Source organism: Pseudoalteromonas espejiana DSM 9414 (genome assembly GCF_002221525.1).
In the GTDB taxonomy this organism is placed as follows: domain Bacteria; phylum Pseudomonadota; class Gammaproteobacteria; order Enterobacterales; family Alteromonadaceae; genus Pseudoalteromonas; species Pseudoalteromonas espejiana.
Window position 1 is genome coordinate 3,560,920 of sequence record NZ_CP011028.1, and the last position, 115,343, is coordinate 3,676,262.

The 115,343-nt window shown below is 41.3% G+C and carries 88 protein-coding genes, 2 rRNA genes and 1 riboswitch (1 of these 91 running past the window's edge); of the genes, 45 read left to right on the forward strand and 45 right to left on the reverse strand.

Annotated elements, in window-relative coordinates; genetic code table 11:
- Nucleotides 1-119: the beginning of an amidohydrolase gene (locus PESP_RS16240; RefSeq protein ID WP_089348946.1), read on the reverse strand. The gene continues 655 nt to the left of window position 1, outside the view; only the first 119 of its 774 coding nucleotides appear in the window; it begins with the start codon at nucleotides 117-119; the stop codon falls past the left edge of the window.
- Complete coding sequence (locus PESP_RS16245; RefSeq protein ID WP_089348947.1) at nucleotides 107-1,249, reverse strand: methionine aminotransferase; 1,143 nt, start codon at nucleotides 1,247-1,249, stop codon at nucleotides 107-109. Before PESP_RS16245 ends, PESP_RS16240 begins: the two co-directional genes overlap by 13 nt.
- 107 nt (nucleotides 1,250-1,356) lie before the next feature.
- On the opposite strand from PESP_RS16245, the gene PESP_RS16250 reads away from it, so the two are divergent.
- The 3 genes from PESP_RS16250 to PESP_RS16260 are packed head-to-tail and all read left to right on the forward strand — an operon-like array spanning nucleotide 1,357 to nucleotide 3,202.
- Nucleotides 1,357-1,980 carry a methylthioribulose 1-phosphate dehydratase gene (locus PESP_RS16250; protein WP_058548769.1) on the forward strand — a complete coding sequence of 208 codons (624 nt, stop codon included), beginning with the start codon at nucleotides 1,357-1,359 and terminating at the stop codon, nucleotides 1,978-1,980.
- A complete protein-coding gene (gene mtnC, locus PESP_RS16255) occupies nucleotides 1,980-2,663 on the forward strand; it encodes an acireductone synthase (protein ID WP_089348948.1) in 684 nt (227 codons plus the stop codon). The genes PESP_RS16250 and mtnC overlap by 1 nt, the downstream gene beginning before the upstream one ends.
- The gene (locus PESP_RS16260) at nucleotides 2,660-3,202 is read left to right on the forward strand and encodes a 1,2-dihydroxy-3-keto-5-methylthiopentene dioxygenase (protein WP_089348949.1); all 543 of its coding nucleotides are present in this window, start codon (nucleotides 2,660-2,662) and stop codon (nucleotides 3,200-3,202) included. The genes mtnC and PESP_RS16260 overlap by 4 nt, the downstream gene beginning before the upstream one ends.
- Nucleotides 3,203-3,249: 47 nt before the next feature.
- Here the strand turns inward: PESP_RS16260 and mtnA are convergent, their stop codons facing one another.
- Nucleotides 3,250-4,275, reverse strand: coding sequence for an S-methyl-5-thioribose-1-phosphate isomerase (gene mtnA, locus PESP_RS16265; protein ID WP_089348950.1), 1,026 nt, complete (start codon nucleotides 4,273-4,275; stop codon nucleotides 3,250-3,252).
- A gap of 128 nt (nucleotides 4,276-4,403) precedes the next feature.
- On the opposite strand from mtnA, the gene mtnK reads away from it, so the two are divergent.
- Nucleotides 4,404-5,621 carry an S-methyl-5-thioribose kinase gene (mtnK, locus tag PESP_RS16270; RefSeq protein ID WP_089348951.1) on the forward strand — a complete coding sequence of 406 codons (1,218 nt, stop codon included), beginning with the start codon at nucleotides 4,404-4,406 and terminating at the stop codon, nucleotides 5,619-5,621.
- Between the two features lie 69 nt (nucleotides 5,622-5,690).
- Here the strand turns inward: mtnK and PESP_RS16275 are convergent, their stop codons facing one another.
- Nucleotides 5,691-7,172, reverse strand: coding sequence for an FMN-binding glutamate synthase family protein (locus PESP_RS16275; protein WP_089348952.1), 1,482 nt, complete (start codon nucleotides 7,170-7,172; stop codon nucleotides 5,691-5,693).
- Between the two features lie 96 nt (nucleotides 7,173-7,268).
- Entirely contained in the window at nucleotides 7,269-9,047 is a 1,779-nt protein-coding gene (locus PESP_RS16280) for a DUF885 domain-containing protein (RefSeq protein ID WP_089348953.1), read from the reverse strand.
- 360 nt (nucleotides 9,048-9,407) lie between these two features.
- Between PESP_RS16280 and PESP_RS16285 the strand changes: the two genes are divergently transcribed.
- The 14 genes from PESP_RS16285 to mdoH all read left to right on the forward strand — a co-directional run bounded on the left by PESP_RS16285 (nucleotide 9,408) and on the right by mdoH (nucleotide 25,937).
- Nucleotides 9,408-10,394, forward strand: a complete 987-nt coding sequence (locus PESP_RS16285; RefSeq protein ID WP_089348954.1) for a GGDEF domain-containing protein — start codon at nucleotides 9,408-9,410, stop codon at nucleotides 10,392-10,394.
- A gap of 95 nt (nucleotides 10,395-10,489) precedes the next feature.
- Entirely contained in the window at nucleotides 10,490-11,245 is a 756-nt protein-coding gene (gene ubiE, locus PESP_RS16290; protein WP_089348955.1) for a bifunctional demethylmenaquinone methyltransferase/2-methoxy-6-polyprenyl-1,4-benzoquinol methylase UbiE, read from the forward strand.
- An 11-nt stretch (nucleotides 11,246-11,256) separates the two neighbouring features.
- Complete coding sequence (locus PESP_RS16295) at nucleotides 11,257-11,931, forward strand: ubiquinone biosynthesis accessory factor UbiJ (RefSeq protein WP_089348956.1); 675 nt, start codon at nucleotides 11,257-11,259, stop codon at nucleotides 11,929-11,931.
- 16 nt (nucleotides 11,932-11,947) lie between these two features.
- Complete coding sequence (ubiB, locus tag PESP_RS16300; protein ID WP_089348957.1) at nucleotides 11,948-13,552, forward strand: ubiquinone biosynthesis regulatory protein kinase UbiB; 1,605 nt, start codon at nucleotides 11,948-11,950, stop codon at nucleotides 13,550-13,552.
- Between the two features lie 79 nt (nucleotides 13,553-13,631).
- A complete protein-coding gene (gene tatA / locus PESP_RS16305; protein ID WP_089348958.1) occupies nucleotides 13,632-13,886 on the forward strand; it encodes a Sec-independent protein translocase subunit TatA in 255 nt (84 codons plus the stop codon).
- An 11-nt stretch (nucleotides 13,887-13,897) separates the two neighbouring features.
- The gene (gene tatB, locus PESP_RS16310; RefSeq protein WP_245852107.1) at nucleotides 13,898-14,221 is read left to right on the forward strand and encodes a Sec-independent protein translocase protein TatB; all 324 of its coding nucleotides are present in this window, start codon (nucleotides 13,898-13,900) and stop codon (nucleotides 14,219-14,221) included.
- A 48-nt stretch (nucleotides 14,222-14,269) separates the two neighbouring features.
- Complete coding sequence (tatC, locus tag PESP_RS16315) at nucleotides 14,270-15,010, forward strand: twin-arginine translocase subunit TatC (RefSeq protein ID WP_058548782.1); 741 nt, start codon at nucleotides 14,270-14,272, stop codon at nucleotides 15,008-15,010.
- A 1-nt stretch (nucleotide 15,011) separates the two neighbouring features.
- The gene (locus tag PESP_RS16320) at nucleotides 15,012-15,542 is read left to right on the forward strand and encodes a hypothetical protein (RefSeq protein WP_089348960.1); all 531 of its coding nucleotides are present in this window, start codon (nucleotides 15,012-15,014) and stop codon (nucleotides 15,540-15,542) included.
- Nucleotides 15,542-16,324, forward strand: a complete 783-nt coding sequence (locus PESP_RS16325) for a TatD family hydrolase (RefSeq protein WP_089348961.1) — start codon at nucleotides 15,542-15,544, stop codon at nucleotides 16,322-16,324. The genes PESP_RS16320 and PESP_RS16325 overlap by 1 nt, the downstream gene beginning before the upstream one ends.
- Complete coding sequence (locus PESP_RS16330; protein ID WP_089348962.1) at nucleotides 16,324-18,174, forward strand: diguanylate cyclase; 1,851 nt, start codon at nucleotides 16,324-16,326, stop codon at nucleotides 18,172-18,174. Before PESP_RS16325 ends, PESP_RS16330 begins: the two co-directional genes overlap by 1 nt.
- An 11-nt stretch (nucleotides 18,175-18,185) precedes the next feature.
- Complete coding sequence (gene hemB / locus PESP_RS16335) at nucleotides 18,186-19,196, forward strand: porphobilinogen synthase (protein WP_089348963.1); 1,011 nt, start codon at nucleotides 18,186-18,188, stop codon at nucleotides 19,194-19,196.
- Between the two features lie 130 nt (nucleotides 19,197-19,326).
- Nucleotides 19,327-22,050, forward strand: coding sequence for an ExeM/NucH family extracellular endonuclease (locus PESP_RS16340; RefSeq protein WP_089348964.1), 2,724 nt, complete (start codon nucleotides 19,327-19,329; stop codon nucleotides 22,048-22,050).
- A 328-nt stretch (nucleotides 22,051-22,378) separates the two neighbouring features.
- Complete coding sequence (locus tag PESP_RS16345) at nucleotides 22,379-23,998, forward strand: glucan biosynthesis protein G (RefSeq protein WP_089348965.1); 1,620 nt, start codon at nucleotides 22,379-22,381, stop codon at nucleotides 23,996-23,998.
- On the forward strand, nucleotides 23,970-25,937 hold the full coding sequence (mdoH, locus tag PESP_RS16350; protein WP_089348966.1) for a glucans biosynthesis glucosyltransferase MdoH: 1,968 nt from the start codon (nucleotides 23,970-23,972) through the stop codon (nucleotides 25,935-25,937). The genes PESP_RS16345 and mdoH overlap by 29 nt, the downstream gene beginning before the upstream one ends.
- Before the next feature lie 444 nt (nucleotides 25,938-26,381).
- Here the strand turns inward: mdoH and fusA are convergent, their stop codons facing one another.
- From fusA to ylqF, 8 genes are all read right to left on the reverse strand, one after another.
- Entirely contained in the window at nucleotides 26,382-28,466 is a 2,085-nt protein-coding gene (gene fusA / locus PESP_RS16360) for an elongation factor G (protein ID WP_089348968.1), read from the reverse strand.
- A gap of 205 nt (nucleotides 28,467-28,671) precedes the next feature.
- The gene (locus PESP_RS16365) at nucleotides 28,672-29,397 is read right to left on the reverse strand and encodes a response regulator (RefSeq protein WP_089348969.1); all 726 of its coding nucleotides are present in this window, start codon (nucleotides 29,395-29,397) and stop codon (nucleotides 28,672-28,674) included.
- 15 nt (nucleotides 29,398-29,412) lie between these two features.
- The gene (locus PESP_RS16370; RefSeq protein WP_089348970.1) at nucleotides 29,413-31,035 is read right to left on the reverse strand and encodes an ATP-binding protein; all 1,623 of its coding nucleotides are present in this window, start codon (nucleotides 31,033-31,035) and stop codon (nucleotides 29,413-29,415) included.
- A gap of 8 nt (nucleotides 31,036-31,043) precedes the next feature.
- Nucleotides 31,044-32,588 (reverse strand): tripartite tricarboxylate transporter permease, encoded by a 1,545-nt coding sequence (locus PESP_RS16375; RefSeq protein ID WP_089348971.1) that lies wholly within the window; start codon nucleotides 32,586-32,588, stop codon nucleotides 31,044-31,046.
- 3 nt (nucleotides 32,589-32,591) lie between these two features.
- Complete coding sequence (locus tag PESP_RS16380) at nucleotides 32,592-33,059, reverse strand: tripartite tricarboxylate transporter TctB family protein (protein ID WP_089348972.1); 468 nt, start codon at nucleotides 33,057-33,059, stop codon at nucleotides 32,592-32,594.
- Nucleotides 33,060-33,070: 11 nt separating this feature from the next.
- The gene (locus PESP_RS16385) at nucleotides 33,071-34,042 is read right to left on the reverse strand and encodes a Bug family tripartite tricarboxylate transporter substrate binding protein (protein WP_089348973.1); all 972 of its coding nucleotides are present in this window, start codon (nucleotides 34,040-34,042) and stop codon (nucleotides 33,071-33,073) included.
- Nucleotides 34,043-34,053: 11 nt separating this feature from the next.
- Nucleotides 34,054-35,295, reverse strand: coding sequence for an OprO/OprP family phosphate-selective porin (locus tag PESP_RS16390; protein ID WP_089348974.1), 1,242 nt, complete (start codon nucleotides 35,293-35,295; stop codon nucleotides 34,054-34,056).
- A gap of 562 nt (nucleotides 35,296-35,857) precedes the next feature.
- Entirely contained in the window at nucleotides 35,858-36,802 is a 945-nt protein-coding gene (gene ylqF / locus PESP_RS16400) for a ribosome biogenesis GTPase YlqF (protein ID WP_089348976.1), read from the reverse strand.
- Between the two features lie 91 nt (nucleotides 36,803-36,893).
- Here ylqF and PESP_RS16405 point away from each other — a divergent pair, with 91 nt between their 5' ends.
- The gene (locus PESP_RS16405; protein WP_089348977.1) at nucleotides 36,894-37,430 is read left to right on the forward strand and encodes a YaeQ family protein; all 537 of its coding nucleotides are present in this window, start codon (nucleotides 36,894-36,896) and stop codon (nucleotides 37,428-37,430) included.
- Between the two features lie 19 nt (nucleotides 37,431-37,449).
- Nucleotides 37,450-38,049, forward strand: a complete 600-nt coding sequence (locus PESP_RS16410) for a PGAP1-like alpha/beta domain-containing protein (protein WP_089348978.1) — start codon at nucleotides 37,450-37,452, stop codon at nucleotides 38,047-38,049.
- Between the two features lie 2 nt (nucleotides 38,050-38,051).
- Here the strand turns inward: PESP_RS16410 and PESP_RS16415 are convergent, their stop codons facing one another.
- Nucleotides 38,052-38,261 (reverse strand): hypothetical protein, encoded by a 210-nt coding sequence (locus PESP_RS16415; protein WP_089348979.1) that lies wholly within the window; start codon nucleotides 38,259-38,261, stop codon nucleotides 38,052-38,054.
- A gap of 343 nt (nucleotides 38,262-38,604) precedes the next feature.
- Here PESP_RS16415 and PESP_RS16420 point away from each other — a divergent pair, with 343 nt between their 5' ends.
- On the forward strand, nucleotides 38,605-39,078 hold the full coding sequence (locus PESP_RS16420; protein ID WP_089348980.1) for a Dps family protein: 474 nt from the start codon (nucleotides 38,605-38,607) through the stop codon (nucleotides 39,076-39,078).
- A gap of 211 nt (nucleotides 39,079-39,289) precedes the next feature.
- Here PESP_RS16420 and PESP_RS16425 read toward each other — a convergent pair whose 3' ends face one another.
- The 5 genes from PESP_RS16425 to PESP_RS16445 all read right to left on the reverse strand — a co-directional run bounded on the left by PESP_RS16425 (nucleotide 39,290) and on the right by PESP_RS16445 (nucleotide 47,181).
- On the reverse strand, nucleotides 39,290-39,688 hold the full coding sequence (locus PESP_RS16425) for a hypothetical protein (protein ID WP_089348981.1): 399 nt from the start codon (nucleotides 39,686-39,688) through the stop codon (nucleotides 39,290-39,292).
- Between the two features lie 60 nt (nucleotides 39,689-39,748).
- Nucleotides 39,749-41,866 carry a S9 family peptidase gene (locus tag PESP_RS16430; RefSeq protein ID WP_371862721.1) on the reverse strand — a complete coding sequence of 706 codons (2,118 nt, stop codon included), beginning with the start codon at nucleotides 41,864-41,866 and terminating at the stop codon, nucleotides 39,749-39,751.
- Nucleotides 41,867-41,985: 119 nt separating this feature from the next.
- Entirely contained in the window at nucleotides 41,986-42,555 is a 570-nt protein-coding gene (locus tag PESP_RS16435; RefSeq protein WP_089349196.1) for a chitin-binding protein, read from the reverse strand.
- A 95-nt stretch (nucleotides 42,556-42,650) separates the two neighbouring features.
- A riboswitch (cyclic di-GMP riboswitch) is annotated at nucleotides 42,651-42,733 on the reverse strand.
- 111 nt (nucleotides 42,734-42,844) lie between these two features.
- A complete protein-coding gene (locus PESP_RS16440; RefSeq protein ID WP_089348982.1) occupies nucleotides 42,845-45,985 on the reverse strand; it encodes an efflux RND transporter permease subunit in 3,141 nt (1,046 codons plus the stop codon).
- 11 nt (nucleotides 45,986-45,996) lie between these two features.
- On the reverse strand, nucleotides 45,997-47,181 hold the full coding sequence (locus PESP_RS16445) for an efflux RND transporter periplasmic adaptor subunit (RefSeq protein ID WP_089348983.1): 1,185 nt from the start codon (nucleotides 47,179-47,181) through the stop codon (nucleotides 45,997-45,999).
- 288 nt (nucleotides 47,182-47,469) lie between these two features.
- Here PESP_RS16445 and PESP_RS16450 point away from each other — a divergent pair, with 288 nt between their 5' ends.
- Nucleotides 47,470-49,977 carry a zinc-dependent metalloprotease gene (locus PESP_RS16450; RefSeq protein WP_089348984.1) on the forward strand — a complete coding sequence of 836 codons (2,508 nt, stop codon included), beginning with the start codon at nucleotides 47,470-47,472 and terminating at the stop codon, nucleotides 49,975-49,977.
- A 56-nt stretch (nucleotides 49,978-50,033) separates the two neighbouring features.
- Here the strand turns inward: PESP_RS16450 and PESP_RS16455 are convergent, their stop codons facing one another.
- Both PESP_RS16455 and PESP_RS16460 read right to left on the reverse strand, forming a co-directional pair.
- A complete protein-coding gene (locus PESP_RS16455; RefSeq protein WP_089348985.1) occupies nucleotides 50,034-50,822 on the reverse strand; it encodes a PhzF family phenazine biosynthesis protein in 789 nt (262 codons plus the stop codon).
- 79 nt (nucleotides 50,823-50,901) lie between these two features.
- Complete coding sequence (locus PESP_RS16460) at nucleotides 50,902-51,516, reverse strand: PQ-loop repeat-containing protein (RefSeq protein ID WP_089348986.1); 615 nt, start codon at nucleotides 51,514-51,516, stop codon at nucleotides 50,902-50,904.
- A 284-nt stretch (nucleotides 51,517-51,800) separates the two neighbouring features.
- On the opposite strand from PESP_RS16460, the gene PESP_RS16465 reads away from it, so the two are divergent.
- A complete protein-coding gene (locus PESP_RS16465) occupies nucleotides 51,801-52,934 on the forward strand; it encodes a PepSY-associated TM helix domain-containing protein (protein WP_089348987.1) in 1,134 nt (377 codons plus the stop codon).
- 48 nt (nucleotides 52,935-52,982) lie between these two features.
- Entirely contained in the window at nucleotides 52,983-54,128 is a 1,146-nt protein-coding gene (locus PESP_RS16470; RefSeq protein WP_089348988.1) for a tetratricopeptide repeat protein, read from the forward strand.
- A gap of 132 nt (nucleotides 54,129-54,260) precedes the next feature.
- On the opposite strand, the gene PESP_RS16475 is transcribed toward PESP_RS16470, so the two are convergent.
- The 5 genes from PESP_RS16475 to PESP_RS16495 form a co-directional block, all read right to left on the reverse strand.
- A complete protein-coding gene (locus PESP_RS16475) occupies nucleotides 54,261-54,980 on the reverse strand; it encodes a DUF6445 family protein (protein WP_089348989.1) in 720 nt (239 codons plus the stop codon).
- Between the two features lie 57 nt (nucleotides 54,981-55,037).
- Nucleotides 55,038-57,857 carry a TolB family protein gene (locus PESP_RS16480; protein WP_089348990.1) on the reverse strand — a complete coding sequence of 940 codons (2,820 nt, stop codon included), beginning with the start codon at nucleotides 57,855-57,857 and terminating at the stop codon, nucleotides 55,038-55,040.
- Nucleotides 57,858-57,981: 124 nt separating this feature from the next.
- Nucleotides 57,982-59,529 carry a PH domain-containing protein gene (locus PESP_RS16485; protein ID WP_089348991.1) on the reverse strand — a complete coding sequence of 516 codons (1,548 nt, stop codon included), beginning with the start codon at nucleotides 59,527-59,529 and terminating at the stop codon, nucleotides 57,982-57,984.
- Nucleotides 59,522-60,055 (reverse strand): PH domain-containing protein, encoded by a 534-nt coding sequence (locus PESP_RS16490; RefSeq protein ID WP_089348992.1) that lies wholly within the window; start codon nucleotides 60,053-60,055, stop codon nucleotides 59,522-59,524. The genes PESP_RS16485 and PESP_RS16490 overlap by 8 nt, the downstream gene beginning before the upstream one ends.
- Nucleotides 60,056-60,083: 28 nt before the next feature.
- Nucleotides 60,084-60,935: a D-hexose-6-phosphate mutarotase gene (locus PESP_RS16495; RefSeq protein ID WP_089348993.1), complete on the reverse strand. Its 852-nt coding sequence runs from the start codon at nucleotides 60,933-60,935 to the stop codon at nucleotides 60,084-60,086.
- A 422-nt stretch (nucleotides 60,936-61,357) separates the two neighbouring features.
- On the opposite strand from PESP_RS16495, the gene PESP_RS16500 reads away from it, so the two are divergent.
- The 10 genes from PESP_RS16500 (at nucleotide 61,358) to PESP_RS16545 (ending at nucleotide 74,535) form a co-directional block, all read left to right on the forward strand.
- Nucleotides 61,358-61,840, forward strand: coding sequence for a MarR family winged helix-turn-helix transcriptional regulator (locus tag PESP_RS16500; RefSeq protein WP_089348994.1), 483 nt, complete (start codon nucleotides 61,358-61,360; stop codon nucleotides 61,838-61,840).
- A 103-nt stretch (nucleotides 61,841-61,943) separates the two neighbouring features.
- A complete protein-coding gene (locus tag PESP_RS16505; protein ID WP_089348995.1) occupies nucleotides 61,944-63,263 on the forward strand; it encodes a hypothetical protein in 1,320 nt (439 codons plus the stop codon).
- Nucleotides 63,264-63,390: 127 nt separating this feature from the next.
- Nucleotides 63,391-63,786, forward strand: a complete 396-nt coding sequence (locus PESP_RS16510; RefSeq protein WP_089348996.1) for a YbaN family protein — start codon at nucleotides 63,391-63,393, stop codon at nucleotides 63,784-63,786.
- 105 nt (nucleotides 63,787-63,891) lie between these two features.
- Entirely contained in the window at nucleotides 63,892-64,524 is a 633-nt protein-coding gene (locus PESP_RS16515) for a PepSY-associated TM helix domain-containing protein (RefSeq protein WP_089348997.1), read from the forward strand.
- Nucleotides 64,524-65,033: a DUF2271 domain-containing protein gene (locus PESP_RS16520; protein WP_089348998.1), complete on the forward strand. Its 510-nt coding sequence runs from the start codon at nucleotides 64,524-64,526 to the stop codon at nucleotides 65,031-65,033. The genes PESP_RS16515 and PESP_RS16520 overlap by 1 nt, the downstream gene beginning before the upstream one ends.
- 56 nt (nucleotides 65,034-65,089) lie before the next feature.
- Nucleotides 65,090-65,935 (forward strand): DUF4198 domain-containing protein, encoded by an 846-nt coding sequence (locus PESP_RS16525; protein ID WP_089348999.1) that lies wholly within the window; start codon nucleotides 65,090-65,092, stop codon nucleotides 65,933-65,935.
- A 281-nt stretch (nucleotides 65,936-66,216) separates the two neighbouring features.
- Nucleotides 66,217-68,745, forward strand: a complete 2,529-nt coding sequence (locus PESP_RS16530) for a TonB-dependent receptor plug domain-containing protein (RefSeq protein ID WP_371862722.1) — start codon at nucleotides 66,217-66,219, stop codon at nucleotides 68,743-68,745.
- Nucleotides 68,746-68,963: 218 nt separating this feature from the next.
- Nucleotides 68,964-69,857, forward strand: a complete 894-nt coding sequence (locus PESP_RS16535; protein WP_089349001.1) for a DUF4097 family beta strand repeat-containing protein — start codon at nucleotides 68,964-68,966, stop codon at nucleotides 69,855-69,857.
- A 230-nt stretch (nucleotides 69,858-70,087) separates the two neighbouring features.
- Entirely contained in the window at nucleotides 70,088-72,484 is a 2,397-nt protein-coding gene (locus tag PESP_RS16540; RefSeq protein ID WP_089349002.1) for a PKD domain-containing protein, read from the forward strand.
- Between the two features lie 161 nt (nucleotides 72,485-72,645).
- Entirely contained in the window at nucleotides 72,646-74,535 is a 1,890-nt protein-coding gene (locus PESP_RS16545) for a monovalent cation:proton antiporter-2 (CPA2) family protein (protein ID WP_089349003.1), read from the forward strand.
- A gap of 85 nt (nucleotides 74,536-74,620) precedes the next feature.
- Here the strand turns inward: PESP_RS16545 and PESP_RS16550 are convergent, their stop codons facing one another.
- From PESP_RS16550 to PESP_RS16595, 10 genes are all read right to left on the reverse strand, one after another.
- Nucleotides 74,621-74,947, reverse strand: coding sequence for a hypothetical protein (locus tag PESP_RS16550; protein ID WP_089349004.1), 327 nt, complete (start codon nucleotides 74,945-74,947; stop codon nucleotides 74,621-74,623).
- Nucleotides 74,932-75,300 (reverse strand): hypothetical protein, encoded by a 369-nt coding sequence (locus PESP_RS16555; RefSeq protein WP_089349005.1) that lies wholly within the window; start codon nucleotides 75,298-75,300, stop codon nucleotides 74,932-74,934. The genes PESP_RS16550 and PESP_RS16555 overlap by 16 nt, the downstream gene beginning before the upstream one ends.
- A gap of 117 nt (nucleotides 75,301-75,417) precedes the next feature.
- Nucleotides 75,418-76,563, reverse strand: a complete 1,146-nt coding sequence (locus PESP_RS16560) for an AlbA family DNA-binding domain-containing protein (protein WP_089349006.1) — start codon at nucleotides 76,561-76,563, stop codon at nucleotides 75,418-75,420.
- Nucleotides 76,564-76,829: 266 nt separating this feature from the next.
- Nucleotides 76,830-77,543: a hypothetical protein gene (locus PESP_RS16565; RefSeq protein WP_089349007.1), complete on the reverse strand. Its 714-nt coding sequence runs from the start codon at nucleotides 77,541-77,543 to the stop codon at nucleotides 76,830-76,832.
- Between the two features lie 125 nt (nucleotides 77,544-77,668).
- The gene (locus PESP_RS16570) at nucleotides 77,669-79,459 is read right to left on the reverse strand and encodes an alkaline phosphatase (RefSeq protein WP_089349197.1); all 1,791 of its coding nucleotides are present in this window, start codon (nucleotides 79,457-79,459) and stop codon (nucleotides 77,669-77,671) included.
- Nucleotides 79,460-79,470: 11 nt separating this feature from the next.
- Nucleotides 79,471-81,054, reverse strand: coding sequence for an alkaline phosphatase (locus PESP_RS16575; RefSeq protein ID WP_089349008.1), 1,584 nt, complete (start codon nucleotides 81,052-81,054; stop codon nucleotides 79,471-79,473).
- Nucleotides 81,055-81,263: 209 nt separating this feature from the next.
- On the reverse strand, nucleotides 81,264-83,690 hold the full coding sequence (locus PESP_RS16580) for a TonB-dependent receptor (RefSeq protein WP_089349009.1): 2,427 nt from the start codon (nucleotides 83,688-83,690) through the stop codon (nucleotides 81,264-81,266).
- A gap of 376 nt (nucleotides 83,691-84,066) precedes the next feature.
- Nucleotides 84,067-85,806, reverse strand: coding sequence for a solute:sodium symporter family transporter (locus PESP_RS16585; RefSeq protein ID WP_174694390.1), 1,740 nt, complete (start codon nucleotides 85,804-85,806; stop codon nucleotides 84,067-84,069).
- A gap of 92 nt (nucleotides 85,807-85,898) precedes the next feature.
- Nucleotides 85,899-87,959, reverse strand: coding sequence for a glycoside hydrolase family 31 protein (locus PESP_RS16590; RefSeq protein WP_089349010.1), 2,061 nt, complete (start codon nucleotides 87,957-87,959; stop codon nucleotides 85,899-85,901).
- Nucleotides 87,960-88,066: 107 nt separating this feature from the next.
- On the reverse strand, nucleotides 88,067-88,834 hold the full coding sequence (locus PESP_RS16595; RefSeq protein WP_245852109.1) for a sulfite exporter TauE/SafE family protein: 768 nt from the start codon (nucleotides 88,832-88,834) through the stop codon (nucleotides 88,067-88,069).
- A 170-nt stretch (nucleotides 88,835-89,004) separates the two neighbouring features.
- Between PESP_RS16595 and PESP_RS16600 the strand changes: the two genes are divergently transcribed.
- The 6 genes from PESP_RS16600 (at nucleotide 89,005) to PESP_RS16625 (ending at nucleotide 94,325) form a co-directional block, all read left to right on the forward strand.
- Nucleotides 89,005-89,754: a GntR family transcriptional regulator gene (locus PESP_RS16600; protein WP_089349011.1), complete on the forward strand. Its 750-nt coding sequence runs from the start codon at nucleotides 89,005-89,007 to the stop codon at nucleotides 89,752-89,754.
- 214 nt (nucleotides 89,755-89,968) lie between these two features.
- Complete coding sequence (locus PESP_RS16605) at nucleotides 89,969-90,931, forward strand: aldo/keto reductase (RefSeq protein WP_089349012.1); 963 nt, start codon at nucleotides 89,969-89,971, stop codon at nucleotides 90,929-90,931.
- 9 nt (nucleotides 90,932-90,940) lie between these two features.
- Nucleotides 90,941-91,936: a TauD/TfdA family dioxygenase gene (locus tag PESP_RS16610; protein ID WP_089349013.1), complete on the forward strand. Its 996-nt coding sequence runs from the start codon at nucleotides 90,941-90,943 to the stop codon at nucleotides 91,934-91,936.
- Nucleotides 91,936-92,940: a YeiH family protein gene (locus tag PESP_RS16615; RefSeq protein WP_089349014.1), complete on the forward strand. Its 1,005-nt coding sequence runs from the start codon at nucleotides 91,936-91,938 to the stop codon at nucleotides 92,938-92,940. Before PESP_RS16610 ends, PESP_RS16615 begins: the two co-directional genes overlap by 1 nt.
- A 70-nt stretch (nucleotides 92,941-93,010) precedes the next feature.
- The gene (locus PESP_RS16620) at nucleotides 93,011-93,256 is read left to right on the forward strand and encodes a DUF3297 family protein (RefSeq protein WP_004586033.1); all 246 of its coding nucleotides are present in this window, start codon (nucleotides 93,011-93,013) and stop codon (nucleotides 93,254-93,256) included.
- Nucleotides 93,257-93,422: 166 nt separating this feature from the next.
- Nucleotides 93,423-94,325, forward strand: a complete 903-nt coding sequence (locus tag PESP_RS16625; protein ID WP_089349015.1) for a homocysteine S-methyltransferase family protein — start codon at nucleotides 93,423-93,425, stop codon at nucleotides 94,323-94,325.
- A 176-nt stretch (nucleotides 94,326-94,501) separates the two neighbouring features.
- Here the strand turns inward: PESP_RS16625 and PESP_RS16630 are convergent, their stop codons facing one another.
- Both PESP_RS16630 and PESP_RS16635 read right to left on the reverse strand, forming a co-directional pair.
- The gene (locus PESP_RS16630) at nucleotides 94,502-95,335 is read right to left on the reverse strand and encodes an alpha/beta hydrolase (protein WP_089349016.1); all 834 of its coding nucleotides are present in this window, start codon (nucleotides 95,333-95,335) and stop codon (nucleotides 94,502-94,504) included.
- Nucleotides 95,336-95,477: 142 nt separating this feature from the next.
- Entirely contained in the window at nucleotides 95,478-95,894 is a 417-nt protein-coding gene (locus PESP_RS16635) for a MerC domain-containing protein (RefSeq protein ID WP_089349017.1), read from the reverse strand.
- A 139-nt stretch (nucleotides 95,895-96,033) separates the two neighbouring features.
- Between PESP_RS16635 and PESP_RS16640 the strand changes: the two genes are divergently transcribed.
- The 4 genes from PESP_RS16640 to PESP_RS16655 all read left to right on the forward strand — a co-directional run bounded on the left by PESP_RS16640 (nucleotide 96,034) and on the right by PESP_RS16655 (nucleotide 102,326).
- The gene (locus PESP_RS16640; protein WP_089349018.1) at nucleotides 96,034-98,442 is read left to right on the forward strand and encodes a TonB-dependent receptor; all 2,409 of its coding nucleotides are present in this window, start codon (nucleotides 96,034-96,036) and stop codon (nucleotides 98,440-98,442) included.
- Nucleotides 98,443-98,474: 32 nt separating this feature from the next.
- Complete coding sequence (locus PESP_RS16645; protein WP_089349019.1) at nucleotides 98,475-99,860, forward strand: 5-methyltetrahydrofolate--homocysteine methyltransferase; 1,386 nt, start codon at nucleotides 98,475-98,477, stop codon at nucleotides 99,858-99,860.
- A gap of 222 nt (nucleotides 99,861-100,082) precedes the next feature.
- A complete protein-coding gene (locus tag PESP_RS16650; protein ID WP_089349020.1) occupies nucleotides 100,083-101,105 on the forward strand; it encodes an AraC family transcriptional regulator in 1,023 nt (340 codons plus the stop codon).
- Nucleotides 101,106-101,192: 87 nt separating this feature from the next.
- Nucleotides 101,193-102,326 carry a nuclear transport factor 2 family protein gene (locus PESP_RS16655; RefSeq protein WP_089349021.1) on the forward strand — a complete coding sequence of 378 codons (1,134 nt, stop codon included), beginning with the start codon at nucleotides 101,193-101,195 and terminating at the stop codon, nucleotides 102,324-102,326.
- A 49-nt stretch (nucleotides 102,327-102,375) separates the two neighbouring features.
- On the opposite strand, the gene PESP_RS16660 is transcribed toward PESP_RS16655, so the two are convergent.
- From PESP_RS16660 to PESP_RS16680, 5 genes are all read right to left on the reverse strand, one after another.
- Nucleotides 102,376-103,677, reverse strand: a complete 1,302-nt coding sequence (locus PESP_RS16660; protein WP_089349022.1) for a DEAD/DEAH box helicase — start codon at nucleotides 103,675-103,677, stop codon at nucleotides 102,376-102,378.
- A gap of 250 nt (nucleotides 103,678-103,927) precedes the next feature.
- Nucleotides 103,928-106,936 (reverse strand): HD domain-containing protein, encoded by a 3,009-nt coding sequence (locus PESP_RS16665; RefSeq protein WP_089349023.1) that lies wholly within the window; start codon nucleotides 106,934-106,936, stop codon nucleotides 103,928-103,930.
- A gap of 103 nt (nucleotides 106,937-107,039) precedes the next feature.
- Nucleotides 107,040-108,227: an alpha/beta hydrolase-fold protein gene (locus PESP_RS16670; protein ID WP_089349024.1), complete on the reverse strand. Its 1,188-nt coding sequence runs from the start codon at nucleotides 108,225-108,227 to the stop codon at nucleotides 107,040-107,042.
- Nucleotides 108,228-108,339: 112 nt separating this feature from the next.
- Nucleotides 108,340-110,160 carry a glutamine--fructose-6-phosphate transaminase (isomerizing) gene (gene glmS / locus PESP_RS16675; protein ID WP_089349025.1) on the reverse strand — a complete coding sequence of 607 codons (1,821 nt, stop codon included), beginning with the start codon at nucleotides 110,158-110,160 and terminating at the stop codon, nucleotides 108,340-108,342.
- A 46-nt stretch (nucleotides 110,161-110,206) separates the two neighbouring features.
- Entirely contained in the window at nucleotides 110,207-110,971 is a 765-nt protein-coding gene (locus tag PESP_RS16680) for a DeoR/GlpR family DNA-binding transcription regulator (RefSeq protein ID WP_089349026.1), read from the reverse strand.
- Between the two features lie 153 nt (nucleotides 110,972-111,124).
- Between PESP_RS16680 and PESP_RS16685 the strand changes: the two genes are divergently transcribed.
- Nucleotides 111,125-111,652, forward strand: coding sequence for a sugar O-acetyltransferase (locus PESP_RS16685; protein ID WP_089349027.1), 528 nt, complete (start codon nucleotides 111,125-111,127; stop codon nucleotides 111,650-111,652).
- A 459-nt stretch (nucleotides 111,653-112,111) separates the two neighbouring features.
- Here PESP_RS16685 and rrf read toward each other — a convergent pair.
- Together rrf and PESP_RS16700 are read right to left on the reverse strand one after the other, a co-directional pair.
- Nucleotides 112,112-112,226 (reverse strand): 5S ribosomal RNA (gene rrf / locus PESP_RS16695).
- A gap of 140 nt (nucleotides 112,227-112,366) precedes the next feature.
- Nucleotides 112,367-115,253: ribosomal RNA gene (locus tag PESP_RS16700) — 23S ribosomal RNA — on the reverse strand.
- Nucleotides 115,254-115,343: the final 90 nt, after the last annotated feature.

The window sequence follows — 115,343 nt, forward strand, 5'->3', positions numbered from 1 at the left end:
AAAATTAAATCGGGGTTAGCGATTATCTCTGCTAATTTTTTATCAAACATGGCTAAATTGGCATCTTTATCGAGCCAATGCAGCTCACTTTGCACTAAGGTAAGCGTTAAAGTTGACATAATATTTGCGCAGCCTCTATTAAGGTTTCATCGTTTTTAGCAAAACATAGTCGAATCACTTTATCATTTGAGGGCTGCTTATAAAACACACTAAGCGGAATTGCCGCAACACCTGCCTGCTCTACAAGCCAGTGACAAAAATCAACATCGTTTAAGTCAGACACATCACTATAATCGAGCAATAAAAAGTAAGTGCCTTGGCTTGGTAAAATGTTAAAGCGGCTATCACTCAAATGCTTTATTAATAAATCGCGTTTTTGCTGATAAAAACCACTTAACTCATCTACATGCTCGCCCTGTTGCTCTAGCATATCGGCTAGTGCATGCTGCGCTGGCGTAAAGCTTGAAAATGTAACGTATTGATGGATTTTTCTAAATTCAGTAGCTAGGTGTGCAGGTGCAATACAGTAACCCATTTTCCAACCTGTACTATGAAATGTTTTGCCAAAGCTTGATATAACAAAGCTTTTTTCTCTTAGTTGCTCGTCGCGCAGCATACTTAAATGTTGCTGGCCGTCAAAAGTGATGTGTTCATAAACCTCATCGCTAATTACAAATATGTTGTGAGCACTTACCAACTCTTTAAGTTCTTTTATATCTTGCGGCTGAAGTATTTTACCACTTGGGTTATGTGGTGTATTAACAATGATAGCGCGGGTGTTTTTAGTAATTGCTTGGCTTACAATCTGCCAATCAATTGTATAATTTGGCGCACTTAGCGCAACATGTACTGCCTTACCGCCTGCTAACTCAATTGCGGGTTGGTAAGAGTCATAAGCGGGGTCGAATACGATGACTTCATCATCAGGGCGTACTATAGTTTGAATAGCAACAAATAGTGCCTCAGTAGCACCCGATGTAACTGTAACTTGCTCTGCCGCATTAATTTTTGCAGCGTATTTTCGTTCTACTAAATTGGCTATTTGCTGCTGTAATCGCGGTACACCGCTTGAGGGCGAATACTGATTTACGCCCTGCTGAACATAGTAATTCAACTGTGTTTTTAAAAGTGCGGGAGCGTCGAATTCAGGAAAGCCCTGCGATAAGTTAATTGCTGAAAACTGATTAGCTAAGCCACTCATTTGGCTAAATATACTAACGCCTAAATTTGGTAATTTACTTTCAAACACGTGATGCCCTTAAGGATGGTTTTGCGCTCAAAGCGATGCTATCATTGCTTAAAACAGAAGTATAGCCGTCTAAAATAACAAGCTTAATGCTCATTAGTGAGGAACGTATGCAAAACAATACCGCTATTTCACAACTTATTGAAGCTGGAAAGTGGGTAAGCCAAAAAGGCTGGGTACCTGCAACTGGTGGAAATTTTTCATCGCGCACTGCATCAGGGTTTGTAGTTACCGCTAGCGGCTTTGATAAAGGCCAACTGGGTACACACACTTTCATTGAGCTTGACCATGAAGGAAACCGCATTAAAGGTGCTGGCAACCCATCGGCCGAAACGCAACTGCATTTAGGTATGTACAAACTTATACCGCACGCTAACGTAGTGCTGCATACGCACTCGGTTGCGGCAACCGTATTATCGCGAGTTATAAAAAGCCATACGTTAAATTTATCAGGTTACGAAATGCAAAAGTCGCTCAGTGGTGTTACCTCACACTTAGATACCCTGAGCATCCCTATTTTTGAAAACGACCAAGATATAGAACGCTTAGGTTTACTATTAAGCGATCATCACTTACATACCCCTATTGAGCATGCTGTATTAATTCGTGGGCATGGCGTGTACGTAGTTGGACGCAATTACAAAGAAGCACTTCGCCACTTAGAAGGCCTAGAGTTTTTATTTAGCTGTGAACTAGAGCGCATAAAAATAGAAGGCATTGAGGCAAACCTATAATGATAAAAGCAATTTTAACCGACATTGAAGGCACTATTACACGTATTTCTTTTGTAAAAGACGTGCTATTTCCGTATGCAGCAAAACAATTGGCCACCTTTTTACGATTAAACGCTAAAAAAGCCCATGTAGCAGAGCAAATAGTGGCTGTAAAAACGATTATTGATGAGCCTAACGCCGATTTAGAACGAGTCATTAGCGTTTTACTCACTTGGATTGAAGAAGATAAAAAAATAACGCCTTTAAAGCAATTGCAGGGGCTTATTTGGCAAACTGGTTACGAACATGGTGATTTTAAAGGTCACTTATACCCAGATGCATTCGACTTTTTACAAGCTCAACATGCACAAAATATTGCACTTTATGTGTACTCGTCAGGATCAGTAAGAGCGCAGCAGTTACTATTTAAATACAGCGACTACGGTGATATTCGCGCTCTTTTTAACGACTTTTTTGATACAAAAGTAGGCGCAAAGCAAGAGCAAGCTGCATATAACACCATTATTGAACAGCTACCATTTGATGCAAGCGAGGTATTATTTTTAAGTGATGTAGCCGCAGAGCTCGATGCCGCAAAAGCTGCAGGCCTTAAAACATTACATTTAATACGTGATGGACAAGCGCAAAGCGAGCATCCTTATGTGCATGACTTCACCAATGTTAAATTAGAGCAATTTATATGAGCCAATTAACAATTTATGCTGACAATAACCCTAAAAATGTACTTATCAGTACAGAAAATGCAGATGAAATTGCAGCGCAATTAGCTTTTGTAAATGTGCGCTTTGAGCAGTGGCAAGCAAATGCTCAAATTAACGAAAGCACTACAAATGAGCAGATCATTGATGCGTATAAAAATGATATAGCACGCTTAAAAGAACAAAACGGTTACCAAACTGTAGATGTTATTTCGCTTGCTAAAGGGAACCCAGCAGCGCCACAAATGCGTGAAAAATTTTTATTTGAGCACACTCACAGTGAAGACGAAGTACGCTTTTTTGTAAAAGGCCAAGGGCTATTTTGTCTACATATTGGCGCTAAAATTTACCAAGTATTATGCCAAAAGGGCGATTTAATCTCAGTACCAACTCTTACTCCGCATTGGTTTGATATGGGTAGCGATCCAGAATTTACCGCTATTAGACTATTTAATAACACCGAGGGCTGGGTTGCAAAAAGCACTGAATCTGAGATTGCGAAGCAATTTCCGTTGCTCCCATAGGTAAGGTAATACGCTCCACAAAGGGGTAAGTGGAGCGGTATTTAAAACTATTTAAGTGCCGCTAATGCCCCACTTTCTACATCACTTTTATCGTAAATACCGCTATCTAACACCCAACCTGTTACTAATTTTGCAGGTGTTACATCAAACGCGGGGTTGTAAACATTGGCATTAGTTGGCGCCCATAACGCTTCACCAAAACTGCCACTTACACCACGTACTTCTGCGCTATTTCGCTGCTCTATTTCTATATCATTGCCGCAAATGGTGTGTGTATCAAGTGTGGTCACGGGGGCTACAACATAAAAAGGAATATTATGAAAATGCGCTAACACTGCTAAATTATACGTTCCCACTTTATTAGCAAAGTCGCCATTAGCGGCAATACGGTCTGCCCCTACAACTATTTTATCAACCTTGCCTGCCGCCATTAAACTTGCTGCCATATTATCGCAAATGAGTGTGTACGGTATTTTCCAGCGCTCAAGTTCAAACGCGGTTAAGCGCCCGCCTTGTAATAATGGACGGGTTTCATCAACCCATACATGTACATTGCCATGTTGCTGCTGCGCTTTATAAATAACACCTAAAGCAGTGCCTATCCCTGCGGTTGCCAATGCTCCAGTATTACAATGCGTTAAAATGTTATCGCCACTGTTTATAAGTTCAGCGCCAAAGGTTGCCATACGCTCGCATAGCTCAATGTCTTCAATAAATAGGCGCTCGGCAGTGGCTACTATAGCTATTACAAAATCACTTTGCTTAAGCGCCTCTCTTAATGCGGCCATGCAATGCATTAAATTAACCGCTGTTGGGCGTGTGGCTTCCAGCTCATTAATAGCATCAGTAAGCGCTGCTTTTGTAGCGCCTTGCTCTGCTAAATGAGCAACAAGCAAGCTAGCACCTAAACCAATTAAAGGCGCTCCACGAATTTTTAGGCTAATAATCAGCTCTTTCATAGCTTCAACGCTATTGCACTCGTGCCACACTTGCTGATGCGGGAGTAAATATTGGTTTAGCACACTCAATGTACCGTTTTCATATTTTAAACTGCTTGCTACTAGGTTTTGCATGGTGACTTTGCTTAATTTAAATGCGTAGAGGTATTTTACATCAGTTTGAATAACTCTCAAGTTAGACTTGTAGACATCTAAACATTTAAAGGTATAGAATGCCTAAAAAGGTAATGTGAGATTTGACCATGGCTAACTATGTCGCTTTTGATGCGCAGCGCGCAATCGAATACGTAAATTCGTTAATTGATTCTAAGCAATGTGATTTTTTTATCGCAGGGCAAAACTTATCTGCGTATGAGTTTGGCGACGGCAACCTTAACTTAGTTTTTAGAGTTAGTGATGAGCAAAACAACAGCATTATTTTAAAGCAGGCACTACCTTACGCCCGCTGCGTGGGTGAGTCGTGGTCATTAACGCTTGATAGAGCCCGCATTGAAGCGCAAGTATTACTTAATCATGGTGCTATTTGCACCGAATACACGGCAAAAGTGCTGCATTACAATCATGATTACGCACTCACCATTTTAGAAGATTTAGGCAGCTTACAAATATTGCGCGCTGCTCAAAATAATGCGCAGCAATTTCCTAAATTAGCCGAGCATGTGGCTAGTTACTTAAGCCACACAGGTTTTTACAACTCAGATTTTTACTTAGCCGCTCAACACAAAAAAGCACTCGTTAAGCAATTTACTAACCCTGAGCTTTGTCAAATAACCGAAGATTTATTTTTTAGCGATCCGTACACAGAGCACGAGCGCAATAACTTTCCTGTGCAGCTTGCCCCGCAAGTGAAAGCTCTTCGCGATAACACGGTACTAAAGTTAGAAATAGCCAAATTAAAAGCTAATTTTTTATCAAACCCGCAAACATTACTACACGGCGATATGCACAGCGGCAGTATTTTTGTTGATACAAACACAACTAAGATGATTGACCCTGAGTTTGGCTTTTTTGGCCCTGTAGGGTTTGATATTGGCTCTTTTATTGGCAACTTACTACTTAATTACTGCGCGCAAGCGGGGCATATAGAAGAATTTGTCACGCGCCGTAACTATCAAACACATTTACTTAGCTGCATTGTCGAAACCTATACTCTATTTGAGCAGCACTGGCTTAATTTTATTGATACCAAAACGGTAGATGCGTCACTTAGTAGCAAAGCTTATGCGCAATATTTTATGAAAAACGTATTGCAAGATGCCATTGGTTACTGTGGCGCTGAGCTTATTAGGCGCACCATAGGGTTAGCGCATGTGGTTGATATTGATAGTATTGCCGATGAGGCCACTCGCCTTAGCGTACAAAAGCAAATACTGGCACTAGGCGAGCAGCTGATTTTAAATGCGCATACCTGCGAAACCAAAGATGCCTTTTTTAGTTTGTTGATAAGCCAGCTTAATTAAAAAGGCGCAAAAGCGCCTTTTAAACTTTAACGCAATTACCAGCGCTTATTTACGCCTCTATTTGCGCTTTTATTTATAGTTTTCATAAATTTTATCTAACGGCTCAGAAAGCCCGCTTTCTTGTACTATACGCACATGTTCGCGCCTCAGCTCTCGTGCGCTGGTTACCCCGCATGAGTGTGCAATTAACCCCGCGCCATAATGAATGTACTTATTATAATTTGCTACTCGCTGCGCTTTATCAGCAACATTTAAGCCCTTTTGTAAGCGTTCATTATGAGTAGTAATACCTGTTGGGCAGGTATCTTTATTACATTGCATGGCTTGAATACACCCTAGTGAAAACATATGCCCACGCGCAGATACAACAAAGTCGGCACCAAGCGCTAATGCCCATGCCACCTTTGAAGGCACTATTAATTTTCCAGAGGCAATTATTTTAATACGCTCTCTTAGGCCGTGTTTTTCAAGCATATTTACAACAAGCGGTAGGCTTTCACGCAGTGGTAAACCCACCGAATCTAATAGCGGCTGCGGCGCGGCTCCCGTACCGCCACCGGCACTATCAATAGTAATAAAGTCAGGTGCAGACTCAAGCCCGCGGTGGTTTATTTCGGCCAGTAACGTTTCTAGCCAAGCATAGGCACCAATAACGGCTTTAAAACCGGTTGGCTTTCCTGTCGCGTTTCGCACTGTGGCAATCATATCTAAAATGTCGCTTGGCTTTTTAATTTCGGGGTGGCCATTAGGGCTAATTGAATCTTGCCCCTCAGGTATACCCCTAATTTTTGCTATTTCAGCATTTACTTTACGCCCAGGTAGCATGCCACCTTTGCCGGGCTTAGCGCCTTGGCTCATTTTAAGCTCAAACATTTTTACATTGTCGTGAGCAGCAATTTCTTTTAGCTTATCGGTACTTAAGTTTCCATGTTCATCACGTACACCGTATTTAGCAGTACCAATTTGGAATACAATATCAGCGCCTCCTTCTAAATGATAAGGGCTTAAACCCCCTTCGCCTGTATTCATCCAACAACCAGCAAGCTTTGCCCCTTTTGATAGCGCACGCACGGCCGGCTTTGAAAGCGCACCAAAGCTCATGCCCGATATATTAAATAAAGAATTAGTGGTATAGGGCGTTTTACAATAAGGGCCAAGCGTTACATTACTTGGGTCGAGTGCTTCTTCATCCAAAGTAGGAAAAGCACAGTTCATAAACATAACTGTACCGGTTACTTCTAAGCTTTGTGTGGAGCCAAATGCCGCAGTACGATCTACATCTTTAGCCGCCCTATAAACCCAACTTCGCTCTGCGCGGTTAAAGGGCATTTCTTCTCTATCAAGCGCAAAAAAGTATTGTCTAAAAAATTCACCTTGGCGTTCAAAAAAATACCTAAAACGGCCAATTACAGGGTAATTGCGCCTAATGGCATGTTTAGTTTGGGTTACATCGCGGATATAAAAAATAATAACGGTAAGTACAATTAACCCTAGTGCGACAATAAAAATACTCGCAAACACATCAATACTAAAAATAATAAAATTGCTCATTCAAGGCCCCTTGATGGCTGTTTTTAAAAATAAAAAAGGTGTTGCGCCAAAATGACACAACACCTTTATTTGTTCAAGGTTTATACTGCTTGAGCGCTAACTTTGCAGCTTAGTAAGCTCATTATTTATGTATAAACGCACCTGCTCTTCTAATACCGATAAAGGCACAGAGCCATGGCGTAATACTTGGTGATGAAATTCACGTATATCAAAATGTTGCCCTAGCGCTTGCTCTGCTTCGTTGCGTAAGCGTTTAATTGTAAGTTCACCAATTTTGTAAGAAAGCGCCTGCCCTGGCCATGATATATAACGGTCGGTTTCAGTTTTTACATTATGCAGTGAAAGCGCCGTGTTCTCGCTCATAAAATTCATAGCACGCTCGCGGCTCCAACCATACATATGCATACCAGTATCAACCACTAAGCGTGCAGCTCGCCACATTTCATATGTTAAACGTCCAAAACGGCTGTATGGGTCTTGATAAAAGCCTGCTTCTATTCCTAAGTATTCAGAATACAGCCCCCACCCTTCGCCAAAGGCTGAAAGGTACGCATTACGACGGTAGCTTGGTAAATCTTCAAGCTCGGCATTTAGTGATATTTGTAGGTGATGCCCGGGTACTGCTTCATGCAGAGTAAGCGCTTCTAAAACGTAAAGTGGGCGCTTATCTAGCGCGTATGTATTTACCCAATAAAACCCGGCCTGATCGTCTCGGCTAGAGCCTACATAACGGCCCGTGGTATATTTTGGCGCAATACTTTTTGGCACAGGCGCTACACCATAAGGCATACGAGGCAACGTATGAAATAACTTAGGTAACTGAGCATCCATTTTTTTAGCTATATAAGCAGCTTCTTTTAAAAGCTGCTCGGGTGTGGTGGCATAAAACTGTGGATCGGTTCGTAAAAAGTGAATAAATTCGGCAAATGTGCCTTTAAAATCTACTTCTTTTATTATTTCTTCCATTTCGGCGCGTATACGTGCAACCTCAGATAAACCCAATTGATGAATTTCATCTACGCTCATATTGGTGGTGGTGTAATACTGGGCACGGTTTTTATAAAACGCCTTACCATTTGGGGTTTGCGATATCCCAATACTTGCACGCGCACCTGTTTGATATTGCTCTGTAAAAAATGCTAAGTAAGCCTTGTACGATGCAATAACATCATTTTTTATTATGCGCTGAGCCTTTTTTTGAATTGCTTTAAATTCGTTTTCACTTAAACCTGCGGTATTAGTTTTAAAAGGGCTATAAAAGTCTGACTTTGTCACATCATCAACAATATAAGCGTTAATTGAGTCTTCATAACCAGCTAACACAGCCTGTGGTTGAGTAAGCCCTGAGGCAATACCTTTTTTCATCCAATTTATATTTTGCTCAAAAAAGCGAGGGACTTGCTCAAGCCTTGCTAAATAGGTTTGTAGCTCTTGTGGTTGCTTATACTGCGAGCTATTAATCATATACGACAAGCTCGAATGAAAACCATATTCAGAGGTAAGCGGCATGTAATGCGCATTAAATACGTACTCATCAACACTATTTTGTACCTGAGCACGAATAATACTAAGGTTAATGCTATTTTCGCCTGACAGCTTGTCACTATCAATAGCATCTAAACGCGCTAATAGGGCTGTATTTTTCTCATACTGTTGCTTTAAAAAATCCGCCGATAAATTAGGTAATAAGTACCCATCTACCCCATTAGGGTTACTGTACGGGTTATTACTTTGGCGGTAATCAACAATATTTTGTGCAACTTGCTCAAACTGTTGGTCAGCATTTGGGGAGGTTAACGTGCAGGCACTTAAGGCACCAAAAAAAGACAAAGTAACAAGTGTGCGACTAAGTTGTTGAGGTAAACAATAATTCATTTTAATTTAACTTGACCAAACAATAGATTTCACAAAACTATCGTAGCATCAGTAAATAGCAAGGCAAATGCGACTAAGCACCAAGTTAATATTTTACTATAAGATTATATACCTATATGCCTGCACACACATTTTTAGGCCAAACATATACTTACTTGATGATAAAAGCAGCTATCAGGTAAGCAAAGTGAATATTTAAGTTCACTATTTCTTGATTTTACTTTTAAATAGTCTACTTAACGATTATTGTAGTAAAAAAACAATAAAGCTTGGATGCATATCCGTCTCATTGAAGAGTTATTTTAATTTGTACTTTTATGCGTACTCAGTTGGTAGTTAAAAATGATGTTCCATGATTCCATGGCTGTAGCTCAAGAAAAAATGACGAATGTATGCTTGTTTTTAGAACGTCATGCACTGCCACCTTCTCCATTAAATTATCAAGTAGCCTATACTTATATAAGTCAATCGAAGCAAGATCTGAACAAAGCTATTGACGAGGCTATCTCTCAAAACGCAAACATTGATAGTGTGCTTATTGAACAACTTTACTTTGAGTTTTTGAACGAAGGTCACACGACACAAGTTTCAATGATAAACAATGTAAATGGTGTTATTGATTCGCTCTCGCGCAACGCTCAATCTACCGAAAAACAAATTGTGCGCTTTGCCGGCCAAGTAAGTGAATGCATGCATTCGCTTGACGAAAATAATGTTGAGCAAAGCCGACAAGCACTCGATGAACTAACAGGCCAAACAGCCACACTACTTGAGCAACATAAACAGTTTAAGCTCGAATTGAGCAGAGCAAAAAAGCTACACGAAAAAACACAAAAACAACTTACACAACTTCGTAAGCAACACATAATTGACCCTCAAACGGGGCTATATAAACGCCATTACCTAACCCAGCAAACCCAGGTTTGGAGCACACAAGAAAAATCAATTTGCGCAATAGCCATTCAAATCGATAACTTAGATCACTTTGTCGATAACTACGGCGACGTAATTGGCGAAGTTATCTTGAGTAAAGTAGCTAAACAAGTTCAAAAATATGTATTTCAAAGTGGTTTACCTGGACGTACCGCAAAAGACCAATTTACCGTTTTACTGGCCGATATAGACCCTGAAACGGCTAACGTTATTGCCGAAAAAGTACGCAATGGCGTAGAAAAGCTGCGCTTTGTTAGCTCTAAAAGTGGCATTAAACTTCCGGGGATTAATTTATCTTTGGGTATTGCACAGCAAATCAAAAATGACAACTTTAACCAGTTAGCTAAAAAAGCATCGCAAGCGGCATTTAAAGCACGCTCTCTTGGTCAAAGCAGCTTTACAGCTGGACACTAGGTTTTACGCTAAATTACCTGATAAATCATATTCAAATTGCACCTGTAGTATACAATCAAGTACACTAGTCTTTATTGCCACGATAGAGATTAACCATGAACGAAACAGAGCAAAAGACCACGCATTTTGGCTATAAAACAGTAGCCGAAAACGACAAAGCCTCAATGGTTGCAGACGTATTTCACTCGGTTGCAGCAAAGTACGATGTAATGAACGATTTAATGTCTTTTGGTGTACATCGTTTATGGAAACGTCAAACCATCGCCAGTTCTGGCGTGCGCAAAGGCCACCATGTACTTGATTTAGCCGGTGGTACTGGCGATTTAACCGCAAAATTTAGTCAATTAGTGGGCGAAACAGGCCAAGTTGTACTGGGTGACATTAACTCATCAATGCTAAAAGTTGGCCGCGAAAAACTGCATAACTTAGGTTTAGTTGGCAATATTGACTACGTACAAATGAACGCCGAAATGCTGCCATTTCCAGATAACAGCTTTGATGTGATCACCATTGCCTTTGGTTTACGTAATGTAACCGATAAAGACAAAGCATTGCGTTCAATGTACCGTATTTTAAAGCCAGGCGGGCGCTTATTAGTATTAGAGTTTTCTAAGCCTGAGCACGACATTCTTAGTAAAGCTTACGACTTTTACTCGTTTAACCTACTACCGACTATGGGTAAACTGGTTGCAAACGACAGCGAATCGTACCAATACTTGGCTGAATCAATCCGCATGCACCCAGATCAAGACACATTAAAAGCCATGATGGAAGAGGCGGGGTTTGAACAAACAACATACCAAAACCTAACCGGTGGTATTGTTGCATTGCACCGCGGTTTTAAATATTAAAGGTGGCAGTAATGGCGTTTGAGCAAAAAGACGAGCCAGTAACGACAAAGACGCTCGACTCACAGTTTTTTATGTTACCTAATTTTGTACTTTCGCTGATAGAGCGAGTGCTAAATAAGGTTTTACAACTCGACGCCTCTTTAATTAATTCGCTTTGCGGCGTAGCGCACAAACCACTAAAAGTTGAGATACGTGACTGGCAACAACACATTATTTTAACTTTTGATGGTAAATTACTGCACCTTTACAGTGCCAGCAAAGAAGATGCGGCTGACTGCATGATAAGTGCAGATATTAATACGCTTATGGCACTGAAAGACCCAGCCATGCTTACCCAACTTATTCGCCAAGATAAGCTCGACCTTCAAGGCGATTTAAATATTGCCCAAACATATAGTGGTGCGTTTTCGGGCCTAGATATTGACTGGCCAGAACAGCTTTCTCACTATATTGGCGACACCCCTGCGCAACAGCTTTATATTCAATTAAAAAGCTTACAAGCAAAAGAATTAAAAGCGCGTAAGCAATTAAGTACTACGCTAACCAGCTTATGCCAAGACGAGCTGGCAATAACTATTCACCCATTAGAGCTTGAACAATTCAAACAACAAAATAGAGCACTAAAAGGGCATGTTGCTGCTTTAGAGCAACGCATTAACGCATTACTCAACACTCACAACCAATAGCCGCTAAGGATTTTTTGTGTCGACTGCTCGATTGTATTACATCACTAAAACATTACTTAGTTACGGATTAGATGAGTTAATCCCTAAACAAAAAATTCCGTGGTTTGCCAAAATAGCGCGCGGCAGCTTATTTTGGCTGCGTAACCAGCATAAAAATAAGCCTGCGGGTTTACGCCTGCGTTTAGCATTGCAAGAACTTGGCCCAGTGTGGATTAAGTTTGGCCAGATGCTCTCTACCCGAAGAGACCTGCTCCCTCACGATATAGCACTTGAACTTGCGTTTTTACAAGATCAAGTAGAGCCCTTTGAAGGTGAGCTTGCCCAGCAAATAATTGAAAAAGCGCTCGAAATTAGCGACATAAGCCAACTGTTTAGTGAATTTTCACAAACGCCATTGGCGTCGGCTTCTATTGCACAAGTGCACACAGCAAAACTGCTTGATGCGCAAAACAATGAACAAGACGTAGTTATAAAAGTAATTCGTCCAAATATTAAAACGCAAATCAATGCCGATTTAGCGCTTATGGAAAAGCTCGCGAAAGTACTTGCCAATGTACACAGCGAAGCCAAAAGATTACGCCCTGTAGAAGTGGTAAAAGAGTATAAAAAAACCCTGTTAGATGAGCTTGATTTAATGCGCGAAGGCGCAAACGGCATTCAGCTTAAGCGCAATTTTGAAGGGTCTGACTCTTTATATATACCCGCAGTGTATAGCGACTACAGCCGCAGTAATGTATTGGTAATGGAGCGTATTTACGGGATCCCAGTCTCGGATACTGAGTCGTTAATAGCGCAAAACACCAATATGAAGTTATTGGCTGAGCGTGGGGTAGAAGTCTTTTTCACCCAAGTATTTAGAGACAGTTTTTTTCATGCAGACATGCACCCCGGGAATATTTTTGTATCGCGCGAGCATCCAGAAAACCCACAATACATAGGCATAGATTGCGGCATTGTTGGCACTTTAAATAAAGAAGATAAACGCTACCTTGCTGAAAACTTTATTGCTTTTTTTAATCGTGATTATCGCCAAGTAGCTCAGCTTCATGTTGACTCGGGCTGGGTACCACCCGATACCAGCATTGAAGAGTTTGAATTTGCCATTCGCACTGTGTGTGAACCTATATTTAATAAACCCTTGGCTGAAATATCATTTGGGCATGTACTCGTTAATTTATTTAACACCGCACGCCGCTTTAATATGCAGGTACAGCCGCAATTAGTCTTATTACAAAAAACGTTATTATATGTTGAAGGCCTTGGCCGACAGCTATACCCGCAACTGGATTTATGGAAAACAGCTAAACCATTTTTAGAAGAATGGGTAAAACAGCAAGTTGGCCCGTTATCAGTAATGAAACAAATGTATGCTAACTTGCCATTTTGGGCTGAAAAAATGCCAGAACTACCTGATTTAATTTATCAAAATTTAAAGCGTAGTCCGCAAGTAAAGCATTCGCAGCCTAATAAAGTGTCACATAAAGCATTAGTGCTTAGCCTTTTTGGTAGCGCTACACTTATTGTTTCAGCGCTATGTTATCTGCAGCACGACTACGTCGCGTCGGGTGTGGTAATAGCAGCTTCGGCAATTAGTTTTATAGCGGCGTGGCGCAACACATAAACTAAGTGCTATTTATGCCACAGGGCGTATAATTAGTACTTAAAATAAACATTTAAGCATTTATAAGTTGGAGATAACCATGGGTCTTGGTGGCATTAGCATTTGGCAATTATTAATTGTTTTAGCAATTATCGTACTTCTTTTTGGCACTAAAAAACTACGCGGTATGGGCGGAGACTTAGGCGGCGCAGTAAAAGGCTTTAAAAAAGCAATGTCTGATGATCAAAATAAAGACTCGGACAGCGAAAAAGCAGAGCAGATCCAAGAATCCCAAAAAGCCACCCCAACAGATACGCAAAGTACTGAAAAAACCAAAGACGATACTAAGGTTTAACGAGTATGGGAATGTGGGAGCTTGTTATAGTTTTTATCGTAGGCTTAGTTGTTCTTGGCCCTGAGCGATTACCAGTAGCTATTCGTACCGTAATGCGCTGGGTAAAAACGGTAAAGTCGATGGCTGATTCGGTCAAGGCAGAAGTAAGTGAAGAGCTACGTATTCATGAACTGCACGAAAACCTTAAAAAAGCAGAGCAACAAGAACTCAAAGATTTAAGCCCCGAGCTACAGCAATCGGTAGACGAGCTGCAAAAGGCAGCTCAGTCGGTTACCCATAGCTATAAAACCCCCTCAAGCATACCAGCTAACGAACAACCTGATGAAAAAAAGTGAAATTAATTCCTCTATTTGTGGTCAACTTATCACATGGTATAAAAAATAATGACTGAGCAAGCTAAATCAGGGTTTGTGGCTCACTTAATTGAGCTTCGCGATCGGCTTATTAAAGCGCTTTTAAGCATTTTCGTAATATTTATTGGCTTAGTGTATTTTGCTAATGATATATATGAGTTTGTAGCAGCACCTTTAGTGGCACACTTACCAAGTACAGCGACTATGATTGCCACAGATGTCACTGCGCCCTTTTTTGCACCCTTTAAATTAACGCTGTTTATTGCTTTATTTGGCGCTATTCCGTGGATATTGCACCAAATTTGGGGATTTATAGCGCCTGGTTTATACCAACATGAAAAACGCATGCTAATGCCAATTTTGGCTTCAAGCATTTTATTGTTTTATGGTGGCATTGCCTTTTGTTACTTTGTAGTACTGCCTATTATATTGGGTTTTTTTACCAGTGTAGGGCCACAAATGATGACCCTAGCGCCGGATATTAGTAGCTACTTAGGGTTTGTACTTAAGCTATTTTTTGCTTTTGGTGTGGCGTTTGAAATTCCCGTAGCCATAATGCTGCTATGTTGGAGTGGTGCAACAACTACACAAAGTTTAAAAGAAAAGCGCCCATATATTGTGGTTGGTGTATTTGTAGTGGCTATGTTTTTAACGCCACCGGATGTGCTATCACAAACATTATTAGCATTTCCTATGCTGCTTTTATTTGAGCTAGGTTTAATTTTAGCGAGATTTTATAGCGCTAAAGAACAACAGGAATCTGAGGAATAAAATGAAAAAACAACTACTCTCACTACTGGTTTTACTAAGCGCTCCTACTGTTACAGCGCAAGAAATTAACGTTCAAGCATTACAAGCATGTAGCTTTATTGAAAACGATTTTAACCGTTTACTTTGTTATGACAACACAGTTGCAGGCAAGCCACTGACAAAGCCAACTGAGAAAAAAACACTTACACCGCCAAAAGCGGTGACTAATGTTACGCCTAACGTAAGTGCCCCAGTTGCAGCTGTAACCGCTACGGCTCCAGCAGCTAAAGGCGATGACTTTGGCTTAGAGCATAAAGAAATTACCAAAGATAAAGACGAAAACATTACAGCCCTAGTATCGTCAGTTAAAAAAGCGCCGTATGGCGAGCTTATTATTAGCCTTGATAACGACCAGCAATGGCGCCAAATTGGCTCAGATAGCTTAAAATTAAAAGAGTCTGATACTGTTGTTATTAGTCGTGGTGTATTTAACTCTTTTTTACTGCGTAAAGAAGGGCAAAACCGCTCGATTCGTGTGAAGCGCACTCAGTAATGACTGATTTGATTGATGCCGGCGTTAACTTAACCAATCACCAATTTGAAGGTGAGCATCAAGCTGTAATTGCCCGCGCAAATGCCGCGGGCGTTAAAGCTATGTTACTTATTGGTTGTGATATTCCCAGCAGCCAACAATCCTTAGAATTAGCAACTCGCTTTGATCAGTATTCAACTGCTGGCGTGCACCCGCATGATGCGAAAGACGCAACCGAGCAACTTGAATCAACCTTAACGGAGCTTGCGCAAAACAGTGCCGTGGTTGCCATTGGTGAATGCGGTCTTGATTATAACCGTGACTTTTCGCCACGTGATATTCAGCGCAGCGTATTAAGGCGCCAACTTGCACTCGCTGAAAAATTAAATTTACCAGTCTATTTGCACGAACGCGATGCAAGTGACGACATGCTAAGTATTTTAAAAGAGTTTAAAGTACGTGGTGTTTTGCACTGCTTTACAGGCAATAAGCAAGCACTTAAAAATTACCTAAACTTAGGCCTTTATATTGGTATTACGGGCTGGGTATGTGACGAACGCCGTGGTAAAGAGCTTCAAGCATTAGTGCCAAGCATACCGCTTGAGCGCCTATTAATTGAAACAGACGCACCATTTTTAATTCCTCGTACTATTACACCTAAACCTAAATCACGTAAAAACGAACCCGCTAACCTTAGTTATGTATGTGCCACTTTAGCCAAGCTTTATAACGTAGATGAAAACTTGGTTGCTAAACACAGCACCGAAAACTTTTACAGTTTATTTGATATAGCAGGTCGTTAATGGCAAGCCCAAAGGCGCTACTTAGCCTATTTATGCTCCTTTGTTCATTTTGCTCTGTTGCAAGCCCCGTTATAACGCAAAACTTTAAATCAGTAAAAATAGATACGCTGCACTATTCTTTTTCCCCTACATCTGCAAAAAATGCTTATCAGAGCAACATTAACGATTGGCAAAAAATAGCCGATAAACCATTAAACCTAGGATTTGAACAACGCCCAGTTTGGTTATTGTTTAGGGTTAAAAACACCTTAAAAAATAGCGTTACCCCTTTATTATCACTCGATAACCCGCTTTTAAATGAAGCGCAGGTTTTTCATTTTTATAATTCGCGGTTGTTATCGCATACGCAAACAGGCGATAAGTTTAAGCTCTCTGAACGGACTATAAAAAGTGAGTCACTATTAGCAAAGCTAACCTTACCTCCCAATAGTATAAGCACTGTTATAATTAGAGTTAATAATACTGCTGGGTTGCGAATACCACTTACTTTGTGGGAGCAAAATGCTTACTTGGCGCATAAAAGTAAGCTTAATTTAATTTATGGTTTGTTAATTGGTTTTTTATTTTCGTTAGCTATGAGCTGTATCGTGCTATGTGGTTTTTCACGAAAACTATACTTTGCCTACGCAGGTTTAATCACGCTAATTTTAGGTTTATTACTCGCTTATTTATGTGGCTTTGGCGGGCGTTATTTTCACCCAAGCACGCCATCAATACAGCAAGTGATGATCCCCGCTTTACTTATGCTCACTACACTTTTGTTTTTGCCATTGCAAAAACAACTTTGCCAACCTAAAGTCTCAAAGCTATTTAAATGGCAAAGTTTTATAACTAATACTTATGCCATTACGCTGCTATTTATATGGGCGCTTCCTAGTACATTAATAACGCTTATATGCTTAGTATTCACCCCTATCGTGATCTTGTATTTTGTTGTTAGTACTTACATATGTATGCGAAGTACACCCTCTAAACCAATACAGGCTCTGTTAATTGCCTTGGTTTTATTTTTATGTGTTATTGCATACTTTAATGTTGCTGTATTTGGCTTATACCCGCTAAGTAGATATAGCCTAGCGTTTGTATTTATATGCTTTTTTGGTAGCACATTTTGTTTATGCTACGGCGCGATGAAGCGCTTTATTTTAGAGCGTGATGAACAGGTCATTACCCAGCAAACCTTGATTGCTGAAAATGCGGCCCAAGATACGTTGTTAAAAGAGCGCCTAGCACTACAAGAGCAAACGCAAAAAGATTTAGAGTCGTTAGTTGATGAACGCACTTTTGAGTTACAAGTAACACTGCGTGAGCTTGAAGATAAAAATCGTGAGCTTGAACAACTTAATATGGAAGACTCGTTAACCGGCGTTAAAAACCGTCGCTTTTTTGATAAAAAGTTAATTATGGAGCTTCGCCGCTCTCGTCGTGAGCAAACGCCACTGAGTGTTATTATGCTCGACATAGACTGCTTTAAAAGTGTCAACGATAACTACGGACACTTAACTGGTGACCAAGTAATACGCGCTGTAGCCGATATTATAAAACAGCACTTAAAACGTCCGCTTGATGAAGTAGCTCGCTACGGCGGCGAAGAATTTGTCGTTTTACTACCAAATACCCCACTAGAAGGGGCATTTGAGATTGCACAAAAAATACGCCAAGCCATAGAAAATAACACTGTAACGGTGGCAGGCACGGCAGTTAAAGTTACCATTAGCGCCGGTGTAAACAGCGCGATAATAGATGATATTAGTAACCCTGAGCTATTTACCGACGACGCAGATAAAGCACTGTATTACGCTAAACAAAATGGGCGTAATCAAGTAATTAGTTTCCCAATCCCACAGTAGGAGCATATTTTATGGCCCAATCAGGACTCGACCTTTTTCCTTATACTCGTATGCGCAGAATGCGCCGCAGTGATTTTTCTCGCCGCTTAATGGCCGAAAACCAACTTACGGTAAACGACCTGATTTTTCCGGTATTTGTGCTAGAAGGTAAAAACCGCCGTGAAGCAATTGAATCAATGCCTGGCATTGAGCGTTTATCTATCGACTTACTTTTAGATGAAGCAAAAGAGCTTGTTGAGTTAGGTGTGCCTGCAGTCGCTATATTCCCTGTTACACCTAGCGATAAAAAATCTTTACATGCCGAAGAAGCATACAGCGAAGACGGGTTAGCACAGCGCACCGTTCGCGCCTTAAAAGAAGCCTTTCCTGAGCTAGGTGTTATTACCGACGTAGCACTAGACCCGTTTACCACTCACGGACAAGATGGAATTATTGATGACGAAGGTTACGTAATTAACGACGTAACAACCGAAATTCTTGTAAAGCAGGCGCTGTCACATGCGCAAGCCGGTGCAGATGTTGTTGCCCCTTCAGATATGATGGATGGCCGTATTGGTGCTATTCGAGAAGCCCTTGAAGCCGATGGCCACATTCATACTCGCATAATGGCTTACTCTGCAAAGTATGCCTCTAGCTATTACGGACCATTTAGAGATGCCGTCGGCTCAGCAGGCAACTTAAAAGGCGCAGATAAAAAAACCTATCAAATGGACCCTGCTAACTCAGACGAAGCTATTCGTGAAGTTGCCCTAGATTTACAAGAAGGTGCCGACATGGTGATGGTAAAACCAGGTATGCCGTACCTTGATATTGTTCGCCGTGTAAAAGATGAATTTGGTGTACCTACTTTTGCGTATCAGGTAAGTGGTGAATATGCAATGCACAAAGCAGCCATTGATAATGGCTGGCTTAGTGAAGAGGCCACTATTATGGAATCTTTATTGGCATTCAAACGCGCTGGCGCAGACGGAATTTTAACGTATTTTGCCAAGCAGGCCGCGCAATGGCTACAAAATAAGTAAGCTTGTTATCAAAGGCGGTACGCCGCCTTAATTTTTTTACATTCATTAACATAATTGTATTCTTTTTGTCATTTAGATTGCCTAAACTGGTGTCCCATTTTGGGATTTAAATACACGGGAATAATAAAAAATGTTAAAAACTAAAATAACGCCACTGGCGCTTGTACTAGCAAGTCTCAGTGCACCAGCCTCCGCCGATCTAATCATTTCTGAATACATTGAAGGAAGCAGCAACAATAAAGCAATTGAGCTTTATAATAACGCAGACACTGAACTTTCTCTTGAGGGTTATACACTTAGCTTGTATTCAAATGGTAAAAGTGAAGTTGGCAGCTTTTTCGACTTTACTGGAACGCTTGCAGCAAAATCCACTATTGTAATTGTAAATCCAAGCTCATCAGATGATTTAAAAGCCAAAGCTGATTTTGAAAACAGTGTTACTGGATTCAATGGTGACGATACGCTAATACTGACTAAAAATAACAACATTGTGGATAGTTTTGGTCAATTCGAAGTACAAGAAACGTGGGAAGGCGGTGATGTTTCAGCAAAAAATCAAACTCTTCGCCGCAAAGACTCTATAACCAGTGGCCGTACAGATGCAGCAGCAGCTTTTGACCCGAGCGTAGAGTGGGTTAACTTTGATATAGACACCTTTGACGGCTTAGGCTCTCACGCTGGCGACGGTGGTACGGCTCCTGCGCCAGATCCTGAACCAGAACCGCTAGAACCGCTTGTATGTGGCGCAGATAAAACGCTTATTAGCGCTGTACAAGGCGCAGGCGATGCAAGCCCATTAGTGGATACTGTTGTTGAAATTGAAGGCATTGTAACCGCTGATTTTCAAGGTGAAGATGGCTTAGATGGTTTCTTTGTTACCTCATTAGCAGCAGATGTAGATAGCGACCCGATGACCTCTGAGGGTCTATTTGTATACTTTACCGATACCAATGTAAATGTAGGTGACCACGTACGCGTACAAGGTACAGTTGATGAATACTACGACTCAACACAATTAGCAGGTGTAACACAAATTGCAGTATGTGGTACTGACGAAGTCGCCTCTGCAACTACAATAAGCTTACCTTTAGACAGCCAAGCTGACCTAGAAGCATACGAAGGTATGCTCGTAAGCCTAGATCAAACATTGGTTGTTACTAACAATTACGGTTTAGGTCGTTATGGCGAAGTAGAACTTGCCACTGAGCGTTTGTATCAAGGTACTCAAGTTGCGTTGCCAGGTGATGCAGCAAATGCTGTTGAAGCGGCTAACTTAACTAAAAAAATCTTACTTGATGATGGCTCTACAGCGCAAAACTCAGATCCAACGGCTTACCCAGCTGCAGGTTTATCTGCAGAAAACACACTACGTACTGGTGATACTGTAAATGCAGTAACCGGCGTAGTTGCATACAGCTTTAGCACGTATCGCATTCACCCAACGGTTACACCACAGTTTATAGCAACCAATGCACGTGAAGATGCGCCAGAGCAAAGTGAAGAAGCCGATTTACGAATCGCTAGCTTTAACGTACTTAACTACTTTAATGGTGATGGCCAAGGCGGAGGTTTCCCAACTAGCCGCGGTGCTGACTCAGAAGAAGAGCTTGTTCGCCAAGAAGCTAAGCTTGTTAGCGCTATTAGCGCCATGCAGGCAGATGTTGTTGGCCTAATGGAAATTGAAAACGATGGTTTTGGTGAATTTAGCGCTATTGCAAGTTTAGTAAATGCACTAAACGATGCAGATACTGCTAACAATTACGCTTATGTTGACTTTAATGTAAGCCAAATTGGTACCGATGCAATTACTACTGCCCTTATTTACCGCGCAGATAAAGTAGAAGAGGTAGGCACAGCGGCAATCACTACTGATTACCCATTTGATTACAGCAACCGCGCCCCAATTGCGCAAAGCTTTAAATCACTTTCAACAGATGAAGTATTTACTGTGTCTGTGGCGCACCTTAAATCTAAAGGTAGCTGTGGCGATGACAATAACGACGACCTAGGTGATGGCCAAGGCTGTTGGAATGAAATTCGTACTGAGGCTGCGGATGCATTTACTAACTGGTTAGACAGTAAGCCTACAGGTGTAGATGACGCAGATATCATTCTCGTTGGCGATATGAACGCTTACGCAATGGAAGATCCAATCCGCAAGTTTGACGAAAAAGGCTATAAAAACGTAGTAGCTGAAATCGATGGCGATACACTTAGCTACTCTTACAGCTTCTCTGGCCGTGCAGGTAGCCTTGACCACGCTTTAGCAACCGAGTCGTTACTGAGTAAAGTTGTTGCAGCAAATGATTGGCATATAAACGCCGATGAGCCAATTGTGCTTGATTACAACCTTGAGTATAAGAGCGAAGGTCATCAATCAACGCTTTACTCAGAAAGCGCATACCGCGCGTCAGATCACGACCCTGTTATTGTTGATATTAAATCTGAAGTGGTATTAAGCCATGAAGAACAAACACCTGTTATTGCACCTGATCAAATTTTTACAGTTGATGAAAACAGCGCGATCGGCACTGTAATTGGCACTTTAGATTTTAGTGACCCGAATGCTGATGAATCACCTGTAGTTAAATTTATTGTATCGGGTAACGACTCTGTATCAATTAATGAGCAAGGCCAGCTAATTGTTGCAAGCGATGTGGACTACGAATTTGAAAACCGTATTACACTCACTGTACAAGCAGAGGATAGTGTAGGTAACGTATCTGAAGCACAAACGGTTGTTGTTAGAGTTAACAACTTACGTGGTGACGACGATAACGATTCGGGTTCTCTACTTTGGTTGTCTTTATTACTAGCGCCATTATCTGTAATGCGCCGATTTAAGAAAAAGTAAGCAAACTTCCCATTTTAAAGCCGCTTTATGCGGCTTTTTTTATATTTGTACAAATGTAATTCAGACAAGCTTCAGTAAACAACCCTTAATATCTCCCATACCATTTATTAACTATTCAAAAAATAAATCGCGCAACAACTACATAAAATGAGTACTTTTTACACACAAATTGCTGATAAAAACCTTTTTACTAGTTTTAGCCATTGAAATGTAAACAGTTTATTTACGGATTAAAAGTTGCACAACAAACTTACCACGTTGTGGTGATAGTTAATTTAACAACCCTCTTAAGCGTAAAAATAAGTCGTGTTTTTATAAAGGAATGAAAATGAAACAATTAACCCAAATACCACCAACTTGGCAAAAGAAAGCATCGCCATTATTGGGTCTGCTTATTATTTTTTCTGGTTGGGGCTATAGCACGCAGACACTAGCTGCTAGCGTTGATGCCGCTATTCCACAAGAAAGCTTATTTGAAGTGATTAGTGCCCGCGCAAAAAAACTAGCCGAACAAGAATATGTAGCCCCAAAAAATATAGAGCTAGATGCACTGAATAATATTGATTATCAAGATTACCGCTCAATTCGATTTAAAAAAGACAAATCGGTTTGGAAAGACGAAGGCTTATATGAGCTGCAATTATTTCATCCAGGCTTTTTATATAAAACCCCTGTAACGATCAATACTGTAGAAGGTGACTCTAAGCGAAACCGCTTACCTTTTAGCACAGACTTTTATCAATACGATGATACAGCAGCCCCTTTAAAAGACGAAATAGCTAAAGGCGTTGAAGGCACACAATTAGGCCATGCAGGCTTTCGTGTTCATTACCCACTAAATACCAATGAATACAAAGATGAAGTAATGGTGTTTCAGGGCGCATCTTATTTTAGAGTGGTTGGCCCTAACCAAGTTTATGGTTTATCAGCACGTGGTTTAGCTATTGATACCGCCGAAACATCGGGTGAAGAGTTTCCAACTTTTAAAGAGTTTTGGCTTGTAAAACCTAAGGCTGAGCAAACTAACATCACTATTTTTGCTTTACTCGATAGCCCATCGGTTTCGGGGGCATACAAGTTTAATATAGACCCAACAACAAATATGTTAGTTGATGTAGATATGCAAATTTTTGCGCGTAAAGATATTATAAAACTTGGCGTAGCCCCATTAACAAGCATGTTTTACCATGGTGAAAACAGTACTAAGTTTTTTGATGACTACCGCCCTGAAGTGCATGACTCAGATGGCCTATTAACTCAATCTGCCGATGATAAATGGGTATGGCGCCCACTAAATAACCCTACCCAATTGAGCGTAACGTCATTTTCGTACAACAACCCAAAAGGGTTTGGTTTAGCGCAGCGTGACCGCGACTTTAATAACTACCTAGATACCGAAGCACATTACCATAACCGCCCTAGCCTTTGGATTGAGCCGCAAGGTGAGTGGGGAAATGGTCGAGTTGAGCTAGTAGAAATACCAACAGATACTGAAACTAACGACAATATTGTGAGTTACTGGGTACCAGAAAAACCGATGAAAACCGGTGATTCATTAAAACTAAGCTACAAAATGAGCACCTTTAATGCACACCTAACCCAACATGAAAAAGCCCGTGTAACACGCACCCGTATCGGCAGTGCAGCATTACCAGGTGAAGATAACCCGCCACCGCAAAGTCATCGCCAATTTACGGTTGATTTTGCAGGCCCCGATTTAAACAACCTGTCTGAAAAGCTAACGCTTAACCCCGATATACAGCTTACAGCAGGTGAAGTAAGAGATGTAACAGTGCAAAAACTTCCTAATTCTCTTGGTTGGCGAGTAGCGTTTAAAATTGCACCACAGGACGATCAACCCGTTGATATGCGTTTATCGTTAAAACTTCGTGATAAAGAAATTAGTGAGGTATGGAGCTATGTTTGGTACCCAAATGACATCAAGTAACAAAGGCACTGGCACGCCAATGCCATTCAAAACACTGCGTGTATGGTTATTTGCTATTGCAGCATTAACGACCTCAGGGTACGGCATCTCTATTATGTTTGAAATTTTAAGTTCAAACGGAATGACCTTGCTTGAATATGCACTATTAATTTTATTCTCTATTACTTTTGCGTGGATAGTAACGGCATTTTGTAGTGGAACAATCGGCTTTGTGCTGCAATTGCTGCGTATTGACCCACTCACCTTAAGACGTATTAAGCCAATTAAGTTTGACAATGCGGCGCTTGCACAGCAAAAAACAGCTGTGGTTATGCCTATCTACAATGAAGACACCCACCGTGTTATTGCAGGCTTTGAAGTAAGCCTACAATCATTAAAAGAAACAGGGCAACTTGCCAACTTTGACTTTTACTTACTAAGCGATACACAAGACCCTGAAATAGCACAAAACGAGCTAAGCGCGTGGCATGCATTATGCGAGCGTTTAGGCGATACAGCTAAACAGGTTTTTTATCGTCGCCGTGAAGACAACAAACACCGTAAAGTGGGTAATTTAACTGACTTTTGTGAACGTTGGGGTAGCCAATACGATCATATGATTGTACTTGATGCCGATAGCGTAATGACGGGCAAATGTATGCTTGAGCTTACCACAAGCATGATAAACAACCCGCAAGCAGGTTTAATTCAAACTATCCCTATTCCGGTTCGCCAAGATACCTACTTTGGTCGTTTTTTACAGTTTGCTTCAGTGCTTTACAGTCCAATGCTAGCAACGGGTTCTGCTTTTTGGCAAACCGATAAAGCGAACTACTGGGGCCACAATGCCATTATTCGTGTAGAAGCATTCATTAATTATTGTGGTTTACCAACACTTGAAGGTAACGCCCCGTTTGGTGGTGAAATTTTAAGTCATGACTTTGTTGAAGCATCATTGCTACATAGCGCAGGGTGGGACGTACTCCTGCTTAGCGATATTGAAGGTAGCTACGAAGAAGTGCCGAGTAATATTTTAGATTATGCCATTCGCGACAGACGCTGGGTTCAAGGTAACATTCAGCATTTAGGGTTATTAGGTTCTTCTAAGTTAAAATTAATGAGCAAGTTTCACTTTTTATTAGGTGCAACCGCTTATATTTCATCGCTTATTTGGTTATCTATGCTTGCACTAAGCACTATAGATGCCGTTACACGCGCTCTTAATAGCGATGTGTACTTTAACCGTGTTTATCAGTTATTCCCTACATGGCAAATAGCTAAAACAGACTTAATAGACTCGCTGCTTTATTTAACTATTGTCATATTACTTATGCCTAAATTAATGGGCGTAATTGTAACACTGGTACACAGAAATAAGCGTTTTGGTGGCTCATTTAAGCTCATACTAGGGTCAATAATTGAAACCGTATTTGCCATTATTGTTGCGCCACTAATGATGGTGTTTCATGCCTACTTTGTAGTGTGCGTATTTTTAGGTAAAAAGGTTAAATGGGATGCACAACCACGAGAAGGCCGAATGGTACCTTGGAAAGAAGCATTTGGTTATACGCTATTTTCAACTCTAGTCGCTATAGTGTGGGGCGCAACAGCCTATTACTTTACGCCAGTATTCTTTTGGTGGTTATCGCCAATATTGCTTGGCCTATTACTAGGCGCACCGATTATTCGATACACCAGCAGCATTAAGCTAGGGGTACAGCTACGTAAAATGGGTATATTTATTTGCCCTAGTGAAGTAGATAATGACCCAATGCTAAATAACCTCAAAGAGCACCTAAAAGAGATTTCGGTACCTGAGGCAGGGCAATACCCTAAAACTATACCAACGCTGCCACAAGAGCATTTAGTGGTTATGCCAATACAAAGCTTTAATAAATCAAAGCCTCATTTGCCAAAGATGAAAGCGCTAAGAGCTAAAGCCATTAAGAAGTTTAATTAGCGCGGTTATAGTACTAACACTAAAAAGGAGCACATAATGCTCCTTTTTTTATACCTATAACATTATCTATATACGTAATTTTTAATCATTTTAAGAAGCCGAACTTGCATTAGCTGCGTTATAAATATCGCGTTTATACCAATTTGCTTAATTAAATGAGTTATACCTATCCGCATAATTAAGTGATCTATTTTGAGGATGGAAAAGCGTGTTGATAGCAAGGCAAAAAACTCGCTATTTAGTTGTTCTAAATGAGAATTTTTTAACGCAGAGTGCGACACGTCTAGCCCCTAAAAATGATTAAGTATTATTGCGCATTGGTATTACCAACCTACTAGATTATAAAAAGTATAAGCCACTTACCTTCTAGCTATATAAACATAAATAACAGGCAATAAAAAACCCGCAACATGTGCGGGTTTTTTTAAAGAGTAAAAGTGCTAATTACTTAGCCGCTTTTTTCTCTTTTTCTGCAGCGATTACAGTGTCAGCTACGTTTTGTGGACATGCTGCGTAGTGTGAGAACTCCATAGAGAACTGACCACGGCCTGATGTCATTGTACGTAGTGAACCGATGTAACCGAACATTTCTGATAACGGAACGTCAGCTTTAATACGAACGCCAGTTAAACCAGCTTCTTGGTCGCTTAGCATACCACGACGACGGTTAAGGTCACCGATTACGTCACCAACGTGATCTTCTGGAGTGAACACGTCAACTTTCATGATTGGCTCAAGAAGCTGTGCGCCCGCTTTAGGGATCGATTGACGGAAAGCGCCTTTAGCTGCGATTTCGAATGCGATTGCAGATGAATCCACGGCGTGGAAGCCACCGTCGAAAAGCTCAACTTCAACGTCAAGTACTGGGAAGCCAGCTAGAACACCTTCACCCATCATTGACTTAAAGCCTTTCTCAACTGCAGGCCAGAATTCTTTAGGTACGTTACCACCAACAACTGATGAAGAGAACGTGAAGCCTGAAGCAACTTCGCCTGGCTTGATACGGTAGTCGATTTTACCGAACTGACCAGAACCACCAGATTGTTTCTTATGCGTGTAGCTATCTTCGATTTCACGAGTGATAGTTTCACGGTAAGCAACCTGTGGTTGACCAACGATAAGGTCTACGCCGTAAGTACGCTTAAGGATATCTACTTTGATATCTAAGTGAAGCTCACCCATACCTTTAAGGATAGTTTCGCCTGAATCTTCATCAGTCTCAACTTGGAAAGACGGATCTTCTGCAACCATTTTACCGATAGCAACACCCATTTTCTCATTACCGCCTTTATCTTTAGGCTGTACAGCAATCGAGATTACTGGAGTTGGAAATACCATTGGCTCAAGAGTTACTGGGTCTTTCGGATCACATAGAGTGTGACCAGTTTGTACGTTTTTCATGCCTACGATTGCAATGATGTCACCAGCTTGTGCTGAAGTTAACTCTTTACGCTCATCTGCTTGCATCTCAACCATACGGCCAACACGCTCTGTTTTACCAGTAAACGAGTTAAGGATAGTGTCACCCTTGTTAAGTTTACCAGAGTAAATACGTACGAATGTTAATGCACCAAAACGGTCATCCATGATCTTAAATGCTAACGCTTTAAACGTTTCATCAGCAGATACGATTGCATGCTCGCCGTTTTCAACACCTTCTTCATCCATAAGAGGTTGAGGATCAACTTCTGTAGGAGATGGTAAGTAATCAACAACAGCGTCTAGTACTAGTTGAACACCTTTGTTTTTGAATGCAGAACCACAGAATGTAGGGAAGAAAGCAAGGTCACGAGTACCTTTACGGATACAACGCTTGATATCTTCTAAAGAAGGTACTTCACCTTCCATGTACGCTTCCATTAGGTCATCGTCTTGCTCTACAGCAGTTTCGATAAGCATTTCATGGTATTCGTCTACTTTGTCAACCATGTCTGCAGGAACGTCTGTGATTTCGTAGTTTTCAGGAAGACCAGTGTCATCCCAAACGTATGCTTTTTTAGTAAGAACGTCTACAACACCAACGAAGTCATCTTCAATACCGATTGGTAAAGTCATAACTAGTGGTACAGCACCAAGTACTTTACGTACTTGCTCAGTTACACGGTAAAAATCAGCACCCATACGGTCTAATTTGTTTACGAAGATAATACGTGCAACTTCTGATTCGTTAGCGTAACGCCAGTTAGTTTCTGATTGTGGCTCAACACCACCAGAACCACAGAATACACCAACACCGCCGTCTAATACTTTAAGTGAACGGTAAACTTCAACTGTGAAGTCAACGTGTCCAGGAGTATCGATAACGTTGAAACGGTGATCTTTCCAGAAACAGCTTACTGCCGCAGACTGGATAGTAATACCGCGCTCAGCTTCTTGATCCATGAAGTCAGTAGTAGATTCACCATCATGAACCTCACCTGTTTTATGGATAGTACCTGTAAGCTTCAGGATACGCTCAGTAGTAGTGGTTTTACCCGCATCAACGTGCGCGAAAATACCAATGTTTCTGTACTTCGATAAATCTGCCATTATTTTACTCTTAATAAAGTCGATAAATTATTCGGCGGGAGTATAGCATTACTTAAAGCGAACATCACCATACAAGTCGCTTAAAATGCAATCAATTCAATAAAATTTTTTTAGATTTGAAAGATGTGGCATTTAAATAACACTGATTATTATATAAACCACTAAAACTATTATGTTTTATTCTTGTAATCTTGGTTTTAGAAAGTTACTTAATTATTTTGTAGCAACGCTCCGGTCGACCAATACTGCCGTAGCTTTGATCAGCACTTAGCTTTTCTGACTCTAGTAAAAACTCTAAATAGCGCCTAGCAGTTGAACGACTCACCCCAACTAAATCGCCCATTTGTTGAGCAGTAAAGGCACTGGCGTCATGTTGTACAAATGCATCATGAATTTTCTGTAAGGTAAGCTGATCAACCCCTTTTGGTAACCTAACTGTTGGTTTAGTTTGCTCTTTAGAGCCAAACAAAGAGTCCACCATAGACTGGGTTACTTCGTTTGCATCAGAAAAACATTGCTGGCGCGTTTCAAAACGCGCTAACGCTTGATCTAAGCGGTTTAACATTAACGGTTTAACTAAAAAGTCGCAGGCACCTAGCTGCATTGCTTTTTCAAGCGTTTCGACTTCTTTAGCCGCCGTTAGCAGCATTACTTCACTTTTAATTTCACGGCGGCGTAAATCCGATAGTAAATCCAGTCCGTTACCATCAGGCAGGTGTATGTCGAGCAAAATAAGATCAGCCTCTATGGCTTGTAACAAGGCTGTTGCAGTACTTAAATTACCTGCAATACCAACCACCTGATACTGTGCTTGGCGCAAGCTCTGCTTTGCAATTTGACTTCCCGCAGCACCGCCTGGCAGCAATAAATACTGCGCAATAAGCTGCGCTACTTCAACTTCGTCTTCAATTATAATTACAGAATAGGTCATGCTTATTTACTCTTATTATTTTGGAATATAAACACTTAAGCGCGCCCCTAGTAAGTCAGACTCACCTATTTCTAAACTACCACGGCACGAGTCTAAATTGGTTTTAACCAAATACAAACCAATACCATGTTGCGCCCCAGATTTAGAGCTAAATTGTGGCGTAAAAATAACCTCATGGTCTGAGCCTAAACCAAACCCAGTATCTTCTACATCAAATAATAAAGTCTGACTGGTTTCATCCACGGTCACTCTTACCACCGGGGCGCGAGTATCTGAAGCTCTAATAGCCGCTTCAATGGCGTTATCTATTAAGTTGCCTAAAATGGAGACTACCCTTTCGAGCATATCTTTGCGCGCTATAACACCTAGCAGGCTATCTGGGTTTAGCGCTAATGTAACATTAAGCTCTCGCGCTTTATGGTATTTACCTACTAGCAAACCGGCTAGTACAGGGTCTTGAATTCGTTCAAGTAAGTTATGAATTTGCGCTTGAGAGCCTTGGCTCTCTTGCCCTATAAGTTCAATTGCTTGCTCATTTTTACCCATTTGCACCAAAGCCCCAATCAGGTTTAGTTTATTTGAGTAATCATGGGTTTGCACACGTAGTAGCTCAGCAAATGCTTGTACTTTTGTTAGCTGCTGGCTTAAATATTCTAGCTCATCCGATGGGCGCATACTGAGTAAAATGCCATCGGCCTGCCCTTGAACTTGTAAAGAAAAGCGCGACAAAATAATCCGTTTATCTGCTGCAAATAGCTCAAACCCAACAATTTTACGGCTTTGATTTCGTAGTAAAAATTCAGCATGTTCTGGCAGTAGGTCTTCAAGGGTGAGGTTTTTATTAATGGTAGATGTTGGTTTATCCAAAATTTCGCAGGCACGTTGGTTTAACTTTCGGACTTTGCCATCGGGCTCAAGTGCAATAATACCGCTGCGAACCGTATTTAAAATAGCATCCTGCTCTGAAAATAACCGTCCTATTTCATCAGGTTGTAAGCCAAATATTGCATTGCGTACTCGCTGCCCAATATAAACAGCCGCTACAATACTCAAGCCAACAAGCAGCAGTCCCCAAATAAGTATTTCAGCACTACGCGATAAAATAAGCGGATTAATTGATTGCACCAAAAAGCCAACAGACACTAAGCCTATAATTTCATTATTAGCATTATATACGGGTACTTTTCCACGAATAGACTCCCCCATACTGCCATGCGCAACCGATATATAGCGCTCGCCATTAAGGGCGTTTTTGCTATCTCCCCCAACCATAGGTTTGCCAATTTTGTGCTCATCTGGGTGTATAATGCGCAGCGCATTAATATCGCCAACTACAATAAAGTCAGCACCAGTGAGCTCTGTGAGGGTCTCTATTTGCGAGTTAAACGCTGATAAGTCGCCTTTCTCCTCTAACGCATTTATTACATCTGTACGTGTTGCAACACTATTAGCTACAGCCAATGCTTTATCACCTATGTGGTTATGTAAACTTTGCGCTGTAAGTTGATACACCAACGCCCCAAACAATATTGCTTGTAAAACACATAGCCCTGTTACCCAAATAATTAAACGTGTTTCTAATCGTTTAGGCTTTTTGACCATGCTTTGCAAAGGATTTAGCTTGTTGGTGTTGATCATTTATCTCTCTATTGAGCTTGCTCTTGCTGTAACTTAGACGCTGTTTTATCTGCACGGCGCTGCTTTAAGTAATCCTTTAAAGGAAACAACAGCACTAAAATAGACAGTATAAAAATACTTAACGTGAGTGGTCTGTCCCATAAAAAGCTTAAAGAGCCATCTGAAATCATCATTGAGCGACGAAAGTTACGCTCAATCATGTCTCCTAAAATAAAGCCCAGTAACAATGGTGCCATTGGAAAGGCCAATAGGCGCAATACTAACGCAACCAAAGCTACGCCAACCATCATAAATAAGTCGAATGTGTTAAACGACACCAAGTACACACCAATTAAACTAAAGAACAAAATCATAATGGTTAATACCGACTTTGGCATTGCCAATACTTTTGCGAAATAAGGAATGAGTGGCAGGTTTAAAATTAATAAAACAATATTGCCAAAATACATACTTACAATTACAGACCAAAACACACTAGGGTTTTCTTGCATAAGCATTGGACCTGGCTGAATGCCGTAAGCGATTAGTGCCCCAAGCATAATAGCCGTAGTGCCAGAGCCTGGAATACCTAAAGTTAGTAAAGGAACAAACGAGCCTGTGCACGCAGCATTATTTGCAGATTCAGGGGCGGCTAAACCACGTAAAGAGCCCTTACCAAACTTATCTTTTAGGCCTTTAGGTGCCAAATTTCGCTCAGTGGCATACGCCATAAAGCTAGCAATAGTGGCGCCGGCGCCAGGTAAAACACCAACAATAAACCCTAAGAATGACGAACGGCCAACAACCGGTGCCATATCTTTAACTTCGTCTTTTGTTAATTTAGTTGAGCCAATTTGTGGGGTGTCTGAATCATTCAGGCTTTTAGCATCTTTTTTCTCTGGCTTAACAACATTAATTAATGCCTCAGCAAGGGCAAACGTTGCCATTGCAATTAATAAAAAGCTAATCCCATCAAGTAAGTCGGCTTGGCCAAAGGTAAAGCGCTCAGTACCCGATGACGGGTCTATACCTACCGTTGCCAACATTAAACCAAATACGGTCATCATCATTGCTTTTAAAAACTGACCTTTATTTGAAAATGCAGCAATGGCTGTTAAACCTAAAAACATAAGTACAACATAATCAGGAGACTGAAAACTCAACGACACCTTTGCTAATAAAGGCGCGGCAACCATAAGTAATATGGCGCCTATTGTTCCGCCTATAAAGGAAGAATAAGCAGCAATAGCCAAAGCTTTACCTGCATGACCTTGCTTTGCCAGTGGATAGCCGTCAAAAGATGAAGCCACCGTACCCGCCACCCCCGGCGCATTAATTAAAATAGATGACGTAGAGCCGCCAAAAATTGCGCCATAATAAACACCGGCCATTAAAATCATACCCGAATCAGCGCCTATGCTATAAGTAATCGGGATCATCAAGGCTATTGCAGTTATAGGCCCAAGCCCAGGTAACATACCAATAAACGTACCCACCAAACAGCCAGCTATCACGTACATTAAATTATTAAAGTCGAGCACGGTCGACAAACCAAGCATAATTCCATCAAACATAACTTAACTCCACAAATCGCCCGGAACCAAGTAAATACCTAATACTTGAGTCATCAAAAACCAAAACACCACAGCAACAGGAATAGAGGCAAATAATAAAATTTTCTTGCGCCTTTCACCCATTACAAAAAAACCTGCTAATAAAAAAGCGCTTGTAGATATTAAAAAGCCTACAGGCTCTAACATCGCACTATAAATCACCATTAAAACTAATAAGCCTAAAGTGCGTACAACATGCGATTTTTCTAATGGCTGGTTTTCTGCTGCTTTTTCGTTTGGCTTAAGTAAAGTGGAGCCAATAGAAAGCAAGCACACCACAATACCAAAAGCAGCGTACACTTTTGGTAACGTAGCAGAAGTAACCGTTTCGTATTCTTCAAATGGCAATAGTGGAATTTGCCACGCCACCACGGCGTAAAGAGTAAATAGCGCCAAGAATAAACTTGGCCCTAGTAGTTCGCGATTCATCATAAAAACCTCGATTAATCCGCTTTACGAATAAAGCCAAGCTCTTGCATAACCACTTTAAGCTGCGCTTCTTGTTTTTCGAGTGACTTAATAAATTCATCTTTTTCCTGAAAAAGATTTAACCAGCCATTTCGCGCACGAACGGTTTCCCACTCAGAGGTTGATTGTAATTTACGAAGTTTTTCAGTGTATTGCGCTAATTTATCGGCAGGTAAGTTAGGGGCTGCAAAAAACCCACGCCAATTAACAAATTCCATATCGTAACCCATCGACTTTAACGTCGGTATTTGTGGGTAATCAGTTAAAGCCTCAGGCGATGTAACGGCCAACACACGAGCCTGTCCGCCATTGGCAACTTCTAATGCTTCGCTTAAACCAGTCGAAAGTAAGTTAACCTCACCAGAGAGTAGGCCTGCTTTTGCTTTGCCACCGCCATCATATGGAATATAACGAATTCTACGACCGTCAACGCCGCCTGCTTTAGCCGCTTGTGCAGCAACTAAATGATCCATGCTGCCACGAGCTGAGCCACCAGCTACTTTAATTGAACTTGGGTCTTCTTTAAGTGCCTTAATGACATCTTGCCACGTTTTATAAGGCGAATCGTTACGTACAACAAATGCACCAAAATCAGCAATCATACTTGCTACTGGCGTTAAGTCTCGGTAACTGTAAGGAATCTTTCCGGTTAAGGCTCGCAACACTATAGGCGTTGAATTAACCATTAAAATATCGCCTTTTTTAGTACCTGATTCTATTAAGTAGGCAATTGCTCGCCCACCGCCGCCACCTGACATATTTTGAAAAGACGCATTATTATCGATGCCTGCCTTTACTAAACCTTCACCTACACCGCGCGCTGTGGTATCCCAACCGCCTCCTGGGCCTGCTGGCACTAAAAAGTGAATATCGGCCATTGCCATGGGGCTGCTTAGTACTAATGATGCCGCTAGTAATGTTGTTTTAACTGACTTAAATAATTTCATAGTGTGTCTCCTTAAAATAAATACTGCATACGTGCACTAAAGCCCATACCAGAGTCTTCATCACTTACAAGCGCAGCGGTGCCTGGGCCCTCTACATCGCTGTAGATAAGGTTGCCCATAAATTTAATGTCGCTACTGACGTAATAACTTGTTCCTAGTGTGAAAGTGGTTACTTCACTGCCTTGGTTTTTACTCGTTGCATCCATTTGTGAAACACGCGCAACAAGCTCCCATGCATTTTTTATATTTTTAGGTTGTACAAATAGAGCTGAACCTGCTTTGTACTGTCGTTGCTCCCCCCCTAAAAAGTAACTTGCTGAGACATGAAAGCCGTCAAAACGCTCTGCATCTAAGTCATCGCTACTATTAAGTGCATCTAATGCGCGGCTTGCGTACTCGGCCTCTAATGTTAAAGAGTCCGCCTGAAAAGCAAATTCAAGCCCCGACTGCGATAAGCTATCCAGTGCAACTGTTGTCCCACCTGCAGCATAATTAACTAGGCGTACATTAGTTTCACGTACTTCACCACGGGCAAAACGCGCTCCTAGTTCATTGCCACCCATATCGCGGTATGAATGCCATGCACCTAAATGAATTACGTCTCCTGGCGCTGCACTCGACCACGTAGCACGCCCTGTAATAGCAAGTATTATGCGGTCGTTTTCATCATTACCCGTTGCACCAAAGGCATCATTTTTATAAACCCCAACGGCATAACGAAAGCCTGAGTCTTTAAAGTATTGATAAGCAGATACGCCCCAACGAAAAAAGGGCGAGAAAGTATTGGCAACAGCACTACGCTCAATAGTATTAATATGTTTTGAGCTAGTAAGTGCGTTTAGCGACATGTCTTCGCGGATTTTACCGGCTTTAATTTTAAGGCCGTTTTCAAATGCATAGCGTACACGTGCAAGTACAATTTCGGCATCACCTTCGCCAAATTCTAAAAGTAATTTGTGATCCCAGTTACCATGCTCACTCTCTACATAGGTACGAATACGGCGAGGAAAGAAATCGCTCCCGCCTGAGCCATCATTGCCTGCGTTATAGGCACCTTCAAAATAGTTGTAATCAAGCTGTACTCGCCCTCCAAACTCCAAATTAAAGCTACTTGATGTTTTTAAAGCGTTAACTTCTTTTTGCAATGCATCTAATTGCGCTTGTAGTTTTTGAGTATCGTTATCGGCTAAAGCAGATGTGCTAACTAATGCTGCTGTAATTGCCAAAGCGAGCTGTGTGTTACTTGCTTTCATTATTTTCTCCACGCTGTGTTTGTGTATTTATTGTCAGGTAGATATGCGACGACAAACTGCTATCTAACGCGCAGCTTATTGTTAACGGGAAATTAACGAAATATTTTGAGGGAAAGGTGCATTGATGATCGTTAAGTGCTTTTTGCTCATTAAAACCATGAACAAAATGAACAAAAATAAATAACAAGCCAGCGTTAACCGCTCGCTCAGAACCTGAATAAAAAACGCACGAAATAAAATAAGAATTATTTGCATTTGGGTGTTGACAGTTTATTAGATCTAACTGATAATCAATATCAACAAGACGGGAATGCATACCCACTTGTGACGGAATGAACTAATTTGTTTCTCGACCCTGAAACAACGTGTGGCGCACGTAAACAGCTATGGTTACTTGTTATGAACCGCAACGCCCCTTGATGTTGATGATGAGTAACCGCCCTACTATTTTACTTGCTACATTGCTCATATCGGTGACGGTAGATATGAAACTAAAAAAGCCCTTACGGGCTTTTTTTATGTCTGTAATTTAGTAAGCAACAGGCTCACATAAATTAATCCATTAACGGCGGTTTTTGCGTGCACGTGCACGGCGCTGTTTTTTCTCTTCTTCTTTGGCTGCCTTTTTAGCTTCTGCTGCAGCACGTAAACCAGCAACCATTATTTCTTCTTCTTCACGCATGGCAGGGGTTTCCATAGTGATGCGGCCAATAATGCCATCACGAAGTTCATTTATGAGTATTTCAGACATTTTGTAGGTGTCTATTTGGTTACCACCACGAATACAGCCGCGCTTTTTACCCGCCATTTCAACAAATTCCCAATCACTTTCTGGCAATTCATCAATTTTGTAGCGTGCTTTTAAAAGCTCAGGGTATGCATGTAGTAAATACTCTGCGGTGTAACTTGCTACATCTTCATATTCAAGTGCGGTGTCGCGTATTGCACCTGTAGCGCCTAAACGGTAACCCGAGTTTTCGTTTTCTACTTTAGGCCACAGCATACCAGGCGTATCGTAAAGCATAATGCCATCTTCAAGCTTAATGCGTTGCTGCGCCTTAGTTACCGCAGGCTCATTACCTGTTTTTGCCACTATGCGCCCAGCTAATACATTAATTAAAGTTGACTTCCCCACATTTGGAATACCCATAATCATGGCTTTAATTTGCTTATCAGCACCTACTTTGTGCGGTACTAGCTTTTTACACAGCTCATTAATACGGTGCACCTCAGCGGCTTTATCATGACCAAACGCAATAGCTTTAACGCCACTTTCTTGCTCAAAATAGTCTTTCCACGTTTGGGTCATTTTAGGATCGGCTAAATCAGCCTTATTTAAAATTTTGATGACCGGCTTGCCTTCGCGAAGCGTGGTTACCATTGGGTTTTCGCTGCTGTAAGGAATGCGTGCATCAAGCACTTCAATGATCACATCCATTTGCGGCATTATTTCTTTAATCTCATTACGGGCTTTATTCATGTGCCCAGGGAACCACTGGATAGCCATTTTTAACTCCTAACATATAATTTGCCGCTATTTTAACTGGCAATTCATTTAATTGCGCTATACTGGCGCAAATTTTTTCAGATTAGACATTATGGCTCTTAAATCTACCATTATTAAAGCGCAGTTATCGCTAAGCGATATGGACCGCCACGTGTACCAAGATTTTAATTTAACTTTGGCACAACACCCATCAGAAACCGAACAACGTTTGATGATTCGTCTACTTGCCTATGCGCTTAATAGCTGTGATGGTTTAGAATTTACCAAAGGATTAAGTGCCGATGATGAACCTGAGCTTTGGCATGTAAACTACAGTGAAGAAATAGAGCTGTGGGTAGAGCTTGGCTTACCGGATGAAAAACGCTTAAAAAAAGCCTGCAATAAATCTAAAAAAGTGGTGCTTTATACTTATGGCGAAAACAACCAAGCTATTTGGTGGCAAAAGCATCAACCTAAGTTGTACGATTTTAAAAACTTGAGTATTTTTAGCCTTGATTACGCCGCCACGCAGGCGCTTGCCAATTTAGCTGATCGTAATATTAAGCTAACTATTACCATTCAAGATGGTGATGTGTGGGTAAGTTCAGACACTGCAAATATCGAAGTAAAACCTCAGCAGCTTATGTAAACACTTTAGGTAAGAGCGTATGAAAATAAACCACGTTGTTGTACTACATGGCCTTTATATGTCGGGCTTTGTTATGCGTCCGCTTTGCTCTCGTTTGGAGCAATCGGGCGTAAAGGTATTAAACTTAACTTACAATACGCTTGACCCTAACCTCGAAACTATTTTTAAACAAATTGATGAGTTTATTGGTGATGAGCCCTCTGCGCTTGTATGTCACTCTATGGGTGGACTAATTGCGCGTGCCTATTTAGAGGCAAGCTCTAAAGCGAGTAAGCACGTTACCAAAGTGATTACTTTAGGGACTCCGCATCAGGGCAGTCATATTGCACAAAAAATGAAGCAAAAGGGATTTGAAACATTTTTAAAAAATAGCGTCGAATTTTTACTAACCAAAAATGGTAATTGGCCCTTTAAAGCAAAGCTTTATAGCATAGCGGGCGACCTGCCTATTGGCTTAATGCCGTTAATTGTAAAAGGCAGCCAATCAGACGGCACAGTACTACTTGATGAGACCAAGCTTAAAGGTATGGCTGAGCACAAAGTGTTTCATTTAAGTCATACCAGCATGATTTATTCCCGCCAAGTGCTTGATTACATTATTAAGTGCTTGAACGAATAAGCTTAGTCTTCTGCTGCTGCCGCTATTTTATAACTAATTAAAAATACAATGCCCAAAATAAGCGGGATTGGCGCAGCAATATAGCCAAAGGTATCTGAGTTAGCCAAGCTTGCCCCCGCTAAATGCGCTACCAGCCCCAATACAAATGCGATAACGGCAATTCCTACCACTATTAATTCAGCTTTATTTTGTTTAACTGTTTTTGCATCCATAACCACTCTCCAATAAATAGGTGTATTTATTTGCTTAAGTTAATTATGAGCAGACGCCACAAAGTTTTACTGATGTAGATCAATAGTTGAAATAGCGAATACATCGCCTTGTAGAAAGCTTGTTTTAGATCATAATTTAAACACGTTTTGTTTTATTTTATTGTTTAGGGGTAGTATTTTAATAAATTCGACCCATCTATATTGTATAAACGATTTTTAATGCACTGCGCCTTTAATAGATAAAAACTATCGTCATATTTGGTTTAAACAATTTTACTAATTAATAGCGTTAAGCAATAATTATCACTCGTTCATAAATAAACGGTTATTCAAGGAGCAAGTTATGTCACAGGTAAATGCAATAGGTTTAAACAGCGCAAAAAGCGAAGACATTATAAAATCTCTCAATACATTATTGAGCAGCTACCAAATTCAATACATGAATGCGCGTGGTTTTCACTGGAATATTAAAGGCCGTAACTTTTTTGAATTACACATTAAATTTGAAGAAATTTACAACCTATTACTAGAAAAAGTAGACGAAATTGCAGAGCGTATTTTAACATTAGATGGCGCGCCACTACATGCATTTTCAGATTACCTAGAAGTAAGCGAAATTAAAGAAGCTAAAAATATCAGCGATGGTACAGCGGCAGTAGAAAACCTACTAGCGGGTTACAGCACACTAATTAAAATGCAACGTGAAGTGTTAAGCCAAGCTGGTGATGCGGACGACGAAGGTACTGCATCATTAATGGGTGATTATATTTCTGAGCAAGAAAAACTCGTGTGGATGCTTAAAGCTTACTTAGATTAAGCTAAAAAATAAGCCCTCAAAAGGGAGGGCTACAAATAGGGAGAATCGTAAATTTCTTTGCGATTCGGGTTATATATTAGCCACCTCCCTCTACAAAACAACGCCACTGTTACCAGTGGCGTTGTTTTTAGTTTAAGCGGTTTAAATATGTTAGCTCTTGCTATTGGGCCCAAATAAAAAGCCCCAGTAGTTGCTGGGGCTTATTAATATTTTACCAATATGTTTTTATATACTCATCATCTGGATGCTGTTGTAGGTAACTTTCTGAATCTTTATAAAAGTTTACTTCTACTTCGCTGTTTTTCCAGACTTTTTCAAACATATTTTTAGCAATAATATTCGCAAATAAGTAATCAACTCGCTGGTATCCGCGCTCTTTTACGCTAGCAAAATAAGTTTCTAATGAATCTAAACTATCCAATGTGAGCAGTTCAAACTCTTCTAAGTTAACCACTACAAACTTTACTGTTCCTTTGGGGTGCGTACTTAACTCCTGAACCACCCCATTAGTTAACAAGGTAATACCCTCATTATTAAAGCTACCCACCAGCTTTAAATACATGGTGGGTGGCTGAGAACAAATATCAAACTCTCCATGAGCTCCAAACATAAATAACCTTATATATATCAGTGCTTCATTAAAGCTTAATACATTTTGCTTATTTTGCAGTTATTTTATAAGGGCAATAAAAAAGGCCATTTCGAGAGCTTTTTCTTCAAGGCTTTTAAATCGGCCAGATGCGCCGCCATGGCCTGCATCCATATCGGTTTTAAACACTAAAATGTTGTTATCTGTTTTAAGCTCGCGCATTTTAGCTACCCACTTCATTGGCTCCCAGTATTGCACCTGAGAGTCATGTAGGCCCGTGGTTACTAAAATATGCGGGTAATCTTGCGCTTTAATATTATCGTACGGTGAGTAAGCGGCTATTACATCGTAAAATGCAGCATTATTAGGATTACCCCACTCATCGTACTCATTCGTGGTAAGCGGAATGCTTTCATCAAGCATGGTTGTAAGTACATCTAAAAAAGGCACATGGCAGCCTACACCTAAATATAGCTCAGGTGCTTGGTTTAGTACGGCACCCATTAATAGGCCTCCGGCACTGCCGCCTGACGCAAACACTTTATCTTTATCAGCATAACCTGTCTCTACGAGCGCCTTAGTTATATCGATAAAATCACTAAAACTATTTTGTTTGTACTCTTTTTTACCTTGTTCGTACCAGTGGCGCCCTAACATTTCTGAGCCCCTAACATGGGCTATTGCATATACAAAACCACGGTCTAGCAAACTCAATGCGGTACTTGAAAAGCTCGGATCAATTGTGTAGCCATAAGCACCATACCCATATTGAAACAGCGGGTTGGTGCCATCTTTTTTAAATGACTCTTTTTTATAAACTAACGACACGGGCACTTTTACACCATCGCGAGCCGTGATCATTAACCGCTCAGAGGCATATAGTTCACTGTCAAAACCACCAAGTACTTGTTGCTGCTTTAATAATGTTTTTTTACCGGTTGTTAAATCAACATCATACAGCGAGCCTGGTGTCGTTAAGCTTGAATAATAAATACGTACTGCTTGAGCCTCTGGCTCTGGGTTCATGGCTACGGCGGCGTAATAACATGGATCACTAAAGGCAAGTGTCATACGTTGTTGAGCATTGTTAACCACAACAAAGCGCGCTTGACCTTGCTCGCGCTCGCTAAGCACTAAAAAGTCATCAAATATTTCCACACCTTCTAACAACACATTGTCGCGATGTGGGGTGTGTTCCTGCCACAGGGTTTTATCTGCAATTGTTTCGCTTGTAGCCGTCATCAATCTAAAGTTTTTAGCATGCCAATTAGTCACGATATAAAAAGTATCGCCATGTTTGTCTACATCAAACTCATGGCCTTCTTCGCGTGGCATTAACGCACTAAATTCGCCCTGTGGGTTATTAGCATCTAACACCCAAGTATCGTTTGTTTCGGTGGTGGCCAAATCTATAATAATAAGGCTTTCGTCACGGCTTTTACCTAGCCCCATGAAAAAGCTTTTATCGTGCTCTTCGTACACCATAACATCTTGGCTTTGCGCTGTGCCAAGTTCATGCCTAAACACCTGAAAACCTAATAAAGTTTGTAAATCTTTTTTCACGTAATAAACAGTTTTATTATCGTTAGCCCACACAACTTGGCCTTCAGTGTTTTCTAATACATCACTGAGCATGTCACCCGTTTGTAAGTTTTTAAAATGAACGGTGTAAATTCTGCGGCCTTCGGTATCTTCTGAGTACGCCATTAATTGCTCGCATGGGCTAAGGGCCACTTCACCTAACTCATAAAACTCGTGCGTTTGCGCCAATACATTTACATCAAGCAATAATTGTTTGTCATCGGCGCTAATACTGGTGCTTCTATAGTGGCGCGAGTATTCATCGTCGCCACGCACCTCAGAGTGGTACCAGTATTTACCGTCTTTTACTGGCACGGTATTGTCATCTTTAACTATGCGCCCTTTAAGCTCTTCAAACACTGTGTTTTGCAACGGTTTCATAGCTGCAAGTTGCTCATCGCTATAAGCATTTTCGGCTTTTAGGTGGGCCAGTACGTCTTCGTTTTCACGCGCATCATCACGCATCCAATAGTAATTATCGGTTCGCGTTTTATTGTGCGTGGTTAATTGATGAGGCTGCTTTTTAGCAACAGGAAAATGAGCTAATGATTGAGAAGAAAATTCACTTAAAGACACAACAAAACCGTATAAAAAATAACAATGCGGGCAGTTTATCATAAAATTAAAAAAGCCCACTCATATTGAGTGGGCTTGAGGTATAAGTCCAAATTTTAAAATTACTGCAATTTTATTCTTGTCATTACACCCATGGGAAGATGGTTTGTTATTTTTAAATGCTACTTAGACACCTGAGTCCATGCCATTGCCCAGCTTTTACCCACCCCGGGCTCAAAGCTTGGGTCTTTATCGCTAGCAGTTCTGCAAAACTGGCTAAATGGCCATGCTTTACATTGATAAATATAGCCTGTTTTAGGCTGTAACACCTTAGTGCCTGCGTTGTATTTTTCGCAGCACTGAGGGTATATGTAATCATACTCTTGGTTATTGCATTGAGTTGAGCTGTCGCACTTTGCAACACAATGAAAATCTACACGTGCTTGGTTAATGCCGCTACTCTCTAGCGCAAATATCTTGTTCCCTCTATAAGCGACTACTAAGCCTTGGTCGGTCATTCTCCCTGCACTCACCAGTGGTACATGCACATTTATATATTCGGCAACTAAACGTGGCCAAGCATGAGGTTCACCTTGCTCTAAAGAGGTAATTTTATAATTAAACGATAAATCAACAAGCACTCCTTGCGTGTCTGAAAAGGTTACGCTAACCACATCACCAATAAATAATTGAGTATGATGGTTTAAACAACCTATAGTTGACCACGTTCCACAGGCCAACGACGTATGCATAAACACAGTAACACCTTAAGAGTCACAAAATTTTATCCATATAATATGGATACACAAAAACGACACTGAGGGCAAGCGATACCGTATAAAAATCATGCAGCAGCCCCGCTATCGTAGTTAAAACCTTAGACCGGAAACTTTGCGTCCTAGTCTTTCAACTAGTTTGCCAACAGAAAGGAGCGATTATAATTCGTGCGCCAAGCTTATTCAAACAAAAGAATGTAACCGAGAATTTAATACAATCCTAAATAACCAAAAAGCCAACTCACTTGAGTTGGCTTTTAATTATTTACGATGTTTGAATTTGTGCAGGCTTACGCCTTATTACTTTTCTATAAATTGTTTTAAATAACATGCCAATATCACCTAAAATTATATACAAACACGGTACCAATATAAGTGTTATTAACGTGGCAAACATCACAGCAAAGCCAAGCGCTACAGCCATAGGAATAACAAATTTAGCCTGTAAGCTGGTTTCAAACATGATAGGTAGTACACCAGCAAAGGTGGTTATTGAGGTTAATAATATTGCTCTAAAACGCGCACAACCTGCCTCTATTACAGCGTGTTTAACACTTACCCCCTCACGGCGTACTTGGTTTACGTAGTCGGTCATTACAAGGGAGTCGTTTATAACAACACCTGCGGCGGCTATTAAACCAAAGCCCGACATTAAGCTCATATCTAAATCAAACCAAAAGTGTCCCCAAATAGCGCCAGTTAAGCTAAATGGAATAACCGACATTACAATCAGGGGTTGCGCGTAACTTTTAAGTGGTACAGCCAGTAATATGTAAACTAAAATCATACCGCCGGCAAAAAACAGTAACTGCTCATTGGCTTGCGCTTGCTGCTCTTCTATTGCACCACCCAGCTCAGATTTAACGCTTGGGTATTCTTCTTTTAGTTGAGGAAGTAGGTTTTCTTTAACTTGCTTAACCACTTCACCTGGCTCAATTAGTTCTTCATCTATACTGCCGTAAACATACACAGTGCGGTAACCGCCTTCTCGGCGAATATAACTAATGCCTGGCGTTTCGGTTAGCTCTACTACATCACCAAGTAGTACTTCGCGGCCATTAGGAGTAGTTACAACTGCATGTTTAAGCGACGAAAACGCTTCGCGGGTTAGTTTAGGGTAACGCACCATTACACGTACTTCTTCACCATTGCGTATTACACGCTGCGCTTCACCACCGTAAAAACTAGCACCAACTTGGTTGGCAATGTTAGCAAGGTCGAGTCCTAAATCGTAAGCAACCGGTTTTAAGCTCATTTGCACTTCTTTACTTGCAGGGTCAATGGTTGAGCTTATATCAAACAAGCCTTTTTGCTGCTGTAGTAACTGAATGAAGCGTCGACCCGCTGTATTTAACGTGTCTATATCTGAGCCAAACAGTAAGTAACCAAACTCACCCTCGCCTATACCGCCACCGCCGCCTACATCGTCTTCAATAGTAAGCGATTTAAGCCCAGCAATAGTTGGCATTGCTTCACGCCAACGGCGCGAAAGTTCAAACGCATTATACGGACGCAAGTCTTCATCAACTAATGGAGCCAACAATTGCGACTCAGTTCTGCCTTGGTTAAACACTAAAACGTCGCGAATAATTTTTTGGCCAAATTCACGTTCGGTTTCTTCATCAACTCTAAGCACCATAGCTTCTACTTCACGAATAGCCGCAATAGTTTGTAAGTCAGAAACGTTATCGTTCATTTCTATATGAATTTGTGGAAAATCGTGCGGTACTTTTGGTGTTGGAACAGTGCGAACATTTCCTGATGTGATCAAGGCAACACTTATAAAAAACATGGCAATAAAGCCAAACAAAACGGTCCAGCGCCAGTCAACACAACGCGATATAAAGCGCTTATAAGGGCCGTTTACAAAACCAAAAAAGCGGGTATTAAAGCGATCGCGCCAGCCGCCTTTTTTAATTGGCGAAAAGTGCGTATGGGCAATATGGGCTGGTAATATAAGTTTTGACTCAACCAAACTAAACACTAAGCACAGCATTACCACAACAGCTATACCATAAAAGAACGCGCTTTCTGGCCCGCTCGACAGCGTAAACGGTGCAAATACCGCAATGGTTGTTAATACACCAAAAGTGGCAGGTGTTGCTACGCGGTTTGCACCACGTACTACGTTTTCTACACCGCCGCCGCTTTTTTCTACCTCGGTGTAAGCGGCTTCCCCTATCACTATGGCATCATCAACCACAATCCCGAGCACCATAATAAACGCAAATAACGAAATAATATTAATGCTAATGCCAAATAGCGGCATCATCATCATGGCCCCTAAAAAACACACTGGTAAGCCAATCATTACCCACAGTGCCAGTTTAAAGCGCAAGAATAACGACAGCATAATGGCCACTAATATTGCCCCTTGAAACAAATTAGCTTTCATCATATCTAGGCGTGCATTTAGGTAATAAGTCATGTCCATTAATGGCTCTAACCTAATGCCAGGTGGCAGTTGTTTATTTTTTTGTTCAATAAACGCCTTAACCGAATCAGCCACGGGGATCATGTTTTGCTCTTGCGTCGCCTTAACCGACATATACACAGCGTTTTCGCCATTAAACTTAAAGTAGCGTTCGCCTTCGGTAAATTGGTCTTTAATTTCGGCAATATCTTGCAGTAAAACTTTAGCGCCATACTCGCCAATTTTTACCGGAATTTGCCTAAACTCATCACCCGAATAAGATTGGTTTTCTACCCGTACAGAAATAATGCCAGCATCGGTAGTTAACTGCCCTGCCGAAAAATTAGCAGAGTAGCTACGTACCGCGTTCATAACATCACTGAGCGTTAAGTTATATTGGCGTAAGGTGTCAGGGTCTATTTCAATTGCTATCTCATCAAGCGGTACATCGTTTTCAACGAGTGACACGTTAGATAGCTGTAATAGCTCATCTTCAATTTGATTAGCTATTGGCTTAAGCTCAGTAAGGGGTAAATCGGCAACTAAAGTCATGCCTATTACGTCTTGTCTAAACTCTATTTGACTTATGGTGACCGGTTCCATGCCCGCCGGAAACGTTGCAATGCCATCTACGCGTAATTTTACTTTATCAAGTACATCGGTAAGCTCTGCATCGGTGTTAATTTCAAGACTTGCTCTGCCGCCATTTCTAAAAGCGCGATACACGCCTTTTTTAATTTCGGTTACATCTTTAAGCGACTCTTCTATTTTTATTAAAATACTTTCTTCTATTTCTTGAGGAGAGGCACCAGGGTAATTAGCTTCAACGTTAATGTAGTTAATTTCTACATTAGGGAACATTTGTCGTTGTATTGTTAGGTAACTAATTATTCCCATGATGATAATAAATACCATCATTAAATTAGCGGCTACTGAGTTTTTAGCAAAATAGGCTATTAACCCAGTTTGTTTTGGATGTGTTGTTTCGCTCATTACTTTACACCTTACAACTGTTGCGCATTAGCGGAGTTTTCGGTGTTTGTTTCAACACTACTTGCATCCGCCATACCGGCAACTTTAACTTGCATCCCTTTTTGCGGGTATTCAGGTAAAGTAATAACAAGCTTATCGTCGGCATTTAAGCCACTGCTAATATAAAAATACTCGCCTTCCTCTCTTACTACGGTCACCTTACGAGGCTCAAGCTCTTGTTGATCGTTAACTATCCACACTGTTTGGTTATTAACTAGCGATTGCGGCAATCTATAAATATTATTAAGCATGGCGCCTGCAAAATTAACCTGTACGTAGCTACCAAATTTAATTGCTGGTTGCTTGGTTTTTAAACCGTATGGGTCATTTATACGCACAACTAAGCTGCTCATTCGCGTGGCGTTATCAACAATACCGAGGTCGCGGTCAATCACCCCTTCGCGTGTAAAACTGTTTAAGCCTTTTTGAATAACCGTGGCCTTTATGCCTTTAATTCGATCTGGTAAAAATACGCTATCAAAACCCGCAATAGGAATAATCACCTCTGCTGTTTCTATATTATTTAAATCGGCAACCTGTGCGCCCATCGCCACAAATTGGCCAACACCTACATTACGGCTAACTACAAGCGCATCGTACGGCGATTTAATATCGCAGTTTTCTAGGTCACGCTGCGCTCTTTTTAAAGCAGCTTGCGCCGACTTAACTGAGGCTTGTGCACTTAATACTTGTGGTTTACGCAAAAATAAATCTGTTCGCGCTTTACCCGGAAAACGCGTTGCTTCGTCTTCTGCTACTTTTGCCTGCGCTTGCTCTTCAATTAATGCCGCTTGCGCGCGTGCTAAATCAGCTTCGGCCACTAAAACCGCAGCTTCGTAGTTATCTTTTTCAATGCTTATTAGGGTTTCACCACGGGCAACCACGCCACCGGCAACAAAATTAGGATGCCAGCTAATAACCTCACCCGACACCTGTGCAGCTAGCTGTGTGTTTTCTAATGGCTTTATTTCACCGTAGCTGTTTATTATTACTTGGTGATTATTAGCAGCTACCGGTTCAACTTGTACTGTGGGGCGAGTATCTACTGCTACTTTGTTATCTTCTTCTTTAGCAATAGCATTTATTCCCATAAATCCTACAATACCAATGGCTAACGCCACAAATGGGAACACCCATCTTAGTGAATTTGATTGCATTTCCTGATTACCTCATATTTCTACTAACACTATAATAACAGAGCGCAATAAAACATTAACCTGACATTTGTAAGCAACTGTTACAAATGCAAATAACACTTCAAATACCAACACAGCATGCCAATCTAACCCGTTATTCGTCGCATTTATTATATTTTGTTACAAACTTTTACCATTAAAAATCATAACGTTGTGAATGTGGGTTACTATTTCATCGAGAAGATGTGCGAATTAAAATAAATTTACGTACAGTCACAATAATTTAATAACACCCAAAAAGATTACATCATGAAACTAACAACTATTATGCTAGCACTAAGTATAGCGCTTAGCGGCCATGCCATAGCTGCTGATAAAAAAGAAGACAAAAAACCAAAAACACTTAGCGAAATGGTTAAAGACCAAACCGAATTTGCCGGTATTTTTAATCTTTACCAAGACCAAAAAACCGGCGAGCATTTAATGGTTATTAACGAATCGCAGCTTGATACTCCCTTTGTGTATTTTGCTCACACCGTAGATGGTGTTACCGATGCAGGCCATTACCGTGGTGGATACCGTGAAACCAAGCTAATTGAGTTTAGAAAATACTTTGACCGCATAGATATTATTAGCAAAACACCTCGCTATAAATTTGATGAAAGCAGTGCCATAGCAAGAGCAAGCGATGCAAACATTAGCGAAGCCGTACTTGCCAGCATTAAAATAGAAAAAGAAGAAGAAGGTAAAATAGCATTTAAAGTAAATAAGCTATTTTTAAGCGAAGCACTACACAAAGTATCACCAACACCAAACCCAGCTGACAAAAAAGCTAAAAAACGCTTTAAAGTAGGTAAATTAAACAATAAAAAATCACGCATTATTAAACAGCGTCCATACCCTAACAATTTAGATGTGGTGGTAGACTACGTGTTTAGTAATGCAAACCCTACGGTACGTGGCTCAAGTGCCGTAAGCGACCCACGTAACGTATCTATAAAAGTGCAGCATTCTTTTGTGGCATTGCCTAAAAACAATTATCAGCCACGTATGGACGATGCACGTATTGGTTATTTTACTAATCAGTTTGATAAAATGACCTCTACAGATTGGGCGCCCTATCAAGATGTAATTAAACGCTGGGACCTACAAAAAAAAGACCCTAGTGCAGCCCTTTCTGAGCCTGTAAAACCAATTACTTGGTGGATTGAAAACACCACCCCTGTAGAGTGGCGCGACACAGTGCGCGATGCCGTATTAACGTGGAATACGTCGTTTGAAAAAGCAGGCTTTAAAAACGCAATAGAAGTAAAAGTACAGCCTGATGATGCAAACTGGGATGCGGGTGATATTAATTACAACGTATTGCGCTGGACCTCATCGCCTAAACCTCCCTTTGGTGGCTACGGACCGGCCCTTGCAAACCCGCTAACAGGCGAAATTCTTGGCTCAGACATTATGCTTGAGTTTGTATTTATGAAAAATCGTTGGATTTACGACACTCTATATACACAAGGTACAATGAGCCACGCAGAGCACCAACATACAGGCGAGCTCAATTGCTCATTAGGCCATGAAATTCAACAAAATCTAATGCTAGCTAAGGGCTTAGCATCTGGCGCAAACATCGAAGATAACGAAATGATTCGCCAAGGTTTAACGCAGTTAGTGCTCCACGAAGTTGGCCACACTTTAGGCCTTAACCACAACATGAAATCGTCAATTTTGTGGGATGAAAAAGAAGTACACGACAAAAGCAAAACCCAAGGCATTGTTACAGGTTCTGTAATGGATTATGCGCCCGCTAACATTGCCCCAATTGGAGTGAAGCAAGGCGATATTTTTCAAACTAAGCCGGGCCCGTACGACGATTGGGCAATAAATTATGGCTACAGCGCAGCACTTACAGACGAAGCTGCTGAGCAAACTCGCCTTGATAAAATATTAGCGCGCTCAAGCGAGCATGCCCTTGCCTTTGGCAATGATGCCGACGACATGCGTACCCCTGGCCGCCATATAGATCCACGCGTAATGGTTGGCGATTTATCGTCAAACCCAGCTGCTTACGGCGCCGACCGTATGGCGCTAATTAATAAGCTATTTACGCAGCTAAAAGATAACGCCACAGTAAAAGGTGAGTCTTACCAACAGCTGGTTACCTCGGCTAATAGCTTGTTTGGCCAGTACCGCTCGCAAGCAGGTATTGTTTCTCGCCAAATTGGTGGGGTTTATGTTGAGCGCGCAGTAGTCGGTGATACAAATGCAGATAAGCCGTTTACGCCTGTACCGCTTGAGCGCCAAACGCAAGCGATGGAAATATTAGCTAAATATGTGTTTGCACCCGATGTACTTAAAAGCATGCAGCCTTTGTATAACTACTTACAGCTTCAGCGTCGTGGCTTTAGCCATTACGGTAAAAACGAAGATCCTAAAGCTCATAAAATGATTTTAGGTATGCAAAAAACCGTACTTGCACAGCTATTGCACCCCGCTGTGATGTTACGTATTTCCGACACAGCCCTATATGACAACGAATACAGCCTTAATCAATTTATAGAAGATTTAACGGCTAGTATTTTTGTTAAAAGCGAAGAGGCAAGTTCAATTAGTCACAACCTACAAATTGAATATGTAAATCAGCTAATTGCTATTGCTGGGCTAGGTAAAGCGAGTAAGCACGATAATTTAGCTAAAACGGCGGCCTTGTATCAGTTAACACAAATAGCCGATAGAAGCGTTGGTTGGGGAGCCGATACAGCCACAAAAGCGCACAAAAAGTATATCGACCGTTTAATTGCAAAGGCGCTAGAAGCCTAAGCTTTAAAGGTAATTAATAAACTTAGGCCACAATATATTGTGGCCTTTTTTAAGCACTAAATATAAATAGTGCCTTTTAAATACCTAACAGCATGACCTATTAATGTAACGGTAGTATCACCCACTTCACATTGTATAAAACCACCTCGACTTGAGGCCTGATACGCATTTAAGTTATTTTTACCTAATTGCTGCGCCCAATAAGGGGCAAGCCCAGTATGAATAGAGCCCGTAACAAAGTCTTCTTCCCCGCCACTGGCTGGCCAAAAATAACGAGATACTATGTCGTATTCAGCAGAGCTTGCTGTTGCAACAACATCAAGTGGGTATAAGGTTTTTAAAAGTGCCGAGTCGGTCGTTAGCTCATGGATTTGCTGAGCATTTTCGTAAATAGCAAAGTAAGCTTGACGATTTTTCAGCACCTTAACTGGTTGTATAGACAACCCATTAATTAAGGCTTTGGGTACTTCATTTACCTCTGAAGGCGCTTGCTTAGGAAAGGTCATGGCAAAACTGCCATCACTATTTTTATTTACTATTAGCTCTCCCACCGCATCAGCAATAAAGCGCACTTGCGATACATTATGCTCTTCACACAAAACATAGGCAGCCGCTAAAGTAGCATGGCCACAAAAATCGATTTCCATTAACGGCGAAAACCAACGAATAGCATAACTGCCATCAGCCTGCAGGCAAGTAAACGCGGTTTCGGATACGTTGTTTTCAGCGCCAATATTAAGCATTAACTCATCGCTTAACCACGACTCAAGCGGGATCACCGCGGCATAATTGCCTTTAAATAACGAACTTGTAAACGCATCAATTTGATGAATAGTTAGCTTCATAATTTAAACTCATAATTATTTAGAGATTAAACCTGCCACAACATTAAAAAATAATCACGTTTAATTTTCAGCTTCAAAGCTAAGCCATTACTGGGCGCATTTTATAATATTGCATACATGCAAATTGCACCGCGTTTGTAAGCAGTAACATAACAAACATTAAAATATGAGATGTACTTGGCAGTGCACTACTAAGTTCGACAAACAAACCACAAGAGCCGGCAATAAACTGCAAGCTAAAATAGCGAGCACTTAAATTACTAATATTGCCGCTACGTAGGGTTTTATAGGTTTGCGGCATAACTCGAACAGAGCTCATAACAAGCCCTACATAAGTTAAAGCATTAAGCACTACAGCGGTATCAAGCGTGGTATTGAGCAATAATGAGAAAGGGAGTAACGAAAAAACAAGCATTGCAACAAGCTGTACTCGTTCGCGTTTTGCAGCGTTATAGCGTGCAAAGTAATATAAAATTAAGCCACTCAACGCACCGGTTACAAAAAATGGTAACGCAATAAAATAGCGCTCAAAATATAGGTTATAGGCTATAAAGTAGAGGCTTTGGGCTAATCCAAATGTCATCATCAGTAACGATAATCCCGACACACTACGGTTTTTTCTAATTTTGCTTAATAACGGTAAAAAGCTAAAAACTAAAATAAATGCCGATAAAATAGGTAAGTAGTGAGCCAAAACAACCTCGCTCGTTAATAAAATGCTAATAAAAACCCCAAATAAAACAATTAATAAACATATGTTTTTTAAAGGATTTTAAAAGGAGCGCGCATTGTAATGATGAATATATTTTACTCAACAAAATAACATAAACCTATTATGGGCACTGGCAAGATAGCTGTACAAAAAGCGTTACTTTAAATGAACACTAAAGTAATTATTGTGCATTCGTCGCACAACTATGAAATAAAACTGATAATTGTTATCATGCGCAGGTCTGGAGCAATTACACTAAATAAACCATGAGAAAAACACTTTTTAAAATTCACAGCTGGGTAGCCCTTATTGCGCTGATCCCGCTATTTGTTATTAGTATTACTGGCAGCGTATTAGTCTTTAAAAGCGAGATTGATGGCCTATTAATGCCAGATAGCCACTTTGTTGTTAAAGAGCAAGCAAAGCGCCTACCTATTGATACGCTAATAGCAAAAACACAAACCACTTACCCCGAATATGTGGTGGGCAGCTGGGAAATTTTTAATAACGATACCGCTGATCGGGTTTATTTAATAAAACGCGGCACCGAGGATTGGTATAAATTTCATTTAGACCAATACACAGGTGATATTCTTTCAGAGCCTGTGGGCACTAGCCATTACTTTACTGATTGGTTTTTAGATTTACATTACACCTTTTTACTTAACGATTTAAAAAATTTACCAGGGCAAACAGGCACTGTTTTAGGCTTCTTTTTTGCGGTATTTTTTTTAGTATTAGGTATTACAGGCCTTATTATTTATCGTAAATTTTGGCAGCGCTTATTTAGCGTACGCTGGCGTGCAACGCTGCAAATAGTGCTAAGCGACATCCATAAAATGACCGGCGTCATTGGCTCGCCAATTATTATTATTTTAGCAATCACAGGCGGCTACTTTAACGGCGCAGTGTGGTACCACGAAGTAATTGAACATGCAGAAGAAGAGCACTTTGTATTAACTAAAAACTTATACAATGAGGAAATCTCTTTTCAACATGTGCTTGATGACAGCCAAAAACAAATACCTACTTTTAACGGTACATTTTTAGTGATGCCGCTTGAGCCTGACGAAAACATAACCTTATTCGGTGAGGTAGATACTAGCAACCCGCTTGCCAGTGAATATGCCAATACCGTTACCTACAATAAGCTAACGGGTGAACATATGGCTAACTGGGACATTCGCGAAGTGGGTGTTGGTTGGCAAGTAATTGATAGCTTTAGAAAGCTACACTTTGGTTATTTTGCAGGTTTAATTAGTAAAATACTGTGGTGTGTTATTGGTTTAAGCCCTGTGTGGCTTGGTGGTACAGGTTTTTACTTGTGGTTTACCCGCCGTAAACGTAAAAAGCAATCACAAAAAAATCGCTTAAGTAAGCACCGCACTGTAAGTGCTTGATTAAAAATTCACCTCATTGTAATGTTAAAAATCACAATGAGGTGATTTATGAAATATCTAGTTTTTACACTTAGCCTTTTTTTAACAGCCTGCAATAGCACCCCACCCGCAGTGCCAATTAAAAAGGTGCAGCTTACACAGGTAATTAACCACTCTCTTTTCAAGCATGTTGCAACCCCTAGCGAACACAGTATTTTTGAGCTTCCAAAACCCGAAAAAGAGAAGTTTTTAGCATACGCGCACACACGCTTGAATGAGGTTCGCGCTGATGAGATTATTTTCAATTACCTAGAAAACCAACTTACCAACTTTAAGTATCACGGCGATACACTAACATCTAAGCAAGCGATAGAACGCTCACAAGGCAACTGTATTAGCTTAGCCATATTGACTCAAAGCTACGCCACGCTTTTAGGTCTCGATACCAGTTTTCAAGAAATGACCAGCGAACCTGTGTACGCCAAAGAAGGCAATTTAGTCTATATAGCCAATCACTTTAGGACCAAAGTTTATGCGCCAGAACAGGAAACTGATGATAACTACCTTGTATTTATTCGCCCTGGTACGTTAATAGACTACTTTCCAACCCGCGGTAGCTTTTATGCCGGCAGCGCCACGTATAATGATTTACTGGCTAAGTTTTATAGCAATTTAGCTGCAGCGGCATTAGCTAAAAATAAACTAAATACAGCCTACTCTCTTATTGTGCAGGCTAATTCATTCACCCCTAACGATCCTGAGCTGTTTAATATTACAGGTATATTGCACCGCCGTGCGGGAGATTTAAAAGGCGCTCAACTAATTTATCAAACCGCCCTCAATAGAAGTGATATAAGTATAAACTTGATTAATAATTACCGGCTGCTCGCAAAAGAGCTTGGCGATACAGCCCTTGAAAAACAATTAACAAGCCAATTAATTAATGAAGAAAAAGACCCATACGAGCTACTGGTTATTGCTAAAAACAACCTGCAAGAGGGCAAGGTCACTCAAGCTAAAAACCATCTTGAGTCAGCAATTGCAAAAGCGCCTTACATATCAGAGCTTTATTTAGAACTTGCAAAAATTCGTTATCAACAAGGTAAAACTAAGCAAACACAAACCTTGCTTGAAAAAGCCATTCAATATGAGCGAAGCAGTGAAAAGCTCAACGTATACCAAGCAAGATTAGCGACTTTAGAGGTTAATAGGTAACACTAATTTTAGAAGTTAAATCTACAATAATGCCCTAAAAGCTATTACCCGCAAAACAGCAATCAGATTAAGTGTGGTTACCTACAATTAATGCACGAGTTAAATTATTGGCTAAATAAAGAAACAGACACCTCAATCCTCGCACATCCAAAAAAAGGTGATAGCGAGTCTCTTAGAGTCTAAATCACTTCCAAAGTACTCAGATGCACTGTGAACAATATTTCCTTTAAATACAATTAAACGATTAAACCGGTTCTCAATGTCTAAATCTTTATACCATGCACTATATGGAAGACTAGTTACATTTAGAGCATCAACAAGGTTTGCAAATGGTGGATCTACAACATTCCCCCCAGCGGCTTCATTTGCATACTTTAAACGATAAAAAGATGTGCCTGCTGAGGCTATTGGATTGGGGGTCAAATATAAAACGGCTGCGTACCTACATAAATAACGATTATCTACGTGTGGTCTAGAGGCCCCTTCTTCAGCTCCAACCAAAATTGCTGTATTGGTATCAACTACCACTTTATTGGAATCAGCAACCCAAAGCTTATTTTTTTTTATAACTGACTTAACGTATTTCTCTATTTTTTTTAGCTGCTTATGATTTAAAGCATTTGGTGTACGCATCCCCGGCCAAAGCTCTTTAGTGTATGGTTTTCCATATTTCCACACTTCCCTTTCTAAACAAGAAGAGCGAATAGCCATTGCTTCTTCATATTTAAAAAAATCATCAGCAACCCAGTAGTTACTACCAAGCTCAGGTTTTTCATATCTCAACTCTGGAGAATTTGAAGGAACGCTTGGCAGAGCGATACCTTCGGGTACTTTCAAATGTTTAAATGACATGACATGAATACTTTTTTATTAGAATAATAATTAATATAACATTTACCTTATAGACGTTTAAAGCGAATAGTAAAAGCTTAGCCAAGCGCGCATTTCATCATCAAAGCTGTCACCTTCCACACGTGATAACCCCATATTAAAAGTTAAGTCGTTCAACCCTGCAGGGCCTAAGCCAAAATTAAAGTCACCTTGGTATTTTAAGCCGTAACTTTGTGCATAAACTACATCATCCAACTGATGCTGTGTGTAATAAAGCCATGGCATGCCCTCTTTTAAGCTAAACCCGCCTCCATAGCCTTGATAGCGCTGTGCGGTTGCACTGTAAAAAGGGAGCGCCGATGCAAGCACAAACTCACTGTTTTGGTTCTGGTTAATTAAGTTTGAGCTAAATCCACCTAGCACTAAGCTGCTATCATCGCGTTGCTTTTGGGTAAAATTAATATAAAGCGGAACATCAAACGCCCTGCCAAAAATTTGCGCGGCTAAATCGTATCCTTGCCAGCTGTTGTTTTTACTACTGCCATCGTAATAACGCGCATTTACTTTTTGGCCTATTGCGAATGTTTGGCGGTCGTATTGCCAACTTTGCGCTATGCCTAATCGGGTCCATTGATTATAGTTTTGCTTATAATCGGTATAGTTATAGGCAAGTTCTGGGGTTGCTTTAAACTGCGAAAACCTAAGCGGGTAGCTTATAGCTGCAAAGCCACCACGTGCCGATAAATTAGCCGCTAAGCTATTTTGGTATTGCTTTGCAGTATTTAAGTCGTAATCGAATAGGCTCACTTTAAGCTTTACAGGTAATGTATTGTATTTGGCCTGTAAAAACCCGCCGTGCAGTGCATCACTGTGTAGATCAAAGCTATACCCAGCTTGTAAATCAAGCTGCTTTAATGGGTCACTGCTTTTAATATTTAAGTTTAAAGCGGTGGTTGAAGCCGAATAATAGTTTGCACCTAAAGCAAAGCTTGCATGCTGATTAAACACATTATAGTCAGTTTGTTTAACGGAATTGCCTTTGTAAATTTTGGCATTTGGTAAAGTGTATTGATTAACTAAACGCTTTGGCGCACTGCTATTTTTTGCAAAATCAGTTATTACTTCGCCTTTTATTGGGCTGACTAGTTGTTTTACGTTTGGCCCTTCATCAGTAATTGATAAATAAAGCAAAGTGCCGTCAGGCATTTCAACAGGGTGTGCAACTGCCTCCTGGCCTTGGGTTAATTTTGTCAGTGTTTTACTGGCTATATGAAAACTATAAATATCAGTGGCGTTATGTAACCCTGCTACAAAATAAATCTGCTCACCATTTTGACTAAAGCTAGGCTGGCTTAAATATTGATACCCGTTTGGCATAGCAACTTTTTGTGTAAAATTGCCACCAACATCTTGTATATACAATTGCCAATTTTGATTTAAAGAGGCTGATAAATAAGCTAATTTTGTTTCATCGGGGCTAAGTACTGGATAGTCATACGCGGTGTTTAAGCTTTTAGTAAAAAAGGGAGTAATATTACCTGTGTTTAAATCTACTTTAACCAGCTCCGAGTAACCGCCTCTGATCTGCTCAGCATAAAGCGTTTCACCATTGCTAGTTACGCTAAAGCGGCGAATACCTGCAAGTTCTGTTAGCTGCTCTACGTCACCAGTTTCAGTGTTATAGCTAAAAATATCAGACACTTTGTTATAAATCCCTGACTCCTCACTACTGTACGCGTTAAAATATACAGTGCTGTTGTTTACCCATTGAGGATTAGCAATTCCTGCACGGTTTATTTGATTAAGCACTTGTTTTTGTTCACGCTTAAAAACATCAGGAGCTGTATCAGGAATATCTTGAGCATCGCTTTTTAGCAGCTCTTTTTGCGCTTTAGTAAATGCATCTTTTGCTTTGGTGTTTTTTTCAGTGCTGTAAATTATAAGCTTGGTTTTTTTATTTTTATCACGCTCTACTATCGCAAATTTACTGCCATCGTTTGAAAGTGCCGGATTGCCCGCGTATAAGTTAAGCTTTAACCACAGCTCGCTATTAAGGATAGGCTCTGCCAGCTCTTTAGCCATTGCTTTATAAGTGTATTGTGCAATAAAACGCTTATAGAGCTTAGCTGCACTTTGGCCAAACACACCGTTAAAGGCTTCGTTAAAATCACGTTTTTTAACCGCTTGCATTCGTGTCCATACATCATCAAGAGTTTGCTCTGAATAGGTTTGCTCTAACCAATATAAAAAGCGACTCCCCATTAAATAAGCCATAGACCCAGCCATAAAGCTGCCCTCTGTCGCGCTTAGTTGGCCATAAGTTGGTAGGGCCCCTTGCTGAGCAAGCTCAATCAGTATTGATTCTGAGTAGTTATCAAATAGTCGCCCTCGGCCTGTCATTTTTGACTCTATTAAGGTTGCATAACCCTCAGCAGCCCAGCGCGGCATATCGTTGTAAGTTAAGTCATAAATATCCCACACGCTGCGAAGTTTTTGCTGCCAACCATTACGGGTTGGCTGAGCTAAATGCACTAAGTGAATATATTCGTGCAATATTAATAATTGCTGCCAACCACTGCTGTTAGATATAGCCGTATCTGATTGCGCAGGCGTAGTAAAAAGTGCCATTAAAGGGTTATTAGAGGTAGGCAATGCAAAGCCATTCGGTGCATTTAGGGGATCAAACACCACTACATCAACGGTTTTATCAAGCGCCCGGTTTTGTTGCTCAAGCACTTTACTGCGCACTATTTCAAGCTCTACAGCACTCGATTTAGCAAAATCAGTATGCTCAGTACTAAAATACACATTAAAGTGTTCGGTATGAATAGTTTGCCAGTCGGCTGCAAAGGTTGGTGTTACCAATAACAAGGCTGATGCCATGAGTGACTTTTTCACAATAATCCCTTAAATAGCGTCTGTAATAATACTTAGAGTATTATTAAACTCACTGAATTTGCAGTAAAAAAGTGTAATAAAGCATGTGCAAATATAAATTTGCACATGTTTAAATTTAACGTATTTACATCCAGCTACGCTTAGTTGACTCTGCCTGGTAAAGCGTAAAATCTATTATATAATCAGCATCTTGCTGTTTAATGTAAGGTATAAAAGCAAAGCCCGATGCAAGTTGTATATACAGGCTCTTAAGCCCTGCTCGGCGCATTAAGTACGTGCTTATACTGCGCGCACTTTGTGCTTTATAAAGCTCAAACACACGGTAATGCACACCTATCATTCCTTTGCGTACAACCAAATAAAAGCGGCCATTATCTTCGTGCAAGTAATACCCATAACGCTGATACGACAATGTCACTAATCCAGATAAAACCAGCAAAGCACCTAGGCTTAGCCAGCTATTAAACTGACCTAAGTAACATACGCCAAACACAGCTATGCTTGGTAGCAGGGCGTAAAAACTCAAATTTTTATAAAGTAAGGCACGCTCTGCGCCGTTAAATTGCAGTTTTTTACTATTAAACCACGGGTAAATCCATTGGCATACGCTATCTACCTGCTCGCTGTTTAAAACCGGTAGCATTAAGGTTTGTTTATTTTTTTTAGCCGCGACACCTGCCGCAATGCCGCCGCTACTTGCTTGCAAGCATTCAACCGTAAAACGCTTTAGTAGCCGCCCCATTAGGTTTTGTTTTATGACAATAGATTGTACTTTGTCCATGCTCATAGAAAGCTGATGGCGCTCTAACAAGCCTGCAATACGCTTAAACTTTTGCCCCTTAAAATAAAGCTCAAAGTTATAAAACCGAATAAGCGACATCCCTACCGACAACAACACCGCAATTAACACAAGTAGCGCAATAAGCGTGATCATCGCAAAGGTGGCCGCACTGGCTAATAGTCCAAGCTCTTGCTGATAAAAGCCTTCTACTTTAGTGATTATTTGCTGCTCTAAAAAATCAACCAACACATTAATAAAGGGGGCTATTGCAGCTATTGCTAAAATAGCCATGTTCGACATTAATCCAAATTTAGCTATTTCTTTGTTGCTAATGCGCAGGCTGTTTTCTGTTGTGTGCGCCTCGCTGTGCTCTGTGTGTTCATCCTCAGTTTGATGTTGCGCTTTAAAGGCAAATATTTGCTTACGCATTTGCTGCGCGTAATCTTTAGTCACACCAGGCAGTACAGCCTCTTGCGAAACACTCCCTGCCGCATCAAAAATGCAGTTAACTAAATTTACAGGGGTAAAATAAAATGGTTCGGCAATATTTACGTTTTGCACACGCGCAAATTTTAGGGTCAGTCGCTCTTTTTTAAATACCCCTTTATTAAGCAGTATTTCGTGATCGTCACTAATACAAAACTTAAAATTTAAATAATATAAAATTGAGTAAACAAGCAAACTAACTAATGCAGCGCCACCGGCAGCTTGCGCCCAAAACACTTTGTTTTCTACTTGTGTTACAAATACCACAAGCATAGGAAGTAGGTTTAATAGGCCATCTTTTACAAAGCGCACACAAAAATGCACCACAAAATATAAAACCGCCCATGGCGATACCTTTTGCCACTGTAGGGGGCTGCTTTGTGTTTCGTTAAGTGTATTACTCATCAGCAAGCTCAGCAGGTGCAGCCGTATCGTCTTGGCGATAACTTTGTACAAATTGGCGTATATTTTTGCACTGCTCGTGAGTTAAGCCACTTATTTGTAAATCGGCACTAACTCCGCCAGCACTAAAAAGCTTTAAGCTGGCTAGCTTAAGTTTACGCTCAATAGGGCCCTGATGAATTTCCATGTGCTGTACACGGGCTAACGGTAAAATAGTTACTTGTTGCCATATAACACCTTTTTTAAAAGCAATATCATGCGTGCGCAGCGCAAAGCCTTGCAGCTTAATACTCACAACGTTATATAACATAGAAATTGCGATTAAAATGGGCACGCCAATTAACAAGTAGGTTTGAGAGCGGCTTGCAAAAGCGGGGTTAAAATAACACACCGCCACAAGCACCGCGCAAAAGGGTATGTAAAACGCCAACCAATTTAATTGCACATGTAATAGTGCTTTATCAGCTAAGGGTTTTAATTGTATGTCGCTATGTTTTGGTAAATCCATTACTTGCTGATTGTTAAACACTACTTTATTTACCTCTCATTATTAACTATTAAGCCCAGCTAATTGTTGTTACCAATGTATGGTTTTGCTTAGGCTCAAGGGTTACGTGATCGTCCAGCACATTTGCAGACTCTAAGCACACCATGCTTAAGTATTCGTCATCTGCAAAGTTAGATAACCGCTTCGATTTTTCTATCCACGGGTTCCAAAGCACACACGAACGTGAGTTCTCACGGCTCACATTTATAACACCTTCTGGGGTGTGAATATTTTGAGAGCTTCCAGCCTTTGTGTACACCATGTCGGTTTCGCGGGTAAAATTAACTTGCTCGTTTTGAGCAAAAGGCCCTTCGCCAAATTCAATATATTGCGAGCCTTGTAAGCCATCAACAAACGTATTTTTAATATCAGAGGTAGGAAAGTAAGTATGCAGTGCTTGCGTATAACTAAACGCAGCGTTACTTAAATTAGTTGTTGTTAATCGCACTTGCAGTTTATCAGTTAAAACAAATTCAACCTCTAAAGCTGATTGATGTGGCCAGTACGTGGTATTTACCAACTTCATTGGTAACTTTAAGCTAATTGTTATTTGCTCGTCACTTTCGTGCACTTCGTCAGCTTGCCATAAACTTGTACGTGCAATGCCGTGTGCTGGCCAATCTTGGTTTTGGTGATTACCAAACCAAGGCCAACAAATAGGAATACCACCTCTAATACTTACCCCTTCTTGAAACGTCTCGTTTTGCGACACCCAAATAAGTGGTTTTTTATTTTTTGGGATAAACTCGGTAATTTGCCCGCCTTGCAAAAATATTTTTGCATCACATTTTGAGCTCGCTACTTTAATAAACTCAAGGCCAGTTTCGCTTTGTTCAATACTAACAGATGGCGATAATTTCATGTTTTTCCCTACAATGCTGATATTAAAGATTTTTAACATGTACATATAAACAATAATGCATGTGCAAAGTATACGCTATACTCTTTCAAGGGTGCATAATTTGTTCATTGCCTATTAATACATACACAGCTAACTTACAAATTATTACTAATTAGCAACAGCTGTTATGAATAATACTAAAGTCTATATCATAAGACTTGCCAATTATTCACAACATACGTAGTGTGCGCACCTTAATGCAAACAATATGCTAAAAACATTTAATAATTTTTAAACAAACTTAAAGTATTTTAGTTTCTGCTCAAACTATTAAAAACCAATAAATACGGGCAAAAGCGTAATATATTATTTGAATTCAATTTATTTGATGTGTAACATTTCGCGATTACGGCACACCTTTCGCCCATCGACGAGATAAGCAAATGCAAAAATATGACGAATTATTGGTTTCTTTACGTAAAGTAATCCGCGCGATTGACTTACATTCTAAGCAACTAAATAAAACATCGGGTTTAACTGGCCCACAATTGCTTATAATGCAAGAAGTTGCGCAAACCGATGGCATTACGGCGAGTCGTATTGCTCAAAATGTTAATTTAAGTCCGGCTACTGTGACTAATATTCTCGACAGAATAGAAAGCAGAAACCTTGTAACACGCGTTCGCAGTCAAATGGATAAACGCCGAGTGAGCCTATACCTCACCGAGCAGGGAAAAGAGTTACTAGAAAAAGCACCACAACCATTGCAAGAGCACTTTATTGAGAAGTTTTCTGCACTTGCTGAATGGGAGCAAAGTTTACTGCTCTCATCTATGCAGCGAGTAGCCGCAATGATGGATGCTGATAAGTTAGATGCATCACCTCTGTTAGAGGTAGGCGCGTTAACTCAAACACCGAATAAATAAAAAAAATAAAAAAATAAAATTTTAGTTCGTTCTTACATCATTCGTAAGGGGCTTTCGGGCACCTTGAATTTTTTATTTTTTAATCACAATCTGAGCATCAACAATGACTAAACTCTCAAAATTAACACTAGCACTTATGCTTGGCGGTGCAGCAAGCACTTCTCACGCAGCAGATCTTGACACCCTGCAAAACCAACTAAAGCAGCTTAAGCAGCAAATGCAAATGCTTGAGCAACAGCTTGCTGATGAAAAATCAAAGCAAAAGCAAATTAATCAAAAGCACGAGCAGCAAGTTGCTCAAATTAGTAAAAAGGCCGATAACAAAGAAGTAGTTGTTGCTGCAGCAGAAGCGCCAAAAGAAGACGAAGGCATTAAAATTGGTGGTGCAGTACGCTTTAACTACAGCACCAATACCTACGATGAAGACACGCAAGACCGTGGCGGCGATTTAGACTTTGAAGTATTTCGCATTAACTTATCAGGCGAAATTAGCGACATTTCTGTAAATGGTGATTTTCGTTTTTACGATTACATGACCATAGTTAAGTACGCATACTTAGGCTACGAATTTACAGATGGCTGGGAAGCACAAGCCGGTATTGCACCTGTACCATTTGGTAACGGCCCATACAACTCACACAGCTACTTTTTTAGCACCAACTACTACGTAGGCCTTGAAGACGACTTCGATTTAGGTGTAACAGTAAACCGTAAACTTAAAGACAACTGGAAGCTAGACCTAGGCTTTTTCAAAAATGATGAAGTAGGCGGCGTTGATGGCAGCTCAGAAGTTAACGAACGTTACTCTTACGACATAGTTGGTAGCCGTGCAACAACCGAAGATACATACGACGCACCAGGTTCTCGCCTTGGTGAGTACAACACATTTGCTGGTCGTACAGTGTATCAAATCGAGCACAGCGAAAACGCTAAAACAGACGTGGGTGTATCACTATTAAGCGGTGGCCTACACGACGGTAATGACCGTGCGGGTAACTACGGCGCATGGGCGTTTCATGTAAATAGCCAAATTAACAACTGGAACATTCAATTTCAGCATGGTGAGTACGACTACGACCTAGACGATAACAGCAACCGCTTTGTTGTGGGCGCATTCGATTACTACGATACCGTATCAAGCGAAGCAACTATGACTAACTTTAACGTAGCATACGACCTATCACTTGATTGGGGCCCAGTAACTGGCGTGCAATTTTATAACGACTACGGCATTATTTACGACAAATCTGACGACAGCCCTAACACATGGATGAACGTAACAGGCATGAGCGTATCAGCAGGCCCATTATTTACCTACTTTGACTTTATTCAAGCACGTAACCAGCCATTTATTGGAGGCTCAATTGCGGATGATGGCGACACCGAACGTCGCTTTAACATTAACGTAGGTTACTACTTCTAAGCAGTTATACGTTTTTAATTTTTAAAAGGGCAAACTTAGTTTGCCCTTTTTTATTAATTTATCCTTTCGAACTTGGTGTTATTTGGCCTACAATTCAAAGTATCTGCCATTTTTAAAAAGAGCCTAAGTGAATATAAAAGCAGTATTTATTGGCTATAAAAATATGTGGTTTAAGGCTTTAGGCCTTATGCTTGTAGCGCTTGGCATTATTGGAATTGTGCTGCCGGTTATGCCTACCACCATATTTTTTATACTTGCGCTCACGTGTTTCACACGCTCATCTCCTGCGCTTGAGCACTGGCTACTTAACCACCCCCGCTATGGCGTTACCTTAAAGCAATGGCAAGCGCACAAAGTAGTACCTGTAAAAGCAAAATGTTACGCCGCCATAGGCATGCTAATTGGTTTTATATTTTTACTGTATTCAAGCGCCCCCATTTGGGTAGCTTATATGGTCGCTATGATTGAAATAGCCGTTATGGTGTATTTAATTAAACGCCCCTCTACCCCTCCGCATTGTTAATTTACACGCTAAGTGAATAAAAGTTATGTAAAGATAAGTAAGATTATTTGTAATGCTTAATGCAAATGATTATCATGTATTAACTTTAATTAATTAATATCACTTATGCCGTTTATAAATAAGCGTGCTTTGTATAGCACAAGCCGCGCACTACATATTTACATATCTACCGCTTTATTCTTTTTACTTATTTTATTTTGCGTTAGTGGCATAGTTTTAAACCATATTGACTGGCTTAAAAACGATAAAAACAACGGCCAAGTAACTGCAACTATTCCAGCAGAATTAGTCACTAAAGCGAATGCGCAGCTAGATACCCTGCCAACGCTTTACCCAGAAATAGAAGCCTTTCTTGCCAAGCAATACTCTTTAACCAAAATAAAAAGCATTGAGTGGGAAAAAGAAGACGCACTCGTGATGATTGACTACCCACTGCCAGCGGGTTTTGCCTACGCAGAACTTGATTTTACAACTGGCGAGCTAAACCTAGATTACCAAACCGGCGGCTTTTTAAGCCTTATTGGCGACTTACATAAAGGTCGCTACACCGGTGAAGTATGGAGCTGGGTAATTGATATTTCAGCGGTGTTGATGATTATTTTTGCCATCACCGGAATGATAATTTTATTTCAAAACAGAAAAAAACGTAACCTTGGCGTATTGATAACACTACTCGGCGTAGCCACGCCGTTGGTTATTTATTTATGTTGGGTGCCACAAATTAAAGGAGTGTCTTAATGTTAAAAGTAAGTACTGTAATAAGCGCAGCGTTATTAATGGTTGCCGCTTTATTTCAAACAACGGCGCAGGCACAAGCGCCCCAGCTAGAAATTGAATTTACCCAAGCCGATCTTAACGTACAACCGTATCATCGCCCGTACGTAGCAATATGGCTAGAAACCCCAGAGCGCAAACATGTAACAACGCTTGCGCTATGGGTACAAAAAGCCGAATGGTTTAAAGACCTACGCCAGTGGTGGCGTAAAGCAGGTAAAACCGACATTAATTTTGACGGCATTAGCGGCGCTACAAAACGCGCAGGTACCTACACCATAAAATGGCAAGGTAAAGATTTAGACGGCAATGCCGTAGCGCCAGGTAAATACCTTTTAAATATTGAAGTTGTTCGTGAAGAAGGTGGCCGTGATTACAGCCGCGTTGAGCTTGATTTAACAAAAGCAGGCAAAGTAACAATTGAAGGTAAAAAAGAATTCTCGACAAGTTTTGTCACCGTAAGCACTAAGTAACCCTAAGTTTGTATAAGTAAAATCACTTATTAAATGTATTAAACAAAGGAAATATAATGAAAACTAGTTTATTAAAAACCGCATTAATTGGCGCACTTAGCTTATCGGCGCTGGTATCTACATCGGCAAGCGCACATGGCCGCTGGTTATTACCTTCGCACACGTCGCTTTCTGGCGATAAAGCGCATTACGTAATGATTGATGCAAGCATCTCAAACGAAATGTTTGCACCAGATAAAGCCTTTAAGCCAAAAGAAAAAGGCGCAGAGTACGACGACACATTATTAATGGCACTTGCACCAAACGGTGAAAAAGTATCTGAAACCATTCGTGCGTATTACCTAAAGCGTAAAAGCTCAGCAGCAGTAAGCCTTAAAGAAGAAGGTACTTACCACATTGCTATGACGCAAAAGCCAATGTATATGACCTTCTACAAAAACGAAGAAGGTAAGCGCAAACGTGTATTTGGTAAAAAAACAGATGCTAAATTACCAAGCAATGCAAAAGATGTACGTACCACTAAAGTAATTTCAACTGTAGATACGTTTGTAAGCCGTAATGGTACATCTAAACCAGCACAACTTGGTTTAGGCCTTGAGCTTAGCGGCCCTACGCATCCAAATGACTTATTTGTAGGCGAACAAGCTCGTTTCCAACTTCTACAAGATGGCAAACCAGCAGGCGAAGGCATTGAAGTAAGCGTACTTAAAGGCGACACACGCTACCGTAACGAGCGTGGCGAAGTAAAAGTAACTACCGATAAAAATGGCATGTTCACAACTACGTGGAAAGAGCCTGGCCTATACCTAATCGAAACCTCTAACAAAGTTAAAGTAAACGAAGAGGGCGTAGACGCAGGTCGTTATGCTTTATTTACAACACTTGAAGTTGCGCCTGAATAATTTTATTCACGTAATTTAGTATTTTATAAAGGCTGAGCACTTGCTTGGCCTTTTTACTTTTTAATAACTTTTATCCACGCTCCCCTTGAATTCGCAACCATTCGACACAAGATTGCAACGGCAGCGATCTAAACTTCTATACTTAACGTAATCACTGCTCTTACTTATTAACAAGTTTGAATAAGTTAGATAGTTTTCATCTTTGCACTAGGGTAGCCGCTTCTATATTATGCGCTCCTTCTAAAAATCAATAGTCAGCAGCCCTTAAGGGAATCAACATCATGTTAAAGCAATTATCAGCCAAAAAAGTAGCACTTAGTCTGGCCGTTACCTCTGCGCTTAGCGCGTCTTATTCACCAGCGTTTGCTGCTGAGCAAGACACACAAGCTCAAGAAAGTATTGAAGTCATTTCGGTTACCGGTACACGTAGAAGTTTACGTAGTATTGCCGAAAGTACCGTACCTGTAGACATTATTACCAGTGGTGATATGCAAAGTACGGGTCAGCTAGAAATTAGCCAAATACTGGCAAACCAAGTACCTAGCTTTAACTACCCAAGCGCTACAATGGGTGATGGTACTGACCACGCTAAACCTGCTGTTTTACGTGGTTTAGCACCCGATCACACCCTAGTGCTTATTAATGGCAAACGCCGCCATGCAGGCGCGCTATTAAACTTAGCGGGTGTTGTTGGCCGAGGCTCTACTGCTGTTGACTTAAACATGATCCCAACCTCAGCGATTAAACGTGTAGAAGTACTACGTGACGGTGCTGCAGCGCAGTACGGCTCAGACGCTATAGCAGGTGTAATTAACATTGTACTTAAAGATGCCTCAGAAGGCGGCAGCGTAAGCGTAACGTACGGCGAGTACGACACGCAAATGGCAGGTGTTCCTCAGCTAGAAAGCACCTACGCAGATGCAAACGGTAATCTGGCATTTAATACTGGCGCCGACCGCGAAGTAAACGACGGTGCAACACGCACAATTAGCGCAAACTCAGGATTTGAGCTTTTAGATAACGGCTTTGTAAACGTATCTATTGAATACCGCGATAACGACTCAACGCAGCGCTCAGGCTTTGACCCACGCGAGCAATACGACCGCTTAGAAGATGGCAGCCTAGACCCACGCGAATTTACCATCGACCGTTATAACCACCGCTTTGGTAAAGCCGACCTTGAAGACTACGCCCTGTTTTACAACATGGGCTACGACTTTGATAACGGCTATAACCTTTACTCATTTGGTAGTTACTCAAAACGCGAAGGTAATTCAGGTGGTTTTTACCGCCGTGCAAAAGACAGCCGCAACGTATTAGAAGTTTACCCAGACGGCTTTTTACCGCAAATTGAAACCGACGTACAAGATTACTCATTTGCCCTAGGTTTAAAAGGCGAAACTGGCGAGTGGACATGGGATGTAAGTACCAACTACGGCCGTAACGACTTTGGCTTTGGCGTTGTAAATAGTATTAATACATCACTAGGTGCCGACAGCCCAACCGAATTTGACAACGGCGCACTGGTTTACGATCAATTTTTAGTTAACGCGACAGCAAATACAGTTCTAGATTTAGGTTTACCAGATGACGTATTTTTCACTGTAGGTACAGAGTACCGCCACGAAAGCTACAAAATAGAGCAAGGCGAAGAAGCGTCTTACATTACTGCCCTTGATAGCGACGGTAACCCAATTGCAGCCGGTGGCGCACAAGTATTAGCTGGTTTTGGACCAGAAAGCGTAACCGACGAAAGCCGCCATAACGTAGCCGTGTTTGTTGAGTTTGATACTTACCTAACAGAAGATTGGAACCTAGTTTTAGCAGGTCGCTACGAAGACTACACCGACTTTGGCGATACGTTTACTTCTAAACTTGCGTCGCGTTACAGCATAAACGAAAACCTATCGCTACGCGGTGCAATTAGCACAGGTTTCCGTGCGCCATCACTTGCTCAAAGCTCGTACCGCCAAATCTCTACCGTGCTTGAGAACAACCAACCGTTTGAAGTAGGTTTATTCCCAACCGATTCAGCAGCAGCGCAAGCATTGGGTGCAGAGCAACTTGATGCAGAAGAATCTGTAAACGTAACAGCGGGCTTTATGTACACGCAAGGCAGCTTTAGCCTAACAGTAGATGCCTACCGCATTGATATTGATGACCGTATTGTATTGTCTGAAAACCTAGAAGGCGATGCCGTAGTAGAAATACTACAAAATGCCGGTGAGCTAAATACAGAAAGCGTACGTTACTTTACTAACGCAATCGACTCACGCACGCAGGGTGTTGATATTGTTGCTACTTACAACTTAGATTTAAGCGATTTAGGTGACTTACGCCTAAACGTAGCGGCTAACTTTAACGATACCGAAGTAACACATGTAGATGACAACCCAAGCGAGCTAAACTCACTAGGTGATGACTACGTTGTATTTGCACGCCGTGAAGTAGGTCGCTTTGAAGAAGGCACGCCAGATAGCAAATGGAACCTATCAGCAGTGTGGAACTTTAACGAATGGCAAACCACTCTACGCGCAACGCGCTACGGTGAAGTGGCAGACATTTCAACCACAGCCGACCGCGATGAGTACATAGACCCTAAATGGATCACCGACCTAGAAGTAGCCTACCGCCCAGACGAATACTGGAAATTTGCAGTAGGTGCTAACAACTTGTTCGATCAGTACCCACAAGCCACCGTAGATAACATTGGTTACTCTGACTTTGGCCAAATATTCCCGTACACGCCATATGCACCATACGGATTAGACGGGCGTTTCCTATACGGTAACATTACTTACAGCTTTTAATAATTAACCTAAAAGCAAACACTTAAAAAGGATGCCATGCGCATCCTTTTTTAATTACTTTTTATTTTAATTACTTCTTAGTGTATTTAACCACTTATTAGTAAATCCACTTTTCATAAACACATCCTACCTTAATAAAAACAACAACTTATAATTGGTCTCGTTTTTGCTCTATATTGGTTATACAAATACAAACAATAAATACCAAAGGACTAAGCATGAGCTCATCAACTGTATCAGGCATTACAAAACCACTTTCACTTATTGGCGGCATTTTATTATTAAGCGGCTGTGTATTTCATATATCGCCAAGCGTTGCGTCAGTAAAACAAACTCAGCAGCTTTCACTGCCAAGCAATAATCTAGAATACTTAAATGTGTTGAGCGGTGCAGGCTCACTTGAAATTAAAGGCTCGCCCAATGCCACCAGCATAAGTGTAGATGCCACAATTTACACAGCCGACATTGAAGACGAATACACACTTACCCTTAAGCAAAACTCCAAGCAAGCTACTTTAGTTGCTAACAATAATACTGCCAGCGGTATGCGTTTTTACAGCGGCCAATCGCCACATATAGATGTAGTTGTAACCGTGCCAAGCAACTTAAACCTAGATATTGATGATGGCTCTGGCGATATTGTTATAAGCGCTATGCAAAATAACATTAACGTAGAAGACGGTTCTGGCAGCTTATCTATAAACAGTGCTAAAAACCTCACCATTGAAGATGGCTCAGGCGATATAACCCTTGAAAACATCACTGTTAATTTAGAACTTACCGACGGCTCTGGCAGCGTAAATATTAATAATGTAAACGGCAATGCAGTTGTTGATGATGGTTCGGGCGATATGCGCATTAGTAATGTACGTGGCACATTAACTGTCGAAGACGGCTCAGGCAGCATGGCTATTAATAATATTAATGGCGCAGTAGATGTAGACGACAACTCTGGCGATTTAGTTATCGAGCACGTGCAAGCAAGCGTAACCATTGAAGATGGTTCGGGCAATATTCGTGTAAACCACGCTAAAGGGCTTACCATTACCGAATCGGGCTCAGGCGATGTAAGCATTGATAACATTAACGGCCCCGTAAAAGTAGCCGATTAAATTCAATCATCGCGCTTAAATATAGCGAGTGCCCACAATCATTGGGCACTTTTATAACGAATATTTATGTGTACTAGCTTACCTATAAATATAAATCATCTAAAAAACTTCAAATATTGGTCCACTGTTTCCTAAAATTACGTTCACTACAGTTATTTAATTTATTATTTTGCTTTATATCTAATTTGGGTACATATTAATATTCAACTTATTAAAAGGATATTAATATTATGAAGTGGAAATTATTAATTTTAGCGCCAGCTTTATTGTCATTAGTCGCATGTGGCTCTGGAGGTTCAGACTCTAAGTCAGCTGATAAACCGCTCAGTACCAACACAAAACCTGTTGCCGTTATTAGTACTACGCAATCAGAGTTTAAAGTTAATACACCTATCGTCTTTAGTGCAGCGCAAAGCAATGACCCCGACGGCGATACTCTTACCTACCAATGGCAGTTAACGAGTGATAATGGTCAAAATGAGATTTCACTGACTAATAGCAATCAAAGTACAGTTGAATTTTATGTGCCCGATGCGCTCGAGTATCAATTAACACTTGTTGTAAGTGATGGCAATCTTTCAAGCGCACCTGTAACGCAACAAGTATCGGTTACTTCAGGTACTCAATTAATTGCAATGACGGGAGGCAACCAAACCGTTAAGCAAGGTGATGTAGTAATATTAAATGCCGCGCTGAGCAGTACGACAAGTGGCGTTATTAATAAGTACCAATGGCAGTTTGTTACTAAGCCTTCAACAAGTAGCGCAACACTTGAAAGTAATACTCAAGTTAAAAGCCAGTTTATTGCCGATGTAATTGGCGAATATAAAGTTAAGCTCACTATAACTAATTCACTCGGTGAAACAGCTAGCAATACCACTGTAATACAAAGCGAAGCCTTGAGCGTAAACTCATCGCCTCAAGCGTTAATTATGGTAGAAAATAAAGCAGTTATTCCTAATGAGGTTGTCACTCTTAATGGCACTCAAAGCAGTGACCCCGATACCAACGATACTCTTAGTTATGAATGGGCTATCACCTCAAAACCCGTAAATAGCACACCAGAAATTTCTAATAAATTTACCCATACAGCAGGGTTTTCAAGCCCTGATGTTGGCGACTACGTAATATCACTCACGGTAACCGACCAAGGAAATAAAAGTAATACAGCTTCAGTTACTTTAACTGTCGCTACTGCTAATAAAGCACCTATCGCCATACTAGCTGCACAAACTAATATTACTTTAAACGAACCTACAACGCTTGAATGCCTGCAATGTAGCGACCCCGACGGCGATACATTAACATATAACTGGCAACTGCAAGCTAGGCCACAAAACAGCAATACAATACTTTTAAATAGCACAACTGCTAGCCCCACTATTGAAGCCGATACCGAAGGTGATTATGTAGTAACGCTTGTAGTATCTGACGGTCAACTAAGTTCAGAACAAGCAACGAGTGTGTTACATGCCACTGAGAACCAAAAGCCAATTACTCAGGTTAACTATCCGTTGTCAGTAACAATTGATCAGCTAGTAACTCTGGACGCATCAGGTAGTTACGATCCTGAGGGTAAAGCGCTCAACTACTTGTGGGAAATACTGTCATCACCCGCTCAAGTAACACTTAGCGATACAACAATAGCCAAGCCAGTGTTTAGTGCATCAGCGCAAGGGCAAGTAGTTATCTCTTTAAAAACCAACGATGGCGAGCAATTCTCTGATACAAAAACACTCACTATTGATGTTATACAAAATGCCCCGCCAGTAATTAACTTTACAGGCGAACAATCTCGTTACAGTGAAGTAGGTACCAGCGTTCAGTTTGACCTAAGCGAGAGTTATGATCCAGAAGGCACAGAGTTGGGCTTTTCATGGGCTATCTCAGCACCAACGGGCTCAAGTGTTAGCTTAAGCAATACAAATCAAAGTACCACTAGCCTTATTCCCGACGTAATTGGTAGCTACACACTCACCGTTATAGCAACTGACGCAGACAGTTTTACACAAAGCATGCAGTTTTTTGTAACTGCAACCGACTCTGCACAGCTAACGGGAAGTATTGAAGGCCAAATTACTAATGTACAAAAAAATGCTGTAAGCAATGCCAAACTTAATATTAATGGGGTGCAATACACAACCAATGCTAGCGGCTTTTTTGATGAAAACATTAACTTAGCACAAGGCGAAAAAATCACTATCACCACTGCAGACGAAAGGCTCGCAGCAGGAGAATATAACTCAGTAGCCATTACGCAAAACAACTTTAGTGTGAACATAGGTCAAAATAGTTTGCCAGTATTTCAAGCTGTTGAGGTATCGGTATTTGTGTGTGCAGACTTTACAGGCCCCGACACCATAAATTTACGCTTTAATATGGTAGACACCCTTCTCGCCTCGGATAACTTTGTGTTTAGTTATGACGAAACTAAACCAGTGACCTTGCAAAAAAGTGGAGATACTTATTTCGATAGCGAATTAAATATTAACTTACCTGCTACGGCCGAGTTTGAAGTAACAGTTAATGAAACTAACGTCGAAAATACAATAAGCTCAAACATAACTATTTATCACTCAGAATCAGATCAACCAAGCTCAGCAATTATAAGTATTTGTAATATTTAACCTGCACTACATCACTGCAATAAAGCATTATATTTAACGCTGTAGCCATAACGCACTATGTTATGGCTACAGATAAATAATGCATTTTCAGCCACATGACCCATTGTATTTTTAAAGCCACTAAGCCATGCTAAAAGCCTTGATACTATTAGGATATACGCGTGTTAGAAATAGCTTTAATTTACTTAGCGGCGGCCATTGTGGCTGTACCCATTGCCAAGCGAGTCGGCCTTGGCTCGGTACTTGGTTATTTAATTGCGGGCATATTAATTGGCCCCTATGCCTTAGGCATTGTGGGCGATCAAACTGATGTAATGCATTTTGCAGAGTTTGGCGTAGTAATGATGCTGTTTTTGGTTGGCCTTGAGTTACAACCCTCGCGTTTATGGAAACTTCGACACTCTATTTTAGGCCTCGGTGGCTTACAAGTAGTGTTAACTGCCGCCGCTATTTTTGCATTTTGTTATTGGTTTTTTGCCATGCACTGGCAAACGGCCCTCGCCATAGGTTTAATGCTGGCGCTTTCATCTACCGCTATTGTGCTACAAAGCCTTGAAGAAAAAGGCTGGCTAAAACAAGAAGCCGGGCAAAATGCGTTTTCGGTTTTACTGTTTCAAGATATCGCCATTATTCCTATTTTAGCGCTACTGCCGCTACTGGCTTTTGCACCGCAAAGTAGCTCAAAAGACATTAGCGACTCCATTATTGCAAGCTGGCCTGTTTGGCAACAAGTGGGCGTATCAGTTGCAGTTATCGCCGCCATTATTGCCGGTGGTAAGTATGTGTCAGCGCCGTTATTTAGATATATAGCGCAAACCCACATGCGTGAAATATTTACTATTTTTGCGCTGTTTTTAGTGGTTGCTATTGCCCTTGTGATGCAAAGCATTGGTTTATCTCCGGCACTCGGTACATTTTTAGCCGGTGTAGTTCTTGCCGAAAGCGAATTTAGACACGAACTAGAAGCCGATATAGAACCCTTTAAAGGCCTACTTTTAGGGCTATTTTTTATAACCGTAGGCGCATCCATTAACTTTGAATTATTGGCTGATGAGTTTACTACTGTGATTGCACTAGTAGCCCTACTAATTGTTATAAAAGCCTGCATCTTATTTGCCCTTGCAGTTACCTTTAATATTAGTAAAAAGCAGCGTTTACTGTTTGCTTTAGCGCTAGCCCAAGGTGGTGAGTTTGCCTTTGTATTATTAAGTGTAACCACTACATTAAGCATTTTAACGCCAGAGCAAACAAGCCTAGTGACGTTAGTAGTTGCTGTCTCAATGCTGGTTGCCCCACTGTTATTAATGGTTTACGAGCAAATACAAAAACGCAGTAACAGCACCGCACCTGAGTTTGATAAGCCAGAGCAAATTAGTAGCGCAAAACACGTAATTATTGCGGGCTACGGACGCTTTGGGCAAATTATGGGGCGTTTACTGCACGCCCAAGGCTACGACATTACCGTACTTGATCACAGCCCAAGCCAAATAGAATTACTACGCCGCTTTGGCAATACTGTATTTTATGGTGATGCCGCACGCCAAGAACTGCTTGAAGCCGCAGGCGCGCACACCGCACAAATGTTGGTAGTAGCAATAGACGACCCAGATAAAACCATAGAGATAATTAAGCTCGCTCATAAAAACTACCCGCAGCTTAAAATTGTTGCCCGTGCAATCGACCGTCGCCATGCGTATCAAATGCTTAATTTAAAAGTAGATGCCTTTAACCGCGAAACTGTCGACTCAGCCATTAACTTAGCGGTAGATGCGTTAGAGCTGTTAGGTAACAATAAAGAAGATGCCCAGCGCGCCGGTAAACTATTCAGAGACCACGACCGCGCTGCCGTATTGCAACTAGCCGAACTGTGGGGTGACGATGCAAGCTACGGCGTAGCCGTGCGCCAACGCATGGAAGATTTAAAACAAGTACTGCAGCAAGATAAGCAGGCACAAAGTGATTTAAATACCTGCGAACACGGCGACTGTGAAGACGGCCTAACAGAGCTAGCTGATAGGCCTAAAAAGGCTGATGATGCTCATATTGAGTAGTGCCAGATATTAGAATTAAGATAATAGCAGATCATGATATTGCCTCGTTAAGAGGCAATGCGTTCTAAAAAATTAACTTCCTATGTTATTCAACCTCATAGAATCCACCTTCGTCCCCTTTAAATTTTTCTTTATTTTTATGGTAAGACTTTTCAAGTTCTTTGTCTGAGTCATCACTCGCAGGCCAACCAGCATCAATCATCCCCAAAAAATCAGCAAGGGATACCCAGCCTACAACCTTTATTGAGTCAGCTTTAAGCCACTTTTCACCATCCCAATTTAGATAATCGTAAAAGCCGAACCCAGTCTTATTATACCTAGATGCAACAAAATATAGGCCAGGCTGAACGGGGTTACAATTTTCAATCCAATCTATCGGTACATTTAGCTTTTGCATTATTTTACGTTCCACAACTTTTTCCTTGTGAATATAAACCAGTAGGTCACAGCCACAATGATTGAACTATAAGCATAGATAAATAGTACCCCATGCTCTGATTTACTGGCTAAAAATACTATGAAAGTGGGCACTAAACTTAAAGGAAGTAAAAACCGAACTTTGAATTTATTAAAATGTTGAAGCAATAAAGCTATAGGCAAACCATAACAAAGAGTTAAAAAGGCAGCTAAAAGCCATCCAACAAACGCCATCAAAACCCAAGCTCCTAAGCCTGCTGTAGAGACTACGTAACCAGTAGCCAGCGAATAACCATATAAAATCAGAAATGGTACTAATAGAGCAGGAAAAATTACAAATGGAGCCATACAACAAGCCTGTATGTTCTTTCGTGTCTTCAGGCTAAATGTGTTCATGGTAAATTACTCAAAGAGGCCTTAATGCCTCTATATAAATAAAGTCTTAGAGTGGATTTAAGTATTCTATTATTTATTTTCTGATAACATTTCAAATGCCCATTCAGCGAAAGCTTTTTCAAGTTGCCAACGGTCCTCAACTGCGTCCTGATGCACACTGCCTTTAACTATTTCGTCTTTTTTTTGAACAAATTCTTTAAATTTATCAAAAAAGCTTATTTCTAAGTCTTTTAACTCCTGATCACTATTAACTATATAAAATGGCAATTTAATAATCGGCGCTTTTATTTGACTTGTTATTGGCGTACTGAAAGATGGAGTTTCAGTTTCAATTTTTCTTAGGTGCAAAAATAGTGAGTATTCGAGAGTACCTTTTTGAAAATAAAATAGGTCACAATAAAAATTAGCACTTAGTCCATCGAGTTTCTTTGGGTAAGAAATGAATTCAATATTAGGGAAAGGGATACATAAGTTCTCATTCCTAAAATGAATAACGGGTACTTCATGCATGATAGTATTTTTAAATTTTAGTATGTAGTTGTACTTTCTTGGCTTTTCGAAGAAACTGTTTTGCCACCAATATTGTCCACCTTCGCACTCAGTATTGCTTACTTCAATAGTAAAGTCGGGATCCAATGCGTAAAACGCTTCGTTAATACCATCATATTTCCAGTTTTCCGCATCCTCTAAAATGAAACTGAAGCGTTTGGAAGCAGTTAAATCTAAGCCGAACCTTTCTACCCACATTGCCTTTATATCATGTGGGTTTGCACAAGAGTCTTTTGGAGTATTTGTATCTTTTACCTTTGAATATATTGTCCCAGCTCTAAGAAGCTTTCCACGTGATTTAATGTCTCTGGTAAGGAAATATGGCTTTAGGCGCTCGTTCTCTATTTTAAGAATTGCAATATCTTTGTTTTGGTACTTAATGAATTTTAAACTAACTTTGGGAGCATTATTTTCAGCGAATGGCTGCTTCCGTAGTAAGTCTAATATATCTGCTTGTGTATAGGTTTTATCCTCTGACTTCAATCCAGTCACATCAAGTTCATCAGATATACCAAAAATTAAGTAACGCTCGCCTTCATGAATAACATTAGATAAACAAATAATATCATGTAATAAGTCATACAAATCGCTATGAAATTTTTGCTTAAAGTCCCACCATAGCCCTTCGCACTTTTTATAAATTAGATTTGAAACGATGTCGTGCATGTAACCTCGTATTGCGTGTAACAGCTTTATCTAGGGTAATTTTGTATTTTCACAAAAAACGTCCCGATAATATGAACCCGTATTAGTATCAAATTGTATAAATTATTGCCAACTATAAATATATTGGAAATCAAGAGTTACTTTAGAAGTAAGAGGAAGGCAGCCGATAGTATTACTTGATGGTTGCGACTGTATTAACTCGTGAAGTAACTCATAACCTATCATCCTTTCAGCTATGAGCTACTACGTTTAAAAAGCACCAAAACCTAGTGGTGGTGCCCACCTTGAATCGCTTTACCTTGCTGGTTATAAAACCCCGTTGCGCTGTGCTCTATAAAACCAAGGTTAATCATTTTTGCTAAAAATGGGTCGTTTTCGTTATCGCCTATGTCGGCGTAGTCGGTGGTTTGAAAGCGATCCCACTTGGCAAACTGTGCGGTTATTTCTGCTTTATCGCTGCTTACATCATTTAAGTTAAGCGTAGTGTGAGTGTGGCTTTTTTTATTCATTACGCTAAAGCTTTTAACCAAGTTTGATTTGGTAAATAAAGCGAGTTTAAATTGGTTGTCGCCTTGTGTAAGTGCGTAGTTTTTTACTTCATCGCAGCCTGTGCCTTGGGTGTTTAAAAGGGTCATTTTTTCGATTAAATGCGCATCCACCAGCTGGTTTTTAGCACTCCAAGTTTGTATGCCACGCACCTCAGAAGGCTGGTACTCAATACCGCGTTGTTGGGCATTAAAATAACGAATTGGGCGAATTTGCTTGTTAGCTAAGTGCAGCCAAAGCTCGGTAATAACCTCGCGCTGATGCGCTACTTGCGAGTTATTACGCCAAAGCGTTAGTGATTGTGTGCTTTGCTCATGGTTATGAGTATTCGTAATTTTATAGTCGGCTTTTAAATGTGCGCTATCAATATTACATTGCTGGGCTAAGGTGCTGGTACTGGCAAGTGTTGCCATTAAAAATAATGCGAGTTTCATTAAATTATCTCTTTTTAAACATCACTGTAATAGCCATACAATAACGACTTACAATGGCATTTTTATGACATAAAAAAACAACTCGCACAGCGTACGAGTTGTTTTTAAACATACAAGTTAGCGGCTTACTGCGTTACTTTTTCGTCGGCTGTTTTAACTAAATCAGCCGCAAAGTCCATTACATGGAATAAAAAGCTTTGCTCATTTGTGCCTGTTACTAAATGAGCGCCTGGGCCCATTGCGTATACGCCCACATCTTCACCTGCGTGAGTTTCTGAGCCCAGTGGTACTAGCGACTCTTGGTGAAAGCCCGGTGTAGTTGTATCAACGTTTGATAAATCTACACGCCCTGTTACCGGTGCAGATAAGTAAGCTGCATCGGCATTGGTTTCATCGCCTAAATCTCTGTAGCCTAAACCATTGGTGTAGCCAACAGTTGTGTATGGCATATCGTCGGCGGCAAGGCTTGGCTCGGTTTCGCCCACGGCAACTACTTTACCTAGTATTGGGTTACCACGTTTAGGGTAACCTGCAATGGTAAATACGTGGCTGTGATCGGCTGTTACAACTATTAGCGTTTCTTCTGGGTTGGTATTTTCCATTGCCACTTTTACTGCTTTAGCCAGCTCAACAGTATCGTTTAAGGCATTAAATGCGTTACCCGCATGGTGCGCGTGGTCAATACGCCCTGCTTCTACCGATAAGAAAAAACCATTGTCGTTGTTATCAAGCACGTTAATTGCTTTTTCGGTCATTTGCGAAAGCGAAGGCTCGCCCGCTAAATCGTTTGCGCGGTCGGCTTCGTATTGCATGTGAGACTCATTAAACAAGCCAAATACTTTAGTGGCATCGTCGCTGATTGCATCAAAACCAGTTTGATCCATAACGTATTTGCCACTTGGGTAAGTTGTTTGCCACTCGGTCACTAGGTTACGGCCATCAGTACGGTCGCCTTCTACCGCACTTACTGCATCGGCTGAGTTTGCTGCTGCATCTTTAGGTAAAAAGTGACGACGACCGCCGCCCATTACTACGTCTATGCCATCTACATCAATACCGGCAAAACGTGCTTCTAGGTTGGCTTCAAAGTTTACGAGTTGCGATGCAATATCTTCACAGGCTTTTGAACCTGCTGGCATATCTGAAATATCTTCCCAGTTACGATCAGCCGATTTAGCATACGTTGCCGCTGGCGTTGCGTGAGTAATACGCGCAGTTGAAATAAGGCCCGTTGCTTTACCGGCAATTTCTGCAAGTTCTAGCGAGGTAACAAGCTCGTTACCTGTTACCGTTGTACAGTCACCGCGTTCAATGTCTTCATCTACACCAATTACGCCCACATCGGTTTTAACACCCGATACCATTGCCGTCATTGTGCCTGCTGAATCTGGCGTTTGCGCATCTACGTTGTAGGTTTTAACAAAGCCCGAAAAAGGCATGGTTTCAAAGCTAAGTTGGTAGTCTTCACCTAACCCGCCTTCAAGCTGACCCGCAAAAATACGTGCAGCCGTTACGGTAGAAATACCCATGCCGTCGCCTACAAATAAAATAACGCTTTTAGCTTTGCCCGACTCAGTAACTATATTGGCACTGGCTTGCTGCGCTTTTACAAGTTGCTCTTGTGCGCCGCTAAACCATGCGTTGCTTGTTAGTGATGCAAGTTGCTCGCTTGTCAGTGACGTAGCGGGTGCGTTACACACCAAATTAGTAGAGGTTACTTCACTGCTATCTAGTACGTCATTGGCGTTTGTATCTACGCCGCTTTGAGTTTCTATGCCGCCGTTTATACATTGCTCTGAGCCTACAGCAATGGTGTTATCTACTGCGATTATATTATTTTCATCTTTGTCATTGTCACTCGAGCAACCTGCAAGCGCGACCATTACTGCCAAAGAAAGTACTGTTAATTTGTTCATGTTAGCCGCCATTATTGCTGAGTTAGTTCAAGAGCTTGATTAATTAAATGAAATACTACGTTTTGCTCAATTACGCCTTGAGCTAGCTGTGCGCCAGGGCCTTTTGCATGCAGCGAAATATCTTCACCGGCATGGGTTTCTGAGCCAAGGGGTACTGTTGTTTCTTGGTGAAAACCAGGAGTCGTAGTATCAACGCCTGTAAGCTCAACACGTCCAGCTTCTGGGCCTGTTAAATAAGCAGCATCGGCATCTGTTTCATCAACTAAGTTTCTAAACCCTAAACCATTTGCGTAGCCCACTGTTGTGTAAGGCATGTCGTCGGCAGCAAGGCTTGGTGTGGTTTCGCCAACGGCAACTACTTGGCCTAAAATTGGGTTACCGCGTTTAGGGTAGCCAGCAATAGTAAACACGTGGCTGTGATCGGCGGTTACTAAAATAAGGGTTTCTTCTGGGTTGGTGTTATCTACCGCAGCTTGTACTGCTTTGGCAAATTCGATGGTGTCGTTAAGTGCGTTATAAGCATTGCCCGCGTGGTGTGCGTGGTCAATACGGCCAGATTCAACCGTTAAGAAAAAACCATTTTCGTTTTTACCTAATACATCAATTGCTTTGCTAGTCATTTCACTTAATGAAGGCTCGCCCGCTACATCGTTTGCGCGGTCGGCTTCGTATTGCATGTGCGATTCGTTAAATAAGCCAAATACTTTAGTGGCGTCATCAGCAATAGCATCAAAACCTGTTTGATCCATCACATACGTTGCATCTGGGTATTGTGTTTGCCACTCGGTAACTAGGTTACGTTCATCAGTACGATCGCCCTCTACTGTGCTTACTGCATCAGCTGAGTTAGCCGCTTCATCTTTTGGTAAAAAGTGACGACGGCCACCACCCATTACAAAATCAAGGCCATCTACATCAGTACCTACATAGCGCTCTTCTAGGTTTTTTTCAAAATTTACCAGCTGCGAGGCAATATCTTCACACGCCTCTGAGCCCTCTGGCATGTCTGAGATATCTTCCCAGTTTCGGTCTGCCGATTTAGCATACGTTGCCGCAGGTGTAGCGTGAGTAATTCGCGCCGTTGAAATAACACCGGTTGCTAAGCCTTTAATTTCAGCAAGCTCTGTGGCTGTTAAAAGCTCGTTGCCCGCAGCGCTTGAACATACGCCGCGTTCTATATTTTCGTTTACACCAATAACGCCTACATCGGTTTTAACGCCTGAGATCATCGCGGTCATTGTGCCTGCAGAATCAGGTGTTTGTGCATCTACGTTATACGTTTTTACTTGCGCCGAGTATGGGAACTCTTCAAAGCTTAAATAACCTTCTTCACCTAGCTGGCCTGCTCTTTGGCCTTGTAAAATACGTGCTGCAGTAAGGGTAGATACACCCATACCGTCGCCTACAAACAAAATAACGTTTTTAGCTTTTGTAGCTTGCTCGTTTTGTGCAAGTGATGTTTTTGTGGCGAGCGTGGTTTGGGCATTGGTATACCAACTATTATCAGTTTGGCTTTGTGGCAGTATATCGGCATGGCTTGCTGTGCTTAACATAAACGTTAAGCCAACTGCCGCAGCAATTTTTTTAATTTTCATCCTTTATAAATCCCATAGTGTAGTGGTTATTTTTGCTTGAAGCGCATGCTTCAAATTTGTAACCGCAGCACTATAGAAAATGGATGTGACTTCCAAGCGTACTTTTAATTAAAAAAATATGACTAAACCATTACAAAATAAAGACAAAAAAGCGCAGCGGTTAAACGCTGCGCTTGTTGTGACCAATACCAGAGATGGTATTTATAAAATTAAAAACGCGCCTTAAACGATACGCCAAAGTAGCGCTCTGCATCACGCGGAATTTGGTAACGGAAGTTGTCGCCACTGTAGGTTGTTGCGTAGCTTTCGTCGGTTAAGTTTTTAGCAATAAGCGACACTCTAAATGCATCATCTTTAAACGATAAACCTACACTTGCGTTTAAAATACCGTAATCTGGTAATAACGCAGCTGGGTTAAACTCGCCCACATTGTTTGGTAGGTCTGAGTACTGCTCGTCGGTGTAAATGTAAGAGCCGTTGATATGAATATTAAAGTCGTGCTCTGTTTCAATATAGTAATCAGCACTTAGCGAGTATTTTAAATCTGGCGAAAACGGTACATCTAAGCCAGAACGGTCAGTACATGAGCCTGCCGCGACTTCTGCCGGACAATTAAACTCATCAATTTCGGCTTTAATATAAGCAATGCCACCGGTTAAAGTAAGTGAGTCGGTTGCAGCCCACATAAAGTCAACTTCAGCACCTTGCGTGCTTACATCACCCGCGTTTGTTAAACGAGTAATACAGGTACCGTCTGAACAGTCAAAGTTGTTAGCTTGAAAGCCTTCAATTTCGGTTCTGAAAAGTGCCATGTTAAATACAAATTCGCGGCTTGCGTATTTGTAGCCAATTTCATAAGCGTCAGACTCTTCTGGCGATATTTCGCGGCTATCGTTATCTGGGTTAAAGTTGTAGTAAACGTTAAAGCCAGGGCCTTTGTAACCTTGCGAGTAAGTACCGTATACCATTTGGCCATCGCCTAAATCGTATTGCATACCTAAACGACCCGATACGTTAGTTTCTTCTGCGCTACCTGATTCGTCAGTATTTAGTGTTGCTGGGCGTACGCCTACACCGGTGCGGCCAAACTCATCATTGCTTATACGGCGGTGTGTGTACGACACTTCGTCGTCGGTGTAGCGAATACCAAATAGTACGCGTAAATCTTCAGATAAATCGTAAGTACCATCGGCAAAGGCTGCCCAGTTGTTAAACTCGGTGCTCATGTATGCGGTTGCCGATACAATATCGTTAGCGTTACAGCTAACACCTAAGCTTTGCGTGTAAGTGTCTAAATCGGCAAGTGCGGCATCAAGCTCTGCACCCGATAGGTTATTTTGTGCGTAAAACGCCATTGCAGCATCTAGTTGGCCACCGTTATTTTGACAACTCGCCTCACGGGTAAAGTTACGTTGTGAGTCCATGTTCCAGTAAAATAAACCAGCAACATAGTTAAACGGGCCTGCAAGGTTAGAGGTCACTCTAAACTCTTGAGAAAACTGATCCCATTGCTGTGCACCTAAGTCGTGTAGTTGAAACGGTGCGCCAAATACCGGTTCGTTGCTGTCGCCAGCAATCGAGGTAAAGTCGCCTTCGCGGTATTCTGTGTTATCCCACGAGCGCTGCGCTGTAATTGAGGTATACGTATAATCGCCAATGGTTTTATCAACCTGTACCGAAAACGCGCTATGCTCATCAATAGTGCGCGACTCATAGTCGTGATCAACTTTGCGTTGGTCTAGGTCTATATCGGCTACGCCATCAACAATGCCGTTGCTGTCTGGTACTGCTTGCGAATCTGGGTTACGACCGCTTGGTAGGGCTTCTAAATCGGCACAACAGTCGTCATCGGCGTTATAAAATTCGGCAATAAATTTAACGTTTAAGTCATCGCTTGGCTCGTATTTAAATACAGCACGTGCACCTTCGCGGTCATAGCCGTTTACTTTTTCGTTGTTGTAAACGTTATCAATATAGCCATCAAACTTACCTTTAAATACGGTTAAGCTTGCTGCTAAATCGTCAGTTAAACCACCGCTTACAACGCCTTTAAAGCGGTATTCGTTATCTTGATAAAACGAGGTTTCTACGCTGCCGGTTGTGTCGTACGAAGGATCTTTTGTCGTAATGTTTACCACTCCTGCAGAGGCGTTTTTACCAAATAAGGTACCTTGTGGGCCGCGTAGTACTTCAATGCGAGATACATCGTATAAATCGGCAAAGGCTTGACCAGAGCGGCCAAGTACCACGCCATCAACTACGGTTGCCACACTTGGCTCAGCAGCAATACTAAACGAAATAGTACCAATACCACGCACCGTTAGCGCTGAGTTACGGGTTGTGGTGCCTTTTCTAAAGCTCACCGAAGGCACAAGTGACTGTAAGCCTTCCATGTTATTAGCAAACGCCGAATCAATCTGGTCGCTATTAAGCACAGACACCGCAAGCGGTACTTCGTTTAGGCTTTGCGTTCGTTTTTGTGAGGTAACAACAATTTTTTCAAACTTATCGTTATCGTTTTGTTCTGCTTGTTGCTCTGCTTGCTCTTGCTGCGCATGTGCCTGCGTGCTAAGTGCTAAACCCGTTGTTATTGCTAACGTGACTGCCAAGCTTAAGACGGACTTTTTAGCTCTCATGTCATTCTCCAAATTGTGCGTGTGTGCTGTTAAATTACCGCGCTAGCAATTGTGTGGGTTGCTAAATAGCGGTGCCAGTGTGTTGTAGGTATTTTCCTTATAATCTCTTATGTCTTATATAAGAGATGTAAACTTAAACAAACTCATCCTTTATTGCAAACATTATGTGAATAAAATGTGATTTAAATTTTGTATTTAGAATATAAAGCCGCGTTATACCAATTCACTTTATTAAGTAATCTATTTTGAGGCTGGAAAAACGTGTTGGTAGCTAGGCAAAAAATTCGCGATTTAGTTGTTCTAAATGAGAATTTTTTAACGTAGGTAGCGACACGTTTAGCCCCGCAAAATGATTAAGTATTATTGCACATTGGTATTATGTGGCTTTAGCAAGACCAATGTGCGCTAAGCTGCTTTCGTAGCGCTTATGCCAACGGCGTACACTCCACCAGCTGAGCACAAAGGCGCTACTCCAAACGGCAACTAAGCTCGGTACAAAGTACACGCTAGTACCACCAACAAGCCCAAGCGGAGAAAACAGTATATACAGGCTTACAATTAAGCTTACTAATACAATGGCGCAAGGCAGCGCGTATTTCCAAGGGCTTAAGTTTACCTCTGCTTTGCGGGTAAATTTCCACGGGGTCGCAAGGGGTTTGTAGTAACCAATACCCAACATAATCGCAAGTTCTATAAAGAACAAAATGGCATAAATATGGATAAAGTTAATGTCTACGTCCCACACAAATTTAAGCAAGGTGTAGGCAATAATATGGAAAATAATGGCCACTTTAGCGCCCAATGCAGGCACTTTGCGAGTAAACAAGCCTACCAATACAATGGTAATAACCGGAATGTTATAAAAGCCTGTAAATACACGAATAATGTGCCATAAACCTTCTGGCGCAAACATCAGCAGTGGCGCAGTAATAAACGACAATATAGCAATTACAATACTGGTAATTTTGGCCACTTTAATAAGCTTTTCGTCGCTTACTTTGTCTTTTTTCATTGGTTTGTAAACATCTAAACAAAACAATGTGGCTGCACTATTTAGCAGTGAATTAAACGAGCTAAATACCGCACCTAGTAGCACAGCTAAAAAGAACCCAGATAAATACTGAGGCAGTACATCTTTCACTAAATGTGGGTAAGCTAAATCAATGGTCTGCAAGCTTTCGTGCTTATAAAGATGATAAGCAATAACGCCTGGGATCATCATCATAAAGGGTACTAGTACTTTAAAATACCCTGAAAACAACACGCCCTTTTGACCTTCTACTAAGTTTTTGGCGCCCAATGTACGCTGGATCACGTACTGATTTGTGCCCCAGTAAAATAAATTTGCGAGGATCATACCGGTAAAAATGGTGCCAAATGGCACGGGATCATCCTCGCTACCAATGGCGTTGAGTTTTTCGGTATCGGTGTTTACAAGTGTGCTTAGGCCATCGGCAAAGTTGCCATCGCCAAGGGCAATAAGCCCAAGTGTAGGCACTAAAATACCAATAATTAATAACCCAACACCGTTAATGGTATCTGATACCGCAACCGCCTTTAAACCGCCAAATACCGCGTAAATAGCGCCCACAGAGCCTACTGTAATAATGGTTACAATTAAACTTGCTTGGTAGCTCATATTTAATAAGGTAGGTACATCAAACAGCCTAAGAACGGCGATTGATCCTGAATACAAAACAGAAGGGATCGTTATAAAACAATACCCTACCATAAATAAGATCACCGTCATGCGGCGTACGGTATCGTCAAAACGATCCCGTAAAAATTCAGGTAAGGTAGAAAACGCACCGGCTAAATAGCGCGGTAAAAAGATCAGCGCCATTATAATGGTTGATACCCCAGCTGTTACTTCCCACGCCATAGAACTTAGGTTGTAACCATACGCTGAGCCATTGAGGCCAATAAGCTGCTCGGCCGATAAGTTAGTGAGGATCATTGACCCCGCTATAAATGTACCTGTTAAACCACGGCCCGCTAAAAAGTAGCCGTCTTGGGTGTTAACTTCCCCTTTGGTTTTTTGGTACGAGATATATCCTACTAGCGCCATAAACGCCAAGCACGATAGCAGTGTCATGGTAATGTTCATACCTTCCATCTTGCGCCCCTTTTAGCTTACTTTACTCGGTAAAAAGTAAGCTAATATCTTTATTATTGTGTGTGTTGTGTGTGTTTGCTATTTACCGAGTTTTATTTTGGCCATGCTGTTAGCTGGCTCATGTCTTGTTCTGTGTGTTGAACATCTGGACCTAGCATTAGCGTATCGCCTTTACGAACAAATACGGCCATTTGTGTAAGCTCTAATGTTTCTTCGTAATATTTTCCGCCTTGGTACGTTTGTGCATCAGGGAAGCGCACCCACTCGCCTTGTGGCAAATAAAATTTAACTTTACCGTTTGGTACAACACATGGCACCACAAGGAGTTTTTCACCGCACATAAATTGCTGATCAAAACTATGTGCCAGTACATCATCAGGAAATGCCAGTGCCATAGCACGCTGAATAGGCATCCCTGTTTGCTGCGCTTGCTCTGCACACTCTTGTAAGTAAGGAATTAACTGATAGCGTAATTTAAGCGCTGCAAATACCGCGTCACTTGCTTGCTCAGTGTATGACCACGGTTCGCGAGGGCCAATACCATGTAAGCGCATATGCGCACTAAATACCGACGCTTGCGCCCAACGTACATAAAGCTCTGCATCGCGGGTGTCTTTGTAAAAACCGCCAATGTCGGTTGCAAAAAATGGCCCGCCCGACATGCCCCACGCTAAGCTGCCGCGAATACTCGCCGCTAAACCTTGCCAATCGGCCTGTGGGTCACCGCCCCATTGTGCAGGGAATCGTTGGCTGCCAGTCCATGCAGATCGGCTAAACAAAAATGGCCCTGTTTTACAGTATTTTTCGGCGGCTTCATAAACGCAGCGGTTGTATAACATGCTATAAACATTGTGTAGTCTTATGCCGCTGTCACCACTGTGCGATACCATATTTTCGTCTTCTAGCTGTTCGCCAAAGTCTGCTTTTATCATATCTACGCCAAGCTCAAACAATGGCTTGTGCGATTCGAGCCAGTATTCGTAAGCGTCGGGGTGAGTAAAATCTAAAATACCCGACTCTGGTAAGGGCGTAAGTACTTCGCCAAATGGGCTTAAGTCCCACTCGTATTGATACGCTTTACCTGTGCGTTTGTCTTTTATTAGCCAACCGTTTTCGGCCGCTTTTGCAAATAATGGGTTGTTTACCGAGATCATAGGGTATTCCCACACACAAATTTTAAAATCCATGGCTTTTAGTTCATCAAGCACAGGTTTTGGGTCGGCGTAACGTGTTGGGTCCCATTCAAAGGCAAAGCGAGTATCGGTGTCTTGCCATGCACGGCCATCAAGGGTTATTACATCGCACGGCATATTTTTAGCGCGTACTTCGCGGGCTACACTTAATAGCTCGTCGGCGTCTTTGTAATATGCTTTTGATAAAATAACACCAAAGCTCCACTGCGGTGGTACCGGTGCAAAACCGGTTAGCTCGCAGTAGCGATTAATACTTTGTGCAGGCGTTTGCTCTTGGTATAAAAATACATCTAGCGCGTCATCTTCTACTAAGCACACGTAAGCACGTTGCGACCAAAGCGCGTAACCTACACCATGTGTAACAGGCGCTGGCGTGTGTACAAATAAGTTCCAGCCTTCTGGGCTCCAAGCGTATGGCGTATTTTTATATGATTTTTCGGCGTTTACGCCCAGTGCATCGTGGTTGTATGAGCGAATAAGTTGGCCGCGTTTATCAAGCTTGCCCCACTTTTCGCCAAGGCCGTAAACGGCTTCGTCGTAATTAAGCTCTAGGCTTAAAATCCAGCCGTTATCAGTTTTAGCCAGTGGTGGTAAACGATGCTGGCGCACAAAGTGGCCATCGGTCGCTGATTGCTGTACTAATTTATCGTTTTTATAAAGCTTAAAGTAAAAAGGGTCGCTGTAAAATTCTAAGCGGTACTCACCGGCTGTGGCTTCAAAGCCTTGGTCTAATTTATTAAGTGATAGCGGTAAGTTAGAAGGGGTGGTGGTTAATATTTTAAACGTCTCGTCATGCGTGGAGCCTGCATTTAAACGTAAACCAAACTGGCTTATGGTAACGCTAACCTCGCCAAATTGAGTCGGTAAAACTAGCACATGGCCTTGTAACTTGGGCTCTGCAGTTAAGCGTGCTGGCTCTATTGCGTTCCAGTCTGGCTCACGTAATTCAAATGCATTCATGGGAGTTCCTTAACCAATTATTAGTCTTGTATAAGACACAAGTTAAATAATTGTAATCCCCATGTCAACGTAAATAAACTCAAGTTAAGTTATTTTACGCCCTTGATTTAAAATATACCCGGTGCCGATGTAGCCACCAGCGATACACCACTTAAGCCAAGCAATGTAATTGCTATTATACGAATCCATTTTGCATCAACGTAAGGCGTTAATTTACGGGCAAAGTGTGTAACTAAAAGCACAAGAGGTATGGCCGCTGCAATTAAAAACATGATGTCGAGCTCAGGTAAGGTGCCAAATAATGCAATACCTACACGTACTAAGCCGCCAATGGTAAATACCGCTAGTAACGTGCTGCGTATGGCCTCAATAGACCAACTTTGTTTATAACACTGAAAAACCAGCGGCGGCCCCGAGGTTGAAAACAACCCGCCCAATAACCCACTTACACCGCCTGCAATTAAAAATGAGCTACTACTGCTTTGTTTGTTGGCTCTTTCACGGCCAATTAGCATTAAGCCACAACACAGCAAAATACTAATACCTAAAATAAAGTTTAAAAATTGCGTTAAATGCGACGACATATATTCAAGCAGTATAAAACCTATCAGCATTAACGGAATGCCGGTATACAACATTAGTTTAAGCTCGGGTAATTTTACCGAGCTGCGGTTTTTTACCACCACAGTTGTGGAGTTAACCAAACCCAATAAGCTCACTAAAAATGTAGTCGCAGTGAGCGGTAAAACATCTAGCAGCGTAAAACTGGCAACCACCAGCAATCCAAAGCCAAACCCGCTAAGCGTTTGCATTATGGTGGCAAGGCTTAGGCACAGCGCCATAAGCAATATGAGTTCTAACGAAATACTGAGCACTTTAAATTTCCTAGATGTGCGCTATTGTAGTGTAACGATTTGTTTTTAGGCATAATGTAAAAACAAACTGTATTGCAATAGTTCACAATTAATTGAGCTTGCGCAAAGATGCGCAAAAGTTTTCACCTATGATATAAATACAGGTGGATTTTATTTAATGGTAAATAACAATGAGTAACTCTATGTTTGATCACAAATTAAGTGGCCCAAGCTTGGCTTTTCAACCACTTTACTTACAAGTGGCTGATTATATTAAACAGCTCATTGTAGAAAGACGCTGGGTTCCTGGCGAAGCATTACCAAGCGAATTTCGCCTTGCTGAAGAATTTAATGTAAGCCAAGGCACTGTTCGTAAAGCACTTAATTTATTAACTGACGATAAAATAGTCACTCGCCGCCAAGGTGTTGGTACGTTTGTATCTGAGCATACCGCGCAAGATGCCCTGTTTAGGTTTTTTCCGCTACAGGCCGACGGTAAAGGCGCCGATCTACCTAAAGCCGAGCTATTATCGGTTGAACTTTGCCCTGCACCACAAGATGTTATTGATGCCCTGCAACTTAATAAAAAAGACAAGGTCACTAAGCTTGTGCGCAGACGTATTCTCGATAACGAATTTTGTATGAGCGAAACTATATACCTACCGCAAAGTTTCTTTCCTGATATACATCAAAGTAGTGATATTCCGCATACATTGTACCATTACTACCAAACCAAATTTAACCAAACTGTACATAAAACCCAAGACAGCATTAAAGCGGTATTAGCAGATGCAACCGACGCTAAACTCCTTGCGATTAAAGCAGGCGAGCCACTGCTATTGGTATCGCGCATTACCGAATCAATCGAAGGTAAACGCATAGAGTACCGTTTAAGCCGATGCCGTAGCGATCATTACCACTACCAAATTGAACTTGATTAACGCACTGCGTTTAACCGCTAATTATTTATATTAGCGCACACTTATTAAATATTTTTTAAAGGCAGCAAACGCTGCCTTTTTGCTGCCTGCAGGTTTTTTAACTTAACCATTTACTATTTTAACGTTAACACAGTGTTGACACTGTTAGATTCGTATAATAACTTATGTCTTATACAAGACCTAAGTCATTATGCAATTTTAACAGGAATTCCCAATGAGTTCATTAAATAACATCCCTCCAGTAGGGTTCGGTTTATGGAAAGTAGCACAAGAAGATTGTGCACAAACGGTATACCAAGCCATTAAAGCAGGCTACCGCCACCTTGATTGCGCATCAGACTACGGCAACGAAGAACAAGTTGGCGATGGCATAGACCAAGCAATTAAAGACGGCCTTTGTACTCGCGAAGAATTATGGGTTACGTCAAAACTATGGAATACCTTTCATGCGCCAGAGCATGTAGAGCTAGCCATTGACAAAACCTTGAGCGATTTAAAGCTCGACTACCTCGACTTATACTTAATTCACTTTCCGATTGCACAAACGTTTGTACCAATCGAAACACGCTACCCACCAGAGTGGTTTGTAGACCCAGATGCACAAAACCCACAAATGGAGCTGGCAAATGTGCCTCTGCATTTAACGTGGCAAGCAATGGAAGAGCAAGTGCATAACAACAAAACAAAACGCATTGGTGTGTGTAACTACTCAAGCGCACTTATTCACGATTTAATGACCTACGCCACAATTAAACCAGCCATGCTGCAAATTGAGTCGCATCCTTATTTAACGCAAGAACGACTAGTAAGGCTTGCTAAACAGTACGATATTCCGGTTACTGCGTTTTCGCCGCTCGGTGCGCTTTCGTACCTTGAGCTAGAAATGGCCGATCAAACAGAGTCGGTACTTGAGCAAAGCGTAGTAAAAGCTGCGGCGCAAAACCATGGCAAAACGCCAGCACAAGTTGTGCTGCGCTGGGGCGTGCAACGCGGCACTGCCATTATTCCTAAAACCTCTAAATTTGAACGCATGAAAGAAAACCTCGCGCTGTTCGACTTTGAACTAACAGAACATGAAATGGCGCAAATTTCTGCGCTTAATAGCAACCGCCGTTTTAACGACCCAGGGCACTTTTGTGAAGCTGCCTTTAACCGTTTTCACCCTATTTACGATTAGGATAATAAAATGTCAGCTACCGAACTTAACTATGCCCAAGTGCCTACTCAATTAACGTTTGATGACTCGGTTTTTCCGTGCATTGTGGTTAATAACAATAACGCCAGCACCGTTGAAGAAGCGGTAGCTTTTATTCGCGCTCACAAAAGCGAGTTGGCTAAAAAACTACGCAGCTCAGGCGCTGTATTGTTTAGAGGCTTTCCTGTTGATAGCGCCGAGACGTTTGATACGTTTTCAGCGGGGTTTGATTACGACAACTTTACGTACCAAGAGTCACTATCTAACGCGGTGCGTATTAACTTTACCGAGCGTGTATTTACCGCTAACGAAGCACCCAAAGATGTAGAAATTTACCTTCATCACGAAATGGCACAAACACCTATTTCGCCAAGTAAGCTGTTCTTTTTTTGTAAATCGGCAGCTGAGGAAGGCGGCGCGACACCGCTTTGTCGCTCAGATAAATTATTTAGCGCATTAAAGCAATTTGATAGCCAATTAGCCGATGACTTTGAGCAAAAAGGCTTAAAGTACACCACTTATATGCCCGCAGCCGACGATGCAACATCGGGCCAAGGCCGCAGCTGGAAAAGCACCCTAAGCGTTGAAAACAAAGACGAAGCGCACAGCAAACTTACCGAGCTAGGTTACGAGTGGGAATGGCTAGAAGATGGCTCTTTAAAAGCAATTACTCCGGTTTTACCTGCGGTAGTCACGCTTGAAAACGGCGTACAGGTTTTTTATAACCAACTTATTGCCGCTTACATGGGCTGGAAAGGCGTACGCGAAAACCCATCGGTTGCTATTACCTTTGGCGATGGCAGCGCCATTCCTAAACAAGGGCTTGAAAAAATTGTTGAGCTATCAAAAGACTATACCTTTGATTTAGCCTGGCAAGATGGCGATGTAGCGTTAGTTGATAACGAAATGGCCATGCATGGCCGCCGCCCATTTACTGGCGAGCGCAAACGCCAAGTACTTGTAGCCCTTACGGCTGTCAACGCCTAATGCAAAACTTAAGTGGTGCATTAAAAGTAAAAGTTTCCCCGTTATGGCAAGGTGCCAGCATTGCTGCAATGACTGGCCTTGCCGCTTTATTTTTAAGTGAGCACTATGGCGCACCCGCTATGCTGTTTGCTTTATTATTAGGTATGGCGGTGTCGTTTTTATATCAAAGTGATAGCCCGTGCGCTAAAGGCATAGACTTTACTGGCACCACGGTTTTACGCGTAGGCATTGTTTTACTTGGCACACGTATAGCACTGGGCGATTTGGTTACACTGGGCTGGCAAACAGCCCTAATGCTAGCTGGCGCTATCTTTACCACCATTATTTTGGGCGTAATACTTGCCCGTGTATTTGGTTTGCAAAAACGCTTTGGCGCACTCACCGGTGGATCAGTGGCTATTTGTGGTGCATCGGCAGCACTGGCTATTTCATCTATTATGCCCAACAGCGAGCATAAAGAGCGCGATACGTTACTTACCGTAATTGGCGTAACGGCCATGTCGACCATTGCAATGATTTTATACCCTATTGTGGTTAACTACCTTGAGTTTGATGCACATAACGCAGGCGTATTTTTAGGTGGCACCATACACGATGTAGCCCAAGTAGTAGGTGCGGGTTATTCGGTATCGCCCGAAACTGGCGATATAGCAACACTTACCAAACTAGTACGAGTGGCCATGCTGTTGCCAGTAGTACTTATTATGATGGTGGTTATTAATCGTTCAAATAAAGGTAACCATGGCGAGTTGCCTAAAGTACCCGGGTTTTTAATTGGCTTTGTTATTTTAATGCTGATTAACAGCACCTTTAACCTACCAGCTATCGTGCTCGAAACCGCTAATGAGCTTTCTCGATTCTTTTTAATTGCCGCCATTGCCGCCATTGGTATGAAAACAAACTTAGGCAAACTCACCGAGGTGGGCTTAAAACCAATAATAATGATTGTTGCTGAAACAATTTGGATAGCACTGTTAATACTTGGCTTTGTATTGTGTAGCTAAGCATTAAACCTTGAGCGTATTGAGTGGATTGCCTACAATAGCGCATCACTTTTTAATAAAGATTAAAACCATGACCGATTCAACAAAACCAGCATTACCTGATCAGCTTTCTATTAACCCACGTAGCAAGCATTACGTAGAAGAAGTGTTTGAACACGAAATTGGCGTAAGCTTAAATGGCAAAGAACGCTTTGACGTAGAAGAGTACTGCATTAGCGAAGGTTGGATTAAAATTGCCGCACCTAAAGCGCTAGACCGCCGCGGCCAACCTTTACTTATGAAAGTAAAAGGTACAGTAGAAGTATTTTATAAGTAAGCTAAACCTTACTTAAATAAGCGACTCTCCTACGAGATGTCGCTTTTTTTATACCCGATAAAAAGCATTGAGCTTTTTTCATGTTTAAGGTGACAAAGTTTCATTATGAATTTTAAAAAATTATGTTTGAATAGCGCCTTATTGTTTAGAAGTATAGAAGTCTGTAATGAATAAACTCACTATTTTAGATGGCGGTATGGGCCGTGAACTTAAGCGCATTGGCGCGCCGTTTACACAGCCACTTTGGAGTGCACAAGCTCTAATAGAAGCCCCACATTTTGTAACGCAGGCTCACCAAGGTTTTATAGACGCTGGCGCTGAAATTATTACAGTTAATAGCTACGCCTGCGTGCCCTTTCATTTAGGTGAAACGCTATACCAAGCTCAAGGTGCAGCCCTTGCGCAGCAAGCTGCGGTCATCGCAAAAGAAGTTGCTCAAAACGCTAAACAAAATGTATTAGTAGCAGGTTCATTGCCACCCGCCTTTGGCTCTTACCGCCCTGAACTATTTGAAAGCGAACACGCATTTACTATTTTAGATACGCTATACAAGGCGCAAGACGAGCACGTAGATTTATGGATTGGTGAAACCATATCGAGCATTGAAGAAGCGCACGTTATGGCAAGCGTACTTAAAGACTCAAACAAGCCATGTTATTACGCATTTACCTTAAATGATGTGGTAAGCGAGCAAGCTAAACTTCGCTCTGGTGAGCTGGTAAGTGACGCAGTAGCGGCTTTGCTTGAGCAAAATGTTGCGGGTATTTTCTTTAACTGCTCAATACCTGAGGTTATAGAGCAAGCCTTTAGCGATACTAACGCAGTATTAGCCAAGCAAAATAAAAGCGTTGTTTTAGGGGCGTTTGCTAATGGCTTTACACCCATTGCGCACGACTACAAAGCCAACGAAGGCTCGCAAGCGTATCGCGATATTTCGCCATTAGAATATTTAGACTTTGCAAAAAAATGGCACAACCTAGGCGCAAGTGTTATTGGCGGCTGCTGTGGTATAGGCCCAGAGTTTATTGAAGTACTGGCAAAGTGGAAGCAGGCACTTGAAAGCGCTTAGGCTTTTAGTAATTTTTAGAGCTTATTGGCTACACCAATCGTGTTAAGTTATTAGGCATTTATAGCGACAGATAAATAGCGTGATAACAAGGCATAAATATCGACATGTAGTTGTTCTACATGAGAAATTTATAACGCTGTTAGCGCTCTATTTAGCACGCTAGAATGATTAAATATTTAAGTCGATTGGTGTACCCAATCAAGCCCTTGTATCGCCGTAGTAGGAAAAGCCGTTGCATGGCTAGCCCCTTCAATAACAACGCTTTTTAGTTCAATATTGTCACTGCTAAGTGCATTAATTTTTTGCGCTAATTGTTTTGCCCCCTCCACCATATTTTGACCTTCACCAAAACTTGGCGTTTCCTTTGCCCCTACCGATATATAAACCTTTGTAGGCAATTTAGGTTTATTTGCTTGTAGCGCTAAAATTGCATTGTCATTAAACCAAACTGATGGGCTGCCAATAATATAATTGTTAAATAAATCGGGCATCGTAAATAAAATAGTGGCACCAAATAACCCGCCTAAAGAATTACCTATATAGGTTTTTTGTGTGCTACTTGCTCGGTAGTTACTTTGTATAAATGGCAGTACCGTATTTTTTAAAAACAGCGCATGATTTTGAGCGTTACCGGTTTGTTTTTTCCAGCTTTGAGCCTTACTGGGGGTGTAGTCTCTAATTCGGCTGTTAGCGCCTTTAGAGCCTTTTTCGTAACTAATGGCCACAATAATAGCCTGCTGCATTTTACCACTATTCATAGGAAACCGCGTAGCTCCCGCCACAATAGGAAACGTATACGGTGCATCGGTTAAATAAATAACCGGATATATTTTTTCAGGGTGCTTTTTATATGACTTAGGAAGCTGAATAAAAACAGGGTATACCCGATTGGTCGCGGGCTCAGTGAGCTCAATAACGCTGCTTCTAGGGATTTGGTAGGGGGTATTTGCGCTTAATTTAAAACACATAAAAGCGCAAAGTAACAGCAAGTATTTTAAAGCAGTATTCATTATATTAATTAACCTAAGCCAAGCGTAATAAACCAATATTGGGTGATTACTTTAACTCACTTTTAGCTTTAGGCTATTAAAAAATAAACACTCGGGCTTGAAAGGCAGTGCTACATGTTAGCTGTTTGTAGCACTGATAACGCTAAGCTGCCTGATCAGACTCGGTTCCTGAACACGGGCACTTATCGTCACTCTTTTTAAGGCACTGTTGGTAATTAAACCAATGGGCTACAGCAATAAAAGCCGATCCAATTAAAGTAAGCGCTTTTTCGGCAATTTCGTTTCCTAACAATATTGCAAATATCATAAAGGCTAGCCCAATAACGCCGCAGGCCATATAACGTAAACGTTTATGCTTTTTACAGCCTAAGCTTAACGCCAATAAACTGGTTGGCAATACCGCTGCAAGAATCCATAAATGAAATTGTTCGCTATCTATTTGCAGTACAGCAAAGCTTGGCAATAACGCTAAAATAACTGGGGTTGCAAAACAATGTACTGTGCACATTAACGATAACCCAATCGCCATACGGTCCATAACACTCTGACTCGACTTCATTACTTCCTCTACTAATCAATTTTATAAACAACGGCTTTACGTTTTAAAAGGCATGTAAGTAACAATCGTTAATTGAACTTGATACATTATAACATTTCCCGCACAATTGATATAATATAACATCTAACAGGGTAGTCAAATGAAAAGTAGATCACAATTAGCTGTTCTCATTGCAGCTTTATTACCTGCAAGTGTGCTTGCATCCACAATTGAAGGCGTTGTTCTAAACAACAAAGGTAAAGTAGTTACCAATGCAACCATAGAAGTAGAAGGCTCAGACCTTAAAGTAACCACCGATGAAAGCGGTAAATTTGTAATAGCAGAGCTAAACAATGGCTTAAAAGAGCTTCATGTTGTGGCGCCAGGTTATGCCCATCTTCATCGCGATATAACAATAACAAACGATGAAAACCAATCGGTTACTTTTAATTTAAAGCGCTCGCCTATTGAAGTTATTGATATTGAAGCAACTCCTATTCATATGTCGGCAATGGAATCTGCATCACCTGTTAGTGTTTTATCTGGCGAACAACTAAGACGTCAACAAGCTGCAACCCTTGGCGACAGCCTTGAAAAACTCCCAGGTGTTAATACCAACTTTCACGGTAAAGTAGCCAGCACGCCAATTATTCGTGGTTTAAGCGGCCCGCGTGTGCTTATTACTCAAAATGGCCTTGATGTCAGTGATGTGTCGCGCGTTGGCCCCGATCACTCTGTTGCATCAGAAGCCTCAACCGCACAACAAATTGAAGTATTACGCGGTCCTGCAACACTGTTTTATGGCAGTGGCGCCATTGGTGGCGTAGTAAATGTGGTAGATAACCGCGTACCAACCGACAGCACAACACGCGGCGAGTGGAACTTAGAACATAACTCTGCTGATAACCAAAAAGTGGCCTCGTTTAATGCCACCACAGGCACAGACTCGGTAGCATTTTATGCCGACGCGTTTTGGCGTGAAGCCGATGACTACGAAGTGCCTGTAGCGGCTGATATAGATAGCGACGGTGAAGGCCATAGTGGCGATTACAAAGTTGAAAACAGTAATGAAGAGTCTGACGGTTTTACTGTTGGCGCTAGCTACTTAATGGATAACGGCTTTATTGGCTTAGCAGTAGAGCAATTTAATCGTCAATACGGTATTCCGGGCCATACGCACGGTGATGAAGAGGAAGAGCACAGCGACGAAGAAGAAAGCGTATTTGCTGATTTAGAGCAAACTAAAGTGCAATTATTAGGTGAGTACAACCTAGATAATAAATGGCTAAACAAAGTAAACCTGCGCGTTGGCCACACCGACTACGAACACGCTGAAATTGAAGGTGGCGCTGTAGGCACCACATTTAAAAACGAAACAAACGAATTTCGCATAGACCTACTACATAACCAATTTAACGAGTGGAATGGCGGCATTAGCTTTCATTACAAACAAAGCGATGTTGAAGCACAAGGTGAAGAGGCCTTTACTCCTCCATCAGAAACCGAAAGCTTTGCTGTAGCGCTAATGGAAGAAAGACACTTTGGTGATTTTTTAGTGCAGCTAGGTGGGCGTATTGAGCGTGTAACAATTGAAGCAGGCGACGTATTACTACCAAATATTGACGCTCACGCACATGATGAAGCAGAAGAAGCCGACGAGCATGATCACGACCACGAAGAAAGCGCAGAAACCACTCGTGTATTTGACGTAGAGCACGAATTTACGCCAATCAGTTTATCGGCAGGCGTAGTGTGGGATTTTACACCTAACTATAACTTAGGGCTTTCTGTATCGCGCTCTGAACGCGCGCCTTCTGCTTCTGAGTTGTTATCGTTTGGGCCGCACATTGGTACTGGCACTTACGAAGTAGGCGCACTGTTTGATTTAGATGAAGACGGCCATTTAGGTTTATCTAGTCAAACAATTGACCTAGAAACAGCCAATAATATCGATTTAACCCTGCGTAAAACCCAAGGTGACGTTGGCTTTATTTTAAATGCCTTTTATAACCAAGTAGATAATTACTATTACCAAATAGACACAGGTTTATTCGCTGAAAGTGGCCACGACCATGGCGATGAAGAAGAAGGCGCTGACGAACACGACCATTCATCAGAGCTACCTGTTTATTTATTTAAAACAGACGATGTAATTTTACATGGTTTTGAAGCGCAAATTGCGTGGCAATTAACCGATGAATTTAAAGTAGACTTGTTCTCTGATTACGTTCGTGCACGCCTTAAAGACGGCGGCGACTTACCCCGTACTCCACCACTTCGTTTTGGTAGCGAGTTAAGCTATCAAATAGATAAATTAAGTGCGCATATTCACGTTACTCGCTATCAAAAGCAAGACCGCACAGCCCCACAAGAAACAGCCACAGACGGCTACACATTGGTTGATGCAAGCATCTCTTACGACCTTTCAGTATTAAACCAAGATATGTCTGTTTACCTGCGAGGCAGCAACTTAACAGATACAGAAGCACGCGTGCACAGTTCGTTTGTAAAAAATATAGCACCACGTCCAGGGCGTAGCTTTGCGCTAGGCATTCGCGGTTATTTTTAAGCATTAAAAAATTATAATTAAAGGAAATAAACATGAAAAAACTATACAAATTAAAGCTTATTGCGCTGGCCATTAGCACTACATTTATTACAGCCTGTGGCGATGCCCAGACCAATATTGTAGAAAAAGATCCTATTGTTGTAGAAAACGAGCACGATCATGACGATGATGATCACGACCATGATGATGGCTACACAATTGACTCATTAGGCAGATTAGCTGTACTTGCAGGCGATAGCAACGAAGCTAGTTTTTATGACCTAGATGACAACGCTTTACTTGAAACATTTACCCTGACGAATGATTCAAACACGCTATCGTCATCACCTGATTTTCGTTATGCCGTTATTGCAAGCCGCGCACAAGATTACTTAGGCTTTATTGATGGTGGTTTATGGCGTGAAGACCACGGCGAGCATTTACATGACTACGAGCAAAGCCCAGCGGCTAGTAGTTATGAGCTAACAAGTGGTAGCCGCCCTACTCACCTTGTAAAACATGACGGCCAATTAGCGGTATTTTATGATGGTGATGCAGACTCAGGCACAACTGCCTCTGTTGAAGTATTAACAGATAACGACATAACAAGCGCAACAGCAACGCTACCGGGTATTAGCTACGATATTAATATGCACGGTGTAGCAGAGCCACGCGGTGAGCATTTATTATCAACACTTCGCCGTGATGACAGCGAAAGCACATCGGTTGCTAAAGTACTGCCAGACCAAGTAGGTGTTTATCATTTTCATGATGGTGAATATGAGCTTGAACAAACCTTAGACGTTACGTGTCCTGATTTACACGGCGCAGCACAAAACCACGACTATGTAGCATTTGGCTGTAGCGATGGTGTGTTATTAGCCCACCAGCACGATGATGAATACGAAGCTGAAAAAATAGCGAACATTGCAGCCGTTGGCGATTTACGTATTGGTAGTATTTATGGCCACGAAGATAGCGAGACCTTTATTGGCGTAGCATCTGGCCATGGTGGTGGCGAAGCCGTAATTGTAACTATTAACCCAGCAACAGCACAAATGGAAGAACTAGAATGGCAACTAGCCGACGGCGCAAGTGCTGTGTCGTACTCTTTTTCTGCCCATGGCGAGCACTTTTTAATATTAGACAGCTTAGGCTTTTTAAATGTATTTAGTGCACACGACCATGATGGCGAAATGCATTGGGAGCTTGAAGGTCAAGTTGATATTACAGAGCAAGATGTATCAACCATGCCAGAGGGCATGAGCTTTAGCATGACAGTGGCGCAAAATGGTCAGTTTGCTTATGTAGCCGACCCGATTGCTCAGCACGTTGTGCAAGTACACCTTGAAGACTTAGAAATTGAAAGTGAGGTTGAGCTTACTTTTGCTCCTAGTGCAATTACTTGGCTTGGTATTGCGCAAGAGGAAGAACATTAAGCTTCGAGCGTACATAACACCGTGAATACTGATAGAACGCCTGCAGTATAAAACGCTATTGCCGAACAATACTTTAAATTGTTCGGCTTTTTTACTTGTTTAGCTTGAGCTCGGATTATTTAATAAAGCGCTTTATTAATCTAAAAATTAGGTATAGCAATAGATTTGCGATTCAAAGGTTAATTTGGGATAGTTAACGCAAATTAATGGACTTAACTTTTTATGAACGCTTATTCATACCTATTGTTTTTCTTTTCTTCATTAGGCGCATTCAACGGCGTTATATTGGCGCTATGGCTATTTGTACGTAAAAATAAACAACCTTCAGACGTATGGCTAGCTACCCTACTGTTACTAATCAGTGTTCGTATTGCTAAATCAGTCGCCTTTTATTTTATACCCACACTCGATAAAAGTATTTTACAAATAGGGCTGACCGCATGCTGCCTACTTGGCCCCTGCTTAGTTGTCTACACCTATACGAAATCAACATCAGTCACTGAAAATAACCACCCTAGCAGGCTACTAATTTTTCTAGCGGGGGTTATTTTGACTATTGGGGTGGTTTATCCCTACAGTGCAAATCTTGAATTATGGCAATACTGGCTATACCGAGGCTCAAGCTATCTATGGTTTGTCTGCCTTATAATCGCAAGCTACCTTTATTATTCTCGCTTTCAAGAAGTAGCCAGTAATTGGAAGCAGCTTCTTTCTGAGCAAACATTTATCACTATCGTTGGGTGTAGCTTAATTTGGCTGGCGTACTTTACTGCCTCATATACATCTTATATTATGGGAGCGATCAGTTTTTCGGTCGTCTTATATTTATCGTTAATAACACTGTTAAAACCACCTTCGTCTTCATCGAATAAAGTAGATAAATACGCCAATAATAAATTGTCTAAAGAGCAGGCAGAACAGTACTCTATTTTGCTAAATCAATTGATGGCTAAAGATCAGCTGTATATCGATCCACAGTTAACTTTGCCTCGCTTGGCTAAACGGTTGTCAACATCGCATACTGTTTTATCGCAATTGCTCAATGAGCACTATCAAATGAACTTTAAACAATACGTCAATAGTTTGCGCGTGGCATGTGCAAAAGAGCTATTGCTTGCACGCCCAAACACCAGTATTGATGATATTGCAGAGCAAAGCGGTTTTAGCGCACCATCCACATTTTATAATGCGTTTAAACAACAAACTGGATTGACTCCAAATAAGTATAGAGCTCTCAATTTATAATTCGAGACTCCTAAAATATAAACTAATTCATTGTTTTAAATATAGTTAGCTTAAATTGAAGGCACAATCAATTAAGAGCTTATATCTATGAAAACAATCATTAAAATTTTTACATTACTACTGATAATCACTCACTTTTCAACCTTAGCGAATAACTCTAAGCAACAGCAAGCTGTGCAAGAGGTCATTCAAAAATACATAAACGGTACCAGCAATGCAGATCCAACTTTAATAACTTCAGCATTTCACCCTAAAGCAAGCCTAATTCTGAGTCATCCTAATAAACCCTTTTGGCAAGTTACGGCAAAGGAATTTGCAAGTTGGTTTAAAACAAAAAAAGCCACGCGAACAGGTGCTATTCTTTCAATAACTGTTGATAACGATATAGCCACGGCTCGTGCAAAAATAACGACCGCCTCACCCGTAAAACAATACATCGATCAGTTCTTACTAAAACGCTTTTCTGATGGCTGGAAAATTGTTAGTAAAACAGCCAACCAACTGGATATCACACAATCAGAACAGGTTTTAGCTGCGATGGATAAACGTGTGTTATTTATAGTATCGAGCGCCGACTTTCATGGCGACTCAGCCCTAGCTACTGGCACTAGCTTTTCTGAATTAGTAGAAGCTTATGACGTATTCATAAATGCAGGCTATCAGGTTGATGTTGTAAGTAGCAAAGGGGGTACCTTACCACTAGCCTATATTAATACTTCAGATAAAACACATCGCCAATACATTTATAATCAAGATTTTATGTACAAGTTAGCGTACACATTAGCACCTGAACAAGTCGACCCTGAAAAGTATTTAGCTGTTCATTATGTTGGCGGCGGTAATGCGATGTATCAGGTCGCGGAAAACAAAAACATTCAAGCAATTTCTATGCATGTTTACGAACAAAATAAAGGGATAATTTCGGCTGTTTGCCATGGCACCGCAGGTATCGTTAATCTCAAACTGGCTAGTGGCGAGTACTTAGTCGCAGGGCGTAAAATTACAGGCTACCCAACAGCCTTTGAAAAAACAGACGCCGCTTATTATCAACAATTTCCCTTTGCGATAGACAGCCTCATTAAACAACGCGGTGGAATATTCAATTATGGGCAACGAAACCAATCATTTATTCAAGTTGATGGACGGATTATTACCGGTACAAATTATCAATCTTCACGAGAAGTAGCCCAAGCGATGATTAAACAACTAAATACCATGTAATTTAATAAACCAATAAAACAGCCGACTTGCATCGGCTTTTATGTACCTATCAATTGCGACCTTGCCAGCCGCTCCATACGTCATCTTCTTGGTTGGGTTTTTTCTTCTTTTTCTTACCTGTGCCTTCTGGCTTTGCCATTGGCTTATCGTTTTTAAGTGCAAGGGCCGCATCAAGGTTTGCTTGGTTTACCGCAAAACCCGTTACTTCCTCACGCTCTAAACGAAGTTTGTTTTTCTTTTCGATTATTTTAAAGTGATGAAAGTCTTCATAATCAATTAACGATAACGCTAGGCCAACTTCACCGGCACGGCCGCTTCGGCCAATACGGTGCATGTAATCAGCGGGGCTGCGCGGTAAGTTAAAGTTAATAACAACAGGCAGTTTGGCAATATCTAAACCACGGGCTGCTATATCGGTGGCAATAAGTACTTCTATTTCACCCGCTTTAAATTTTTCTATTACGCGAGTACGCTCACTTTGGCCTTTATCACCATGAAATACCTGTGCGTTAATACCACGCTTTTCAAGCTTACCTGCTAAGTGCTCACAGTCTTTTTTAGCGTTTACAAAAATAAGTGCTTGGCGCCATTTATGCGCTTTAATTAAATGCGCTAAAACCGTGGTTTTTTCGCCTTTATTAACCGTAAATACGCGCTGTACTAAGGTGCTTTCGTCTTTGCTTTGAACTTGTATTTCAACAGGGTTGGTTAACAGCTCTTGTGTTAATTGAGTGACTTGCTCTGGGAAGGTTGCTGAAAACAACATAGTTTGTTTTTTAGCAGGCATTAACGCTAATAACTCAGCAAGCTCTTCGGTAAAGCCAAGGCTTAACATGCGGTCGGCTTCATCAAGCACTAAGGTTGTTACTTTATCGAGCTTAATAGCATTGCTTGAGATTAAATCGAGCAAACGCCCTGGCGTTGCAACAATAATATCAGCGCCGCCGCGTAGAGCCTGCATTTGTGTATTAACCGACACACCACCAAATACTGCTACCGTTTTAATTGCGCCATTAAAGTTAGCAGAATACGATTTAACGCTATCGGCCACCTGCGTTGCAAGCTCACGGGTAGGTACCAAAATAAGCCCAGTTACAAAGTTACCTTTGCTCGCTGTTTTTTTAGCGCTTTGCTCTACAAAAAGCTTTTGTAGCATAGGTAAAGCAAACGTTGCTGTTTTACCTGAGCCAGTATTAGCCCCCGCAATTAAATCGCTACCAGCAAGTACACTTGGAATCGCCTTAGCTTGAATTGGCGTAGGTTGGTTATATTCCAAATCGGTTAAACGAGCTTGTAGCTCTGGAATAAGGCCAAGTTCGTTAAAGGTGCTAGGGCTTGTGGCTGAGGTCATATTTATTACGGGCTTATTGCTAAAAAAGTAGCCTGTAATTTTAGCGTATTTAGCACTTATTAAGTAGGGATTAGTGATTTTAATGTTTTTATAGGTAACAGCTGCGTGTTGTAAGTAATAAACTTGACTCGATAATATTGGTACTTCATCAGTTCAAGTTTTCTAGAGCGAAGGTTCACGCCCTAGAAAAATAATTTTTTCCTTAAACAAACCTTGGTGGACTCAACTTAGTTCTTAGCTATCAATTTTATTATTTAGCTAATAATTTAAACCACTTATCTTTGTAAGGTGATTCGGCCATCAAGGCATCTATATACTTAATTAACTCATCATATTTTTCTTTAATTTCTGCCTCAGTCAACATGTTTTTCAATTTAGGTTTTATCCACTCACAAAACTTATCTAACTTCTCTTCGGATACAAAAATTATACCTTCAGTAGAATACCTACCTTTAGGAGTTGTAAATAAATGGGGCAAAAGCATGTATTCGTAATCACCTACTCCTGTATCAAATAAATAATGAGCATTTAACGTGGTGGACTTATCTAGCACTAATGATTCAAAACCTATAAGAGGTGGCAGCAAAAATCTAGTGTTTGAATTACTTTTTGAGTTTGCTTTCATTAAAGCTGAAAGCAAAGCATTATTGTTATAAGGTTGTGATGGCTTTTGTTTTGTACAGCAGTAAACTAAATCTGTTTTTTGATTTTTAAAGTCATCTGATTCAATTACTTCAATTGTATTTACTCCATACCTTACTTGCCACTCTTTAAATACTAAACATTTTATCAAATCATCATCATCAGGGTTACTCCCCAAATAGATATTACAATTAGAAACGTTATCACCATTAAGGTTTTTTTCTCCAATTTTTAATAGCTCCCCACTTAAATACTCGTCTAAAGCTTTATCTGCAACCTCATATTTGAGCCAAAATTTACCAAAACGATTAAAGTCATCAGATAGCTTTTCCCAGGGATTATTACTAGAATCCATTAAAGCCATGGCATTTAAAAATAAAGAAAAATGTATTTTAAACTCTTCTTTAACATCTGAGCTCTCTTGATTAGCTTTCAAATTTCCGACTAACTTCTCAGAAATATGGAAAAGAGAATTTTCAATAACTTGTATCAGTTTTGCACTAGCCTCTTTGTTTATTTCATCTCTATTAATTGAAAGCCAAGCACCAGCTTTACCTGAAAGTAAATTTATCGTTATATCTGCAAAAAGAAATCTGATATTTCCAGAATCAAATTCCTGTCCACGATATAAAGTTTTAACCCGCGAAAACCGACTAGTAGGGTAAAAAAGTAGCTCGACTTGTTCACCTCCTAAATCTATAAAATATCCTTTTTTTTCTTCACCTTTAATATAAAGAGGCATAGCCTTCTGATCTTTCGCTTTATAATGACCATTAATTCTAATTGGTGAGTGTTTCGCAAAATCAACTATCAAGTCAGCAATTCGTGCTGACTCAAATGGAAACGATTCATCTAAATTTGGATCGTGGTTATCTAAAATCATGCTTTTAACACTTGGCTCTCTATGTAAACTTATACTCCAACTTGTAGCAATTTTTTTAAGCGAAAATATAATCTTAACTTCAGACCCATGTTGAGTAGATATATCATTAGGCAAACTTTTTAACAGTGCTAACCCCTCTTTTTCACCTAGAGGGTTATATAGTTCTGCATGGCTACACTCATTAGTAAAGAGACTTTTTGATGTAATGCTCACTTTATCTGCAAGAATAAATGAACTCTGAAAACCAATACCGAATGCTCCTGATGGCTTCATCCACTCAGGCATTGAATCCACAATATCTTTTTTTGTTTTATTTTTACTAGAGCTACTAATGCTTAATAAGTATGAAAAGTCTTTAATACTGAAGCCGGTACCGTTATCTTTTATAGTTAGCTCCCATAATGAATTTTCATTTTCTTTTGGGCACTCTCCCATTTCTTTTAGTGAAATTTCGATGGCTTCATTACCAATAACGTTCTTTACCTCTGGATCACTTGGGTCTTTCCATTTTTCACAACTAATCTTGTTTTTATTCCTTAACCAAACACTTATTAAAGTTGCATCGACAGCATTTTGTAAAAGCTCTCGGATACAGGCAAATTTTGAAGCATAAAGGTTACTTCCTTGTAGTAACTTAATTGCTTGTTCACTATCAAGTTTAAATTGAGGCCTTTCCCCTTCAGACAGTACTTGCTGCTGCCCACTAAGTTTTACCTGTATATTCCCTAAAGTAGGTAATAAACCAAAGCTCCTGCTAGGTGCAATTTCTTGCCAAAGGCTCATTTGCGCCTGAGTTTCTTGCTTTAACCATTCAAACCACTTATAAGATTCAAGGTAACTATCAACACTACTGCACTCTGCCGTAACCTCAATCCTATCTTTGTCTATGCGCAAATGCCTAATAGCAGCATGTTTATCTTCATGAGCCTTACTTAATGATGGTCTGCTATCACCAGCAATCTTTTTCATTACAGGACAAAAACGGTTGTCATCTAAATCCAACAAGTCGCCAATTCTTAGCATGCAGGCAACAAATCTAGGGTGGCAATCTTCTTGTCCTAGTCCAGCCTCTTTATAAGGTAAGCCATTTTCACCAACAATCTCTTTAAAATTAGCCCCATGTAATGCACAAATTTGCCCAAGTATTCTGAAAAGCCTCTTAGGGATCAGCTCAGTTCTTGGGGAAGATATACCAGCGGATTCCCAAGGAGTATTTACCGTTTGCTCAGCTCTATTCGCATGTTTTCTTCTGAACCATTCAGCCATTAGCTGTCGAAAATTATCAGTGGCCTCAATGGGCGATCCCATGAATTGAAAGCTATCTATCAGATTTTCATTATTAAAATTTGAGCAAAATTCATTTAAATGATGATTTTTGTCTGTAACTATGGAATCAATATAGTGACGAAAATCAGGATCACTAAAAGCTTCTTTTAGGTCATTTTGCGGAACTACCATACCTATATCATGCCAATAAGCAGACTCTAAGATAAGCCATGTATCTGTAGCTGTTAAATTAGCTATATTTTCTTTACCTAAGATTCTTTCGATATTTATCAAAATTTGTTTGCTATGAGATTCATCATGGCGGCTGAAGTGTGGGAAAAGACTACCAATACTCTGTAAAGCTTTTGGGATTATTTTTTGATCAAATCCCCATTGGTTCACTAATAAACTTAAATCGGAATGTTCAGTTCCTTTTGTTTTTAAGTGTTCAATTAATAAATCTGCCACTTTAAATATCCTTCTTATTATGTGATTTAAAGCCTAAAATTAGGCCTCACTTTAGCTATATACGATAATCAACAGCTTAATTTTCAAAAGTTAATAGCTTAAATTATTGCCTCTTATCATGCTTTTTTAACCTAGCCCTAGTTTCTTTTAAGTAATTTATATAAGGATATGAGTCGTCTGCAATTGCTAAAGCAGACTCCATCTGCTCAAGCGCTTGGCGAGTATCCCCTTGCATTTCATAACCGTAGGACAATGCCGAAAGCGCATCGACTGATTTTAGGTGGTTTTTTATATTGTATTTAAACACTTCGATAGCATGGGTAAACTGCTTGCTACCCGTTAAGTTATAACCGAGTGATCTAACAGCGCGATCCGGTGGCGCAATCTGCTCGCCCCATTGTTGAGATAAGTTTTGATAGTAAGCATCGATAGAGGCTACATCGTCAGTTAAAGCACTTATAGGCATTTGTTTAGGTAAAAATAAGTTGTAATAAGCATTAAATATACCTGCAGCAGAGGTTAAACCGTGCGAGATGCCATCAAACGCATCACTATAGAAGCGCAACCCTCGCACTTCATGTGATTGCAGTGATTGCTGTAATTCATCGTACCTTTGACGCATTATGCCGGCTTCTTCGCCTATATTGATATAAACGTAGTTATTCAGGTCTTTTGATTTATTGATGAACGACTTAGTCGCCTTTACAGATGCGCCATAGTTCCACCAAACGGCAGGGCTGTAAGCAATATGCGCTTGAAATAGTTCGGGCTTTGCCTGCAACGCATATAGCGCAAATACACCTCCAGCAGATGCGCCAGCAATCACTTTATAATTGTGCGTACGATAACTTTTATTAATCAAGGGTATAAGCTCTTGCTCTATAAATGCTAAAAACGTTGCTGCGCCACCGCCTTCACCTACCGGGCCTTGTGGCTCTTTATTAACTGTGGGGTATAAATCTCTTAAGCGATTGGTGTTTTCAATAGCGACAATAATAACCTCTGGCGCACGATTATCATTTTGTAAACGCTCCATCACTGCACTTATAAGCGGTATGTTACCCGCGCCATCAAGGCGATAAATGACCGGATAAACTTTGTTTGGATTAGCTTGATAGCTCTTTGGAAGCTGGACTACAACTGTGCGTTCTTCATTTAAAACGGCTGATTTAATAGTATGTGTTTGTTGCGTATAACTAATGGTTTGCTGTTTTAAATCAGGCTCTGCGAGTGTGCCGCTAGAATAAAAAATAAATAAACTACATATAAAAACAGCGGTTAATAAACGCATGACTAATCCTTTAGAAAATAGTGTGTTATTTAATCTAACAGGCTTTGAGGTACAAAAAAAGGCGCATTAAGCGCCTTTTTATCTTTAACAGGTAATTACCAACCTTTTGATTTTACTCAACAGTAACCGATTTAGCTAAGTTACGTGGTTGGTCAACGTCGGTACCTTTAATTACCGCTACGTAGTACGACAGTAACTGTAATGGCAGTGTGTAAACAATTGGCGCAATAATATCGTCAGTGTGGTTTACGTTGATTACACGCATTGTGTCGTCTGACTCAAAGTGTGAGTCTTTATCTGCGAATACGTAAATAATGCCGCCACGTGCGCGTACTTCTTCTACGTTTGATTTAAGCTTTTCTAATAGCTCATTGTTTGGTGCTACAACAATAATTGGCATGTCGGCATCAATAAGTGCAAGTGGGCCATGTTTTAGCTCGCCCGCTGCGTAGGCTTCTGCGTGAATGTACGAAATCTCTTTAAGTTTAAGTGCACCTTCCATTGCAATTGGGTATTGCGAACCGCGACCTAAAAACAGTGAGTGATGCTTGTCGGCAAACTCTTCTGCAAGGTCTGCAATGCCATCAGCAAGCAGTAATGTTTCTTCAAGCTTAGCAGGAAGTACTTTTATAGCATCTACAATAGCACTTTGATCAAGCTGCTTTTCTTGTGCTATAGACGCAGTAAGCATTAACAAACCAACTAACTGTGTGGTAAATGCTTTAGTAGAAGCTACACCAATTTCAGCGCCGGCTTTAGTCATAAAGGCAAGGTCTGATTCGCGCACAAGCGATGAACCCGGTACGTTACAAATGGTCATTGAGGCCATGTAACCTTGCTCTTTAGCTAAGCGTAATGCAGCTAACGTATCGGCTGTTTCACCCGATTGTGAAATAGTCACAAGTAGGCTATTTTCGTGCACATACGATTGGCGGTATCTAAATTCAGAGGCAATCTCAACATTACAGCTAACGCCTGCAAATTGCTCAAGCCAGTAACGGGCAACCATACCTGAGTGGTATGACGTACCACAGGCAATAATTTGTACGTGTTTTACGTCTTTAAATATTTGCTGAGCGCTGTCACCAAAGGCATCAATTGCTACGCGGTCGTCGTTTAAACGTCCTTCAAGGGTATTGCGTACCGCAAGTGGTTGCTCGTAGATTTCTTTTAGCATGTAGTGGCGGTAGTCGCCTTTGCCTGAAGCATCTTGCGTGATGTTTGATTCAACAACTTCACGCTCTACAGCGTCGCCATTTTCATCAAAAATGTCTACAGTGTCACGTGTAATACGCGCTACGTCGCCTTCTTCTAAAAATATAAAGCTACGAGTAACTGGCAATAGTGCTAACTGATCAGACGCAATAAAGTTTTCGCCAAGGCCTAAACCTATAACCAATGGGCTACCTGAGCGCGCTACGATAATTTCATTGTCGTTTGCTTTATCAAATACAACCGTACCAAACGCACCTTCAAATTGCTTAACCGCTGCTTGAACAGATGCAAGTAACGTAGTGTGTTGCTTACGAAGCTTATGAATTAAGTGCACCATTACTTCGGTATCGGTTTCAGATAAGAACTCGTAGCCTTCTTCTTTAAGCGATGCGCGTAGACTTGCGTGGTTTTCAATAATACCGTTATGTACAAGTGCTAGCTGATTGTTTGATACGTGCGGATGAGCGTTTTCTTCAGTAACGCTACCGTGTGTTGCCCAGCGAGTGTGTGCAATACCTGTATGGCCGCTAACGCCTGCTTTCTCAAGTGCGGCTTCCACGTTTACTACTTTACCTACTGCTTTTACAGTATTTAGCGTAGAGCCTTCTAAAAGTGCTACACCGGCAGAGTCGTAGCCACGGTACTCAAGACGTTTAAGGCCTTCAACTAAAATTTTATTTACTGGACGTTCTGCAACTGCCCCAACTATTCCACACATAGTGTCTCCATTAATTTTTTAATTCTAGTAACTCACTTTGCAGTTACTAATCAATAATCTCTGCACAAATTAGTTTTACACCACACGCCTCAATCGCTTTGCGTTTATCGTCTGCTAAGCCATTGTCGGTTATTAATGTGGTTACTATTTTCCACGGTAATTCTAAATTTGGTATTTTTCGGCCAATCTTATCTGATTCAACCATTACTATTACTTCACGGGCTGCTTTTGCCATTACTTGGCTTAAGCCAACTAACTCATTAAAGGTAGTAGTGCCGCGTTTTACATCTATGCCGTCGGCACCAATAAATAGCTGATCAAAGTCATAAGAGCATAATACGTTTTCGGCAACTTGCCCCTGAAACGACTCAGAATGCGGATCCCACGTACCGCCGGTCATTAAAAGTGTTGGCTCGTTTTCAAGTGAAAGTAAACGGCTCGCTACTTTAATCGCATTAGTCATTACAACTAACCCGCGTTTATTTGCAAGCTCTGGGATCATGGCAGCCGTAGTACGCCCGCTATCAATAATAATGCGGTTATGATCTTTTATAAGTGCAGCTGCCGCCTTAGCTATAGCTACTTTGCGCTTAGAGTCTATTTCGTCACTTACAATTTCTTTAGGCAGTGCTATAGCACCGCCGTAACGGCGCAGTAATAAGCCGCTTTTTTCAAGCGCGGTTAAATCTTTACGAATGGTTACTTCAGATGTTTGAAACTGCTCAGCAAGCTTTTCAACAGCCACTTCACCTAGCTCATTAACCTGAGCCAATATATTATGGCGGCGTTGCTGTGTGTTTCGTTTAGTCATAAAGTAAGATAATAAGTTTCGTTTCGAAAGATGTGCAATTTTAAACGAAACAAGTTAAATGGCAAGTGAACGAGCAAAAATAAAGCAGCTTTCAACAAGTAATAATAAAGGTAAAATAGCTTTAGCATCTCTTAACTAAACAAAGAAACCATAATGCAGCCATTTAATAGCTTAAACAAAGAGCTTTTAGTCCTACGCAAACAAACAGGCGAAATATGCCGACTCTTTAATAAAAGCCCGAGTAAAGGCAATTTAAAACGTATTAAAGAGCGATTCGCTCAATGCGGTGAAGGGGTAATTATAGAATCAGGTTTTCATTGCGATTATGGTAATCAAATAACTATTGGTGATCGTACCTTTATAAATATTAACTGTACTGTATTAGATGCCCCAATTAGTGAAGCTTCAATTACAATTGGTAATGACTGTTTAATTGGCCCTAACGTGCAGTTGTTAGCGGTATCTCATGCTGTTAACCCTACACAGCGACTCAATAAAGAAAACTTTGCATCACCCATTACAATAGGTAATAACGTGTGGATTGGCGCAGGCGCTATTATTTTGGCTGGTGTAACAGTTGGTGATAATGCTGTTGTTGGTGCGGGATCTGTCGTTACTAAAAATGTAGAGAAGAATAGTGCTGTTGCTGGTAATCCTGCTCGTGAAATAAGAACACTGTAATTATTATCGGTGTAATTTTAGCGTAGGGAGTCGCTTCGCTCGTCAGACCTACGTGATGGGGCTTGATAAGTGTGTATTAAGTATGCGTGATAGCCAAAACATTGTGCACAAAAAGGCGCTTCGCTTAGGAGACGCTGCGCTTTAGAGAAGAAAATACTGAATTTTACTTTTCTTCAGACGTAAAAAAGCCGCTTCATTTCTGAAGCGGCTTTTTCGTATTTGGAGCCTTGCAATGTCGTGGTGCCCACAGCGGTGGAGAGTCACAGTGAAATGGGATACTCTCATTGGCCGGGGCTCGCCTTCGAGCTGTTTCGTTTGATGTATAGGAATACAAATGCCGTGGAGTACAGGATGTACGAGAGCAGCCACTAATGAGTTTGGCATGGGGTCTTGGCTTTTACTAAATCCCAGACAGCAAAAAACCCGTTACATCGCTGTAACGGGTTTCTCTTATTTGGAGCCTGGCAATGTCCTACTTTCACATAGCAAATGCTACACTATCATCGGCGCTGTTTCGTTTCACTACTGAGTTCGGCATGGGGTCAGGTGGGTCCAAAACGCTATGGTTACCAAGCAAATTTGGTCGTCAGTCCGTTTTCACGTACTAACTAAATCTGGAAAATATCTGATAATATTTTTTAAGTCTCAAGTAATATCTACTCTAGCTATTAACTTCTGTCGCTTGTTTCTGTCACAAAACGCGTTTGGCGTTGTATGGTTAAGCCTCACGGGTAATTAGTACAAGTTAGCTTAATGGCTCACACCACTTCCACATCTTGCCTATCAACGTTGTAGTCTTCAACGGCCCTTCAGAGACTTTAAAAGTCTAGTGAGAAATCATCTCGAGGCCTGCTTCGCGCTTAGATGCTTTCAGCGCTTATCAGTTCCGAACGTAGCTACCGGGCAATGCCATTGGCATGACAACCCGAACACCAGCGGTTCGTTCACTCCGGTCCTCTCGTACTAGGAGCAACCCCTCTCAATTCTCAAACGCCCACGGCAGATAGGGACCGAACTGTCTCACGACGTTCTAAACCCAGCTCGCGTACCACTTTAAATGGCGAACAGCCATACCCTTGGGACCGACTTCAGCCCCAGGATGTGATGAGCCGACATCGAGGTGCCAAACACCGCCGTCGATATGAACTCTTGGGCGGTATCAGCCTGTTATCCCCGGAGTACCTTTTATCCGTTGAGCGATGGCCCTTCCATTCAGAACCACCGGATCACTATGACCTACTTTCGTACCTGCTCGACGTGTCTGTCTCGCAGTTAAGCTGGCTTCTACCATTACACTAACCGTACGATGTCCGACCGTACTTAGCCAACCTTCGTGCTCCTCCGTTACTCTTTGGGAGGAGACCGCCCCAGTCAAACTACCCACCAGGCACTGTCCGTAACCCCGATTCAGGGGCCAACGTTAGAACATCAAAACTACAAGGGTGGTATTTCAAGGACGACTCCACAACAACTAGCGTCGCTGCTTCAAAGTCTCCCACCTATCCTACACATGTAGGTTCAATGTTCAGTGCCAAGCTGTAGTAAAGGTTCACGGGGTCTTTCCGTCTAGCCGCGGGTACACAGCATCTTCACTGCGATTTCAATTTCACTGAGTCTCGGGTGGAGACAGCGTGGCCATGGTTACACCATTCGTGCAGGTCGGAACTTACCCGACAAGGAATTTCGCTACCTTAGGACCGTTATAGTTACGGCCGCCGTTTACCGGGGCTTCGATCAAGAGCTTCTCCCTAAGGATAACCCCATCAATTAACCTTCCGGCACCGGGCAGGTGTCACACCGTATACGTCATCTTGCGATTTTGCACAGTGCTGTGTTTTTAATAAACAGTCCCAGCCACCTGGTCACTGCGGCTCCCGTCCGCTTAGAGAGCAAGTCTCATCACAGATAGGAGCGTACCTTCTCCCGAAGTTACGGTACGATTTTGCCTAGTTCCTTCACCCGAGTTCTCTCAAGCGCCTTAGTATTCTCTACCTGACCACCTGTGTCGGTTTGGGGTACGATTCGGTATAATCTGAAGCTTAGAGGCTTTTCCTGGAAGTATGGCATCAGCAACTTCACACCCTTGGGTGCTCGTCTCGTGTCTCAGCCTAACAGCAACCCGGATTTACCTAAGTCGCTAGCCTACTCACTTTCACATGGACAACCATCGCCATGCTTGCTTAGCCTTCTCCGTCCCCCCATCGCAATTATACCAAGTACGGAAATATTAATCCGTTTCCCATCGACTACGCCTTTCGGCCTCGCCTTAGGGGTCGACTTACCCTACCCTGATTAACATGGGATAGGAACCCTTGGTCTTCCGGCGTGCGGGTTTTTCACCCGCATTATCGTTACTCATGTCAGCATTCGCACTTCTGATACGTCCAGCATACCTCCCGGTACACCTTCAACCGCTTACAGAACGCTCCCCTACCACTCATCCTAAGATGAATCCGCAGCTTCGGTGCATAGTTTAGCCCCGTTACATCTTCCGCGCAGACCGACTCGACCAGTGAGCTATTACGCTTTCTTTAAAGGATGGCTGCTTCTAAGCCAACCTCCTGGCTGTCTGGGCCTTTCCACATCGTTTCCCACTTAACTATGACTTTGGGACCTTAGCTGGCGGTCTGGGTTGTTTCCCTCTTCACGACGGACGTTAGCACCCGCCGTGTGTCTCCCGGATATTACTTTACGGTATTCGGAGTTTGCAAAGGGTTGGTAAGTCGGGATGACCCCCTAGCCTTAACAGTGCTCTACCCCCGTAAGTATTCGTCCGAGGCTCTACCTAAATAGATTTCGGGGAGAACCAGCTATCTCCCGGTTTGATTAGCCTTTCACTCCTAGCCACAGGTCATCCCCTAACTTTTCAACGTTAGTGGGTTCGGTCCTCCAGTTGATGTTACTCAACCTTCAACCTGCCCATGGCTAGATCACCGGGTTTCGGGTCTATACCTTGCAACTATTCGCCCAGTTAAGACTCGGTTTCCCTACGGCTACCCTAAACGGTTAACCTCGCTACAAAATATAAGTCGCTGACCCATTATACAAAAGGTACGCAGTCACCTAACAAGTAGGCTCCTACTGCTTGTACGTACACGGTTTCAGGTTCTATTTCACTCCCCTCACAGGGGTTCTTTTCGCCTTTCCCTCACGGTACTGGTTCACTATCGGTCAGTTGGGAGTATTTAGCCTTAGATGATGGTCCACCTATATTCAGTCAAAGTTTCACGTGCTCCGACCTACTCGATTTCACTTAAAATGTCTTTTCATGTACGGGACTATCACCCTGTATCGTGGCACTTTCCAGAGCCTTCCATTAACACATAATAAGCTTAAGGGCTGTTCCGATTTCGCTCGCCGCTACTATCGGAATCTCGGTTGATTTCTTTTCCTACGGGTACTTAGATGTTTCAGTTCTCCGCGTTCGCCTCGTTAACCTATGTATTCAGTTAACGATACCTGCAAGCAGGTGGGTTTCCCCATTCGGAAATCCTAGTCTCAAGCGCTTTTTACTAGCTTGACTAGGCTTATCGCAAGTTAATACGTCCTTCATCGCCTCCAACTGCCAAGGCATCCACCGTGTACGCTTAGTCACTTAACCATACAACCCAAACGGGTCTTTGTTAGTGACAGTTTAACTTCGCCAGAAGTTAATATTGAATACTAAAGTAGATACCAATCAATCAACTCA

Coding starts and splice junctions, on each gene's coding strand:
- PESP_RS16250 (WP_058548769.1), top strand. CDS start 1,357: ATGCAAAACAATACCGCTATTTCACAACTTATTGAAGCTGGAAAGTGG.
- mtnC (WP_089348948.1), top strand. CDS start 1,980: ATGATAAAAGCAATTTTAACCGACATTGAAGGCACTATTACACGTATT.
- PESP_RS16260 (WP_089348949.1), top strand. CDS start 2,660: ATGAGCCAATTAACAATTTATGCTGACAATAACCCTAAAAATGTACTT.
- mtnA (WP_089348950.1), bottom strand. CDS start 4,275: ATGCAAAACCTAGTAGCAAGCAGTTTAAAATATGAAAACGGTACATTG.
- mtnK (WP_089348951.1), top strand. CDS start 4,404: ATGGCTAACTATGTCGCTTTTGATGCGCAGCGCGCAATCGAATACGTA.
- PESP_RS16275 (WP_089348952.1), bottom strand. CDS start 7,172: ATGAGCAATTTTATTATTTTTAGTATTGATGTGTTTGCGAGTATTTTT.
- PESP_RS16280 (WP_089348953.1), bottom strand. CDS start 9,047: ATGAATTATTGTTTACCTCAACAACTTAGTCGCACACTTGTTACTTTG.
- PESP_RS16285 (WP_089348954.1), top strand. CDS start 9,408: ATGGCTGTAGCTCAAGAAAAAATGACGAATGTATGCTTGTTTTTAGAA.
- ubiE (WP_089348955.1), top strand. CDS start 10,490: ATGAACGAAACAGAGCAAAAGACCACGCATTTTGGCTATAAAACAGTA.
- PESP_RS16295 (WP_089348956.1), top strand. CDS start 11,257: ATGGCGTTTGAGCAAAAAGACGAGCCAGTAACGACAAAGACGCTCGAC.
- tatA (WP_089348958.1), top strand. CDS start 13,632: ATGGGTCTTGGTGGCATTAGCATTTGGCAATTATTAATTGTTTTAGCA.
- tatB (WP_245852107.1), top strand. CDS start 13,898: ATGTGGGAGCTTGTTATAGTTTTTATCGTAGGCTTAGTTGTTCTTGGC.
- tatC (WP_058548782.1), top strand. CDS start 14,270: ATGACTGAGCAAGCTAAATCAGGGTTTGTGGCTCACTTAATTGAGCTT.
- PESP_RS16320 (WP_089348960.1), top strand. CDS start 15,012: ATGAAAAAACAACTACTCTCACTACTGGTTTTACTAAGCGCTCCTACT.
- PESP_RS16325 (WP_089348961.1), top strand. CDS start 15,542: ATGACTGATTTGATTGATGCCGGCGTTAACTTAACCAATCACCAATTT.
- PESP_RS16330 (WP_089348962.1), top strand. CDS start 16,324: ATGGCAAGCCCAAAGGCGCTACTTAGCCTATTTATGCTCCTTTGTTCA.
- hemB (WP_089348963.1), top strand. CDS start 18,186: ATGGCCCAATCAGGACTCGACCTTTTTCCTTATACTCGTATGCGCAGA.
- PESP_RS16340 (WP_089348964.1), top strand. CDS start 19,327: ATGTTAAAAACTAAAATAACGCCACTGGCGCTTGTACTAGCAAGTCTC.
- PESP_RS16345 (WP_089348965.1), top strand. CDS start 22,379: ATGAAACAATTAACCCAAATACCACCAACTTGGCAAAAGAAAGCATCG.
- mdoH (WP_089348966.1), top strand. CDS start 23,970: ATGTTTGGTACCCAAATGACATCAAGTAACAAAGGCACTGGCACGCCA.
- fusA (WP_089348968.1), bottom strand. CDS start 28,466: ATGGCAGATTTATCGAAGTACAGAAACATTGGTATTTTCGCGCACGTT.
- PESP_RS16365 (WP_089348969.1), bottom strand. CDS start 29,397: ATGACCTATTCTGTAATTATAATTGAAGACGAAGTTGAAGTAGCGCAG.
- PESP_RS16370 (WP_089348970.1), bottom strand. CDS start 31,035: ATGATCAACACCAACAAGCTAAATCCTTTGCAAAGCATGGTCAAAAAG.
- PESP_RS16375 (WP_089348971.1), bottom strand. CDS start 32,588: ATGTTTGATGGAATTATGCTTGGTTTGTCGACCGTGCTCGACTTTAAT.
- PESP_RS16380 (WP_089348972.1), bottom strand. CDS start 33,059: ATGATGAATCGCGAACTACTAGGGCCAAGTTTATTCTTGGCGCTATTT.
- PESP_RS16385 (WP_089348973.1), bottom strand. CDS start 34,042: ATGAAATTATTTAAGTCAGTTAAAACAACATTACTAGCGGCATCATTA.
- PESP_RS16390 (WP_089348974.1), bottom strand. CDS start 35,295: ATGAAAGCAAGTAACACACAGCTCGCTTTGGCAATTACAGCAGCATTA.
- ylqF (WP_089348976.1), bottom strand. CDS start 36,802: ATGGCTATCCAGTGGTTCCCTGGGCACATGAATAAAGCCCGTAATGAG.
- PESP_RS16405 (WP_089348977.1), top strand. CDS start 36,894: ATGGCTCTTAAATCTACCATTATTAAAGCGCAGTTATCGCTAAGCGAT.
- PESP_RS16410 (WP_089348978.1), top strand. CDS start 37,450: ATGAAAATAAACCACGTTGTTGTACTACATGGCCTTTATATGTCGGGC.
- PESP_RS16415 (WP_089348979.1), bottom strand. CDS start 38,261: ATGGATGCAAAAACAGTTAAACAAAATAAAGCTGAATTAATAGTGGTA.
- PESP_RS16420 (WP_089348980.1), top strand. CDS start 38,605: ATGTCACAGGTAAATGCAATAGGTTTAAACAGCGCAAAAAGCGAAGAC.
- PESP_RS16425 (WP_089348981.1), bottom strand. CDS start 39,688: ATGTTTGGAGCTCATGGAGAGTTTGATATTTGTTCTCAGCCACCCACC.
- PESP_RS16430 (WP_371862721.1), bottom strand. CDS start 41,866: ATGATAAACTGCCCGCATTGTTATTTTTTATACGGTTTTGTTGTGTCT.
- PESP_RS16435 (WP_089349196.1), bottom strand. CDS start 42,555: ATGCATACGTCGTTGGCCTGTGGAACGTGGTCAACTATAGGTTGTTTA.
- PESP_RS16440 (WP_089348982.1), bottom strand. CDS start 45,985: ATGAGCGAAACAACACATCCAAAACAAACTGGGTTAATAGCCTATTTT.
- PESP_RS16445 (WP_089348983.1), bottom strand. CDS start 47,181: ATGCAATCAAATTCACTAAGATGGGTGTTCCCATTTGTGGCGTTAGCC.
- PESP_RS16450 (WP_089348984.1), top strand. CDS start 47,470: ATGAAACTAACAACTATTATGCTAGCACTAAGTATAGCGCTTAGCGGC.
- PESP_RS16455 (WP_089348985.1), bottom strand. CDS start 50,822: ATGAAGCTAACTATTCATCAAATTGATGCGTTTACAAGTTCGTTATTT.
- PESP_RS16465 (WP_089348987.1), top strand. CDS start 51,801: ATGAGAAAAACACTTTTTAAAATTCACAGCTGGGTAGCCCTTATTGCG.
- PESP_RS16470 (WP_089348988.1), top strand. CDS start 52,983: ATGAAATATCTAGTTTTTACACTTAGCCTTTTTTTAACAGCCTGCAAT.
- PESP_RS16475 (WP_089348989.1), bottom strand. CDS start 54,980: ATGTCATTTAAACATTTGAAAGTACCCGAAGGTATCGCTCTGCCAAGC.
- PESP_RS16485 (WP_089348991.1), bottom strand. CDS start 59,529: ATGAGTAATACACTTAACGAAACACAAAGCAGCCCCCTACAGTGGCAA.
- PESP_RS16495 (WP_089348993.1), bottom strand. CDS start 60,935: ATGAAATTATCGCCATCTGTTAGTATTGAACAAAGCGAAACTGGCCTT.
- PESP_RS16500 (WP_089348994.1), top strand. CDS start 61,358: ATGCAAAAATATGACGAATTATTGGTTTCTTTACGTAAAGTAATCCGC.
- PESP_RS16505 (WP_089348995.1), top strand. CDS start 61,944: ATGACTAAACTCTCAAAATTAACACTAGCACTTATGCTTGGCGGTGCA.
- PESP_RS16515 (WP_089348997.1), top strand. CDS start 63,892: ATGCCGTTTATAAATAAGCGTGCTTTGTATAGCACAAGCCGCGCACTA.
- PESP_RS16520 (WP_089348998.1), top strand. CDS start 64,524: ATGTTAAAAGTAAGTACTGTAATAAGCGCAGCGTTATTAATGGTTGCC.
- PESP_RS16525 (WP_089348999.1), top strand. CDS start 65,090: ATGAAAACTAGTTTATTAAAAACCGCATTAATTGGCGCACTTAGCTTA.
- PESP_RS16530 (WP_371862722.1), top strand. CDS start 66,217: ATGTTAAAGCAATTATCAGCCAAAAAAGTAGCACTTAGTCTGGCCGTT.
- PESP_RS16535 (WP_089349001.1), top strand. CDS start 68,964: ATGAGCTCATCAACTGTATCAGGCATTACAAAACCACTTTCACTTATT.
- PESP_RS16540 (WP_089349002.1), top strand. CDS start 70,088: ATGAAGTGGAAATTATTAATTTTAGCGCCAGCTTTATTGTCATTAGTC.
- PESP_RS16555 (WP_089349005.1), bottom strand. CDS start 75,300: ATGGCTCCATTTGTAATTTTTCCTGCTCTATTAGTACCATTTCTGATT.
- PESP_RS16560 (WP_089349006.1), bottom strand. CDS start 76,563: ATGCACGACATCGTTTCAAATCTAATTTATAAAAAGTGCGAAGGGCTA.
- PESP_RS16565 (WP_089349007.1), bottom strand. CDS start 77,543: ATGAAACTCGCATTATTTTTAATGGCAACACTTGCCAGTACCAGCACC.
- PESP_RS16570 (WP_089349197.1), bottom strand. CDS start 79,459: ATGAACAAATTAACAGTACTTTCTTTGGCAGTAATGGTCGCGCTTGCA.
- PESP_RS16575 (WP_089349008.1), bottom strand. CDS start 81,054: ATGAAAATTAAAAAAATTGCTGCGGCAGTTGGCTTAACGTTTATGTTA.
- PESP_RS16580 (WP_089349009.1), bottom strand. CDS start 83,690: ATGAGAGCTAAAAAGTCCGTCTTAAGCTTGGCAGTCACGTTAGCAATA.
- PESP_RS16585 (WP_174694390.1), bottom strand. CDS start 85,806: ATGGAAGGTATGAACATTACCATGACACTGCTATCGTGCTTGGCGTTT.
- PESP_RS16590 (WP_089349010.1), bottom strand. CDS start 87,959: ATGAATGCATTTGAATTACGTGAGCCAGACTGGAACGCAATAGAGCCA.
- PESP_RS16600 (WP_089349011.1), top strand. CDS start 89,005: ATGAGTAACTCTATGTTTGATCACAAATTAAGTGGCCCAAGCTTGGCT.
- PESP_RS16605 (WP_089349012.1), top strand. CDS start 89,969: ATGAGTTCATTAAATAACATCCCTCCAGTAGGGTTCGGTTTATGGAAA.
- PESP_RS16610 (WP_089349013.1), top strand. CDS start 90,941: ATGTCAGCTACCGAACTTAACTATGCCCAAGTGCCTACTCAATTAACG.
- PESP_RS16615 (WP_089349014.1), top strand. CDS start 91,936: ATGCAAAACTTAAGTGGTGCATTAAAAGTAAAAGTTTCCCCGTTATGG.
- PESP_RS16620 (WP_004586033.1), top strand. CDS start 93,011: ATGACCGATTCAACAAAACCAGCATTACCTGATCAGCTTTCTATTAAC.
- PESP_RS16625 (WP_089349015.1), top strand. CDS start 93,423: ATGAATAAACTCACTATTTTAGATGGCGGTATGGGCCGTGAACTTAAG.
- PESP_RS16630 (WP_089349016.1), bottom strand. CDS start 95,335: ATGAATACTGCTTTAAAATACTTGCTGTTACTTTGCGCTTTTATGTGT.
- PESP_RS16635 (WP_089349017.1), bottom strand. CDS start 95,894: ATGAAGTCGAGTCAGAGTGTTATGGACCGTATGGCGATTGGGTTATCG.
- PESP_RS16640 (WP_089349018.1), top strand. CDS start 96,034: ATGAAAAGTAGATCACAATTAGCTGTTCTCATTGCAGCTTTATTACCT.
- PESP_RS16645 (WP_089349019.1), top strand. CDS start 98,475: ATGAAAAAACTATACAAATTAAAGCTTATTGCGCTGGCCATTAGCACT.
- PESP_RS16650 (WP_089349020.1), top strand. CDS start 100,083: ATGAACGCTTATTCATACCTATTGTTTTTCTTTTCTTCATTAGGCGCA.
- PESP_RS16655 (WP_089349021.1), top strand. CDS start 101,193: ATGAAAACAATCATTAAAATTTTTACATTACTACTGATAATCACTCAC.
- PESP_RS16660 (WP_089349022.1), bottom strand. CDS start 103,677: ATGACCTCAGCCACAAGCCCTAGCACCTTTAACGAACTTGGCCTTATT.
- PESP_RS16670 (WP_089349024.1), bottom strand. CDS start 108,227: ATGCGTTTATTAACCGCTGTTTTTATATGTAGTTTATTTATTTTTTAT.
- glmS (WP_089349025.1), bottom strand. CDS start 110,160: ATGTGTGGAATAGTTGGGGCAGTTGCAGAACGTCCAGTAAATAAAATT.
- PESP_RS16680 (WP_089349026.1), bottom strand. CDS start 110,971: ATGACTAAACGAAACACACAGCAACGCCGCCATAATATATTGGCTCAG.
- PESP_RS16685 (WP_089349027.1), top strand. CDS start 111,125: ATGCAGCCATTTAATAGCTTAAACAAAGAGCTTTTAGTCCTACGCAAA.